General features: G+C 63.4%; 108 protein-coding genes, 2 tRNA genes and 1 riboswitch (2 of these 111 running past the window's edge). Of the genes, 62 read left to right on the top strand and 48 right to left on the bottom strand.

What is annotated here, in order from left to right; genetic code table 11:
• From LB552_RS02740 to LB552_RS02730, 3 genes are all read left to right on the top strand, one after another.
• Positions 1–60 carry the final stretch of an OmpP1/FadL family transporter gene (locus LB552_RS02740; RefSeq protein ID WP_224601729.1) on the top strand. Its footprint begins 1,209 nt before the window's first position, so only the last 60 of its 1,269 coding nucleotides appear in the window; its start codon lies off the left edge, out of view; the stop codon is at positions 58–60.
• A gap of 291 nt (positions 61–351) precedes the next feature.
• Positions 352–2,076, top strand: coding sequence for a dihydroxy-acid dehydratase (gene ilvD, locus LB552_RS02735; RefSeq protein ID WP_224601726.1), 1,725 nt, complete (start codon positions 352–354; stop codon positions 2,074–2,076).
• On the top strand, positions 2,063–2,890 hold the full coding sequence (locus LB552_RS02730) for a tetratricopeptide repeat protein (protein ID WP_095765008.1): 828 nt from the start codon (positions 2,063–2,065) through the stop codon (positions 2,888–2,890). The genes ilvD and LB552_RS02730 overlap by 14 nt, the downstream gene beginning before the upstream one ends.
• 323 nt (positions 2,891–3,213) lie before the next feature.
• Here LB552_RS02730 and LB552_RS02725 read toward each other — a convergent pair whose 3' ends face one another.
• The 4 genes from LB552_RS02725 to erpA form a co-directional block, all read right to left on the bottom strand.
• A complete protein-coding gene (locus tag LB552_RS02725; RefSeq protein ID WP_095765009.1) occupies positions 3,214–3,507 on the bottom strand; it encodes a hypothetical protein in 294 nt (97 codons plus the stop codon).
• 71 nt (positions 3,508–3,578) lie between these two features.
• Entirely contained in the window at positions 3,579–4,373 is a 795-nt protein-coding gene (xth, locus tag LB552_RS02720; RefSeq protein ID WP_095765010.1) for an exodeoxyribonuclease III, read from the bottom strand.
• A gap of 7 nt (positions 4,374–4,380) precedes the next feature.
• Positions 4,381–4,773: a VOC family protein gene (locus tag LB552_RS02715; protein WP_224601724.1), complete on the bottom strand. Its 393-nt coding sequence runs from the start codon at positions 4,771–4,773 to the stop codon at positions 4,381–4,383.
• A gap of 4 nt (positions 4,774–4,777) precedes the next feature.
• Positions 4,778–5,125: an iron-sulfur cluster insertion protein ErpA gene (erpA, locus tag LB552_RS02710; RefSeq protein WP_042644753.1), complete on the bottom strand. Its 348-nt coding sequence runs from the start codon at positions 5,123–5,125 to the stop codon at positions 4,778–4,780.
• Positions 5,126–5,195: 70 nt separating this feature from the next.
• On the opposite strand from erpA, the gene LB552_RS02705 reads away from it, so the two are divergent.
• From LB552_RS02705 to LB552_RS02645, 13 genes are all read left to right on the top strand, one after another.
• Positions 5,196–6,425 (top strand): deoxyguanosinetriphosphate triphosphohydrolase, encoded by a 1,230-nt coding sequence (locus LB552_RS02705; protein WP_224601722.1) that lies wholly within the window; start codon positions 5,196–5,198, stop codon positions 6,423–6,425.
• A 61-nt stretch (positions 6,426–6,486) separates the two neighbouring features.
• Positions 6,487–8,244, top strand: coding sequence for an arginine--tRNA ligase (argS, locus tag LB552_RS02700; protein WP_224601720.1), 1,758 nt, complete (start codon positions 6,487–6,489; stop codon positions 8,242–8,244).
• A gap of 103 nt (positions 8,245–8,347) precedes the next feature.
• A complete protein-coding gene (locus LB552_RS02695; protein ID WP_224601718.1) occupies positions 8,348–11,848 on the top strand; it encodes an SPOR domain-containing protein in 3,501 nt (1,166 codons plus the stop codon).
• A gap of 133 nt (positions 11,849–11,981) precedes the next feature.
• Positions 11,982–13,001, top strand: a complete 1,020-nt coding sequence (nagZ, locus tag LB552_RS02690) for a beta-N-acetylhexosaminidase (protein WP_224601715.1) — start codon at positions 11,982–11,984, stop codon at positions 12,999–13,001.
• Positions 13,002–13,063: 62 nt separating this feature from the next.
• Complete coding sequence (locus LB552_RS02685) at positions 13,064–13,864, top strand: segregation and condensation protein A (protein WP_224602257.1); 801 nt, start codon at positions 13,064–13,066, stop codon at positions 13,862–13,864.
• Positions 13,861–14,616, top strand: coding sequence for an SMC-Scp complex subunit ScpB (gene scpB / locus LB552_RS02680; RefSeq protein ID WP_224601714.1), 756 nt, complete (start codon positions 13,861–13,863; stop codon positions 14,614–14,616). Before LB552_RS02685 ends, scpB begins: the two co-directional genes overlap by 4 nt.
• A 179-nt stretch (positions 14,617–14,795) precedes the next feature.
• Positions 14,796–15,014, top strand: a complete 219-nt coding sequence (locus LB552_RS02675; protein ID WP_027167260.1) for a twin-arginine translocase TatA/TatE family subunit — start codon at positions 14,796–14,798, stop codon at positions 15,012–15,014.
• 83 nt (positions 15,015–15,097) lie between these two features.
• Positions 15,098–15,805, top strand: coding sequence for a Sec-independent protein translocase protein TatB (tatB, locus tag LB552_RS02670; RefSeq protein ID WP_224601711.1), 708 nt, complete (start codon positions 15,098–15,100; stop codon positions 15,803–15,805).
• The gene (tatC, locus tag LB552_RS02665; RefSeq protein WP_224525243.1) at positions 15,802–16,665 is read left to right on the top strand and encodes a twin-arginine translocase subunit TatC; all 864 of its coding nucleotides are present in this window, start codon (positions 15,802–15,804) and stop codon (positions 16,663–16,665) included. Before tatB ends, tatC begins: the two co-directional genes overlap by 4 nt.
• Before the next feature lie 184 nt (positions 16,666–16,849).
• Entirely contained in the window at positions 16,850–18,154 is a 1,305-nt protein-coding gene (gene serS, locus LB552_RS02660) for a serine--tRNA ligase (RefSeq protein ID WP_224525246.1), read from the top strand.
• 4 nt (positions 18,155–18,158) lie between these two features.
• Positions 18,159–18,917: a 5'/3'-nucleotidase SurE gene (surE, locus tag LB552_RS02655; RefSeq protein WP_140627262.1), complete on the top strand. Its 759-nt coding sequence runs from the start codon at positions 18,159–18,161 to the stop codon at positions 18,915–18,917.
• 31 nt (positions 18,918–18,948) lie between these two features.
• Positions 18,949–19,602 carry a protein-L-isoaspartate(D-aspartate) O-methyltransferase gene (locus LB552_RS02650; protein ID WP_224601709.1) on the top strand — a complete coding sequence of 218 codons (654 nt, stop codon included), beginning with the start codon at positions 18,949–18,951 and terminating at the stop codon, positions 19,600–19,602.
• A 137-nt stretch (positions 19,603–19,739) separates the two neighbouring features.
• Positions 19,740–21,269, top strand: a complete 1,530-nt coding sequence (locus LB552_RS02645; RefSeq protein WP_224601708.1) for a peptidoglycan DD-metalloendopeptidase family protein — start codon at positions 19,740–19,742, stop codon at positions 21,267–21,269.
• 110 nt (positions 21,270–21,379) lie between these two features.
• Here LB552_RS02645 and LB552_RS02640 read toward each other — a convergent pair whose 3' ends face one another.
• On the bottom strand, positions 21,380–22,270 hold the full coding sequence (locus LB552_RS02640) for an NAD-dependent epimerase/dehydratase family protein (protein ID WP_095765569.1): 891 nt from the start codon (positions 22,268–22,270) through the stop codon (positions 21,380–21,382).
• A gap of 111 nt (positions 22,271–22,381) precedes the next feature.
• Here LB552_RS02640 and LB552_RS02635 point away from each other — a divergent pair, with 111 nt between their 5' ends.
• The gene (locus tag LB552_RS02635) at positions 22,382–23,203 is read left to right on the top strand and encodes a helix-turn-helix domain-containing protein (RefSeq protein WP_411965387.1); all 822 of its coding nucleotides are present in this window, start codon (positions 22,382–22,384) and stop codon (positions 23,201–23,203) included.
• 10 nt (positions 23,204–23,213) lie between these two features.
• Here LB552_RS02635 and LB552_RS02630 read toward each other — a convergent pair whose 3' ends face one another.
• Complete coding sequence (locus LB552_RS02630; RefSeq protein WP_224601703.1) at positions 23,214–24,086, bottom strand: ATP-binding protein; 873 nt, start codon at positions 24,084–24,086, stop codon at positions 23,214–23,216.
• Positions 24,087–24,353: 267 nt separating this feature from the next.
• On the opposite strand from LB552_RS02630, the gene yajC reads away from it, so the two are divergent.
• From yajC to LB552_RS02600, 6 genes are all read left to right on the top strand, one after another.
• Positions 24,354–24,692 carry a preprotein translocase subunit YajC gene (gene yajC / locus LB552_RS02625; RefSeq protein WP_095765024.1) on the top strand — a complete coding sequence of 113 codons (339 nt, stop codon included), beginning with the start codon at positions 24,354–24,356 and terminating at the stop codon, positions 24,690–24,692.
• A gap of 54 nt (positions 24,693–24,746) precedes the next feature.
• A complete protein-coding gene (secDF, locus tag LB552_RS02620; RefSeq protein WP_224601702.1) occupies positions 24,747–27,287 on the top strand; it encodes a protein translocase subunit SecDF in 2,541 nt (846 codons plus the stop codon).
• Positions 27,288–27,315: 28 nt separating this feature from the next.
• A complete protein-coding gene (locus LB552_RS02615; RefSeq protein WP_140840452.1) occupies positions 27,316–27,705 on the top strand; it encodes an Mth938-like domain-containing protein in 390 nt (129 codons plus the stop codon).
• Complete coding sequence (locus tag LB552_RS02610; protein ID WP_411965384.1) at positions 27,706–28,575, top strand: phytoene/squalene synthase family protein; 870 nt, start codon at positions 27,706–27,708, stop codon at positions 28,573–28,575.
• Between the two features lie 82 nt (positions 28,576–28,657).
• Positions 28,658–29,083 carry a hypothetical protein gene (locus LB552_RS02605; RefSeq protein ID WP_095765027.1) on the top strand — a complete coding sequence of 142 codons (426 nt, stop codon included), beginning with the start codon at positions 28,658–28,660 and terminating at the stop codon, positions 29,081–29,083.
• Complete coding sequence (locus LB552_RS02600; RefSeq protein ID WP_224601700.1) at positions 29,083–30,033, top strand: sterol desaturase family protein; 951 nt, start codon at positions 29,083–29,085, stop codon at positions 30,031–30,033. The genes LB552_RS02605 and LB552_RS02600 overlap by 1 nt, the downstream gene beginning before the upstream one ends.
• A gap of 8 nt (positions 30,034–30,041) precedes the next feature.
• Here the strand turns inward: LB552_RS02600 and LB552_RS02595 are convergent, their stop codons facing one another.
• The 5 genes from LB552_RS02595 to LB552_RS02575 form a co-directional block, all read right to left on the bottom strand.
• The gene (locus LB552_RS02595) at positions 30,042–30,374 is read right to left on the bottom strand and encodes a type II toxin-antitoxin system RelE/ParE family toxin (RefSeq protein ID WP_224602252.1); all 333 of its coding nucleotides are present in this window, start codon (positions 30,372–30,374) and stop codon (positions 30,042–30,044) included.
• A complete protein-coding gene (locus LB552_RS02590) occupies positions 30,346–30,648 on the bottom strand; it encodes a type II toxin-antitoxin system ParD family antitoxin (protein ID WP_224601698.1) in 303 nt (100 codons plus the stop codon). The genes LB552_RS02595 and LB552_RS02590 overlap by 29 nt, the downstream gene beginning before the upstream one ends.
• A 73-nt stretch (positions 30,649–30,721) precedes the next feature.
• A complete protein-coding gene (trmFO, locus tag LB552_RS02585; protein ID WP_224601696.1) occupies positions 30,722–32,131 on the bottom strand; it encodes a methylenetetrahydrofolate--tRNA-(uracil(54)-C(5))-methyltransferase (FADH(2)-oxidizing) TrmFO in 1,410 nt (469 codons plus the stop codon).
• Between the two features lie 363 nt (positions 32,132–32,494).
• Complete coding sequence (locus tag LB552_RS02580; protein WP_071031998.1) at positions 32,495–32,635, bottom strand: DUF1127 domain-containing protein; 141 nt, start codon at positions 32,633–32,635, stop codon at positions 32,495–32,497.
• A 51-nt stretch (positions 32,636–32,686) separates the two neighbouring features.
• Positions 32,687–32,827 carry a DUF1127 domain-containing protein gene (locus LB552_RS02575; RefSeq protein ID WP_095765031.1) on the bottom strand — a complete coding sequence of 47 codons (141 nt, stop codon included), beginning with the start codon at positions 32,825–32,827 and terminating at the stop codon, positions 32,687–32,689.
• 234 nt (positions 32,828–33,061) lie between these two features.
• On the opposite strand from LB552_RS02575, the gene LB552_RS02570 reads away from it, so the two are divergent.
• Complete coding sequence (locus LB552_RS02570) at positions 33,062–34,180, top strand: DUF2157 domain-containing protein (RefSeq protein ID WP_224601694.1); 1,119 nt, start codon at positions 33,062–33,064, stop codon at positions 34,178–34,180.
• Positions 34,177–34,758, top strand: a complete 582-nt coding sequence (locus tag LB552_RS02565) for a GDYXXLXY domain-containing protein (protein WP_224601692.1) — start codon at positions 34,177–34,179, stop codon at positions 34,756–34,758. Before LB552_RS02570 ends, LB552_RS02565 begins: the two co-directional genes overlap by 4 nt.
• A gap of 46 nt (positions 34,759–34,804) precedes the next feature.
• Here the strand turns inward: LB552_RS02565 and LB552_RS02560 are convergent, their stop codons facing one another.
• Positions 34,805–35,710 (bottom strand): hypothetical protein, encoded by a 906-nt coding sequence (locus tag LB552_RS02560; RefSeq protein ID WP_224601690.1) that lies wholly within the window; start codon positions 35,708–35,710, stop codon positions 34,805–34,807.
• Positions 35,711–36,038: 328 nt separating this feature from the next.
• Positions 36,039–36,123: transfer RNA gene (locus LB552_RS02555), tRNA-Leu, on the bottom strand.
• A gap of 444 nt (positions 36,124–36,567) precedes the next feature.
• Between LB552_RS02555 and tig the strand changes: the two genes are divergently transcribed.
• The 3 genes from tig to LB552_RS02540 all read left to right on the top strand — a co-directional run bounded on the left by tig (position 36,568) and on the right by LB552_RS02540 (position 39,397).
• Positions 36,568–38,097 (top strand): trigger factor, encoded by a 1,530-nt coding sequence (gene tig, locus LB552_RS02550; protein WP_224601688.1) that lies wholly within the window; start codon positions 36,568–36,570, stop codon positions 38,095–38,097.
• A gap of 177 nt (positions 38,098–38,274) precedes the next feature.
• Positions 38,275–38,802: a hypothetical protein gene (locus LB552_RS02545; RefSeq protein WP_318012009.1), complete on the top strand. Its 528-nt coding sequence runs from the start codon at positions 38,275–38,277 to the stop codon at positions 38,800–38,802.
• Positions 38,803–39,016: 214 nt separating this feature from the next.
• Entirely contained in the window at positions 39,017–39,397 is a 381-nt protein-coding gene (locus LB552_RS02540) for a c-type cytochrome (protein WP_224601687.1), read from the top strand.
• Between the two features lie 346 nt (positions 39,398–39,743).
• Here LB552_RS02540 and LB552_RS02535 read toward each other — a convergent pair whose 3' ends face one another.
• From LB552_RS02535 to map, 8 genes are all read right to left on the bottom strand, one after another.
• Positions 39,744–40,217, bottom strand: a complete 474-nt coding sequence (locus LB552_RS02535; RefSeq protein WP_224601684.1) for an aminoacyl-tRNA deacylase — start codon at positions 40,215–40,217, stop codon at positions 39,744–39,746.
• 129 nt (positions 40,218–40,346) lie between these two features.
• Positions 40,347–40,739, bottom strand: coding sequence for a cytochrome C oxidase subunit IV family protein (locus tag LB552_RS02530; protein WP_224601682.1), 393 nt, complete (start codon positions 40,737–40,739; stop codon positions 40,347–40,349).
• 26 nt (positions 40,740–40,765) lie between these two features.
• Positions 40,766–41,485 (bottom strand): heme-copper oxidase subunit III family protein, encoded by a 720-nt coding sequence (locus LB552_RS02525; RefSeq protein WP_095765039.1) that lies wholly within the window; start codon positions 41,483–41,485, stop codon positions 40,766–40,768.
• A 10-nt stretch (positions 41,486–41,495) separates the two neighbouring features.
• On the bottom strand, positions 41,496–42,200 hold the full coding sequence (locus LB552_RS02520) for a cytochrome c oxidase subunit 3 (protein ID WP_224601680.1): 705 nt from the start codon (positions 42,198–42,200) through the stop codon (positions 41,496–41,498).
• A complete protein-coding gene (gene ctaD, locus LB552_RS02515; RefSeq protein ID WP_224601678.1) occupies positions 42,197–43,966 on the bottom strand; it encodes a cytochrome c oxidase subunit I in 1,770 nt (589 codons plus the stop codon). The genes LB552_RS02520 and ctaD overlap by 4 nt, the downstream gene beginning before the upstream one ends.
• Positions 43,967–43,987: 21 nt before the next feature.
• The gene (locus LB552_RS02510; protein ID WP_224525292.1) at positions 43,988–44,872 is read right to left on the bottom strand and encodes a cytochrome c oxidase subunit II; all 885 of its coding nucleotides are present in this window, start codon (positions 44,870–44,872) and stop codon (positions 43,988–43,990) included.
• A 148-nt stretch (positions 44,873–45,020) separates the two neighbouring features.
• A complete protein-coding gene (gene radC / locus LB552_RS02505; RefSeq protein WP_095765043.1) occupies positions 45,021–45,782 on the bottom strand; it encodes a RadC family protein in 762 nt (253 codons plus the stop codon).
• 35 nt (positions 45,783–45,817) lie between these two features.
• Complete coding sequence (gene map, locus LB552_RS02500; RefSeq protein ID WP_140840430.1) at positions 45,818–46,645, bottom strand: type I methionyl aminopeptidase; 828 nt, start codon at positions 46,643–46,645, stop codon at positions 45,818–45,820.
• Between the two features lie 199 nt (positions 46,646–46,844).
• Here map and LB552_RS02495 point away from each other — a divergent pair, with 199 nt between their 5' ends.
• The 3 genes from LB552_RS02495 to LB552_RS02485 all read left to right on the top strand — a co-directional run bounded on the left by LB552_RS02495 (position 46,845) and on the right by LB552_RS02485 (position 48,091).
• A complete protein-coding gene (locus LB552_RS02495) occupies positions 46,845–47,213 on the top strand; it encodes a hypothetical protein (RefSeq protein WP_224543664.1) in 369 nt (122 codons plus the stop codon).
• Positions 47,214–47,324: 111 nt separating this feature from the next.
• Complete coding sequence (locus LB552_RS02490; protein ID WP_224601676.1) at positions 47,325–47,507, top strand: hypothetical protein; 183 nt, start codon at positions 47,325–47,327, stop codon at positions 47,505–47,507.
• A gap of 278 nt (positions 47,508–47,785) precedes the next feature.
• Positions 47,786–48,091: a DUF982 domain-containing protein gene (locus tag LB552_RS02485; RefSeq protein ID WP_224601674.1), complete on the top strand. Its 306-nt coding sequence runs from the start codon at positions 47,786–47,788 to the stop codon at positions 48,089–48,091.
• A 12-nt stretch (positions 48,092–48,103) separates the two neighbouring features.
• Here LB552_RS02485 and LB552_RS02480 read toward each other — a convergent pair whose 3' ends face one another.
• A complete protein-coding gene (locus tag LB552_RS02480) occupies positions 48,104–48,790 on the bottom strand; it encodes an aspartyl/asparaginyl beta-hydroxylase domain-containing protein (RefSeq protein WP_224601672.1) in 687 nt (228 codons plus the stop codon).
• Between the two features lie 209 nt (positions 48,791–48,999).
• Here LB552_RS02480 and LB552_RS02475 point away from each other — a divergent pair, with 209 nt between their 5' ends.
• Both LB552_RS02475 and LB552_RS02470 read left to right on the top strand, forming a co-directional pair.
• Positions 49,000–49,293 (top strand): hypothetical protein, encoded by a 294-nt coding sequence (locus LB552_RS02475; RefSeq protein WP_224601670.1) that lies wholly within the window; start codon positions 49,000–49,002, stop codon positions 49,291–49,293.
• Positions 49,294–50,186: 893 nt separating this feature from the next.
• Positions 50,187–50,372 (top strand): hypothetical protein, encoded by a 186-nt coding sequence (locus tag LB552_RS02470; protein ID WP_224601669.1) that lies wholly within the window; start codon positions 50,187–50,189, stop codon positions 50,370–50,372.
• Positions 50,373–50,836: 464 nt separating this feature from the next.
• On the opposite strand, the gene LB552_RS02465 is transcribed toward LB552_RS02470, so the two are convergent.
• The 3 genes from LB552_RS02465 to phaC all read right to left on the bottom strand — a co-directional run bounded on the left by LB552_RS02465 (position 50,837) and on the right by phaC (position 54,687).
• Positions 50,837–50,911 (bottom strand) — tRNA-Glu (locus LB552_RS02465).
• A gap of 453 nt (positions 50,912–51,364) precedes the next feature.
• Positions 51,365–52,525: a YcbK family protein gene (locus LB552_RS02460; RefSeq protein WP_224601667.1), complete on the bottom strand. Its 1,161-nt coding sequence runs from the start codon at positions 52,523–52,525 to the stop codon at positions 51,365–51,367.
• A gap of 326 nt (positions 52,526–52,851) precedes the next feature.
• Positions 52,852–54,687: a class I poly(R)-hydroxyalkanoic acid synthase gene (gene phaC / locus LB552_RS02455; protein WP_224525320.1), complete on the bottom strand. Its 1,836-nt coding sequence runs from the start codon at positions 54,685–54,687 to the stop codon at positions 52,852–52,854.
• A 97-nt stretch (positions 54,688–54,784) separates the two neighbouring features.
• Here phaC and LB552_RS02450 point away from each other — a divergent pair, with 97 nt between their 5' ends.
• The 5 genes from LB552_RS02450 to recJ all read left to right on the top strand — a co-directional run bounded on the left by LB552_RS02450 (position 54,785) and on the right by recJ (position 60,869).
• The gene (locus tag LB552_RS02450; protein ID WP_224601665.1) at positions 54,785–55,189 is read left to right on the top strand and encodes a hypothetical protein; all 405 of its coding nucleotides are present in this window, start codon (positions 54,785–54,787) and stop codon (positions 55,187–55,189) included.
• A gap of 41 nt (positions 55,190–55,230) precedes the next feature.
• A complete protein-coding gene (locus tag LB552_RS02445) occupies positions 55,231–56,448 on the top strand; it encodes an LL-diaminopimelate aminotransferase (RefSeq protein ID WP_224601663.1) in 1,218 nt (405 codons plus the stop codon).
• Between the two features lie 57 nt (positions 56,449–56,505).
• Positions 56,506–57,819 (top strand): homoserine dehydrogenase, encoded by a 1,314-nt coding sequence (locus LB552_RS02440; RefSeq protein ID WP_224601661.1) that lies wholly within the window; start codon positions 56,506–56,508, stop codon positions 57,817–57,819.
• Positions 57,820–57,961: 142 nt separating this feature from the next.
• Positions 57,962–58,945, top strand: a complete 984-nt coding sequence (gene glpX, locus LB552_RS02435; protein ID WP_224543698.1) for a class II fructose-bisphosphatase — start codon at positions 57,962–57,964, stop codon at positions 58,943–58,945.
• Between the two features lie 139 nt (positions 58,946–59,084).
• Positions 59,085–60,869, top strand: a complete 1,785-nt coding sequence (gene recJ / locus LB552_RS02430) for a single-stranded-DNA-specific exonuclease RecJ (RefSeq protein WP_224601660.1) — start codon at positions 59,085–59,087, stop codon at positions 60,867–60,869.
• Positions 60,870–61,268: 399 nt separating this feature from the next.
• On the opposite strand, the gene LB552_RS02425 is transcribed toward recJ, so the two are convergent.
• The 3 genes from LB552_RS02425 to folE form a co-directional block, all read right to left on the bottom strand.
• On the bottom strand, positions 61,269–62,234 hold the full coding sequence (locus tag LB552_RS02425; protein ID WP_140840548.1) for a patatin family protein: 966 nt from the start codon (positions 62,232–62,234) through the stop codon (positions 61,269–61,271).
• Positions 62,235–62,318: 84 nt separating this feature from the next.
• Complete coding sequence (gene hisI, locus LB552_RS02420; RefSeq protein ID WP_224601658.1) at positions 62,319–62,777, bottom strand: phosphoribosyl-AMP cyclohydrolase; 459 nt, start codon at positions 62,775–62,777, stop codon at positions 62,319–62,321.
• 43 nt (positions 62,778–62,820) lie between these two features.
• Positions 62,821–63,453, bottom strand: coding sequence for a GTP cyclohydrolase I FolE (gene folE / locus LB552_RS02415; protein WP_095765060.1), 633 nt, complete (start codon positions 63,451–63,453; stop codon positions 62,821–62,823).
• A gap of 237 nt (positions 63,454–63,690) precedes the next feature.
• On the opposite strand from folE, the gene LB552_RS02410 reads away from it, so the two are divergent.
• Positions 63,691–64,137 carry an iron-sulfur cluster assembly scaffold protein gene (locus LB552_RS02410; RefSeq protein WP_140627330.1) on the top strand — a complete coding sequence of 149 codons (447 nt, stop codon included), beginning with the start codon at positions 63,691–63,693 and terminating at the stop codon, positions 64,135–64,137.
• Positions 64,138–64,146: 9 nt separating this feature from the next.
• Here LB552_RS02410 and LB552_RS02405 read toward each other — a convergent pair whose 3' ends face one another.
• Positions 64,147–65,052, bottom strand: coding sequence for a LysR substrate-binding domain-containing protein (locus LB552_RS02405; RefSeq protein ID WP_224601656.1), 906 nt, complete (start codon positions 65,050–65,052; stop codon positions 64,147–64,149).
• Positions 65,053–65,145: 93 nt separating this feature from the next.
• Here LB552_RS02405 and LB552_RS02400 point away from each other — a divergent pair, with 93 nt between their 5' ends.
• The 3 genes from LB552_RS02400 to blaOXA all read left to right on the top strand — a co-directional run bounded on the left by LB552_RS02400 (position 65,146) and on the right by blaOXA (position 66,704).
• Positions 65,146–65,349 (top strand): hypothetical protein, encoded by a 204-nt coding sequence (locus tag LB552_RS02400; RefSeq protein WP_224601653.1) that lies wholly within the window; start codon positions 65,146–65,148, stop codon positions 65,347–65,349.
• 16 nt (positions 65,350–65,365) lie between these two features.
• Complete coding sequence (gene yidD / locus LB552_RS02395) at positions 65,366–65,746, top strand: membrane protein insertion efficiency factor YidD (protein WP_411965500.1); 381 nt, start codon at positions 65,366–65,368, stop codon at positions 65,744–65,746.
• A gap of 145 nt (positions 65,747–65,891) precedes the next feature.
• A complete protein-coding gene (gene blaOXA, locus LB552_RS02390) occupies positions 65,892–66,704 on the top strand; it encodes a class D beta-lactamase (RefSeq protein ID WP_224601650.1) in 813 nt (270 codons plus the stop codon).
• Positions 66,705–67,035: 331 nt separating this feature from the next.
• On the opposite strand, the gene LB552_RS02385 is transcribed toward blaOXA, so the two are convergent.
• A complete protein-coding gene (locus tag LB552_RS02385; protein WP_224601648.1) occupies positions 67,036–67,923 on the bottom strand; it encodes a hypothetical protein in 888 nt (295 codons plus the stop codon).
• A gap of 377 nt (positions 67,924–68,300) precedes the next feature.
• Here LB552_RS02385 and thrS point away from each other — a divergent pair, with 377 nt between their 5' ends.
• Together thrS and LB552_RS02375 are read left to right on the top strand one after the other, a co-directional pair.
• A complete protein-coding gene (thrS, locus tag LB552_RS02380; protein ID WP_224602249.1) occupies positions 68,301–70,292 on the top strand; it encodes a threonine--tRNA ligase in 1,992 nt (663 codons plus the stop codon).
• 83 nt (positions 70,293–70,375) lie between these two features.
• On the top strand, positions 70,376–71,317 hold the full coding sequence (locus tag LB552_RS02375; protein ID WP_224601647.1) for a lysophospholipid acyltransferase family protein: 942 nt from the start codon (positions 70,376–70,378) through the stop codon (positions 71,315–71,317).
• A gap of 9 nt (positions 71,318–71,326) precedes the next feature.
• Here LB552_RS02375 and LB552_RS02370 read toward each other — a convergent pair whose 3' ends face one another.
• Positions 71,327–72,292 carry a hypothetical protein gene (locus LB552_RS02370; RefSeq protein ID WP_224601645.1) on the bottom strand — a complete coding sequence of 322 codons (966 nt, stop codon included), beginning with the start codon at positions 72,290–72,292 and terminating at the stop codon, positions 71,327–71,329.
• A gap of 170 nt (positions 72,293–72,462) precedes the next feature.
• Between LB552_RS02370 and LB552_RS02365 the strand changes: the two genes are divergently transcribed.
• Entirely contained in the window at positions 72,463–73,047 is a 585-nt protein-coding gene (locus LB552_RS02365; protein ID WP_224601643.1) for a nitroreductase, read from the top strand.
• A 75-nt stretch (positions 73,048–73,122) separates the two neighbouring features.
• The gene (locus LB552_RS02360) at positions 73,123–73,797 is read left to right on the top strand and encodes a methyltransferase family protein (RefSeq protein WP_224601641.1); all 675 of its coding nucleotides are present in this window, start codon (positions 73,123–73,125) and stop codon (positions 73,795–73,797) included.
• A gap of 2 nt (positions 73,798–73,799) precedes the next feature.
• Here the strand turns inward: LB552_RS02360 and LB552_RS02355 are convergent, their stop codons facing one another.
• Together LB552_RS02355 and LB552_RS02350 are read right to left on the bottom strand one after the other, a co-directional pair.
• On the bottom strand, positions 73,800–74,681 hold the full coding sequence (locus tag LB552_RS02355) for an HpcH/HpaI aldolase/citrate lyase family protein (RefSeq protein ID WP_224601639.1): 882 nt from the start codon (positions 74,679–74,681) through the stop codon (positions 73,800–73,802).
• A complete protein-coding gene (locus LB552_RS02350; RefSeq protein WP_224601637.1) occupies positions 74,681–75,133 on the bottom strand; it encodes a MaoC family dehydratase in 453 nt (150 codons plus the stop codon). Before LB552_RS02350 ends, LB552_RS02355 begins: the two co-directional genes overlap by 1 nt.
• 152 nt (positions 75,134–75,285) lie before the next feature.
• On the opposite strand from LB552_RS02350, the gene LB552_RS02345 reads away from it, so the two are divergent.
• Entirely contained in the window at positions 75,286–76,407 is a 1,122-nt protein-coding gene (locus LB552_RS02345; protein WP_095765071.1) for a DUF2336 domain-containing protein, read from the top strand.
• Positions 76,408–76,425: 18 nt separating this feature from the next.
• Here LB552_RS02345 and LB552_RS02340 read toward each other — a convergent pair whose 3' ends face one another.
• The 3 genes from LB552_RS02340 to parE all read right to left on the bottom strand — a co-directional run bounded on the left by LB552_RS02340 (position 76,426) and on the right by parE (position 81,122).
• The gene (locus LB552_RS02340; protein ID WP_224601635.1) at positions 76,426–76,863 is read right to left on the bottom strand and encodes a VOC family protein; all 438 of its coding nucleotides are present in this window, start codon (positions 76,861–76,863) and stop codon (positions 76,426–76,428) included.
• 80 nt (positions 76,864–76,943) lie between these two features.
• Positions 76,944–79,025 (bottom strand): FUSC family protein, encoded by a 2,082-nt coding sequence (locus LB552_RS02335; RefSeq protein WP_224601633.1) that lies wholly within the window; start codon positions 79,023–79,025, stop codon positions 76,944–76,946.
• Between the two features lie 42 nt (positions 79,026–79,067).
• Entirely contained in the window at positions 79,068–81,122 is a 2,055-nt protein-coding gene (gene parE, locus LB552_RS02330) for a DNA topoisomerase IV subunit B (protein WP_224601631.1), read from the bottom strand.
• Positions 81,123–81,377: 255 nt separating this feature from the next.
• On the opposite strand from parE, the gene cpaB reads away from it, so the two are divergent.
• The 9 genes from cpaB to LB552_RS02285 all read left to right on the top strand — a co-directional run bounded on the left by cpaB (position 81,378) and on the right by LB552_RS02285 (position 90,667).
• Entirely contained in the window at positions 81,378–82,292 is a 915-nt protein-coding gene (gene cpaB / locus LB552_RS02325; protein ID WP_224601629.1) for a Flp pilus assembly protein CpaB, read from the top strand.
• Positions 82,293–82,321: 29 nt separating this feature from the next.
• The gene (locus LB552_RS02320) at positions 82,322–83,761 is read left to right on the top strand and encodes a type II and III secretion system protein family protein (RefSeq protein WP_140840380.1); all 1,440 of its coding nucleotides are present in this window, start codon (positions 82,322–82,324) and stop codon (positions 83,759–83,761) included.
• Positions 83,762–83,765: 4 nt separating this feature from the next.
• A complete protein-coding gene (locus LB552_RS02315; RefSeq protein ID WP_140690575.1) occupies positions 83,766–84,038 on the top strand; it encodes a hypothetical protein in 273 nt (90 codons plus the stop codon).
• A 13-nt stretch (positions 84,039–84,051) separates the two neighbouring features.
• Positions 84,052–85,266 carry a CpaE family protein gene (locus LB552_RS02310; protein ID WP_224601627.1) on the top strand — a complete coding sequence of 405 codons (1,215 nt, stop codon included), beginning with the start codon at positions 84,052–84,054 and terminating at the stop codon, positions 85,264–85,266.
• The gene (locus tag LB552_RS02305) at positions 85,263–86,684 is read left to right on the top strand and encodes a CpaF family protein (RefSeq protein ID WP_140840376.1); all 1,422 of its coding nucleotides are present in this window, start codon (positions 85,263–85,265) and stop codon (positions 86,682–86,684) included. The genes LB552_RS02310 and LB552_RS02305 overlap by 4 nt, the downstream gene beginning before the upstream one ends.
• 4 nt (positions 86,685–86,688) lie before the next feature.
• Positions 86,689–87,654: a type II secretion system F family protein gene (locus tag LB552_RS29740; RefSeq protein WP_224601625.1), complete on the top strand. Its 966-nt coding sequence runs from the start codon at positions 86,689–86,691 to the stop codon at positions 87,652–87,654.
• Between the two features lies 1 nt (position 87,655).
• Positions 87,656–88,618: a type II secretion system F family protein gene (locus LB552_RS02295; RefSeq protein ID WP_224601623.1), complete on the top strand. Its 963-nt coding sequence runs from the start codon at positions 87,656–87,658 to the stop codon at positions 88,616–88,618.
• A 228-nt stretch (positions 88,619–88,846) separates the two neighbouring features.
• Entirely contained in the window at positions 88,847–89,320 is a 474-nt protein-coding gene (locus LB552_RS02290; protein WP_224601621.1) for a hypothetical protein, read from the top strand.
• A gap of 174 nt (positions 89,321–89,494) precedes the next feature.
• Positions 89,495–90,667 (top strand): GGDEF domain-containing protein, encoded by a 1,173-nt coding sequence (locus LB552_RS02285; RefSeq protein ID WP_224525376.1) that lies wholly within the window; start codon positions 89,495–89,497, stop codon positions 90,665–90,667.
• Between the two features lie 7 nt (positions 90,668–90,674).
• Here the strand turns inward: LB552_RS02285 and gcvP are convergent, their stop codons facing one another.
• From gcvP to gcvT, 3 genes are read right to left on the bottom strand one after another with little or no spacing between them, the layout of a single operon-like run.
• Positions 90,675–93,485 carry an aminomethyl-transferring glycine dehydrogenase gene (gene gcvP / locus LB552_RS02280; protein WP_224601619.1) on the bottom strand — a complete coding sequence of 937 codons (2,811 nt, stop codon included), beginning with the start codon at positions 93,483–93,485 and terminating at the stop codon, positions 90,675–90,677.
• Between the two features lie 16 nt (positions 93,486–93,501).
• Complete coding sequence (gcvH, locus tag LB552_RS02275; protein WP_095765085.1) at positions 93,502–93,870, bottom strand: glycine cleavage system protein GcvH; 369 nt, start codon at positions 93,868–93,870, stop codon at positions 93,502–93,504.
• A 7-nt stretch (positions 93,871–93,877) separates the two neighbouring features.
• Positions 93,878–94,978 (bottom strand): glycine cleavage system aminomethyltransferase GcvT, encoded by a 1,101-nt coding sequence (gene gcvT, locus LB552_RS02270; protein ID WP_224601617.1) that lies wholly within the window; start codon positions 94,976–94,978, stop codon positions 93,878–93,880.
• 149 nt (positions 94,979–95,127) lie between these two features.
• A riboswitch (glycine riboswitch) is annotated at positions 95,128–95,214 on the bottom strand.
• A 223-nt stretch (positions 95,215–95,437) separates the two neighbouring features.
• Here gcvT and LB552_RS02265 point away from each other — a divergent pair.
• A complete protein-coding gene (locus LB552_RS02265; protein ID WP_224601615.1) occupies positions 95,438–96,442 on the top strand; it encodes a hypothetical protein in 1,005 nt (334 codons plus the stop codon).
• Here the strand turns inward: LB552_RS02265 and LB552_RS02260 are convergent.
• The 7 genes from LB552_RS02260 to LB552_RS02230 form a co-directional block, all read right to left on the bottom strand.
• Positions 96,439–96,897, bottom strand: a complete 459-nt coding sequence (locus tag LB552_RS02260) for a GNAT family N-acetyltransferase (RefSeq protein ID WP_224601613.1) — start codon at positions 96,895–96,897, stop codon at positions 96,439–96,441. The two genes, LB552_RS02265 and LB552_RS02260, sit on opposite strands and share 4 nt — an antisense overlap.
• Positions 96,869–97,660, bottom strand: a complete 792-nt coding sequence (locus LB552_RS02255; protein ID WP_224601611.1) for a molybdopterin-binding protein — start codon at positions 97,658–97,660, stop codon at positions 96,869–96,871. The genes LB552_RS02260 and LB552_RS02255 overlap by 29 nt, the downstream gene beginning before the upstream one ends.
• 1 nt (position 97,661) lies before the next feature.
• Positions 97,662–98,534, bottom strand: a complete 873-nt coding sequence (locus LB552_RS02250; RefSeq protein WP_224601609.1) for a cytochrome b/b6 domain-containing protein — start codon at positions 98,532–98,534, stop codon at positions 97,662–97,664.
• A 98-nt stretch (positions 98,535–98,632) separates the two neighbouring features.
• Entirely contained in the window at positions 98,633–99,304 is a 672-nt protein-coding gene (locus LB552_RS02245) for a DUF1345 domain-containing protein (protein ID WP_095765091.1), read from the bottom strand.
• A 26-nt stretch (positions 99,305–99,330) separates the two neighbouring features.
• On the bottom strand, positions 99,331–99,798 hold the full coding sequence (locus LB552_RS02240) for a YaiI/YqxD family protein (RefSeq protein ID WP_140627381.1): 468 nt from the start codon (positions 99,796–99,798) through the stop codon (positions 99,331–99,333).
• Positions 99,799–99,863: 65 nt separating this feature from the next.
• Complete coding sequence (gene gfa / locus LB552_RS02235; RefSeq protein ID WP_224601607.1) at positions 99,864–100,433, bottom strand: S-(hydroxymethyl)glutathione synthase; 570 nt, start codon at positions 100,431–100,433, stop codon at positions 99,864–99,866.
• A gap of 64 nt (positions 100,434–100,497) precedes the next feature.
• Positions 100,498–101,625, bottom strand: a complete 1,128-nt coding sequence (locus LB552_RS02230) for an S-(hydroxymethyl)glutathione dehydrogenase/class III alcohol dehydrogenase (RefSeq protein WP_224601605.1) — start codon at positions 101,623–101,625, stop codon at positions 100,498–100,500.
• A 267-nt stretch (positions 101,626–101,892) separates the two neighbouring features.
• On the opposite strand from LB552_RS02230, the gene LB552_RS02225 reads away from it, so the two are divergent.
• Positions 101,893–103,905 (top strand): acetyl/propionyl/methylcrotonyl-CoA carboxylase subunit alpha, encoded by a 2,013-nt coding sequence (locus LB552_RS02225; protein WP_224601602.1) that lies wholly within the window; start codon positions 101,893–101,895, stop codon positions 103,903–103,905.
• Positions 103,906–104,018: 113 nt separating this feature from the next.
• Positions 104,019–107,543 carry a DNA polymerase III subunit alpha gene (dnaE, locus tag LB552_RS02220; RefSeq protein ID WP_224601600.1) on the top strand — a complete coding sequence of 1,175 codons (3,525 nt, stop codon included), beginning with the start codon at positions 104,019–104,021 and terminating at the stop codon, positions 107,541–107,543.
• A 133-nt stretch (positions 107,544–107,676) separates the two neighbouring features.
• Here the strand turns inward: dnaE and LB552_RS02215 are convergent, their stop codons facing one another.
• Entirely contained in the window at positions 107,677–108,564 is an 888-nt protein-coding gene (locus tag LB552_RS02215; RefSeq protein ID WP_224601598.1) for a DMT family transporter, read from the bottom strand.
• Between the two features lie 178 nt (positions 108,565–108,742).
• Here LB552_RS02215 and LB552_RS02210 point away from each other — a divergent pair, with 178 nt between their 5' ends.
• The gene (locus LB552_RS02210) at positions 108,743–109,246 is read left to right on the top strand and encodes a hypothetical protein (RefSeq protein WP_224601597.1); all 504 of its coding nucleotides are present in this window, start codon (positions 108,743–108,745) and stop codon (positions 109,244–109,246) included.
• A 4-nt stretch (positions 109,247–109,250) separates the two neighbouring features.
• Here LB552_RS02210 and LB552_RS02205 read toward each other — a convergent pair whose 3' ends face one another.
• A complete protein-coding gene (locus LB552_RS02205; RefSeq protein WP_224601595.1) occupies positions 109,251–110,579 on the bottom strand; it encodes a DNA polymerase IV in 1,329 nt (442 codons plus the stop codon).
• A 65-nt stretch (positions 110,580–110,644) separates the two neighbouring features.
• On the opposite strand from LB552_RS02205, the gene LB552_RS02200 reads away from it, so the two are divergent.
• Complete coding sequence (locus tag LB552_RS02200) at positions 110,645–111,220, top strand: GNAT family N-acetyltransferase (RefSeq protein ID WP_224601593.1); 576 nt, start codon at positions 110,645–110,647, stop codon at positions 111,218–111,220.
• Positions 111,221–111,369: 149 nt separating this feature from the next.
• Positions 111,370–111,971 carry the beginning of a hypothetical protein gene (locus tag LB552_RS02195; protein WP_224601591.1) on the top strand. The gene runs 976 nt beyond the window's last position, so 602 of the gene's 1,578 nt are visible here — the first part of the coding sequence; its start codon is at positions 111,370–111,372; its stop codon lies off the right edge, out of view.

The following is a 111,971-nucleotide window of genomic DNA, read 5'->3' as shown; positions in this document are numbered from 1 at the left end:
GCCGACTTCGGCAACGACCTCGTGTCGGCCATTTCAGGATCCTTCAAGGTCAAGTGGTAACTGCCTAAATTTGAACGGAAAAGGGCCGGGCATTGCCCGGCCCTTTTCGTTGATGACAGCGATCGTAATTTTCAGTGCTCAACTCGCTACGGCAGATTCGCCGCGCATCCGGCGCCCGATACGATTGTGACGTTTCAGCAACAGTTTATGAACAACCCCTGCTGTAGAAGTCAGAGAGAGGGGACTGCCCATTTCCCGCCATAAACCCGGAGCACCCGAGATATGTCCCGGGATGCGTGCCAGGTTGGCGCGGCGATGGGACCGGCCGCGGGGTGTGCGGCAAGGACGATGATGGACGCCAAGGCAATCTCCAAGGCCAAGCTGCCCAGCCGCTACGTGACCGAAGGTCCGGCGCGGGCGCCGCATCGTTCGTATCTCTATGCCATGGGCCTGTCGGCGGCCGAGATCGCGCAGCCTTTGGTCGGCGTCGCCAGTTGCTGGAACGAGGCTGCCCCCTGCAACATCTCGCTGATGCGCCAGGCGCAGGTGGTGAAGAAGGGCGTTGCGGCCGCCAACGGCACGCCGCGCGAGTTCTGCACCATCACTGTCACCGACGGCATCGCCATGGGCCACCAGGGCATGAAGTCGTCGCTGGTGTCGCGCGAGGTCATCGCCGATTCGGTCGAGCTCACCATGCGTGGCCATTGCTACGATGCGCTGGTCGGGCTCGCCGGCTGCGACAAGTCGCTGCCCGGCATGATGATGGCGATGGTGCGCCTCAACGTGCCGTCGATCTTCATCTATGGCGGCTCGATCCTGCCCGGCAGCTATCGCGGCCGGCAGATCACCGTGCAGGACGTGTTCGAGGCGGTCGGCCAGCATTCGGTCGGATCGATCAGCGACGCCGAATTGCTCGAGATCGAGCAGGCGGCCTGTCCTTCGGCCGGTTCCTGCGGCGCCCAGTTCACCGCCAACACCATGGCGACCGTTGCCGAGGCGATCGGTCTTGCGCTGCCCTATTCCTGCGGCGCGCCGGCCCCATACGAGATGCGCGACCGCTTCAATTTCGCCTCCGGCGAAAAGGTCATGGAGCTGATCGCCAGGAACATCCGGCCGCGCGACATCGTCACGCGCAAGGCGCTGGAGAACGCGGCGACCGTGGTGTCGGCCACCGGCGGCTCGACCAACGCGGCGCTGCACCTGCCGGCGATCGCGCATGAGGCCGGCATCAAGTTCGACCTGTTCGACGTGGCGGCGATCTTCGAGAAGACGCCCTATATCGCCGACCTCAAGCCGGGCGGCAAATATGTCGCCAAGGATATGTTCGAGGCCGGCGGCATTCCGCTTCTGATGAAGACGCTGCTCGACCACGGCTATCTGCATGGCGACTGCTTGACGGTCACTGGCCGCACTTTGGCCGAAAATATGGAGCACGTTTCCTGGAATGAAAGCCAGGATGTTGTGCGTCCCGCCAATCGGCCAATCACCAAGACAGGCGGCGTTGTGGGCTTGAAGGGCAACCTTGCCCCCGAAGGCGCGATCGTGAAGGTCGCGGGCATGTCGGAACTGAAATTCTCCGGTCCGGCGCGCTGCTTCGATTCGGAAGAAGAGTGCTTCGAGGCGGTCACGCAGCGCAACTACCGGGAAGGCGAGGTTCTCGTCATTCGCTACGAGGGGCCGCGCGGCGGTCCGGGCATGCGCGAGATGCTGTCGACGACGGCGGCGCTCTACGGCCAGGGCATGGGCGGCAAGGTGGCGCTGATCACCGACGGGCGCTTCTCCGGCGCCACGCGCGGCTTCTGCATCGGCCATGTCGGGCCCGAGGCGGCGGTCGGCGGGCCGATCGGGCTGATCCGGGATGGCGACGTGATCTCGATCGACGCCGTGAAAGGCACGATCGAGGTGGCCCTGTCGGATGCCGAACTGGCGACCCGGGCAAAGAGTTGGAAGGCGCGCAAGACCGACTATCAGTCCGGCGCGATCTGGAAATATGCGCAGGCCGTCGGGTCGGCCCGCGACGGCGCGGTGACCCATCCGGGCGCCGCCAAAGAAACGCACTGCTATGCGGACATCTGAGGTGTTGAGGTCGTCTGTCTTTTCGGCACTGGTCGCTCTGGCGACCTTGGGCGCCGTCGGGCAGGCCATGGCCTTCGACGACAAGGTGTTCGACGACAAGACCGGCGTGAAGCCACAGTCGAGCCCCTGGGCGGTGTTCCAGTTCGGGTTCTCCGCCTACAAGAGCGGCCATAAGGATCAGGCGGTCGAAGCCTATAAATACGCCGCCGAGAACGGCCAGATCGGCGCCACCTGGAAGCTTGCGCGCATGTATGCCGAAGGCGACGGCGTGACGCGCGACGATTACGCTGCTTTCAAGTTCTTCTCGGAAATCGTCGATCAGGATGTCGAGCCCGGCTCGCCGGAAGAAAGCTATGTGTCGGACGCGCTGGTGGCGCTCGGCGACTATCTTCGCAAGGGCATTCCCGGCACCCCGGTCGAGGAAAACGACGTCGCGGCGCAGGAATATTACATGCGCGCCGCCGCCAACTACCGCAATCCAAACGCCCAGTTCGAGATCGGCCAAATGTTCCTCAAGGGCGAGGGTGGCGTGAAGGCCAGCGTCAAGCAGGCAGGCCGCTGGCTGCAGCTCGCGGCCGAGAAGGGCCATGCCGGCGCGCAGGCGACGCTCGGCAATCTACTGTTCCAGAGCGGCAAGGTCGTGCGCGGCCTGGCGATGATGACCGCGGCGCTGGCGCGGGCTCCGGCGGCCGACCAGCCCTGGATCCGCAACATGCAGGAAGAGGCTTTCGCCGCGGCCGGCGAGGCCGATCGCCGGACCGCGATCTCGCTCGCCGACGATATCCTGACCAAGGGCAACAACGGCGACCAGTAAGCGCAGGTTGGCGATAGCGTGCATGGCAGCTTTGCGCATGCATTGGCTAATGTAGCGCTGGTCGACCCCCCACTCCGTCTCGGCTTCGCCGAGCCACCTCTCCCCCGATCGACGGGGTAGAGGAAGGGCGCCAAGCTTTTTGCCGTCAACGCCCGTCCAGCAAGGCTCCCTTCCTTTCCCTCCGGAGGGGGGAAAGGTGGCGCTGCGAAGCAGCGACGGATTGGGGGAACCACCTGGCAATCAAGCCTCGGCCTGATCAGTCGCGCCAGTCACAGAAGATGTGTGCATAGCGTAACCTGGATGGTGGGGAGATCAACGAGGCCTCAGTTCTCGGTCGGCTCCGTCGGCGTCTGGCCGGGCGTCGGGGTCGAAAGCGATGTCGGGTGCGGCTTTGGCGCTTCGCCCGGACATTCGTCCTTGATCCTGGTCCAGGACGTGTTGTTGAGAACCATGTCGCAGCGGGCGAGGTAACTCTCGCCGGCCAGCGTCAGGCACGCCGTCTCGCCGACGTTGAAGGATTTGCCGTTGGCAAGACAGGTTGGCGCCGCCAGCAACGGCGCCGGCGCGGCAAGCGCCAAGGCAAGGCCGGCTGGCCAGAAAAGAAATCGGATCGCCATTCAACCCCCACAGCAAGCCGCATCAAAGACGGGATTTGTGGCGATACTGGGTCAGGGTGCCTGGCAACGTCTCAGGCGGGCTGCAGGCTGAGGTCGATGGCGACCGGCACGTGGTCGGACGGCTTTTCCCAGGCGCGGACGTGCTTTTCCACCGAGGCCGACGAGAAGCGGTTGGCGGCTTCGGGCGAGAGCAGCAGGTGGTCGATGCGGATGCCGTTGTTTTTCTGCCAGGCGCCGGCCTGATAATCCCAGAAGGTGTAGACGCCGGCCGAGTCGGTCACGGCGCGCACCGCTTCGGTGAAGCCGAGATTCTTCAGCCGGCGAAAGGCCTGCCTCGTCTGTGGCTGGAACAGCGCGTCACCCAGCCAATTTTCGGGAAACCGGGCATCGGCGGGTTCGGGAATGACGTTGTAGTCACCGGCCAGCACCAGCGCTTCCTCGAGCCGCAGCCGCTCCTGCGCCCAACGCTCCAGCCGCGCCATCCAGGCGAGCTTGTAGGAAAACTTCCGTTCATCGTCGACCGGATTGCCGTTCGGCAGATAGAGCGAAGCGACCCGCAAGGCGCCCTGGTCGGTGGAAAAAACGCCTTCGATAAAGCGGGCATGGTCATCCGCATCATCGCCCGGCAGGCCGCGATTGACCTCGTCGAAGGGAAGCTTCGACAGAAGAGCGACGCCGTTAAAACTCTTCTGGCCGTTGGTCTCGACATTGTAGCCCAGCGCCTCGATCTCGGCGCGCGGGAACTGGTCGTCGACAGTCTTGATCTCCTGCAGGCACACGATGTCCGGTGCGCTTTCGGTCAGCCAGTGGGTGAGGTTGCCGATGCGGGCGCGAACGCCGTTGATGTTCCAGGTGACGATCTTCATGAGGACCTCAATGCTCTTCGGACGGCAGACGTTCGACGAGGCCGATCGTATTGCCTGCGGGGTCCTTTAGAAAGGCCATCCATTCGCTTTCCCCCGCCGGGCCGAACCGCCCCTCGGTGTCGCGGTGGACGAGTGTCGGCGGCGCGGTGAAGGGAATGCCCGCGGCTTTCGCCTCGGCGTGGAAGGCTTCGAGGCCGGCGATGTCGAAATAGACGGTGCCGGCCGGAACGCCGTCGGTGAAGAGGAGGCGCACATCACCGGCCAGTATGAACGCGATGCCGGGCGGATCGTAGCGAGCGTGCACATTCAGACCAAGCACGTCACGCCAGAAAGCAAGCGTCGCATCGAGATCGCGGCCAGCCGAGAGCGCGACCTGACGGACCGCGCCGATGGCAGGCATCGGACTATATGGAAAAGCTCGTGCCGCAGCCGCAGGAGGCGACCGCGTTCGGGTTCCTGATCTGGAAGGACTGGCCCATCAGATCGTCGACGAAGTCGATCACTGAGCCGCCCATATAGACCAGCGACAGGTCGTCGATCAGGATGGTTGCGCCGTCCTTCTCGATGGCGACATCGTCATCGTTGCGGTCGCCTACCAAATCGAACTTGTAGGAAAACCCGGAGCAGCCGCCGCCCTCGACGGAAACGCGCAGCGCCGTCTTGCCCGGTTCGCCGGAAACAATCCTGGCGATCCGCTTCGCCGCGGCATCGGTCATCTCGACCTTCATGGCAGTCTTGGCATCCGCGCCCATCGGCGTCACCTTGCTTTCGGTTTCACATGATAGGTATGAAGCGGGCGGGGCCAAGTCAACTGGTGGATCAATGGACGAGCGGCAGGGCAAGGATGCTCTCGGCGACATCGGGTTCGGCGACCGGCCGCGCGCCGTCTATGCGAGCGATCCGGCGCGCTGGCGCGGTCGCCTGTTCGACGAGCCGGAAAGCCCGACCCGCACACCGTTCCAGCGCGACCGCGACCGCATCATCCATTCCACCGCCTTTCGCCGGCTGAAGCACAAGACGCAGGTGTTCGTTGCGCATGAGGGCGATCACTACCGCACACGGCTGACGCATTCGATCGAGGTGGCGCAGATCGCCCGCGCGCTGGCACGGGCATTGCGCAGCGACGAGGATCTCGCCGAAGCCGTGGCGCTGGTGCATGATTTCGGCCATACGCCCTTCGGGCATACGGGCGAGGACGCGCTCAACGAGAAGATGGCGACCTGGGGCGGCTTCGATCACAACGCCCAGTCGCTGCGTATCGTGACGCGGCTCGAGCGGCGCTATGCCGAATTCGACGGGCTGAACCTCACCTGGGAAACGCTGGAGGGGCTGGTCAAGCACAATGGCCCGCTGACCGACGCGAGCGGGAAGGGGCTCAAGGGCCCGGTGCCGCAGGCGATCCGCGACTATTCGGAGCTGCACGACCTCGAGCTCGACCGCTTCGCCGGCATCGAGGCTCAGTGTGCGGCGATCGCCGACGACATTGCCTACAACGCCCATGACATCGACGACGGCTTGCGCGCCGGCCTGCTGACGCTGGATATGCTTGGAGAGGTCGGTCTGCCCGGCTCGATCCTGAACAGCGTGCGTGCCAAATATCCTCAGCTCGACGATGTTCGCACCGGCCACGAACTGATGCGCCGGCAGATCACGCTGATGGTCGAGGATGTCATCGCATCGACCATCGCCAATATCGAGCGCCTGAAGCCGGACAGCGCCGACGCGGTGCGCGCGGCCGGCGAGACCCTGGTGACCTTCTCGGCCAGCATGGCGGCGGCCGAAAAGGAATTGAAGGCCTTTCTCTACAAGCATCTATACCGGCATGCGGAGGTTATGCGCGTGCGGGCCGATGCCGAACAGATCGTGCGCGAGCTGTTCGACGTCTATTTCGCCGATCCGCGCGCCATGCCCGACGGCTGGCGCGAAGGGCTCGACCGGGCCGAGGACCGCATCAAGGCGCGCAGCGTCGCCGACTTCCTGGCCGGCATGACTGACACCTATGCACTCAAGGAACATCGGCGTCTGTTTGACCATACGCCCGATTTGAGCTAGGGCGAGCCTCGATTTTGCCGGCCATCGAGCCGGTCGCCTCTTAAAGCCCAGAGCACTTCCGATGAATATCTTCGCCGATTTCAACGCGCGGATCATAAAAGCCGTCGAAGCCCTTGACCTGAAAGACAAGGATGGGGCCGCGCCTGACCTGTCGCGTATCGCGGTCGAGCCGCCGCGTGACGCCAGCCATGGCGACCTCGCGACCAATGCGGCGATGGTGCTGGCAAAGCCCACCGGACAGAACCCTCGCGCGCTTGCCGAAAAACTGGCCGAAGCGCTGCGGGGCGACGCTGATATTGCCTCGGCCGAGATCGCCGGGCCGGGCTTCGTCAATCTCAGGCTGAAGGACGCATTCTGGCACACGCACCTGGCGGCGTTGCTCGGCGAGGGGCGCAATTATGGCCGCTCGACCATCGGCGGCGGCCGCAAGGCCAATGTCGAATATGTCTCGGCCAACCCGACCGGCCCCATGCATGTTGGCCACTGCCGCGGCGCCGTGGTCGGCGATGCTTTGGCCAATCTGATGGCCTTCGCCGGCTACGACGTGACCAAGGAATACGTCATCAATGACGCCGGCTCGCAAATCGACGTGCTCGGCCGCTCGGCGTTGCTGCGGTATCGCGAGGCGCTTGGCGAAGCCATCGGCGAGATACCGCCCGGGCTTTATCCGGGCGACTACCTGATCCCCGTCGGCCGGGCGCTGGCTGAGGAGTTCGGACTCGGCCTGCTGGAGATGCCGGAAGAGGAGGCGCTGGCGATCGTCAAGGACCGCACCGTCGACGCGATGATGGCGATGATCCGTGAGGATCTGGCGCTGCTCAACGTGCATCACGACGTGTTCTTCTCCGAGCGCACGCTGCATGCCGACAACGCCAAGAAGATCCGGGCGGCGATCGCCGACCTGACGCTGAAGGGCCACATCTACAAAGGCAAGCTGCCGCCGCCCAAGGGCGAGAAGCCGGACGACTGGGAAGACCGCGAGCAGACGCTGTTCCGCTCGACCGCGGTCGGCGACGACATGGACCGGGCCTTGGTCAAGTCGGACGGCTCCTTCACCTATTTCGCCGCCGACGTCGCCTATCTCAAGGACAAGGTCGACCGCGGCTTCGTCGACCTGATCTATGTGCTCGGCGCCGACCATGGCGGCTACGTCAAGCGGCTCGAAGCGCTGGCGCGCGCGGTTGCCGGCGACACGGTCAAGCTGACGGTGCTGCTTTGCCAACTCGTAAAACTGTTCCGCGACGGCGAGCCGGTCCGCATGTCGAAACGGTCCGGCGATTTCATCACGCTGCGCGAGGTCGTGGAAGAGGTCGGCCGCGACCCGATCCGCTTCATGATGCTTTACCGCAAGAACGACGCGCCGCTCGATTTCGACTTCGCCAAGGTCACCGAGCAGTCGAAGGACAATCCGGTGTTCTACGTGCAGTACGCGTCGGCGCGCTGCCATTCCGTTTTCAGGCAGGCGAGCGAGCAGCTCGGCGAGGCGAACTTCGATCGCAACCGGCTCGCGGCCTCGGTGGCTGCGCTGGCCGACGAGGGCGAGATCGCGCTGATCCGGAAGCTGGCCGAATATCCCCGGCTGATCGAATCCGCGGCGCTTTCGCTGGAGCCGCACCGGCTGGCATTCTACCTCTACGATCTGGCTTCCAGCTTCCATGCACAGTGGAATCGCGGCAACGACAACCAGGACTTACGTTTTGTTAAGGTTAACGACCGAGAATCAACTTATGCCAGACTAGGGCTGGTGCAGGCTGTTTCGGATGTTTTGACTTCCGGCCTGACGCTGATCGGGGCAGACGCGCCCATCGAAATGCGTTAGGTTTAACTAAAAAACCTGTCACCTTTTGCCCACATTGCGCTGGTAAGGGCCAACCCTGCGCGACGTCCATGGCGTCCGACTGTGTGCGAGTTCGGGAACAATAATGGCAGACAGAACCCCGCTGAAAGTAGCCGACCACAACGACATCGCCGACGATGATCCGTTCGCTGAACTGACCCGGATCATGGGTTTCGATCCGCGCCAGCCGGTGCGGCAGCCGGCCCCCGCGGCCGAAAAGGTCAATCAGGCCGTGGAGGCTGACGATTTCGACATCGACCTCGAGAAGGAGTTGATGGGCGAGTTCGACACCGTCGAGGAAAGCGCGCCGGTCGCTCAGCAGGCTGCACTGCATCAGATCAGCAAAGAGCCGGCCTTCGAGGCTGCCAGCGCCGCCGCGAATGACGACGAGCTTACCGCTTCCTTCGAGCAGGATTTCGTATTCGACGACGCGGCGGATTATGCCGACTTCGCTGTGGCCCGTGCGCCGGAGCCGGATTTTGCGCCGCAGCCGCAGGCGGCGCCCGAACCGGAAGTCGCGCCAGAGGCGCACCTTGCATCTGAGGCGCATTTCGCGCCGGTGCCAGAAGAAGCTTCCGAGCCGGAAGTCGCTTTCAACGATGATTTCGACAAGGCCGTCGCCAGTTCGCTCGATGTCTCGCCGGTCGAAGATGATCTTGCGATCGACCGGGAAATGGCGGCTTCGCTGGACCAGGATTTCCAGCTCGACCATCACGAGCCTGCCAACCTCGACGATCAAGAGCTCGCCAACCTCGATGATCAAGAGCCGGCTGACGCGCGTCAGGACGCCGTCGAGGCCATGCAGGCCGCAAGCGAGGCGGCGTTCGACGCCGATTTCGACAACGCGGTCCAGATGTCGCTCGAAGACGAGCTGTCGTTTGAGAGCCACGAGCCGGAGCAGCATGCGCAGGCCGCCGAGCCGGTCGAAGCTCACGCAGCCGCCCCGCTGATTTCCGAGGACGATTTTGCCGGTCATTTCGATCAGGCGATGACCGATGTCGATATCAATCTCGGCCAGGATATGGATCTCGGCCAGAATCTTGGGGAGCCTGAGCCGTCGCTTGACGACGAGCCTGCGCCGGCTGTCGAGGCGCCGGCCGAGACGGCTGCCGCCGAGCCGGAACTCGCCGCGCCCGAACCTGCCGCGGCGCTGACCCTTGATGACGATTTCGAGCTGAGCTTTCGCGATGCGTTGAACGAGGACCCGCAAGCTCCGGCCGTCGAGCCTGTTGCCGCGCTGCAGCCGACCGTCGCCGAGGCGGCGGCTCCCGTCGTCGCCGCTCCGGTTCCGCCGAGCGCCGCCATTGAGCCCGTGAAGCCGGCCGCCAGCGAGCGCAGCCTGGAAGACGAGCTCAATGCGCTGCTTGGCGCCATGACCGCGCGGCCGATGCCGGCTGTCAGGGAGCCTGCTCCCGCGCCCCGGCTGGTTGCGCAACCTGCGAGCTACGAAAGCGAGAAGACCGAGACCGACGATCTCGACTGGAATCTCGACGAGCAGCAGCCGTCGCAGAGCGGCCAAGGCGGTCAGCCGGTTGAAAGCGACCTGGACGACCTGCTCGCCAGCGAGCTCGATCACCAGGATTTCGCAGCCTCGGCCAAGGCAGAGCCCGCGGTCGATTTTGATGACGACGAATTCGGCGCCGCTTTCGCCCGGAGTATCGAAGCCGAGCAGGAGGCCGCCCGGGCGAAGGCAAATTCGTCCGATTGGCTGCATTCGACGAACGCCGAGCCGGCAAGGTCGTGGAGTCGCTCGACCCCGACCGCCGCTCCGCCGGTGCAGGCTTCGTTTGCGCAGCCGGCAGCCTCGGCGCCGATGCAGATGGCCGCGCCTTCAGCGCCAATGCAGGTGGCGGTGCCGGCCTACCGCAGCGAACCGGCTGCGGATTCTTCCGCCTACGCCAAGCCGGTGCAGGCGCCTGTGCCGCAAGGCCGTGAGCATGATGACATGCCCGACGTCGAGACGGTCGACGTGCCGGAGCGCGTGGTCGCGCTCGCGGACGACCTCGACATTCCGGAGCTCAGCTTCGAAGAGGACCAGCCGGCTGCACCCGCATATGACGATCTCGATGCGGAATTCGCCAGCCTGCTCACCGACATGAACGCGACGGAGATCGCGTCGGCGCCGACACAGAGCCGCGGCTACGACGACGAATCCTATAATGCCGGCTTCAATGGCTATGATCGTCGCGACTTGCGTGCCGAGGCTCCGGCGGCTCCAGCGGCCCCGGCTGCGTTTGCCGTCGCGAATGATTACGATGCCGATGATTTGCCCGGCAGCCGGCCGGTTTCGCAGGCGGACGAATTCGCCGCCGATGAGCTCGACTATGATCCCGAGCTCGAAGAAGCGATGGCGATCCCCGGGCTTGCCGAGCGCGAGGCGGCGCAGCCGCGCAGGCGCGGCGTGATGATCGCGGCGCTCGTCGGCGCAGTGGTGGTTTTCGGCGGCCTTGGCGCGCTGGCCTTCTCCTTCGGCGGCAAAGGTGGCAGCGCGGCCCCGGTGATCGTCAAGGCCGACAATTCGCCGATCAAGGTGAAGCCCGAAAATCCGGGCGGCACGGTGGTGCCGAACCAGGACAACAAGGTTTACGACGCGGTCGCCAAGGGCGGCGGCGCGGCCAAGCCGGCCGAGCCGGTGCAGCAGAAGCTGGTGAACACCACCGAGCAGCCCGTGGATCTGGCATCGAAGGAACCGCCGCAGAGTCGTGTGGTCGACCTTTCGCCCAACGACAATGGCGCCGCGGCCGGCACTGACGCCGCCGGCGATCCAGGCACAGCATTGCCCGGCGTCGAGCAAGCGGCTGTGCCCGCAAGCACGCAACCTGCCGCGCCCGCAAGCGCGCAGCCTACCGCGCCGGCAAGCGCGCAGCCGGCGGCACCGGCGCCGAAGTCGGAAGACCGCATCGCCCAGGTGCTGCAGCAGGATGCCGAGAACACCGCCAACAACGATGTCGTCGCCGTCGCGCCGCGCAAGGTGAAGACGATGATGGTGAAACCCGACGGCTCGCTGGTGCCGCGCGAGGACCCGGCTCCAGCCGCTGCGCCGAAGGTCGCCGCGGCCGAACCGAGCGATCCGGCGCCGCAACATGTCGCGCCGGCCTCCGACGGCCAGCAGACGGGAACCGTGGCTTCCGACGCGGGCCAGGCCGTTACGGACCAGGCCGATGCGCCGGCCGTCAAGCCGGTGAAACCCGCGAAGAAGACTGAAGCCAAGGCGCAGTCGGCCAACACGCCGGCAGTGGCGCCGGTGGCGCCGGCGCGTCCGTCCGACCAGCCGGTCGATATCGTCGGCGAGGTCAAGCCGGACCAGGTCGCTTCGATCGATCCGGCGGCGGCCGCCGGCGGCGGCTCGTGGTCGATGCAGATCGCCTCGCAGCCGACGGTCGAAAGCGCGCAGTCGACCTATCAAGACCTGCAGCGCCGCTATGGCGGCGTGCTGTCCGGCCGCACGGCCAACATCGTCAAGGCCGAGGTCGCGGGCAAGGGCACCTTCTACCGCGTCCGGGTTGCGGCCCAGTCGCGCAACGATGCGATCAACCTTTGCACCAGCTACAAGGCGGCCGGCGGCAACTGCTTCGTATCGCGCTGATTAAATCAAGCCTATCAAAGCCGGCGCCCCCGCGAGGCCGCGCCGGCTTTTCGCTGTGGACGGTTGCGGGCTTTGGCTGGTCCGAGGGCAGGGGTGATTCCCTTTGCTCGCTCAAAGCCTTAAGCTTCCGGGCATGAGCGAATCAAAATCCATGATCCTCGGCTGCGCCGGGAAATCCCTCACAGAGGACGAAATCCGCTTCTATCGGGACGAACGTCCCTGGGGCTTCATCCTGTTTGCGCGCAACATCGGCGAGGCCGGGCAGATCCGCGACCTCGTCGCCTCGATGCGCGACTGCGTCGGTCGCCCGGAGGCTCCGGTCTTCATCGATCAGGAAGGCGGCAGGGTGCAGCGCCTGCGTCCGCCGCTAGCGCCGAACTACCCGGCCGGGGGCGCGCTTGGCGCATTGTGGCGCGATGATCGCGAGGCAGGCCGCCGCGCCGCCTGGCTGATGGCGCGGCTGCATGCCTTCGATCTCTCGCGCCTCGGCATCACCGCCGACTGCCTGCCGGTGCTCGATGTGCCCGTCGAAGGCGCCAGCGACGTCATCGGCGCGCGCGCCTATGGCAAGGAGCCCAACGCCGCGATCGAGCTTGGCCGGGCCTCGGCCGAGGGGCTGATGTCGGGCGGCGTGCTGCCGGTGATGAAGCATATTCCCGGCCACGGCCGCGCCTTTGCCGACACGCATTTCGCGCTGCCGACCGTCGATACGCCGCTCGATGAACTCAGACGGCATGATTTTGCCCCGTTCAAGGCGTTGAACGAGCTGCCGATGGCGATGACGGCTCATGTCGTCTACAGCGCGGTCGACCCCGACAATCCGGCGACGACGTCCGCCAAGGTCGTCGATCAGGTGATCCGCGGCGAGATTGGCTTCGACGGGCTGCTGATGAGCGACGACACGTCGATGAAGGCACTTTCTGGGGATTTCCCGACAAAGGCGGCCTCGATCCTTGCGGCCGGCTGCGATCTCGTCCTTCACTGCAATGGCGTTTTCGAGGAGATGTCGGGGATCGCGTCGCGCACGACGGCGCTGTCAGGCAAGTCTTTGCAGCGCGCCGAGCGGGCGCTGACCTATATAAAGAATCGCGACGTCGCCAATGAAACGGCCATACGCGCAGAATTCGCCACCTATTTCGAAGCGGTGGCCTGAACCGAAGGGACGAAAGGCAAGTGGCGGAGACATTGGAAGGCAAGGCCGCGAAGGCCGCACCGATGGACCGCCTGTGGGCCGAGAACGACGATTCACGCCTGACCGGCGACCCGTCGCTGGTCGTCGACGTGGCGGGTTTCGAAGGTCCGCTCGATCTTCTTTTGCATCTCGCCCGCAACCAGAAGGTCGATCTGGCGCGCATTTCTATCCTGGCGCTCGCGGAGCAATATCTGGCCTTCGTCGAAAAGGTGCGGGCGCTGAGGCTCGAGCTTGCCGCCGACTATCTGGTGATGGCGGCGTGGCTGGCTTTCCTGAAGTCGAAGCTCTTGATCCCGAAACAGCCGGGCGAGGAGGGCGAAAGCGGCGAGGAACTGGCGGCGGTGCTGCAATTCCGGCTGAAGCGTCTTGAAGCCATGCGCGACGCCTCGGCGCGGCTGGTGAACCGCAACCGCCTTGGCCGCGACGTCTTTGCGCGCGGCATGCCGGAAATGGTCATTGTCGAGAAGCGCAACAGCTTTTCGGCTTCGCTCTACGATCTGCTCACCGCCTATGCGCAGCAGCGTCAGCGGCAGGCGATCAACAATGTGACGATTGCCCGGCGCGCCGTGTGGTCGCTCAAGGATGCACGCGAGGTGCTGGCGCGGCTGATCGGCTCGGTCGGCGACTGGACGACGCTCGACAGCTTCCTGATCGAATATCTGGCGGCGCCGGAAGAGAAGCGCACGGCGATGGCCAGTTCCTTCGCGGCGACGCTCGAGATGGTGCGCGAGGGCAAATTGGAAGTGCGGCAGGATCAGGTGTTCGCGCCAATCTATCTGCGCGGCCGCGTGCAAGGGGTAAGGGTAGTCGAGGTGGTATCATGAGCGAACGCGCCAACGCGTCGGTCATCCCGTTCAAGGTCGAGGACGAACCGGAAGACGAGATGGCCGAGCAGGGTTCCATCGAAAACCCGGCCGAGCGGCTGCAATTGTCGGAAGCCGTGCGCATGGCCGAGGCGATCATATTCGCCAGTGCCGAGCCGGTCAGCGAAAAGCAGCTTGCCGCGCGCCTGCCGGAAGGCGTCAACATTGCAGCCGCAATGGCGGATCTGCAGGAAATCTATGCCAAGCGCGGCGTCAATCTGGTACGGGTCGGCGATGCCTGGGCCTTCCGCACCGCCGGCGACCTGGCTTTCCTGATGAGCCGGGACTCCGTGCAGCAAAGGAAGCTCTCGCGCGCGGCGCTCGAAGTGCTGGCGATCATCGCCTATCACCAACCGGTGACGCGCGCCGAGATCGAGGACATCAGGGGCGTTGAAACGTCGAAGGGCACGCTCGACACGCTGCTGGAAACGGAGTGGGTCAGGATGCGCGGCCGCCGCCGCACGCCCGGACGGCCGGTGACCTACGGCACCACTGACGCTTTCCTCGATCATTTCGCACTGGAGGAGATCCGCGATCTGCCCGGCATGGAAGAGCTGAAGGGCGCTGGCCTGCTCTCAACGCGCATGCCGGCGAATTTCTCGATGCCGGTTCCGCCGGCCGACCCGGACGCGCTCGCCGAAGACGAGGATGCGCTGACGGACATCGACCTCGAGGAGCTCGGGCTGCTGACGCCGCGCGTCGCCGACGAGTGATCATCAAATCGCCGCGAATGGTCTATTAGCAGAGGCTGCGCGGATTCGTAGCAAGCCGCTCACGCCGAAAGTGCGTGACATCCGCTAGCCATTTTATCAACTTCGTAGCGGTTGTGTTTGAATCCCTGAGCGAAAACGCATAGATCATCGCCGAGGGAAACCATTCGAGAGAGATTGTTATGGGTTCATTTTCGATTTGGCACTGGATGATCGTGCTGGTCATCGTGCTTCTGGTGTTCGGCCGCGGCAAGATCCCGGAACTGATGGGCGACATGGCCAAGGGCATCAAGAGCTTCAAGAAGGGCATGGCCGACGACGACGCCGACGACAAGCGTACCGTCGAGCATCGCGCTGACGAGACTGTTTCGCCGGCCAAGGAAAAGGTCAGCAAGAGCTGATCTTGGTTGTTGCTTTGAGCATGCCGTTGTCCCAAAACCGCTTCGCATTTTTGGGCGGCAGGCACCCGTCGGAATAGATTGTCATGTTCGAAGTCGGTTGGAGCGAGCTGCTGGTGATCGCGGTCGTCATGATCGTGGTCGTCGGGCCGAAAGATTTGCCCAACATGCTGCGCACCTTCGGCCGCACCGCGGCGAAATTGCGCGCCATGGCCGGCGACTTCCAGAAGCAGTTCAACGAAGCGCTGAAGGAAGCCGAGCTCGACGATGTGAAGAGCTCGATCGATAGTCTTCGCGGCCTCAATCCGATGAACGAGGTGCGCAAGCAGCTCAATCCGTTCGAGCAGGCCGCGGCCGATGTGCGCGCCGGCGTCGATACGATGATGAAGCCCAAGCCGGCCGCCGATCCGGCGGCGCCGGCAGCGGAAACGCCGCAGGCCGCCGAGCCGCTCAAGAACGGTGCGACGGACCTGCCTGGCGTCGGTGGGCCCGAGGCTAGCTCTGCCGCTCCAGCCTTCCCGGCCATGACCGACGCCTCCGTCACCGCACCGGTTTCTGACACCGCCGTGCCGGCCAGGCCGGCGAAAAAGGCGGTGACCGCCAAGGCAAGGACCGCCAGCACGGCGGCCAAACCGGTCGCGGCAACTAGGGCACCGGCAGCAAAAGCGTCGGCCAAAACCGCAGCGCCTGCAACGAAGGCAGCGCCGAAGGCTGGGGCAAAGCCTGCCGCGGCGAAGAAGCCGGCCGCGAAGAGGGCAACCGACGGCAAGAAGATGACGGGCGGCACCAAGTGAGCGTTTCGGACAAGGAGCGGGAAGAAATCGAGAAATCGTCAGCGCCGCTGATCGAGCATCTCATCGAGCTGCGCCGCCGCCTGATCTGGTCGCTGGGCGGCTTCTTCGTCGCCTTTCTCGTCTGCTTCTTCTTCGCCAAGCGCCTGTTCAACCTTCTGGTCGTCCCCTTCAAATGGGCGACACAGTGGGCAGGGCTCGACCCGCATAAGGTCGAGCTGATCTATACCGCGCCGCAGGAGTTCTTCTTCACCCAGGTGAAGCTCGCCATGTTCGGCGGCATGGTGATCGCCTTTCCGCTGATCGCCACGCAAATCTACAAGTTCATTGCGCCGGGGCTCTACAAGAACGAGCGCAGCGCCTTCCTGCCGTTCCTGATCGCATCGCCCATCTTGTTCCTGATGGGCGCCTCGCTGGTCTATTTCTTCTTCACCCCGATGGTCATGTGGTTTTTCCTGGCCATGCAGCAGACCGGCACCAACGACCAGGTGCAGATCTCGCTGCTGCCGAAGGTGTCGGAATATCTCAGCCTGATCATGACGCTGATCTTTTCCTTCGGCCTGGTGTTCCAGCTGCCGGTGGTGACCAGCCTTTTGACGCGCGTCGGCATATTGTCGTCGCAGGCGCTGGCCGAGAAGCGCAAATGGGCGATCGTCCTTTCCTTCGTCGTCGCCGCCGTGCTGACGCCGCCCGATCCGATGAGCCAGTGCGGCCTCGCCATCCCGACCATCATTCTCTATGAGGTCGCCATCTGGTCCTCGCGCATGATCGAGCGCAGCCAGGCGCGCGACCGCCTGGCGCGCGAGCAGGCGGAGGCGGGGAGCTCTGCCGCCAGCAACACGCCGGACGCGCCGTCGGCCTAGGCGAAAGGCGTCAAGCCGGGAAAATCGCGGCTGTCGTCCTGACCGCCGTCTTGCATCGATGACGGATGCGGTTTACGCCCTCGATCCTTAAAGCGCATCGCTTTAAGTCTTAGTTTTGATGCATGTCGTTGTCCCAGAACCGCGACATACTTCTGGGCGACATGCATTGCTTTGAGGATCGACCATGCTTGATATCAAATGGATTCGCGACAACCCCAAGGCCCTTGTCGAAGCGCTGGTGAAGCGCTCGTGGCCGGCGGATGAAGCGCAGTCCACGGTCGACGACCTGGTCGCCAAGGACGAAGCGCGGCGTTCGCATCTCAGCGAATTGCAGGTCAAGCAGGAACGCCGCAACGCCGCCTCGAAGGAGATCGGCAACGCCATGCGTTCAGGCGATTCAGCGCTCGCCGAGAAGCTCAAGGGCGAGGTCAGCGAGATCAAGGCGTTCATTCAGAATGGCGAGGCGCGCGAGCGCGAACTCGACAAGGCGCTGGACGACGCGCTGGCGGTTCTGCCCAACGTGCCGCTTGATGACGTGCCGGTCGGCAAGGACGAGCACGATAATGTCGTCAAGCGCATCGTCGGCGAGGTGCCGACGCGTCCGAATTGGGTGAAGGAGCATTTCGAGATAGGCGAAGCGCTGGGCATGATGGATTTTGAGCGGGCGGCGAAATTGTCCGGCTCGCGGTTCACGGTGCTGAAGAGCCAACTGGCGCGCATGGAGCGGGCGCTAGGCCAGTTCATGATCGACCTGCACACGACAGAGCACGGTTATGAAGAGATCATCCCGCCGCTGATGGTGCGCGACGAGGTATTGTTCGGTACCAATCAGCTGCCGAAATTCGAACTCGACCTGTTCTTCACGCCGCATGGCGACAGTCGGCTTGGGCTCATTCCGACGGCCGAAGTGCCGCTCACCAACCTCGTGCGAGAAGAGATCACCGCGCATGAAAAGCTGCCGCTGCGCTACACCGCGCTGACGCCATGCTTCCGCTCGGAAGCCGGCTCGGCCGGCCGCGACACGCGCGGCATGCTGCGCCAGCACCAGTTCTACAAGGTGGAGCTGGTCTCGATCACCGACCAGGAAAGCTCGCTCGCCGAGCATGAGCGCATGACTGAATGCGCCGAAGAGGTGCTGAAGCGGCTCGGCCTGCCGTTCCGCACCGTCACGCTTTGCACCGGCGACATGGGTTTCGGCGCGCGCAAGACCTACGACATCGAGGTCTGGCTGCCGGGGCAGAACGCCTATCGCGAAATCTCGTCCTGCTCGGTCTGCGGCGATTTCCAGGCCAGGCGCATGGATGCCCGCTACAAGGACAAGGATGGCAAGGGCAATCGCTTCGTCCATACGTTGAACGGTTCGGGCACCGCGGTCGGCCGGGCTCTTATCGCCGTCATCGAAAACTACCAGAATGAGGATGGCAGCGTAACCATTCCTGAAGTGCTGCGGCCTTACATGGGTGGTCTCGCCAAGATCGAAGCGAAGTGACTTGATGCGCATCCTGCTGACCAATGACGACGGCATCCATGCCGAGGGGCTGGCGTCGCTCGAGCGTATCGCCCGCACGCTGTCGGACGACGTCTGGGTGGTTGCGCCGGAGCAGGACCAGTCCGGCTATGCGCATTCGCTGTCGATCTCGGAGCCGCTCAGGCTGCGCAAGATCGGCGAGAAGCACTATGCCGTGCGCGGCACGCCGACCGACTGCGTCATCATGGGCACGAAAAAAATTCTGCCCGGACCGCCGGACCTGATCCTGTCCGGTGTCAATTCCGGCGCCAACATCGCCGACGACGTCACCTATTCGGGCACCGTTGCGGGCGCCATGGAAGGCGCGCTGCTCGGCGTCCGCTCGATCGCGGTAAGCCAGGCCTATTCCTATGTCGGCGAGGATCGCGTCGTGCCTTACGAGACGACCGAGGCGCTGGCGCCGGCGTTGCTCAAGAGACTGGTGGAGACGCCGCTGCCGGAAGGCGTGCTGCTCAACGTCAATTTCCCGAACTGCGCGCCGGACGAGGTGGAGGGCACCGTCGTCACCGCGCAGGGCAAGCTGGTGCACAGCCTTTGGGTCGACGAGCGGCGCGACGGGCGCGGCCTGCCTTACTACTGGCTGCGCTTCGGCCGTGAGCCGGTCGAAGGCAAGAAGGGCACGGATCTCCATGCGCTGCGCAACCGGCTGGTGTCGGTGACGCCGCTGCAGCTCGACCTCACCGCCCATGAGCTCCGCGACCAACTGACCAAGGCGCTGTCATAAAATAGGGTTTTGGCATGAACACGGTCTTGGCATGAATACGGGCATCGACGACCGCGAAGGTTTTGCCGCTTTCCTGCTCAGGCTGCGGGGCAGGGGCGCGGCGCCCAAGGCGCTGGTCGCCGCCTTCGAGGCGACGCCGCGGCGTGGTTTCCTGCCGGCGCAGTTCCATGCGGTCGCCTGGTCGGACGGCATGCTGCCGATCGAATGCGGCGAGGCGATCGAGGGCGCCGATCTGCAGGCGGCGGTGATCGCCGCGCTTCACATCGAGCCGGGCAACCGCGTGCTCGAGATCGGAACCGGTTCGGGCTACACGGCCGCCGTCATGTCGAGGCTTGCGGCGCGCGTCATCACCATCGACCGCTATAAAACCCTGACCGAGCAGGCAAAGCAGCGCTTCGAGGCGCTGGCCATCAGCAATGTCATCGTCCGCCAAGCCGACGGGTCCAACGGCCTGCCCAATGAAGGGCCGTTCGACCGTATCGTCGCCTGGGCCGCCTTCGACAGCCTGCCGCGCTTCCTGCTCGACCAGCTGTCGAGCGGCGGCATCGTCATCGCGCCGATCGGTCCGGAAGAGGGCGAGCAGGTGCTGGCCAAGCTCACCAAGGTCGGCAGCCGCTTCGAGCGCGAGGACATCGGCATGGTCAGGCTGCAGCCGATCCTGCGCGGCGTCGCGATGGTGATTTAAGGGCTTCACAGCCCTCGCCAAAATTTCCGCCAATGTTTTAAGAAAATTTTTGTCGGATTCTAATGGGTTAACCGCCCAGTAACATTAACGCGCTTTAATCGTGACCAGTTTGTACCGGGTCTGTGCGGGTTAGTGCGATGCAATTCAATCACTTGAAGGCAAACAGACGTAATCTGGCGCGCGGTTGCGCTGTTCTGATGATTGCCGGCGCTGCGGCCGGGTGCAGTTCCCAGTCGATGCGCTTCAACGGTGTCGACGACGTGTTCACGTCATCCACCAACAATCAGCGCGCCATCATAAACAAGCAGAATGTCGACCAGCCCTATCCGGGCGACACGGTCGCGCCGGCGCCGGTCGACGGCACCCACACCCAGTCGGTGAGCCGCTCGAGCCTCGAGCCGGTCACGGCGCAGCAGCTGCCGCCGCCCTCGCAGCCTGCCGCCGCGCCGGCCAGGCCGATGCGCACAGCGTCAGCCCCGGCACTTGCTCCGGCTCCCGCGCTTGCCCCCGCACCGCATGTCGACAGGACGACCACCAACACCGTCGCGCCGGCCAAGCCGTTCAAGACGGCCGAGCCCGACGCCGTGCGCAACGCCAGTGCTGCCCCGCATGCGACCGAAATCGTGGTCAGGGACGGCGAGACGCTTTCGGGCCTGTCGCAGCACTATCACGTGCCTGCCGATGCCATCGCCAAGGTCAACGGGATCGATCCGAAGAAGGGCATCCGCAGCGGCCAGAAGATCGTCATTCCCGCCTATGCCTATTCCAGCAAGGAGCCGAAAGTCGCCGAGGGCAAGCCGGTGAATACGCCGAAGCAGCCTGCCGGCGCGCCGGAGAAGGTCGCGGTGCTGCCGCAGCAGCCGAAAATCAAAGACGGCAAGTCGGCCGCTCAGGTCGATACGTCGGCCGCGGCCAGCGGCTCGAAGGACCCCAAGCCAGCGGCGCAGATGGCTGAAGCCAAGCCGGCCGGCGCCGGCGGCTCCTACACGGTACAGCAGGGCGACTCGCTGTCGTCGATCGCCAGGAAGACCGGCGTCGGCGTCGTGGCGCTGAAGAAGGCCAACGGCATGCAGGACGGCCTGCTCAAGATCGGCCAGACGCTCAAGGTTCCGGCCGGCGGCACGGTCGCCGTTGCCGCGGCAAAGCCCGCGGCCACCAAGCCGGCGGTCGATCCGGTGACGACGGCAACGACGCCGCCGGCGGCCAAGACCACCGAGACGCTCGCCTCCTATACGCCGCCGAAGAAGGACGCCAAGGTCATCCAGCAGGCCGAGGACGACGATGCGGTGGCGCCCGACGCGACCGGGATCGGCAAGATGCGCTGGCCGGTGCGCGGCCGCGTGATCTCCGGCTTCGGTTCCGGCAAGGACGGCGTCGACATCGCGGTGCCCGAAGGAACGCCGATCAAGGCGGCCGAGAACGGCGTCGTCATCTATGCCGGCGACGGCCTCAAGGAATTCGGCAACACCGTGCTGGTGCGGCACGAGAACGGCCTGGTCACCGTCTATGGCCATGCAAGCTCGATCGAGGTGCAGCGCGGCCAGAAGGTCAAGCGCGGCCAGGAAATCGCGCTCTCCGGCATGAGCGGCACCACCGACTCGCCCAAGCTGCACTTCGAAGTGCGCAAGAACTCGGCCCCGGTCGATCCGAGCGGCTACCTCGAATAGAACAAGAACCGTTTGCGGGCCGCCTGACCTCCAGTCCGGCCCGCCGTCTTCAGCCCGCTCCGCAAGGAGCGGGCTTTTTCAGATCCGTGCAACATGCCTGCCCGCAAGGTTCAGAGATGATCACGGAGCGTATCGGCGATCATCTCTTCAAGGCTGCTGGCCTTCACGCCAAGAAGTGTCTCCGCGTCGGAGCTATCAACCAGCAAGGGGCTCTCGAAGAGGTACCGCATCTCGACGAGCTCATGCATGCCAAGGGCTTCCATCTCGGGGACGGAATAGGAGCGTGTCTCTGGGATCTCGTGTCCGAGCATTGCCGCGGTTTTCCGGATAAGCTCGCGGGGCGAGGCGTATTGCGAAGGAACATGAAACGCCCGTCCCCATTCACCCGTGTAGCGGGAGGCCGCGACAAGCGTGCTCGCGACGTCCTTGGTGAAGGCCCAGGCATGAGTTGCGTCGAGGTCCCCAATGAAGGCGGTGGGCTTGCCTTCGATAATGGAAGGCAGCGCGACCAGCGAGAAGTAGCTGATCGCGCCATGTCCGAGATAGTCGCTGGACCGCACTTCGATCGCCGGCACACTGGCGCGGACCGCCCGCTGCCACATGATGGTCCTGGCGGTTCCCTTCTTCGAAGTCGGGTCTAGAGACATGTCGGAGCGAAGCGGACGGTCGGCATTTCCCCCATAACCATAGAGGTTGCCAAGCACGACGAGCTTCGCGCCGACGGCTTCCGCCGCGCGCACGGTGCCGTCGATTATTGGGAAAAAGTCGGTGGGCCACCGATGATATGTGGCCATGGCGCACATGAAAATGGCATCGGCGCCTCGGCAAACGCGTGACAGCTCCGCGGCGTCCGTGGCGTCAGCCCGTATCGTCCGCACATTCGGCAACGCGTTCGAACCGACGCTTCGGCTTGTGAGCACGACATCGTGTCCTTCTTCGCCAAGACGACGAGCCGTCTCGCGCCCAACGGGGCCCGCGCCGACAACAACATAGAAACTCATTGCAACCTCTCTTCCAAGCTTGATGGAGAGGCGTGAGTACGAGTTCACGGCGTTGAAAATCGCGCGGGAATTGCCAAATCTTGGACAGGTTCCGCCATGAATCGAGAGAGCATGCCTTCGCAATTCGAGCCGGCCCGATCCTCGTCCGACGTAGCAATGATCTCCCGCCGTGTTGAAGCAGGCGTCCATCGCCTGTCCCGGGCGCCACACCATCGCATCATGGTGCATGCAAGCGCGGTAACGCGCTCCTACTGCAACCAGGTTGGGCGATATTTCGTCAGGCGCGCCGGCGATATCGACCTGGTGCCGGCTGGGGAGGAGGGCGGCTTCGAGGCCGAAACCCCGTTCGAGACGATTGAGATCGTCTTGCAGCCGGCTTTGATGGAAAGGGTCGCCGCAGAACTTGGCGGCAGGGTGCGAGCGTCGCGGCTCGACACGCGCCATTTGCTTCGTGACCAGCGCATCGAACATCTTGCCCGAGCGCTGCAGAGCGACCTCAATGCCGGCGCGCCGAGCGGCCCTTTGTTTGCCGACAGCATCGGCGCCGCCCTTGCGGTGAGGCTGCTCGGTCTCGATGGGCCGGACACGGTTCGAGTGAACCGGTTGTCGGATGCGCAGCTCAAGCGGGTTCTGGAACACATAGAGACCGCTCTCCACGAGCCGCTTTCGATTGACCGGCTGAGCCGGGTTGCCGGCGCGAGCAGCTCGCACTTGCGGACGTGGTTCAAGGTGGCGACGGGCGTCACCCTGCATCGCTACGTGCTGCGACGCCGCGTGGAAAGGGCGCGCGTTCTGCTCAAGCAAGGCGATCTGAGCACGAGCGAGGTGGCAGCATTGACGGGCTTCGCGCATCAGTCACATCTGGCGCATTGGATGCGCCGCGAAATCGGCCAGACGCCGCGCGACTTGCGACGGACGATCTCGCCCAAGTGACATTAACGTTTCAATCCTTCAGCGGCTTGCCGAGCCTGCCGGCGAGGTCCTGCGTGAATTGCCAGGCGACGCGGCCGGAACGGCTGCCGCGCGTGGTTGCCCATTCCAGCGCCTCGGCGCGCAGCTGCTCGGGGTCGATCGCCAGATCGTGGTAGCGGACATAGCCGTCGATCATGTCGAGATATTCGTCCTGCGAGCATTTGTGGAAACCGAGCCACAGGCCGAAGCGGTCGGAAAGCGAGACCTTTTCCTCGACCGCTTCCGAAGGGTTGATGGCGGTGGAGCGCTCATTGTCAATCATGTCGCGCGGCAGCAGATGCCGCCGGTTGGACGTGGCGTAGAAGATGACGTTGCCGGGCCGGCCCTCGACGCCTCCTTCGAGCGCCGCCTTCAGCGACTTGTACGACGTGTCGTCATGATCGAAGGAAAGGTCGTCGCAAAACAGGATGAAGCGCCAGGGGGCCGCCTTCAGGAGACCCATCAGCTTGGGCAGCGTGTCGATGTCCTCGCGGTGGATTTCGATCAGCTTCAGCGGCCGCTCGAGCTTGCCGGAGGCGTTCACCGTGGCATGCACGGCCTTAACCAGGGACGATTTGCCCATGCCGCGCGCGCCCCACAAAAGCACGTTATTGGCCGCATAACCGGACGCGAAACGCTCGGTGTTGTCGAGCAGGATGTCGCGCACGCGGTCGACGCCGCGGATCAGGCCGATGTCGACGCGGTTGACCTTGCGCACCGGTTCCAGGAAGCCAGGGTCTGCCTGCCACACGAAGCAGTCGGCAACACCGAGATCGGTCTGAGGAACCGGCGGCGGAGCGAGGCGAGCGACTGCCTCGATCAGGCGATCGAGTTTCTTGTTCAATGCGTCCAGGCTGTCGGTCATATCAGGTCTTTTTGTTTAGGCATTTCAGCGTGTGGGAGCAGCTTCCATGACATCGCTGCAAGAACCAGCTCCAAGCTTTTGTTGGAGCATGATCTTTTCGGTGGCCTCGAAGCCGCTTCCGCTGCGACGCTCTAGCACGCCGCAAACGGCTGGAAAAGCAACGGATCGGGCTCGCAGCGCAGTTGCATTGGCAAGTTTACCGACTATATTCCGGCCAAATTTTCGCGGGGCCGCCGCAGCGGTATTTCACCATCCAGGAGTTTCTTGATGTTCGTTACACCGGCATACGCCCAGGGCGTCGGCGCCTCGCCAGACATGTTGATCTCGATTTTGCCGTTTGTCCTGATTTTCGTGATCATGTATTTTCTTATCATCCGGCCGCAGCGCGCGCAGTTGAAGAAGCGCCAGGAAATGCTGTCGGCGGTGCGCCGCGGCGACACGGTGGTGACCGGCGGCGGCTTCGTCGGCAAGGTGACCAAGGTGATCGACGACAACGAGCTGGAGATCGACCTTGGCGGCGGAACCAAGGTGACGGCGCTGCGCTCGACGATTTCGGACGTGCGCGTCAAGGGCGAGCCGGTGGCTAACCAGAACGCCAAGAAGTAATCCTAACCTCGATGGCGGAACGCTGCCGCTTGTACGCCTGAACGGATAAAACGAATGCTCTATTTCTCGCGCCTGAAGATGATCCTGATCTGGCTCGCGGTGGCCGTCACAGTGATCCTCGCCGCGCCCAATCTCTTCCCGGCAAGCATGCTGGCGCAATTGCCGAACTGGGTGCCGAAGCGGCAGATGACGCTGGGCCTCGATCTTCAGGGCGGCTCGCACATCCTGCTGCAGATGGATCAGAACGACCTGATCAAGGATCAGCTGCAGACGACGCGTGACGAGATCAGGACACTGCTGCGCGACGCCAAGATCCAATATACCGGCCTTGGCGGAACAGGCCGAACCGTGCAGGTGCGCATCAACGATGCGAGCCAGGTCGAAGCCGCCAAGACAGCGCTGAAGCCGATAACCAATCCGGTGACCGCCGGTCTGTTTGCCGGCGGTTCCGTGCAGTCGATGGCGCTGGACGATTCCGAGCCTGGGCTGTTGAAGTTCACCGTCACGGATGCGGGCATCAAATATCGCACCACGACCGCTCTCTCGCAGGCGATCGAGGTGGTGGAGCGACGCGTCAACGCGCTTGGCACGACCGAGCCGATCGTGCAACGGCAGGGCGACGATCGCATCCTTGTCCAGGTGCCCGGGCTCCAGAACCCGCAAAGGCTCAAGGACATTATCGGCCAGACCGCCAAGCTGACGTTCCAGATGGTCGACACGTCAGTGCCGGTCCAGGACGCGATGAAGAATCGCCCGCCGGCTGGCGACTCGGTCCTTTATTCGCAGGACGATCCTCCGGTTCCTTACCTCGTCGAGAACCGCGTTATCGTCTCGGGCGAAGACCTGTCGAATGCGACCCCGACGTATAATTCACAGACCAATGAGCCGGTGGTTTCGTTCACCTTCAATTCCCGCGGGGCGACCAGGTTCGGTCAGGCGACCCAACAGAATGTCGGCAAGCCGTTCGCCATCGTGCTCGACAACCAGGTGATTTCGGCACCGGTGATCCGCGAGCCGATCCTTGGCGGCAGTGGCCAGATCTCCGGCAATTTCACGACCGAGAGCGCCAACGACCTCGCCGTCTTGCTGCGCGCCGGCGCCCTGCCGGCCAAATTGACGATCATCGAAGAGCGTACGGTCGGCCCGGGCCTTGGTCAGGACTCCATCCACGCCGGCAAGGTGGCTGGCGTGATCGGCTCAATTCTCGTCGTCGCCTTCATGTTCGTCGCCTATGGGTTCCTCGGTTTCCTGGCCAACATCGCTCTGGCCGTGCACGTGGCAATGATCGTCGGCGCGCTGTCGCTGCTCGGCGCCACGCTGACCTTGCCCGGCATCGCCGGTATCGTGCTCACCATCGGCATGGCGGTGGACTCCAACGTCCTGATCTATGAGCGCATCCGCGAAGAGCGGCGCAACGGCCGTTCGGTGATCCAGGCGATCGACACCGGCTTCTCCAAGGCGCTGGCGACTATCATCGATTCCAACGTCACCTCGCTGATCGCCACCGTGGTGCTGTTCTGGCTGGGCACAGGGCCAGTCAAGGGCTTTGCGATCACCTACGCGATCGGCATTCTGACCACGGTCTTCACGGCCTTCACCTTCACCCGCATGCTGGTGTCGATCTGGCTGCGCCGCGCCCGGCCGAAGGAACTGCCGCGCGCGCCGGTCACCTTCATTCCGCCAGGCACGAAGATCCCGTTCATGGGCATTCGCCGCTGGACCTTCGCTCTCTCCAGCACGTTGTCGATCCTGTCTGTCGTCGGGTTCCTGACTCTTGGCATCAACTACGGCATCGACTTCAAAGGCGGCTCGATAATCGAGGTGCAGTCCAAGAAGGGCGATGCCGATCTCGGTGACATCCGCAACAGGCTCTCCGAGCTCAATATCGGCGAGATCCAGGTGCAACAGTTCGGTGCGGCAAATGACGTGCTGATCCGTGTCGGCACGCAGGACGCCGGCGAGAATGCCGAGCAGACTGTGATCGACAAGGTGCGGGGCGAACTGCAGGACCAGTATGACTTCCGCCGGGTCGAGGTGGTGGGGCCGACGGTCTCAGGCGAGTTGGCCAAGCAGGGCACGATCGCCATGCTGATCGCGCTGGCGGGCATCCTGCTCTATGTCTGGTTCCGCTTCGAATGGCAGTTCGCCGTCGGCGCCATCGTGGCCACGGTGCACGATGTGGTGATGACGATCGGCTTCTTCGTCTTGACAGGGCTGGAGTTCAACCAGTCGTCGCTGGCGGCCATCCTGACCATCATCGGCTATTCGCTGAACGACACCATCGTGGTCTATGACCGCGTTCGTGAGGATCTGCGAAAATACAAGAAAATGCCGCTGCCGCAGCTCTTGAACAATGCCATCAACGAGACGCTGTCCAGAACCACGCTGACCTCCGTCACCACGTCGCTGGCGCTGTTGGCACTGGTGCTGTTCGGCGGCGAGGTGATCCGCTCCTTCACGCTGGCGATGCTGTTCGGCGTGGTGTTCGGCACCTATTCGTCGATCTTCATCGCCGCGCCGCTGCTGATCCTCTTCAAGCTGAGGCCGCAGGCCTCGGCTAAGGAGCCGGTGAACGGCAAGGCGGTGGCGACCTGACGCCGTTTCGGCATCATGTTCTAGAGCCATGGCCAAAGGCATCATCATCCGCGAGGCGCATTTCCCGGGCAAGGCGGCGATCGAGGCCTATGGCAATGGCGGCTTTCGCTTTGCCGATATGTCGCATCGCGGATCGCTGCTCGTCCTGCCGTCGGGCATCCATGGCTGGGAGCCCGCCGATCCGCTGGCGCTGAAGGCCACGGATTTCGACAAGCTGTTCGCCGAGGCCGGCAAAGTCGAGATCCTGCTGGTCGGGATGGGCAAGGAACTGCGGCCGCTGCCGGCGGCGCTGCGAGCCGCGCTAAAGGAGGCCGGGATCTCGGCGGACCCGATGTCGACGGGAGCGGCGGTGCGGACCTACAATGTGCTGCTCGCCGAAGACCGCGCCGTGGCCGCCGCGCTGATCGCCGTCGATTGAATGGCCGCCGGCACGTCCAAGATCATCAAGAATGGCGACATCGTCATGGGTGCGGTGCGCGCCGTCGACCATGACCGGTATCTGTCGGCGCTTTACGCGCCGGCCGACAAGCGCGACGCGCTGCTCGCGCTCTACGCCTTCAATGCCGAGATCGCCGGCGTGCGCGATCGCATCCATGAGCCGCTGCCGGGCGAGGTCAGGCTGCAATGGTGGCGAGACGTCATTTCGGCCGGAGGGGATGCCGAGACAGGCCACCCGACCGCCGATGCGCTGCGCGCGACGATCGCCGCCTGCCGGTTGCCGAAGGCTGCTTTCGAGAACATGCTCGAGGCGCGCATCTTCGATCTCTATGACGACCCGATGCCGTCGCGGACCGATCTCGAGGGCTATTGCGGCGAGACGGCCGCGGCGCTGATCCAGCTTGCGGCCATGGTGCTCGATCCCGCCGCGGCGCCCGACTTTGCCGAACTGGCGGGCAGGGCCGGCTGCGCGCAGGCGATCACCGGCCTGTTGTTGCTTCTGCCGCTCCATCGTCGGCGCGGACAGTGTTTTGTGCCCGCCGACATCCTTTCGGCGGTCGGCACGACGCCGGAAGAGTTCGTCAAAGGCGAAGGCGGGGAAGCCGCCGAGCGCGCGGTTGCGGCGATGATTGCGCTGGCGCGCGAGCATCTCAACGCCTTCGAGAAGGGTGCGCCAGCGCTTCCCGTTGCGCTGCGGCCCGCCTTCCTGCCGCTAGCGCCGACCCATGCCTATCTCGACAGGATGGAGAAGACGGGCAGGTCGCCGCTCAGTGTGACGGCAACGCTCTCAACCTTGCGCCGGCACTGGCTGCTCTTGCGTCATGCGATGCGGGGCTGGACGCCCCTTTGACGTAAACGTCAACCGTGCTAGGGATTCCGTCCATGTGGACTCGCGTCGAAGAAATGCGGGCCGCCGGAGGAGCCGTCTTTCCATGAGCCTGCCAGTCCTGGTCGTCCTTGTCGTGTTCGGCATCGCGCTGTCGGTCGCGGCCGTGCATTTCACCGGCGGCACGACGACCGCGACGCTTGCCGGCGCCGATCATGCGCTCGCACGCTTTGCCGAGGATTTTCCCGACGAAAGACCGGGTTCAATACGGCTGACAGCCGACAGCCATGCCGCGTTTCTCGATCTTGGCCCGCAGCGCTGCGGCATCGTCCGGAGCATAGGCGATTGTTTTCTGACGCGCATCGTCACGCCCCACGACATTCTGGCGCTGACTAGGGAAGGCAATGTGGTCTCGCTGCGGCTCAATGATTTCACCTGGAAAGGCGGGCGGTTTGCTTTTGCCGACGAAGCCGGCGCGCTGGCCGTGGCGGCGGCATTGCAAAGCCATGATCGGATCCGGGAGGCGGCGTGATGGACGAGTATAATTTCCCGCAGGTCACCCAGCTTGCGATCCCGTTCTTCGTCGCGGCGATCCTGATCGAACTCTGGCTGGTGCGCACCGGCCGCGCCAGGGGATCGTTCGAAACGCGCGACACGCTGACCAGCCTGATGATGGGGACCGGCAATGTCGTCGCAGGCTTGCTGCTCGGCGTCGTGTCCTACTGGGCGCTGCTGTGGCTGTGGCAATTCCGCTTCTTCAATCTCGGCCTGTCGATCTGGGTGTTCGCCGCCGCCTTCCTGCTCGACGACCTGCGCTACTATGTCTATCACCGCATCGCGCACCGGGTGCGCTGGGTGTGGGCCGAGCACGTCAATCATCATTCCAGCCAGCACTACAATCTCTCGACGGCGCTGAGACAAAGCTGGACAGGGCTGTTCACCTTCACCTTCATCCTGCAGGCGCCGCTGGTGCTGCTCGGCTTCCATCCTGCGGTGATCGCGTTCGTCTTCGGCTTCAACCTTGTCTGGCAGTTCTGGATCCACACCGAGACGATCGGCAAGACGTGGGGCTGGTTCGAATTCATCTTCAACACGCCTTCGCACCACCGTGTCCACCACGCCACCAATCCGCGCTATCTCGACGCCAATTATGCCGGCACGCTGATCGTCTGGGACCGCATGTTCGGCACCTTCGTCGAGGAATTGGAGGAGGACCGGCCGCGCTACGGCATCGTAAAGAACATCGGCACCTTCAATCCGCTGAAGGTTGCGTTCCACGAATGGATCGGCATGTTCAAGGATGCGCTGGCGCCGGGGCTGACGCCTGGTCAGCGTGTCAACTATCTCATCCAGCCGCCAGGCTGGAGCCATGACGGTTCGCGCGATACGTCCGAGACGCTGAAGGCGGCTTATGTGCGGAGGAATCCGGGAGAGGCGGGCAAGCCGGGATTGCCGAGGGCAGGCGCGGAGCCGGCGGAGTAATCAACGCCTTAGGATTGATCGCCAGAACCACCGTCGCGCATCAACGTCTCGTAGTCGCGGCCGCCGTAGAAGATGTTGAGTATGAGAACGACATCGCTTTCGACAACATAGGTGACGACCGCGGAATGTTCGAAAGGGACGGTTCGTAGCCCGGGTGCGATGTCATCGCGCGAGCGGCCGCCGCGAGGTGCGTTGCCGATGCTTCGGCAGCGCTCTCTAACCCGATCCATGAAGCCATTGGCGACGTTTTCGCTGCCGCCCTTCTCAAGGATGTAGCTGCCAATCGCTTCGAGATCGGAGATCGCGTTTTCGCTAAGAACGACGACGAGGCGCTGGATCATCATGGCCTTGCGCCAGCTGTGAAATTCGGTTCTTCACCCGGTCGATTGCTTCATCGAGCGGGACGGCGGGTCTCTTGTCCTCGATCGAAGCCTTTACGCGCGCACGGATCGATGCCATGCGCTCGGCATGCTCTTGCTCCTCGCGCTGGAAGGCGCGGAGCGCGGCGCGGATGACTTCGCTAGCGGAGCCGAAGGAGCCGTCCTCGACTTTTTCGCGGATCATGCGCGCCATGGCCGGCGTGACGGTGACGGACAGTTTCTCAGCGGATTCCATGGCTCACCTCACATAGGATTGCGAGTAGGATGATATCCTACTTTATATGGGGCGTCCAAGCCGAGATCAAACCTTACTCCGCCGCTTCCGCCCGCGCCGGCAGCCCCAGCCATACCCTGCAATCTGCCAAAGCGCGCGAGGTGATGGCGTGGCGCTTGGCGACGGTCTTGTCCTTGCCGCGCAGGCGCTTGCCTTCGGTCTTCGGCGCCTCGACCGGCGGAAACAGGCCGAAATTCACGTTCATCGGCTGGAAGGAGCGCTTGCCGGGCTCGTCATCCGAGACGATATGGCCGCCGGTGATGTGGTTGAGCAGCGCGCCGAAGGCGGTGGTCGAGGGCGGCAGCGACGGCGCTCGGCCGAGGCGCTCGGCGGCGGCGAAGCGGCCGGCGAGCAGGCCGATCGCCGCGCTTTCGACATAGCCTTCGCAGCCGGTGATCTGGCCGGCAAAGCGCAGGCCGGGGCGCGATTTCAGCTGCAGCGAAGGATCGAGCAGCGTCGGCGAGTTGATGTAGGTGTTGCGGTGCAGGCCGCCGAGACGCGCAAAGTCCGCGTTTTCAAGCCCGGGGATGGTGCGGAAGATGCGCACCTGCTCGGCATGCTTCAGCTTGGTCTGGAAGCCGACCATGTTGTAGAGCGTGCCCAGCGCATTGTCTTGCCGGAGCTGCACCACCGCATAGGCCTTGACCGACGGATTGTGGACGTTGGTCAGCCCCATCGGCTTCATCGGCCCGTAGCGCAGGGTCTCGACACCGCGCTCGGCCATCACCTCGATCGGCAGGCAGCCGTCGAAATAGGGCGTGCCTTCCCACTCCTTGAACTCGGTCTTTTGGCCGTCGAGCAGCGCCTGGACGAAGGCGAGATACTGCTCCTTGTCCATCGGGCAGTTGATGTAGTCCTTGCCGGTGCCGCCTGGACCGACCTTGTCGTAGCGCGACTGGAACCAGGCTGTGTTCATGTCGATCGTGTCGAAATGCACGATCGGCGCGATCGCGTCGAAAAAGGCGAGCGCATCGGCGCCGGTAGCTTCGGCGATCGACTGCGCCAGCGAAGGCGCCGTCAGCGGGCCGGTGGCGATGATCGCCTGGTCCCAATCCTCGGGCGGCAGCCCAGGCACTTCCTCGCGCTGGATGGTGATCAGCGGATGCGCCTCGATCCTCGCGGTGACCGCGTCGGAAAAGCCGTCGCGGTCGACGGCCAGCGCGCCGCCGGCCGGCACCTGGTTCGCATCGCCGGCACTCATGACCAGCGAGCCGGCAAGCCGCATTTCGGCGTGCAGCAGCCCGACGGCGTTGTTTTCGGCATCGTCGGAGCGGAAGGAATTGGAGCAGACCAACTCGGCCAAGCCGTCGGTCTTGTGCGCGTCGGTGCCGCGTACCGGGCGCATCTCATGCAGCACGACCGGAACGCCGGCTTGCGCAAGTTGCCATGCGGCTTCGGAGCCGGCGAGGCCGCCGCCGATGACGTGTACGGGATTTTTGCTCATGAGCGCCGGAATAATAGCTTGGGGACGCGATTGCAATTGCCAGCTGACAACGCACGAGGCCGGTGCCTGCGCCAGAAACAACAACACCCGCCGGGGGAGGAGGTCCGGCGGGTGTCGTTTTGGGGGTCGATCCTCGGGAGGAGGTGAAGATCGACCTTCATTCGTCATTGCCGGGGAGGAGGTCGGCTTTGACGAAATTCCTTATCGCCCTTCGAAGACGAACTGCGTTCGCTTCGGGAACAACGCCCGCCGGGGGAGGAGGTCCGGCGGGCGCCGTTTTGGTGGTCAACCCTGGGGAGGAGGTGAGGGTTGGCCGTATCCGTCAGGGTCGGGGAGGAGGTCGACCCTGGCGAAATGCCTTGCTTAGATCGCCTTGCGGGCGACCATCTTGATCTCGTCGCGAACGATGCCGAGATCGTGGAGCTGGCGGTTGGAAAGCCGACCCAGCTCAGCAACGGTGTCGCGATAGACGCGCCAGTTACGATAGCTGCGGATCAGGTTCATTGTCTTAACTCTCTTCAAAACTGGTTCGGACCATTTGCGGTCCGAAGCGGATTAGACCGCCTTGCGGGCGACGTAGTGGATGTCGCTGCGGCTGATGCCGAGGTCGGTCAGTTCACGGTTCGACAGGCGGTTCAGCTCGGAGACGGTGTCCCGGTAGCGGCGCCAGTTGCGGTAGTTGCGGATCAGGTTCATGGTAGTTCTCGTTTCGTCTTTAACTTCGGATCATTCCGTTTGTGTACGAACAGAAAATAGGTGGGATCATATCGGTTTAAAAGTGCCGTTGGCGCATGGCAGCAATGCAAATTGTGCAATGCAACATTAACGGCGTTCACGCCTGCGTCGCAAAGAAGGCCGAATCGGAAAGTGCCGCCGCGTCAACGGTTTGGCTGCCCCGGTTGAGGAAATGACCAGGCTTTGGGGGAAAGCATGGCGAGCTATACGACACGGCTAAGGGCGGATATCGCCCGCTGGCGGGAGAGAGGGCTGATCGATCCCGCCACGGCGGAGGCATTGACGCGCGACGTCGCTGCCAACGAGCGCGCGTCGCTGAGTTTCGGCTCGATCCTGGCAATGATGGCGGCGCTTCTGTTCGGCGCAGCGATCCTGATTTTCGTCGCCGCCAACTGGGAGGCCATTCCGCGTGTCGTTCGTGTGGCGGCGCTTTTCGCCGTCATCCTGGCCGGCTATGTCGGCGGCGCGGTGCTGAAGACGCGCGACCATGCCGCGATCGGCGAGGCGCTGTGGATCATTGCAGCCGCCGCCTTCGGCGGATCGATCGCGCTGATCGGCCAGATGTACCATCTTTCTGGCGACGAGGCCTCGGCGCTGGTGACATGGTGCGCCGGCACCGCGCTGGCGGCAGTAGCGCTGCGTTCGAACCCACTGACGGTGGCTGCGGTCGGCATTGCCGATGCCTGGCTGGTCCTCAAGGGGTTCGGCTTCTACTGGCGCGCGGAAATTCCTCATCTCTTCATCGTCATGGCGATCATCCTGTTCGCCGTTTCGTTCTGGACGCGCAGCCGGGCAGCGCGCCACCTCATCATTCTGTCTGTGATTCTGTATCTGGTCTTGCTGGCGACGGATCACGACACGTTGCCGGTGGCGATGTCGCTGGTCATTGTATCGACGCTGCTCTTTGCCGCTGCGGTCCTTGCCGGCGATCCGATCGACAGGATCCTGCAGCTGGGCGGCCGGCTGTCCTTGCACGCCTTGCTCGGCTTCCTGACCGGCATGGCGATGATCCAGTTCGAGCTGGCGGATGAAAGCACCTACAATAGCGGTTTCGCCCTCGCGTCGATCGTAGCGCTTGCCGGCATCGTCGCGGCGATCATGTTGGCCGGCCGCGAGAGCAGGGGCCTGCGCTGGCTGGCCTATGCCGGCTTCGCCTTCGAACTCGCCATCATCTATAGCGTCACCTTGCTTTCGATGCTGGATACGGCCGGCTTCTTCCTGGCGGCTGCCGTGCTGCTCGGCGCACTGGCGCTGATCATCATCCGTATCGAGAAGCGCATGAGAGCGCCCGCCGAGACAGGAGCAGCAGCATGACCGGCAAGAAACTGATCGTCTCGGCGCTGGTGCTGGCGCTTGTTCAGATCGGCTTTCTCAGCTGGATCATCGCCGGCCGCGCCGCGATCCTGCGCAACGGCAAGGAAGTGCTGCTGAAAGTCCAACCGGTCGACCCGCGCGACCTCCTGCGCGGCGACTATATCGCGCTCAACAACAACATTTCGCGCATCCCGGTGAAGCTGATCGTCAACCTTCCGCAAGGCAAGTTCTCCAGCGACGACACAGCGATCGTGGTCCGGTTGAAGAAGGGCTCCGACGGCTATTGGCAGCCGACCGCGGCGTGGTTCGGCAAAGCGCCGGTCCCGGCCGGCGCGGACGAAGCAGACATTGCCGGCCATGTCGGGGAAGGCTGGGGCCTCAGCGATCCGGAAGCGACGATCGCACCCGACTACGGGATCGACCGCTTCTATCTGCCGGAAGGCGAAGGAATGGCGATCCAGGACGACATGCGCGTGCGGCCGTTCGGCATCAAGCTCGCGCTGTCGGCAGACGGCACGGCGCAGATCAAGGCGCTGATGGACGGCGACAAGACGCTGTTCGAGGAGTCGCTTTACTAAGTTTATAGGGGCTTGACGTCCGTGTCCGCGCTAACGGTGGTCCCGCTTATCGCTGGACACTCCCTGTCTCTGCGATAATTTTGGGATAGGGACCGATCAAAATCGTGTAGCTAAAGTTTGCCACGCCTTTTTCCTGCTTGTGTTTCGAGGGGCTGCGCACAACCCAGTCGTAGACGCCCGAAACCATGCAGCGATCGTTAGTGCAGTTGACCACGATGCTGTCCTTGCGGACGCTATATCCGCGTTCAGGCCATCGCCGGTAATAGTTCCTCTTGTCCTGAACGATCGACCTCAACTTCGTCAGCTTGCCATAATAATCGACCTTGAGAGCGTAGGACGCCTGAACTTGGGCAAGAGCGAAATCGTCGTTGTCGCCATGATGCTCGATGAGATCCCTGACGAAGGCGACCGCAATGCTTTCCGGCAGTTGCCTGGCGTCGGGTGCAGGAGCGGACACGGGCGCAGGATTTGCCGGCGATTGGTTCGCTGCGGCATTGGTCACATGCAAGTCAGCCATTTCGCTGGCCGATAGATATCTTATGTCATGCTTGCCATAGCTCGAAGCCAATTCTATCAGCTTGGGGTCCACTCCCATCTCGACCACATAAGACGTGATTGCAGCCGTTCCGAGCTGGACGCGGGCCTTCGCTTCTTCGGTGGACATCCCGTCAGCCGGTTTGAGAAACGCCCGGTGGATGCCGATGGAACTTGGTTCGGCAACACGGTGAATGCCACCCAGGAAGGCCAGTGAGCAGGCTGAAGCGCACTGCAATTGGCCAACCTGAAGCGTATCCAACCCTGCTGCGCGGATCATACGCCCCAAACGAATAGCACCGCCGACGTTGCCACCAGGGGAGTTGAATACAATCACCTTGGCCCCGCTGCTCGCAACCGCGCGGCTGAAGCCGTTCAAGGACTCATTGGCGCTAAACTCACCGGAGACAATGAGCATTGGCCGCTGACCCGGAAGAGAAGCCGGAGTGTACTCCAAAGCCTCAACCTGAGACGCCGCCGCGAGAGCTGACCCAAGTCCCAGAACCAGAGAAGTTACACGCACAATCTGACAGAGCCCCGACCCGCCTGTTGCAAGTAAGAACCTGTCAAAGGGCTATTTCAAGTGCATCGGATGCGCAAAGCGGGATGGTCTCCGAGAGCGTGAGGGCCTTGCTTGCGCCGCCAGGAGATAGCTGCGGTCCTCCTTCGCCAAGACTTCGGAGACACCTTCGGCTCTTCGAGCCTCAGGTGGTGGTCCTGCCGTCCGAAGCTCAAAGAGCGAAGGATGGTGCGGATGAAGGGACTCGAACCCCCACGCCTTTCGGCACTGGAACCTAAATCCAGGGCGTCTACCAATTCCGCCACATCCGCTTTCCCCGGCAATCCCATGTAGCCATCATTCTGTCAATGTCGAGGCTCAAGTCATGCTTATCCGGCTAAAGCGCGTCATGTCGAAACGGCTCGGGTGACGCGCTTCAGGCCTAGTCTTGATGCATGCCGTTCTCCCAAAACCGCTGCGCACTTTTGGGCGGCATGCATTGGAGCGAAGATAGTTGAAAATTAGCCTAGCCTGTGACAAAAGGCGTGTCGAATGTGACGGAAAGTGAGTTTCCGCTTCTGCAAGATGTGAAAAGTCGTAGGAAAAACAAAGACTTATTCGCATCCGGCAAGGCGCAGTTCAGGAGAATTTGAGCCGCATTCGCGGTCAAATCGCCAGGTTCCGTCCCAAAAGCCATTTCCGGCAAGATCATACCGGCAGGCTGTAAACGGCTAAAACCGTTCGGCAGTCTCATTGTTGAAAACAAAGGTTCTAGGATGCAGGTCACCGAAACGCTCAACTCCGGTCTCAAGCGCGAGATCAAGATCACCGTGCCGGCCGGTGACATGGAAGCCAAGCTGATGGCGCGGCTGACCGATGCCCGCGGCAAGGTGCGCATCAACGGCTTCCGCCCGGGCAAAGTGCCGGTGCAGCACCTGCGCAAGGTATACGGCAAGTCGTTCATGGCCGAGGTCGTCAACGAGATCCTCAATGACTCGACCCGTTCGATCATCTCGGGGCGCGGCGAAAAAGCCGCCATGCAGCCCGAAGTGATCATGACCGAGGACGAGAAGGAGGCCGAGAAGATCCTGGCCGGCGGCGCCGATTTCGAATTCAGCCTCAACTACGAAGTCATCCCGCCGATCGAGATCAAGGATTTCTCCGACATCAAGGTGACGCGCCAGGTCTATGACGTGCCGGACGCGGAAGTCGAGGATCAGGTCAAGCGCGTCGCTGAATCGGCGCGCAGCTACGAGCCGAAGACCGGCGAGGCCGCCGAGGGCGACCGTGTGACCATCGACTATGTCGGCAAGATCGGCGGCGAGGCCTTCGCCGGCGGCGCCGGCACCGACCAGCCGCTGGTGCTCGGCTCGAAAGAGTTCATCCCGGGCTTCGAGGAGCAGCTGATCGGAACGAAGGCCGGCGACGAGAAGCAGGTCACCGTCACTTTCCCCGAAAACTACCAGGCGGCGCATCTGGCCGGCAAGGAAGCCACCTTCGACGTCACCGTCAAGGAAGTGTCGGCGCCCGGCGCGCTCGAGATCAATGACGAGACGGCCAAGAATCTCGGCCTGGAATCGCTCGAGCGCCTGCGCGAGATCGTGCGCGGCCAGATCGAGAACCAGTTCGGCTCCATGACCCGCCAGAAGGTGAAGCGCCAGTTGCTGGACCAGCTCGACGCATCCTATTCCTTCGAGGCGCCGTCGAAGCTCGTTGAGGCCGAGTTCAACAACATCTGGGGCCAGGTCAACCGCGACCTGGAAGCCGCCGGCCGCACTTTCGCCGACGAAGAGACGACGGAAGAAGAAGCGCGTGCCGAATATATGCGCCTTGCCGAGCGCCGCGTGCGCCTCGGTCTGGTCCTGGCCGAGATCGGCGAGAAGGCCGGCGTCACCGTGTCGGACGAGGAACTGCAGCGCGGCCTGTTCGAGCAGGTGCGCCGCTTCCCGGCCAACCAGCAGCAGGAAGCCTTCGAGTATTATCGCAGCAACCCGGAAGCCATCAACGCGCTGCGCGCGCCGATGTTCGAGGAGAAGGTGGTCGACTATCTGCTGGGCCAGATCTCGGTCAACGACGTCAAGGTCGGCAAGGACGAGCTGATGGCCGACGACGAAGAGGCCGAAACCGCGACCAAGGCGAAGCCGGCCAAGAAGGCTTCCTCGAAGAAGTCCGAAGCCAAGGCAAGCGACGCAAAGGCAACCGACGCAAAGGCTGGCGAAGCAAAGGCAGGCGAAGCCACCGGCGAGGCGGAAGAGCCGAAGAAGAAGGCCGCGCCAAAGAAAAAAGCCGCCAAGGAAGCCGAGTAATAGGTTTCAACACCGCGATTTGGAAAGGCCGCCTCCGGGCGGCCTTTTTCATTAGGAGCTACTTTATTGTGGCGGCGTGGCAACACAGACAACTTGTCTTGAAGGCCTGCCGCTGGCGATACCAACGGTTGAACATTATCTGCGCTTCATCGCATTCGCGGGTGTTTGGAGGCATTGGTGAGGCTGGGATTCACGATGAGAGACGTGGTCGTCGCCGCGGCGCTCTTGTTTGCCGCAGCCGCCGGTGTCGCCCGGGCCGAGCCGGCTCTCGGCAACTGGAGCGTTGGCGCCGGTAATGATGGTCAGATCACGGCGTCGCTCCACGCCAGCAACAAGCTCATCACCGGCGGCGGAGCGTTGGGCTACAGCCCTGTGCTGACATTGGCTTGCCGGCCCCACGGCGAACCACGCTGGAGCGAGTGGCTCCAGCTCAACGATGCTGTCTCCGCCAGCCGCAAGATCACCATCTCCGTCGTGGTCGACGGCGGCGGCAAAACCGATGAAAGCTGGTCGGTCGGCCCGCGCGGCAGAACACTGGTCAGGGATGGAGACGACGGCATCAAGCGTCTGGCTTCAGCGAACCGGCTGACGCTGTCGTGGCGCTTCGGCCTTTTGTCGGGACGCGGCGAGGCCGATTTCGAGCTTGCGGGTTTTTCGGACGTGATCGGGCAGATCGCGGCAAGCTGCAAGACCGACCCGCCCTGATCGTCGCCGTTCAGAAGGCTTGGACCGCTTTTAGGGCAGTTAGTCCTCGGCGCATGGCCTAAGCCTTCGCAGGCTGGCAATTTTTGCCCATTGGTTCGATTCTGTGGTATGTAGGTGCCGCAATTCCACTGAAGAGACGCGGCCGCCCGCCATGCAGGATACGCCAGCATGGCGCGGGCCGTCCGACGTAAATGACGATCAGGGAGGAAGTGCCATGCGCGCAACCGCGCTTTTCATCGTCTTGTCCGCCACGACGTTCCTTGCAAGCCCATCGCAGGCGCAGGACGCCGCCGCAGGCGAGAAGGTGTTCACCAAATGCAAGGTTTGCCACATTGCCGAGCAGGACCAGAATAAGGTCGGCCCGTCTCTGCATGGCGTCATCGGGCGCACCGCGGGCACGCATCCCGGTTTCAGCTATTCCACGGCCATGATCGAGGCCGGAAAATCCGGCATCAAATGGGACGAGCCTACGCTGACAAAATATCTTCACGACCCCAAGGCGATGGTCAAAGGGACGAAGATGGCGTTTCCCGGCCTCAAGAACGATCAGGACATAGCCAACGTCATCGCCTACCTGAAGCAGTTTTCCAAATAAACACCGCCGTCCAGACTCTTTTGATGGTCGCCTGCTTATCCGGAAGGAAGACGCCGGCAGTGCGCAGATGAATATCGCGCCCAGCACCGTCACGCCGGGAGCGCAAAAAAACCCAGTAGCAGCAGAATGACTATGCCAACGCCGAGTATGAGAAGCGTCCGCGTGTCCATGACGTTCACCTTCGCATCTTGAGAATACCGAAAAAGCAGCCCTGGACGACTGGCGGTCGTGCTGCCGATCCTCGGCCCTGGCATGTTTTTACCGCAAGGTCGTAGAGCCGCCGGCTGCCCCAGACCGTCGAAGCAATCAGGCCCTGCCGTGACGCAGCGGCGGGAGTCTCTATGCGTCAGAAGGCCGGATAGCTGAACCGCGCCTGGCGCGCGTCCGTCGTCAGGTTGCGGAAATCCTTGCCGCTGACATACACAAGCGTCTTGTGGTCGCCGCCCTCGAAATAGATATCGGCGGCATCACGCAGGCTTTCGTCCAGAATGACCGGCACATCATAAGCCGCACCGATCGGCGGTATGGCGCCGACGTCGCAATCGTCAAAGAGCGATACCACTTCGTCTTCGGAAGCGAGGCCGAGGCGTTTGTCCATGACGTCCTGCAGCTTGCCGAGTTCGATTCTGTGGGTGCTTGGCACCACGGCCAGCGCATAACCGAGTTCGTGGTGAACGACCACGGACTTCGCCATGATGCTGCCGGGCACGTGCGCGGCAATGGCGGCCTGCCTGCTGGTGGCAGTTCGATGATGCCCCACGGTATCGTAGGAGATGCCCTTGCGGTCGATAAAGTTTCTCAGTCTGTTCGCTATCGTCATTGTCCGCGTCCTTTGCTTGAGTTCACGGCGCATACGCCAAACCAAAATGGGCCGGCGGCCTGTTGTTTCAAGCCATCGGAACCGGCCGTCCCCGGCCCGTCATGCTGCGGCTGGACCCCGTATCGGGTGTCAGGGGCCAGGCCCGAAAAACGCGATACGAGTCAGCAGCGTATAGTCGGCCTCGAAGACCATCATCGCCACGAAAACCAGCACCAGTATCGGCGGCAGGATGATTGCATACATCATCGCCAGCCGCTCCCAGGCCATGTGCATGAAGACGGCGACGATCAGTCCTGCCTTGAGCATCATGAAGATCAGGATCAGCGACCACCTGAGATAGCCATGGAGGCCGAAATAGTCGACCAGATAGGAGCAGGTGCTGAGAATGAACAGCCACGCCCAGACGACCAGATAGAGCTTGATCGGGTGCTCCTGATGCGTCTCCGCCTTGGCGACGATCGCCGCGTCATGGGCGGGATGCAGTGTGTGTTGTCCGAGACCGTTTGCGGTTGCTTCAGCCATGTCTTCCTCTCAACAGAGCCTGCCTCTCACCACAGATAGAAGAAGGCGAAAATGAACACCCAGACCAGGTCGACGAAGTGCCAATAGAGCCCCATGATCTCGACGTTCTCGTAGCGGCCCCTGCGGCTGGTGAAGAAGCCGGGCCGGCCGGTGTCGAAGTCACCACGCCAGACTTTTCTCGCCACGATAATCAGGAAGATCACCCCGATCGTGACGTGCGTGCCGTGGAAGCCGGTGATCATGAAAAAGCACGAGCCGAATTGCGCGGCTCCCCAGGGATTGCCCCACGGCCGAACCCCTTCGGTGATCAGCTTGGTCCATTCGAAGGCCTGCATGCCGACGAAGGTCGCGCCGAGGGCGGCGGTCAAAAGCATCAGGATCGCTGTCTTGCGACGATCGCGGCGATAGCCGAAATTGACCGCCATGGCCATGGTTCCGCTGCTCGAGATGAGAACGAACGTCATGATGGCGATCAGGATCAGCGGGATCTCCGAGCCGCCGATGCGCAAGGCGAAGACCTCGCTTGGATTCGGCCACGGCACGCGCGTGGAGATCCGCGCCGTCATGTAGGAAAGCAGGAAGCAACCGAAAATGAAGGTGTCGCTGAGCAGGAAGATCCACATCATGGCCTTGCCCCAGGACACGTTCTTGAACGCGCGCTGATCCGAGGCCCAGTCGGCGGCGATCCCGCGCAAGCCCTGGGGGCGATCCATCTGGCTGGTATGCGTCAGTGTGGTCTCGGCCATCGCCAGTCTCCTAGGTCAGCAGCCGTTGGCAAATGCTCACGAACGTCGCCGCCCAACCGGCCAGGACGGCGAAGATGCACAGCCAGACGAAAAGCAGGAAATGCCAATACATGGCGCACAGCTCGACGCTGAGGCGCAGCCGCTCCCGCCGCGTTCCGTTCCAGGCGCCGGCGCTCGTCCTGCCAAGGCCGACCAGCCCGCCCAGTATGTGCAGGCCATGCATCGCCGTGATCAGATAGAAGAAGCTGTTGGCCGGGTTGGAGGCCAACAGATAGCCGTCCTCGGTCAGCTGCCGCCATGCAATCAACTGGCCGGCGAGGAAGGCGAGGGCGGTCAACCCCGCCGTTGCAAGACCGAGCCTGACCATGTCCACCTGGCCTCTGCGCGCGGCGACCGCCGCACATTGCAGCGCGACGCTGCTCAGCGCCAGCACGCCGGTGTTGAGCCAAAGCAGGCGCGGCAGCGGCAGCGGCCGCCAGTCCGACAGGCCCATGCGCATGAAATAGGCGCTGGTGAACAGCGAAAACAGGCAGCCGACGACGGCGAGGAAGACGCCGAGGCCGATCTTGGCGGTGGGCAGGGACGACCGGTCGAAGCCGACGACGTCCCCGGCCACGCCTTGCTCCAGCCACGGCTTGGCTGTCAACCGCTGGTGCGAAAGCCACCAACCGGCAAAGCCGGCGATCACCAACATGAAGACCAGGATGACGCTCATGCCGGCTCCCTGGAGGGGCCGAAGGAGCCCGGCACGTTCTGCGGGATGAAGTCCTCCTTGGCACCCGGCACACTGTAGTCGTAGGCCCAACGATAGACGATAGGCAGTTCCTTGCCGAAATTGCCGTGCGCCGGCGGCGTCTCAGGCGTTTGCCATTCGAGCGTCGTTGCCCGCCACGGATTGCCGCCGGCCTCACGGCCATGGCGGATGCTCCAGATCAGGTTGAACAGGAACACCATCTGGGCGAAGCCGACGATGAAGGCCATGATGCTGATGAACGAGTTCAGATGGTGGGCCGATTCCGTCATGATATTCATGTCGGTCAGTTCGGCGTAGCGCCGCGGAACGCCCATCAGGCCGAGATAGTGCATGGGGAAGAAGATCAGGTAGGCGCCGAGGAAGGTGACCCAGAAATGGAAGCGGCCGAGTGTCTCGTCCAGCATCCGTCCGGTGACCTTCGGATACCAGTGATAGATCGCGCCGAAGATCACCAGGATCGGTGCGACGCCCATGACCATGTGGAAATGTGCGACGACGAACATCGTGTCCGACAGCGGCACGTCGACGACGACGTTGCCGAGGAACAAGCCCGTCAGGCCGCCATTGACGAAGGTGACGATGAAGGCGAGCGCGAACAGCATCGGTATGGTGAGGTGGATGTCGCCGCGCCACAACGTCAGCACCCAGTTATAAACCTTGATCGCGGTCGGCACCGCAATGATCAACGTCGTGGTGGCAAAGAAGAAGCCGAAATAAGGATTCATGCCGCTGACATACATGTGGTGCGCCCAGACCACGAAGCTCAGCGCGCCGATGGCGATGATGGCCCAGACCATCATGCGATAGCCGAAGATGTTCTTGCGCGCATGCGTGCTGATCAGGTCGGACACGATGCCGAAGGCCGGCAGCGCCACGATGTAGACCTCCGGGTGGCCGAAGAACCAGAACAGATGCTGGAACAGGATCGGGCTGCCGCCATTGTGTTGCAGTTGCTCGCCCATCTCGACGATTGCCGGCATGAAGAAGGAAGTGCCGAGCAGACGGTCGAGCAGCATCATCACACAAGCAACGAACAGTGCCGGGAAGGCCAGAAGCGCCATGACCGTGGCGGTGAAGATGCCCCAGACGGTGAGCGGCAGGCGCATCAAGGTCATGCCGCGGGTGCGGCCTTGCAGCACCGTCACCACATAGTTCAGGCCACCCATGGTAAAGCCGATGATGAACAGGATGAGCGAAGAGAGCATCAGGATGATGCCCCAGTCCTGACCGCCCGGCGTGCCGGTCATGATCGCCTGCGGCGGGTAGAGCGTCCAGCCGGCGCCTGTCGGCCCGCCCGGCGCGAAGAAGCTCGACACCAGGACCAGCACGGCAAGCAGATAGACCCAATAGCTCAGCATGTTGACATAGGGAAAGACCATGTCGCGGGCGCCGACCATCAGCGGAATGAGGTAATTGCCGAAGCCGCCAAGGAAGAGCGCGGTGAGCAAATAGATCACCATGATCATGCCGTGCATGGTGATGAACTGATAGTAGGCCTCCGGAGTGATGAAATCGAACGTGCCGGGGAAGCCGAGCTGCAGGCGCATCAGCCAGGACAGCATCAGCGCGACGAGGCCTATAGCCATGGCCGTCGCCGAATACTGGACTGCTATGACCTTGGCGTCCTGTGAAAAGACGTATTTCGTCCACCAACTGTGCGGATGGTAGAGTTCCATCTCCGCGACTTCGGCGGGTGGAACGGCATCTGCGGGTGTGACGTCGACCATGGGAGCACCTCCGCGCCCTGTTCAGCGGGCCTCGAGCGTTTCGAGTTTTGCCGCAACGTCCAAACTGGACGCCATCGTCTTTTCCGACGGTTGGTTCGCCGAGCCCGTTTGCTGGGGCGCGGACAATTGCGCAAAGGTCTGTTGCTGGCCGAGCCAGGCCAGATAATCCTGCTCGGTATCGACCATGACAACGCCATGCATCAGCGGATGTCCCTGGCCGCACAGCTCGGCGCACAAGACCTGGAAGGTTCCGGTCCGCGTCGGCGTGAACCAGAAATACGTCACCGATCCCGGGATCATATCCATCTTGGCGCGGAATTCCGGGATGTAGAAATCGTGCAGCACGTCGATCGAGCGCAACAGCACCTTAACCGGCTTGCCGACCGGCAGGTGCAGGTCCGCCGCCTCGACCACGACGTCATCTTGGCCGTTCGGGTCGCCGGGTACGATGCCGAGCGGGTTTTCAGCCGAGACGATACGGGTGTCGGAGGTGCCGAGCTTGCCGTCTTTGCCGGGCAAACGGAAGCTCCATTGCCATTGCTGGGCGACAACCTCGATATCGGCGGCCTCGCCGGGAACGTTGACGAAGCGGCTCCAGACGAAGAGGCCGGGAACCAGCAAGGCGGTGACACCGGCCGCCGTTGCGATCATCAGCCACGATTCGAGCCGCCTGTTCTCCGGTTGATATGCCGCGCGATTGCCTTCCCGATGCCGGAAGCGGAAGACGCAATAAGCCATAAAGAGCACGACAGCGGCAAAGACGATGCCGGTGATCCAAAAGCTGATGGTGATGGTGTTGTCGATGTAGTCCCAGTTCGAGGCGATGGGCGTCCACCACCATGGGCTCAGGAGGTGGAACAGCACCGAGCCCACAACGATCAAAACGAGTACAAGCACAATGGCCATGTCCCGTCCTCCCGGTATTTCACGGGAGCGCGAAGCATCCCAGGAAGATACCAAGTGCCATCATGCTTGATTTCCTGCTGAAATGCCAGAGCCGACTATCTGATGAGGCGACGATGTCCCGGCAATCCCGAATTGCCGGGCAAACGCCTCAGATCAGCAGCAGACCCTTCATCGAGGCGTTGCCCTTGCGGCCGATGATGATGTGGTCGTGCACGGCGATGCCGAGCGGCTTGGCCGTATCGATGATCTGCTTGGTCATCTCGATGTCCGCGCGGGAAGGTGTGGGGTCGCCAGAAGGATGGTTGTGCACCAGGATGACGGCGCTGGCTGAGAGCTCGAGCGCGCGCTTGACCACCTCGCGCGGATAGACCGGCGTGTGGTCGACGGTGCCGGTCTGCTGTACCTCGTCGGCGATCAGCCCGTTCTTCTTGTCGAGGAACAGGATACGGAACTGCTCGCGGTTCTCGAAGGCCATGGCGGAGCGGCAATAGTCGAGCAATTGCGTCCAGTTGGACAGGACTTCGCGGCCGCGCACCTCGCCGCGCGCCATGCGCTGGGCCGTCGCGGCGATGACCTTGAGATCGGCCGCAACGACCGGTCCGATGCCTTTGACTTCTTCAAGCAGGGATGCCGGCGCGCCGAGCACCTCGGCCAGCGAGCCGAAGCGGGCGATGAGCGCCTTGGCGATGGGCTTGGTGTCGACGCGCGGGATCAGCCGGAAGAGCAGCAGCTCGAGCAGTTCATAGTCGGGCAGGGCGTCCGGTCCGCCGGCGACAAAGCGCTCGCGCAGGCGGTCGCGATGGCCGTGATAATGCGGTTTCTCGGTAGGTGCCGCCTTCTTTTGCACTGCCTTAGGAGGTTCAATCCAGCCTTCGGAAAAGAATGCCCGCTCGTCCTCGACTTTGCCCATGGTCCGCCCGCTCCCCTCAGGCTTAAGTCGAAGTGCTACGCCGGCAGGCCGGGGCGGTCGAGCTTTTTCGGCGACAGCGTGAAGATCTCGCAGCCTGTGTCGGTGACGCCGATCGTATGCTCATACTGCGCCGACAGCGAGCGGTCGCGCGTGACTGCCGTCCAGCCGTCCGACAGCACTTTCACATGCGGCCGGCCGAGATTGATCATCGGCTCGACGGTAAAGATCATGCCCGGCCGCATTTCGACGCCTTCATTGACGGTGCCGTAATGCAGGATGTTGGGCGCGTCGTGAAAAAGCTGGCCGACGCCGTGGCCGCAGAAGTCGCGGACCACCGAGCAGCGCTCGGCCTCGGCATAGGTCTGGATCGCGGCGCCGATGGCGCCGGTGCGGGCGCCGGGCTTGATCGCGGCTATGCCGCGCATCAGGCACTCATAGGTCACTTCGAGCAAGCGCTCGGCGGCACGCTTGATCGTGCCCACCGGATACATGCGCGAGGAATCGCCATGCCAGCCGTCGAGGATATAGGTGACGTCGATGTTGACGATGTCGCCTTCCTTCAGCGGCTTGTTGTCGGGGATGCCGTGGCAGACGACATGGTTGATCGAGGTGCAGGACGATTTGGTGTAGCCGCGATAATTGAGCGTGGCCGGCAGCGCACCATGGTCCATGCCGAATTCGAAGACGAAGCGATCGATCGTTTCCGTGGTCACGCCGGGCTTCACCAACGGCACAAGCTCGTCGAGGCAGCGCGCGGTGAGGTCGCAGGCCTTGCGCATGCCGGCGAAGCCGTCCTCGCCATAGAGGCGGATCTGGCCGGTGTTTCGAAGGGGGGCCGTGGAGGCGTCGAGATAGGTGACCATTCTTGTCCGTTTTGCGGGCGTTGGCTCCAAGGGAGCCGAAATGCGAAAATCTGCTCCAGATTTGGCACCGGAAGCCGCAAGGTTCAAGGACGAAGTGCGATTGCGGCCTCCATTGCGGCTTTCCTTCGGCCATCCCATGGGCTAGGTCGGGCCTTGGTATCCGGAGACTGACTTGACGGCGCCTGAACGCGAAAGATCGATGCTGCTGCCGGCCAGGACCGCTTTTGCGGGCCTGATGGCGCTGCTGATGCTCGCGCTGCTGGGCTTCGCGCAGGCCGAAATCTCCGCGTCCGCCGCCTCGTTCTCGTGTGGTTCCAGCATCAGCGCTGCCCGTCAGGGCGACACGATCGCGCTGCTCAGAACGACCGGCAAGGCGCAGGCGCTTGAGGTCCGGGCCAGCCGGCCGCTCGCGACAAAGCTCGTCGGCGGCAATTCCGGCGCGCTCGCCCATGCATCCGATTTCCTGGTTATCGGCCGGGCGTTGCCGTCCGAGATGAGCGCCACGCCCGTATCGGCAAGCGCTACCGCTTCGCGCACCAACCAACCGCGCGCGCCGCCGGCCGCGTGAAGCCTTAGCCGCTAGGCGCGGCATTCAAACCAAAAATTCCTTTGCGCCGTGATCCGGCGACGGCCGCCGGTCGTCCGCCGGTCGCGTGCGCGTCAGTTCGGATTCCGTTCAATGCAACGCATCAAGACATTCAAGACACTCACCTGCGCGGTCGCGGCGGCCTGCTTTCTGGCGGTCCAGGCGGCAATCTGCATCGGCACCGTCTACTGGGCCATTGCCGCCACCCTTCGCATGGAAGGAACGGCGGCGATCGTGCTCGGCGCCATTTTGCGGCGCCGTCCGCTTATGTGCTGATGGTAGTTACCCGCATGGCCTATGATGCGGAGACCGACCCGGCTAACCAATAGCGGCAAGGGCGTGGAAGAGGGACAAGGGGCTGCGATGGCCGGCAGTACGATGGAAATCCGGCATTGGCAATGCAGCCGGTATCGATGCGGACTGACCCGGATCCGCCGCACCGGCGAACCGATTCTTCATCGCACTGAGGTCACATTTGCGAGTCAGAAGGCCGCAAAAGCAACTTTTCATATCGAACGGCGTTGCTCCGGCTACGCCAGTTCGGGAGACAGGGGATGGACAGATTGCAATTCGAAGTGCCGGTGCGCATCACGCCCGCGCCCGGGCTGCCGATCGAGGAAATCTACAGCGTCGAACAGGCGCTCGATTTCCTGCAGGACTGGCCGAAGCGCAGGCAAGGCAAGGTCTACGAAGCCGCATTCAACGCCTGCTTCGGGGCGACGGTCGAAGTGGCCAGCGCCGAGGAAGCCTGCCGCGCGTTCGCAGCCTTCTGCCGCGTCAGCGGATTGCTGGCGAGGGACGCGATGTTTCCCGGCAAGCGTGGCAGCGGGGCAGGGACGCATCGCGAGGCGCGAGCGTAGATTTCGATCGGTTCAGCCGCCGAACGACACCCCCCGATAGCGCATCCCCACCTGGACGCTGCGCACGATCACGCGTGACAGGATTTCCATATCCAGCGGCATTTGCGGACGCCACACGTCGAGCAGGAGAGCGACGCGGGGCTGATCCGAATTGTTCATCACTTCGTGCTCGAAAGTATCGTCCCACAGCAAGCATTCGCCGTCGGCGATGCGCCTTTCCTCATGATTGATCATCATGATCGTTGCCGGACGGCCGTCCGCCTGTTTGGGGATGACCAGGCCGAGATGGAACCGCATGATGCCGCGAAAGGGTCCGCGATGCGGCGGGATGTGCTTGCGCGGGGCGAGGAACGAGACGGCCGCCGATTTGACCTCGGGGCATTCCGAAAGCAGCCGGCTCAGGACCGGCATGCGCGCGAGGTTTTCCGGGATCGTCATGTCATAGGCCTTGAGCACGAACATGCGCCAGTCGAGACCGTCATTGGCCGAGATATTGGCCTGTTCCGGCATGATGTCGTGGAAGCGCGGCGCCTTGTTCAGCTTCGCCGCCAGCGCCTCATCGCGGATATTGCGCCAGGCGGCGGTGAACTTCGCGGCATTGGGAAAATGCGTGCCGGCATCAAGAATGGCCGGTGCATCTATGCGCTTTTCATAGATGCGGCGGACCAGATTGGTTCCGAGATCGTAGGCGCCTGACATCTCATTACCTCAACGACGCTGTTATATAGTGGGATATTGCTTACGGCCAGATTTGCTCGAGCCGTCAACACGGAGATGAACATCGCAGGCCGCCATGCCAAAATCGAAACGATGTCGGCCTCGCTCGCTGCATCGTGACAGCGCGATCGATGCGGAACTGCGTCACAAGATGCGAATTTGGCGATACGATGTTTTGCCAGGACGCCACCATGCCCGGACGCAAGATTAGGCTTTGCGCGGCAGCCATGCTCGTTGCTGCTTCAAATTTCGCCGACGCCCGATCCGATACGCGCAAGATGCCCTGTGAACAGACGCAGGCACTGATCCAGAGCCAGCACGCTGCGGCGCTGAGCACGGGACCGAATACCTATGACCGCTATGTCCGCCAATTCGGCAATGAGTGCGACGCTCCTTACGCGCCGATGGTCGACTATGTTCCGACCAGCGACGGCCGGTGCATGGTTTACCGGTGCGAGGAGCCGGCTCCAATGGTTCCGGATTGACCGAAGGCCTGTGAGCTCTCCCGGTTTTTCACGGGAGCCTCAGACACTGGCCGATGCGGCTTACTTGACCTTTTGAATCTCCGGTTGAATCTCCGGGCTCGGCGTCTGATCAGTTGCCGGGGCCGGCGTGCAATCCGGGCCCTTGCAATCCAGCACGGGATCGTCAGCCGGAGGAAGACAATTTTGCCCCTGGCAATGGACTGCTGGAGGCTGCGGCGTTGCTTGGCTATTCGGCTGAGCAGGCTGATCGTCTGCGTGAACGGGCGGCACGCCTGCCAGGCCGGTCATTGCCGCGCATAAGAGCGCTGTCCGAAGCATCTTCATTCCCGCCTCCACGGTCGAGAGCGGAGGGAATTTTACACTTTCGGGTCGAGGACGGCTCCTGTCGTCCGCGAACGGCGTTAACAGCGCGTTTCCGGTTGCAGTTCACCCAAACCACGCTCTGACGCCAGCGCAGCGTAAGGGGTGGACGCCTTAGCCATAGAGCGGCCCGACAGTTCCGCGTTGGGGTTTGCGTTGGGTGAACCGCCGGGCCCTAGCCGACTCGGTAGGGGTGGGTAGAGTCGGCTAAAGCGAGGCTAAATTAGCATCTATGCATTGATATAGGTTTCTATACCTTTTCCACCGATTTCCAGGCGCCGGAATGCGACCATTGCGTAAAGGTTTGGTCAACTATAGCACATTAGAATTCGCTAATGCGCTTTACTTTGGTGCTCTTTTGTTGGGCTGCGTTCTTCGGCTGGGATTTGGCCGCCAACCATGGTGAATTCGTGCTCGCGATCGGCCATGGGGTTTTTCGGCTCGTCCACATGACGGGGCTGGCTTGAACTAAGCTCATAAGTGCGGAGAGCGTTACTGACCGGGCGGCGGTGGTGGTGCCAGCGAGGGTGTCGATGGCAGCCAATCTATTCCGGGTGTCTTACTTCGTTAACCAGCGCGCCTATGATGGGAGCCAGGAACGCGTTTGCGTGGCGAAATTCATTGTGACTGCGAAGACGATGAAAACCATGGCGGCAGAGACGTTCGGCCGTCAGGAGGCGCGGCGCCTGACCGGCGAGACGCATTCGGCAATCAACTAAACCACAATCTGCACCACCGATCTTTGAGCGGCCCGACGCCTCACGGTGGCGGGCACGCCAGTAACTAAAGTCCGAAAGAGAACACTTCGGGACGGCTCGTCTCGTAGCCAAGGCGGGGCTTGGAACTGCCAACCTCGGTCTGTGGTGAATTGGCGGTTCCGGTCGCAGTACAGTCAAGTTTGGCCGCTGCAGTCGCCTTGATCGACAGCCCTGCACATGTCTTTTGGGCAGTAAGCGTTGGCTTCTTGTCGTGGGCCACAGCGGCACTTGACGCCGCGAGAACGAGAGCCGCACAAACGATTGCCGTTTTCATAGCGTTACCCCTTCTTTAGCAATAGCTAATGAGAGGGTAACGTAACGTTAACCAACCGTCAACGCGACACCGGACCAAGCCGGATTCGAGCCCGATATTGGCCAAAGATTGGACAGAGTCGGCATAAGCGTCGCTAAGTTCTTGAAAAGTCTGGTACGCCCAAGGGGAATCGAACCCCTGTTACCGCCGTGAAAGGGCGGTGTCCTAACCGCTAGACGATGGGCGCGCTCAGACGAAGCGGCTTATAATTGCGTTGTTGCCAACCGGCAACCCATCTGCCGCCACATGCGACAACTTTTTTCAAAGGCGGCACAAAGCCCCTCGGGTGGCGGTTTCGCTTGGCCGCGCATCCCTGGAGATTAGCCGGAACATCCTCGCGATCGTCATTCTATGGCGGAGCAAGGAGCGAAGCGACGCGCGCAGACCATAGACTTCGCGAGGCTGACGTGCCGCAACGGTGCAGAACTTGCGCCGCTGCACTCCGCGGTCAAGGTCACGGAATGGATCCTCGGGTCTGCGCGTCCGCTTCGCTCCCGCTCCGCCCGTGGATGACGAGGCGACGGAAGCCTCGGCTAATCGCCGACGTCTTTGATGGGCGTGTTGAGACTAATATCGGCATTGGCGGCGATCGGCTCGCAACCGGTCAAACGGCCATGCTCACGAGGCCAAGCCGAACGTATCAGCCGTCCTCGCCGCCGCCACTGCGCCTGCGGCAGCGCCAGTTCCAGTCGCGCTCGGGGCCGACGTCGATATGGACGGATTCGGTGTGGCAGTAGGTGCCGACGCCGCCGCGGCCGGGCATCGAGCGGACGTAGCTCGCCAGTTCCCATTTCGACACGCCGGGCAACTGGATGTCGGCGGCGGCGCAATACATGTGCAGCGAATTCTTGGCGCCGTTGGCGCGGCGGTTGCGGGAGGGATCGCGATAGCCGGAGGTGACGATCATCTTGCGGCCGAAATGACCCTCGATCGTCTTCAGCACCCGTACCAGCGACGGCTTGAGGCAGGCGACGTCGACGCTTTCGTTCTGCTTCAAAAGACCGTTGGGCGCGAGCCTAGCCAAGCCGGCGGCCGACGCCACCTGGTAGGAACCGCCGCCGCCTTCGTCCTCGTTGAGGTCGACGTCGCTCTCGTCGTCGATGCCGGATTTGCGCTTGATCTCGAACAGCGCCGTCTGGCGCACGCCGGGAAGAGCGTCGGCGCCCGTGATGTGATTGCTCGGGTTGTCGAGCGAGGCCAGTTGCACCGGCTTGTCGCCCGATGTCGCCGAGGCCAGCGTCACGATCGGCTTGGCCGGCGGCGGCGTGGTCTTGGCCTGCGCGGCGGGCTGGTCGCCGGAGCGCGCATTGTTGATCAGGGGGGCGGGGGCGGCCGAAGCCGGCGTGGTGCTGAACAGCGAGGCGAACAGGCTCTTCTTCGGCGCGGCGATCTGCGGCTGCGCCGGCTCGGCCGCGGTCACATAGACGCCGTTGCTCATAGCCTGCGTGGTCGCCTGCGCCTTCGACGCGACGGTGGCGGCATCGCCGGCGGCGACCTGCTTGGCGACGGCTAGCGTCTGTTCCGCCGTTTGCGCCTGCTGAACCAGCGGTTGCGGCGTGCTCCCGGCAATGGCCTGGGCGCCGGCAGGAATGGCGATGGGGAACGTGCCGTCCGGCCGCGTCTCCGGCACATAGGCGACCTTCTCGGGCAAAGGCGCATCGCCCTCGCTCATCACGGTCGACGTCGCTTCGGCCGGCGCCGATGCCTGCAAGGACGAATCGGCCGAAGTCGCAGTCTTGGCGCTGGATGTCGCGCTCATTTCGCCGGCAGTTGAATTGTAGGCGGGCGAAACGACCGACATCGTTGGGTCGCCGGTCGATGTGCAGGAGGCCAGGAGCACGGAGAAAAGCGCTGCCGCAATGCTGCAGCTTCCCCCTCGTGCAAGACGCCAACCTGCTGATTTCAAAACAAATTCCCCCTCGAGATCCGGTCGGTTCGTCATCGCCGCGCCACTCCAGTATCGCGCCGCGATAACCCTCCTGTTCCCAACCGGAAACGGGACGTGTGTCGAATCTGCAAGCCTCGGAATTATTCTGCGTCGGAAGGTGATTTGAGGCCGCCGAACGATTGACGCCACCATTTCGCCCTGTTTTGGCGGCCCGTCAACTCACCACACATTACAGCCCGTTACACACGCACCTTGACATAGGTGCCCGGCGCATCTCCCAAGGTTTTCATACGCTTGCCGGGTTTGCGGGCGGGTACGCGAATGTCGTCCTGGGCCTCGATCCAGTGCTGCCAGTGCGTCCACCATGAACCAGGATGCTCGTGCGCCGCGGCAAGCCACGCGCTGAAATCGCCCACCGGCTTGCCGCCGGTCCAGTACTGATATTTCCTGGCGGCAGGCGGGTTGACGACGCCCGCGATGTGACCGGAACCCGCCATTACATACTCGACGTCGCCGCCGAAAAACTGCGACCCCAGGAACACCGAAAGCGCCGGCGCGATGTGGTCTTCCTTCGTGGCCAGGTTGTAGACGGGGATGGTGATGTCGGCCAGAGAGACCGTGCGACCGGCAAGCTCCATTGTGCCGCGCGAGAGATTGTTCTCGAGATAGCAATTGCGCAGGTAGAATGAGTGATTGGCCGCCGCCATGCGCGTGGAATCGGAATTCCAGTAGAGCAGGTCGAAGGGCAGGGGCTCCTTGCCGCGCATGTAGTTGTTGACGACATAGGGCCAGATCAGGTCGCCCGAGCGCAGCATGTTGAAGGCGGTGGCCATCTTGGTGCCGTCGAGATAGCCCTTTTCGTTCATCGAGCGCTCGACCGCGGCGACCTGGTCCTCGTCGACGAACACCTTGAGGTCGCCGGCATAGGTGAAGTCCACCTGGGTGGCGAAGAAAGTGGCCGATCTGATGCGGTGGTCGCCTTCCTGCGCCAACAGCGCAAGCGCGGCAGCCAGGAGCGTGCCGCCGACGCAGTAACCGATGGCGTTGACTTCCTTTTCGCCGGTCGCCTTCTCCACCATGTCGAGGCCGAATTGCAGGCCTTCGCGGATATAGGCCTCCCAGCCCTTGGCGCCGTGACGCTCGTCGGGATTGATCCAGGAGATGACGAAGACGGTGTGGCCCTGCTCGATCGCCCAGCGGATGAAGGACTTTTGCGGGTTGAGGTCGAGAATATAGAATTTGTTGATCCATGGCGGGCAGATCAGCAGCGGCCGTCTCAGCACCGTCTCGGTTACCGGGTCGTATTGGATAATCTCTGCGACATCGCTGCGGCCGATGACCTTGCCGGGCGTGGTGGCGATGTTCTTGCCGATCTCGAAGGGCGTGTAGTCGGCCTGGCGCAGCTTCAGGTCGCCTCGGCCCGCGGCGATGTCCTCGGCCAGCATCTTCATGCCGCGCACCAGGTTCTCGCCGTTCGAGGCCATGGTTTCGCGGAACAGCTCGGGATTGGTCAGGATGAAGTTCGACGGAGCGATCGCGTTCGACACCTGCTTGACGTAGAAGCTCGCCTTGTGGCGGGTGTGCTCATCCAGGCCCTCTGCATGCTCGACAAGCTCGTTCGCCCAGCGCGAGGTGACCAGATAAGCCTGCTTGAGAAAATCGAAGAAGGCGTTGCGGCCCCATTCGGGGTCTTGGAAGCGCTTGTCGCCGCGCTCGGGCTGAACCGCGTCCTGTGGCGCTTCGGCGTTGGGATTGACCTTCTGGATGGCGTTCGCCCAGACGGTCATGTAGCCGGCAAACAGCCGCGTCTGCGCTTCGAGCGCGCGTTGCGGGTCGCCCAGCCAGTATTCCGAAAGCTTGGAGAAAGTCTTGACCATGTCGACGACGGGTTCGGCGACATGGTCGCGCACTTCGCCTTTCTCGCGCGGTTCGGCCCAGGCGGAAGCCGCCTTGCCAGCCTGCTCGACCATGCGCGCCATGTTCAGGGCAAAGCGCTCGGGATCCTTCACCAGATATTGCTCGATGGCCGAAGGTCCGCCATTTTCCGCTTTGTCCGAATCGTCAGGTTTGGACATGGTTCGCGGGGTTCCTCCCGGAGCGTTTTCTTGACATATTACCATGGGACATCTGACCGGGTCCAATTCGCTCTAACCCGGCTGCCAGGAAAACAATATGACGATTAATGTTGGCGGGACTTTTTTTCTCAAGCCGGGTTCGATTTGCCGCATGGCGCTGATAGCGGGGCTGGTCGGCATGCTGCTGCCCGCTGCCGGCTGCACGAGCACCAGCACGAACAATGCGCCGACGGCGCTGACCGAAGGTCCGAGGGACACCGGTTCCTATCCGAACCTCAACATTCCGCCGCAGGTGGCCGCCAAGCAGCTGACCAAGGAAGAGACCGCGGCGAACCTCGCCCAGCTCAAGGCCGAGGAGCAGATGCAGATTGCCAAGGGCAGCGGCGTCAAGGCGCCGGCGAATTCGGCCGCGCTCAATACTTTGGCCAAGACGCATGGCGCCGACACGCTGAAGCAGATCGAGGGCAAATGCGACCCCGCCCTCGACCCTAGCTGCAATTAGGTCTATATCGCGCGCCGAAACTCTGATGGTCTGGAACTGAAATGGAAGAATTTCACAAGGTCCGCCGGCTTCCGCCTTACGTGTTCGAGCAGGTCAACCGGCTGAAGGCCAGCGCCCGTTCGCGCGGCGCCGACATCATCGACCTTGGCATGGGCAATCCGGACCTGCCGACGCCGAAAGCCATCGTCGACAAATTGTGCGAAGTGGTGCGCGATCCGCGCACGCATCGCTACTCCGCTTCGCGCGGCATTCCGGGCCTGCGCCGCGCCCAGGCCAATTATTATCAGCGCCGCTTCGGCGTGAAGCTCAATCCCGATACGCAAGTGGTGGCGACGCTGGGCTCGAAGGAGGGCTTCGCCAACATGGCGCAGGCGATCACCGCGCCCGGCGACGTGATCCTGTGCCCCAATCCGACCTATCCGATCCACGCCTTCGGCTTCATCATGTCGGGCGGGGTGATCCGCTCGCTGCAGGTGGAGCCCGATGACGGCTTCATCCCGGCGGTCGAGCGCGGCATCCGCCACTCGATCCCGAAGCCGCTGGCGCTGATCCTCAATTATCCGTCGAACCCGACGGCGCTTGTCGCCTCGCTCGATTTCTACAAGGACGTGGTTGCCTTCGCGAAGAAGAACGACATCATCATCCTGTCGGATCTCGCCTATTCGGAAATCTATTTCGACGGCAATCCGCCGCCGTCGGTGCTGCAGGTGCCGGGCGCGATGGATGTGTGCGTCGAGTTCACCTCGATGTCGAAGACCTTTTCCATGCCCGGGTGGCGCATGGGCTTCGCGGTCGGCAACGAGCGGCTGATTTCGGCGCTGACGCGGGTGAAATCCTATCTCGACTATGGCGCGTTCACACCGATCCAGGTTGCGGCGGCGCATGCGCTGAACGGCGACGGCGCCGACATCGAGGAGGTGCGCGAGGTCTACCACAAGCGGCGCGACGTGATGGTCGACTCCTTCGGCCGCGCCGGTTGGACCATTCCCGCGCCGGCGGCCTCGATGTTCGCTTGGGCGCCGATCCCGGAGCCGTTCCGCCATCTCGGCTCGCTGGAATTCTCCAAGCTGCTCATCGAGCATGCGGATGTCGCGGTGGCGCCGGGCGTCGGCTTCGGCGAGCATGGCGACGACTATGTGCGCCTGGCGCTGGTCGAGAACGAGCACCGGATCCGCCAGGCCGCGCGCAACATCAAGAAGTTCCTCGCGGCCACCGCGAAGCAGCCCAACAATGTCGTGCCTTTAGCCGCTCATCGTTGAGTTGCCTGACATTTTTTGCACCTGACATTTTTTGCAAGTTGAGGGGCCTCGCCGGACATGGCTGAAGCATTGCGTGTTGGAATTGCCGGCCTTGGCACGGTGGGCGCCTCGGTGGCGCGCGTGCTGCGCGACAAGGCGGCCGAGCTTACCCGGCAGTGCGGTCGCGACATCGTCGTTACCGCCGTTTCGGCCCGCGATCCGAAACGCGACCGAGGTATCGATCTTGGCGTCGCCAAATGGTTCGATGATCCGGTCAAGCTGGCCGAAAAGGCCGATATCGACGTCTTCGTCGAGCTGATCGGCGGTGACGAGGGGCCGGCGCGGCTCTCGGTGAAAGCGGCGCTCGAGGCCGGGCGCCATGTCGTGACCGCCAACAAGGCGCTGCTTGCCAAGCATGGCGTGGCGCTTGCCGAGATCGCCGAGAAGAAGGGTGTGCTGCTCAACTACGAGGCGGCGGTGGCCGGCGGCATCCCGGTCATCAAGACGATGCGAGAGGCAATGGCGGGCAACGCGGTGACCCGCGTCTTCGGCATTCTCAACGGCACGTGCAACTACATCCTGACGCGCATGGAAGCCGAAGGCATCTCCTTCGACGTCTGCCTGAAGGACGCGCAGCGGCTGGGCTACGCCGAAGCCGATCCGACCTTCGACATCGAAGGCCATGACACGGCGCACAAATTGTCGATCCTGACCAGCCTTGCGTTTGGGACGAAGATCGCCGCCGGCGACATCTATATGGAAGGCATCGCCAACATCACCCAAGCCGACATCCGCGCGGCGGGCGATCTCGGCTACCGCATCAAGCTGCTCGGCGTCGCGCAGCGCACCGATAGCGGCATAGAGCAGCGTGTCCATCCGACCATGGTGCCGACGGCGTCGGTCATCGCGCAGGTGCATGGCGTCACAAACGCGGTGGCGATCGAGACCGATATTCTGGGCGAGCTCTTGCTCTCGGGTCCTGGCGCGGGCGGCAATGCCACCGCCTCGGCGGTCGTCGGCGACATCGCCGACATCGCCAAGAGCCGACCGGGCTTCCAGCATGGCCCGGTCTTCGGCTGGCCGGCGAAGGAATTGAAGCCTTACAAGAAAGCGCAGATGCGCAGCCATGCCGGCGGCTATTTCATCCGGTTGACCGTGCATGACCGCACGGGCGTCTTCGCGGCCATCGCCAAACGCATGGCCGACAACGACATCTCGCTGGAATCGATCGTCCAGCAGGCGGCCGGCGCGGAAACGCAGGCGCAGAAGACGGTCATCCTCGTTACCCACGAGACGATGGAAGCGGCGGTGCGCAAGGCCGTCGAAGGCATCACCAAGGACGGTCATCTGACCGACAAGCCGCAGGTGATCCGCATCGAGCGGGCGGAATAAACCAAGTCCGGTTTCGTCTTCAATCGATTGATTTTGCTGTCATTTCAAAAATTGACGGGGCAAGTCTTGCCGTTGTCATGGAGCTTTGTCAGAAGAAGCCCACCTCTGGCGGGAGGTTGAGTTTCACGAGGAATTTCTCTCCATGAACATAGCCCAGGACATCACCGCCGGTCTCGACCGGATCCTTACGATGGAAGTCGTGCGCGTCACTGAACGGGCCGCCGTCGCGGCGGCAAGGCTGCGCGGGCGCGGCGATGAGAAGGCTGCCGATCAGGTGGCGGTCGACGCCATGCGCCAAGAGCTCAACCGGCTGGCCATCAAAGGCACGGTGGTGATCGGCGAAGGCGAGCGCGACGAGGCGCCGATGCTCTATATCGGCGAGGAGGTCGGCACCGGCAAGGGTCCGGCCGTCGACATCGCGCTCGATCCGCTCGAGGGCACGACGATCTGCGCCAAGAACCTGCCCAACGCGCTTGCCGTAATCGCGATTGCGGAAAAGGGCAGCCTGCTGTTCGCACCCGATGTCTATATGGACAAGATCGCCATCGGCCCCGGCTATCCCGAAGGTCTGATCGACATCGACGCCTCGCCGGCCGAAAACCTCGCCAATCTGGCCAAAGCCAAGGGCGTGGGCGTCTCCGATATCACCGCCTGCATCCTCGACCGGCCGCGTCACGCCAAGCTGATCGACGCCGTGCGCGCCACGGGTGCGGCGATCCGGCTGATCGGCGACGGCGATGTCGCGGGCGTCATCCACACCACCGATCCGGACGAGACCGGCATCGACATCTATCTCGGCACCGGCGGCGCGCCGGAGGGCGTGCTGGCGGCGGCCGCACTTCGCTGCACCGGCGGGCAGATGCAGGGCCGGCTGATCCTCGACACGCCGGAGAAGGTGGCGCGCGCGCACCAAATGGGCATTTCCGACCCGAAGCGGATCTATCGCGCCCAGGACATGGCGCGGGGCGACGTGCTGTTCGCGGCGACCGGCGTCACCGACGGCAATTTGCTCGACGGGGTGAAGTTCGGCCGCACCTTCATCACCACGCACACCATCGTGCTGCGCTCGTCCTCGCGCACCGTGCGCGAGATCAAGGCGCGTCACCAGGATCTGGATAAGTTCTGATTTGCCTTCGTCCGGGCGCTTTGCCGCAATTCGAGGAAAAACGTTCCACACCTTTCCCCGCATTGCCCGCTTCCCCGCAATTGCTCCGGCCGTCGCATGTTGATATCTGCGCAATGATGATGTGCAGACGGCGCGTCGCATGACGGGCGAGAAACGGTTCTTCCTCGATGTCAGGCAGTCGGCGACCGGTGTTTCGTGGGAACACCGGCTGACCGAGCGCCAGGACATGGCCGCCTTGGCCATGGCGCAGGGCCATGGCGTGCCCGACATCGTGGCGCGAGTGCTTGCCGGGCGCGGCGTCAGCGTGGAGCAGACCGCGCGCTTCCTCGATCCAACCATTCGCGAGCTTCTGCCGAATCCAGCATCGCTGACCGATATGGAGAAAGCGGCGGCGAGGCTGGCCGATGCGATCGTCGCCCACGAAAAAGTGGCGATCTTCGGCGATTACGATGTCGACGGCGCGGCCTCGTCGGCGCTCATCAAACGCTTTCTCACGCATTTTTCGGTGCCGTCCGAAATCTACATCCCGGACCGCATCTTCGAAGGCTACGGGCCCAATCCGGAAGCGATGCGGGACTTGATCTCGCGCGGCGCGAAGCTGATCGTCACCGTCGACTGCGGCACTAACAGCGCGACCTCGATCGACGCGGCCAGGCAAGCCGGCGCCGATGTCGTGGTGCTCGATCATCACCAGGTCGGCGGCCCGTTGCCGGCGGCGGACGCCGTGGTCAATCCCAATCGCGAGGACGACCTGTCGGGGCAGGGACATCTGTGCGCCGCCGGCGTCGTCTTCCTGTGCCTGGTACAGACGGCCAGAGTGCTGCGCGAGAGGCTGCCGAATGCCGCACCGGTCGACCTGCTTTCGATGCTCGATCTGGTGGCGCTGGCGACGGTCTGTGACGTGGTCCCGCTCACCGGCGTCAACCGCGCCTTCGTCGTCAAGGGGCTGCAGGTGTTGCGCCAGCAGAAGAATGAGGGGCTGGCGGCGCTGGCGCGGGTCTCGCGCATCGGCGAGCCGATCAACACCTTCCATCTGTCATTCCTGATCGGCCCGCGCATCAATGCCGGCGGCCGCATCGGCGATGCCGCGCTCGGCAGCCGGCTTCTGGCCACCGACGATCCCGTCGAGGCGGCAGGCATTGCCGAGACGCTGGACCGGCTGAACCAGGAACGCCAGCAGATGGAACAGGAGATGCTGGCGCAGGCGCGCGCCGAGGCCGATGCGGAGCTTGCGGGCGGCAACGGTCCGGCAGTCATCGTCACCGCCAGCAACAGCTGGCATCCGGGCATCGTCGGGCTGATCGCCTCGCGGCTCAAGGATCATGCGCGCCGGCCGGCCTTCGCCATCGCCTTCAACTCGACCGGCATCGGCACGGGCTCCGGCCGCTCGGTGACCGGCTTCGATCTCGGCCGGCTGGTGCGCGAGGCTGCCGAGGCCGGGCTGGTCGTCAAGGGCGGTGGCCACGCGATGGCTGCAGGCATCACCGTCGAGCGCTCCAAGCTCGGCGAACTGCGCGCCTTTTTTGAGGAGCGCGCCGCAGCCGACGTGTTTCGCCTGCAGAACGAGGAGAGCCTGGCGATCGACGGCGCCTTGGCCGCCGAGGGCGCCACGATCGCGCTGCTCGACGCGCTGGAGAAAGCCGGGCCGTTCGGGGCCGGGCACATCGCGCCGGTGTTCGTGCTGCCGCGCCATCGGCTGACCGACGCGCGCGCGATCGGCACCAACCACATTCGGGTGGACCTGCAGTCGCAAAGCGGCGGCAACATTCAAGCCATAGCGTTCCGTGCGGTCGACACCGCGCTCGGCGAATTCCTGTTTAAAAACAGGGGCAGGACCGTGCATATCGCCGGTTCGTTGTCGGGCAATTACTGGAACGGAAACCGCATGGTGCAGTTCCGCATCAGCGATGCGGCACTCGCTTAACGACGCAGTAGTACCTTGACACAGACGTTTTGACCGGTTGGTTAGTGTGCGTTGGCAGATCCCATGCCTTGGCGATTGGCCGAGACGCCTATCGCGGTCGTCATCCACGGGCGGAGCAAGGAGCGAAGCGACGCGCGCAGACCCGAGGATCCATGCCGTGGCCTCGAAGCGCCGCGGCGATCCAGAATTCTGCACCGTTGCACACCTCGGTCCAGGTAACGGCATGGATTCCAGGGTCTGCGCGCGTCGCTTCGCTCCTTGCTCCGCCCTGGAATGACGAGGTTCAGGAGCCTTCAGCTCATGGCCAGCGTTTGCGCTGACTATGGCAACGGACATTGATAGACTTGCCCGACAAGCCCGGAATCTTTCCAAATCACTGTGTAGAGGAAGTAGCGGAATTCACACGAGGACGGACTGCAGCCGGGTCAGTTCGTTGATCTGGGACTTCGTCGCCTGATAGCCGAGGCTGATCGCCTCGTCGGCGCGATGGAATTCCGTCAGGCCGATATGGCTGAGTTTGGGCTGCAGCGACATGTCCGGCGGATCGCCGGCAAGCCTGGCGCGCGAAATCCGGTCCTGAATGATGTTGAAAGCCTCGACCATGACGCCGGTGATGCCAAGGCGGGTATGATGGGCCTGATGCTCGGGCTGGCCGAGTCTCGGCGCGTCATTCTCCACGACCAGTTCGCCGGCGCTGTGCTTTATCACGGCGGCGCGGCCGAACAGGTCGTAGTGCAGGTTGACGGCGACCACGAGCGGCTGCTCATAGGCGCGGCAGACCGACACAGGCACCGGATTGACCAGCGCGCCGTCGACCAGAATGCGGCCGTTGCAGTTCACCGGCTCGAAAACGCCGGGCAGCGCGTAGGAGGCGCGCATGGCGGTGATCAGCGAGCCATTCGACAGCCAGATCTCATGGCCGGTGCGAATTTCCGAAGTGACGGCGACAAAGGGCTTCGACAAGTTCTCGAAGCGGACGCCGGCCAGATGCTCGCGCAGCCGCGCGTCGAGCTTCATGCCGCCGAACAGGCCGCTGCCGCGCAGATTGAGATCAAGAAGGCCGAAGATGCGCCGCTTGGTCAGGCTTCGGGCAAACTCCTCCAGCTCGTCCAGCTTGCCGGCAAGGTAGCAGCCGCCGACCAGCGCGCCGATCGAGGTGCCGGCAATCATCGATACTTCGATGCCGGCCTCGTCGAGCGCGCGCAGCACACCGATATGGGCCCAGCCCCTGGCGCAACCGCCGCCGAGCGCCAGCGAAATGCCGATTTTCTTCTGAGAGGTCGGGTCAGACGCGCCGCCGGACGATGCCGGGCCATTGGCCTCCCGAACGTCAGGTCTGCTGCGCAATGACGCCCATTCGAGCATCATGATCTCCCTTGTCCCATATCCCTTCTACCAAAAGGATATTTGAGAATAGTGAATCTGAATGGTTTGTGAATATCGAATGGTTCACACCGGCTTCCGATACGTCTGGTTCGCATCGAACAGCGGCTTGCTGCCATCGCCGACAAGCACCGCCTTGCCGTCGCTGAGCCCCACCGTCCGATAAAAACAAGAACGCCGTCCGGTGTGGCAGGTTGCGTCGTGGCCCAACACTTTGACGCGCAACCATATCGCGTCTTGGTCACAATCCGTGCGCATCTCGACGACCTGCTGGAAATTCCCCGAGGTCTCGCCCTTCTTCCACAGCGCTTTGCGCGAGCGCGACCAGTAATGAGCAATGCCGGTCTCAAGCGTCAGCGCCAGCGCCTCGGCGTTCATATGTGCGACCATCAAGAGCATGCCGTCGCCGGCATCGGTGACGACGACCGTGACGAGGCCGGCCGCATCGAAGCGCGGAGAAAGGACGGAGCCTTCCTCCAAGGCTTTCTTGTCGGATGGGGCTTTGGGGAATTGCAGTGCCGACATCGCCGGTCGCTCTTTCTTTCTAGAGGCCGGCGACGGCCGGCGATCAGCCGCCGGCGCGCACCATGGTGACGAAGCGGACCTGCTCCTCGGGCGTGTCCTTGAAGACGCCGGTGAAGGTCGAGGTCAGCGTGGTCGAGTCCTGCTTGCGGATACCGCGCATGGCCATGCACATATGCTCGGCCTCGAGCATAACGGCGACGCCGCGCGGGTTGAGCACGTCCTGGATGACGCCTGCGATCTGCGCGGTCATGGCCTCCTGCGTCTGCAGGCGGTGCGCGAAGATGTCGACGACGCGCGCGATCTTCGACAGGCCGACGACCTTGCCGTCAGGCAGATAGCCGACATGCGCCTTGCCGATGATCGGCACCATGTGATGCTCGCAATGCGAATGGAATTTTATGTTCCTGACGATGACGAGATCGTCATAGCCGGCGACTTCCTCGAAGGTGCGGCCAAGCTCGTCGGCCGGGCACATGTCATAGCCGTTGAACATTTCGCGGAAGGCTTTGGTGACGCGCTTGGGCGTGTCGATCAGGCCTTCGCGGTCCGGATTGTCGCCGGTCCAGCGCAAAAGCGTGCGCACGGCGGCTTCGACCTCGGCTTCGCTCGGCCGGTCGGTGACGGGCTTTTCCAAATATTCGGACGGGGGCATGATTTTCTTGATGACGGCATCCATAAAGGCGTCTCCCGTAGTCCCACTCAAAGGTGGAACGAGTTGAACGGACCACGACCTTTTGGGTGAAAATCGCCCATTTCCATCCCGCAAGCGGCGTGAACAGATGAGCAGGGACAACGGCTTTTTCGTCGCCTTGTCGATGCCCGACTGCGACCATTATATATGGTTCGAGCGGCGCGAAAGGAAGACGCGAGAGCGGCAAAGCCTGTTCGCTTGGCGCCGACGGATTGGAAAAATATGATCGACGACGTCTACAATGCGAAAATTCTCGGTTTCGCCGGGAATATAGGGCGGATCGGCCGGCTCGACGATGCCGACGCGACGGCCAGGGCGCATTCCAAATTGTGCGGCTCGACCGTCACCGTCGACCTCAAGATGGACGGCGACGTGGTGACCGATTTCGCCCATGACGTGAAGGCCTGCGCGCTCGGCCAAGCCTCGTCCTCGATCATGGCCCAGCATGTGGTCGGCGCCAGCGCCGACGAATTGCGCGCCGTGCGCGAAACCATGCTGAAGATGCTCAAGGAGAACGGCGCGCCGCCGGAAGGCCGTTTCGCCGATCTCAAATATCTGGAGCCGGTGCGCGACTACAAGGCGCGCCATGCCTCGACCATGCTGACCTTCGACGCGGTGGTCGACGCGATCGGCCAGATCGAGAAGAAGCGCGCCGAACAGGCGGCTTGAGCGCAGCGGTCAGGCCGCTCCCCTGTTCACGGCGAACTCGCCTCGTATCCAGTCCGCAAATGCCTTGGCGGGTTCCGGCAGATTCCGCAAGCTCCTGGCCACCAGCCAGTAGGCGCCGGAAGCCACATTGATATCGAACGGCTTGATCAAAGTGCCTGACGCAAGTTCGTCGCCGATCTGCAAGAGATCGCCGAGCGCCACGCCATGTCCGAGCAGCGCGGCCTGTTTCGACAGCGAGATGTCGGCCAGCATCGGGCCACGCGCGGGCACTGCGTCGGCGGGCACGCCGGCGGCCTGGAACCAGCGCGCCCAACCCTGGCGGTTTTCCTCATGCAGCAGCGTGTAATGGCGAAGGTCGATCGGCCTTTCCAGCGGAGGGCCGGAGGCGAGCAGCGCCGGCGACAGGACCGGTGAATCGACAGTCGAGGCCAGGCGCTCGGCCTCGGCACGCGGCCATGACGTGGCGTGGGCGCTGAAACGCAAGGCGAGCTCGGGCTGATCGCTGCGGAACTCGATCAGGCGCGGATCGACCTCCAACGACACATCGATATCGGGCCGCAATTGGCGAAAGCGATTGAGCCGCGGCACCAGCCATATGGCGGCAAGCGACGGTTCGACGCTGACGCGGACAATCGCCTGCGCGGGCGAGGCTGTGAGCTCCGAAAGCACGCGATCGATGTCGTCGAAGCTTCTGACCAATCGGTCGAGTAGCAGATGTCCCGCATCCGTCAGCTCGACGCGGCGATGGAGGCGCAGAAACAGCGGTCTGCCCAAAAAGGTCTCGAGCTCGCGTATCTGCCGGCTGATCGCGGCCTGCGAGACATAAAGCTCCTCGGCCGCCAGGCTGAAACTACGGTGCCGGCCGGCAGATTCGAAGCTCCTGAGCGCCGTCAGCGGCAGCCGGCCACGCTTCATATCGCATAACCTCAGGTTATCCGAAGCCGAAATTATACTCGTTTGAGAAGGAAGGCCAGCGGCAGTCTAATCGGTGCTCAAAGGAGCACTGCCATGAACCAGTTCCTGGCCATTCTGAGCGACGTCATGCTGATCGCGACGTTTCAGTGGCGCGACAAGAGCCGGCACCCCGGCTGGTGCGAGAAAAGGCCCGGCAGTTCCATGCGCCAGTGGCCGACCGGCATCCCGTCCGTCGCGCCAGGCCGTGAGGGGAAAGGGCGTTGCGTTCGAGGTCGGAAGGACACATCTATCGCGTAGCAAAACAACCGTGGAGATGTGGGTGGGCGACCATCCCGGACATACGCATGGCGGCCGGCCAATCCAGCGCGGGCGCAACTGGCCGGGGCCTTGGCGCAAGACGCCCGGGCGCATCCTGGGGACCTCGCTCGTGCGCCTCTACCAGCTGACGCTGTCCGGCTTTGTCGGCAACAGCTGCCGGCATCTGCCGACCTGCTCCGAATATGCGCATGAGGCGATTGCCCGCCATGGCCTGTGGGCGGGCGGCTGGATGGGACTGTTCCGGGTGCTGCGCTGCGGGCCGTTTGGGACGCATGGCATCGACCGCGTGCCGGAGGTGCTTGCCCAGCGCTATGTCTGGTTCATGCCCTGGCGCTATTGGCGGATCGGCAAAAGGCACAGCGAGCCCGAAATCTGATCGCTTCGCCGTCCCGCGCGATGCGGATTTTAACGATCCGGTAGGGTTAACGCGAAGCTGCACGAACACTGCGAATTTGAGACAAAATCGAGACAAGTCGCCTCGCTAAGCCGCTCCTGCAATCTCATTCCGGAGTGACTTCGCCATGCGCCAGATGGACCGCTATCCTTTCATTTTCGCCATCGTCCTTTTCCTGCTGGCCTGGATGCTGGGCTTGCCGGTGCGGGCGCAATCGGCGCCGCTCGGCGACATCCACTGCACGCTGATCCAGGACCAGCAAAGCGGCGCAACACTTTACCAGGACGGCGTCTGCGACCAGCGTGTCAGTCCGGCCTCGACCTTCAAGGTTCCCCTGGCGCTGATCGGCTACGATGCCGGCATCCTGAGCGACGAGCATACGCCGAGCTGGGAGTACAAGCCGGAGTTCAAGGCGGCGAAGCGCGACCAGAAGACCGTCGATCCGACGATCTGGGAGCGCGATTCGATCGTCTGGTACTCGCGCGAGATCACGCGGCGGCTCGGTGCCGAGAAGTTCGCCGGTTATGTGTCGAAATTCGGCTATGGCAACAAGGACGTCTCGGGCGATGCCGGCAAGGACAACGGGCTGACGCAATCCTGGATCAATTCCTCGCTCGAAATATCGCCGGTCGAGCAGACGGCGTTTCTGCGCCAGTTGCTCGCCGGCAAGATGCCGGTGTCGGCGAAGGCGCATGAGATGACCAGAGCGGTCCTGCCGACCTTCGCGGCAGGGGACTGGACGTTGCAAGGCAAGACCGGCAGCACCAGGCTCGGCCAGGACGGCAAGCGCTCGCTCGGCTGGTTCGTCGGCTGGGCCGAGAAGGACGGTCGCCGCATCGTCTTTGCAAGGCTGGTCGTCGATGCCAAGCGTACCGGAGAGCCGAAGGGTCTCGCGACGCGGGCGGCGTTCCTGAAGGATTTGCCGCAGCTAGTGAAATGATCGGGTCAGGCTCGGGGCGACCAACTCCTGCCACCGGCAGATTCTCTGCCGAGCCCAAGGATTCATGACTTCGTATTCCGCATCGTACCCCTGCTCATAAAGATCGAAGAACGATTAAGCTTCGGGATAGGGATTGTCGCGCGGACGGTTGTCGCGGGCATCATCCTGACCACGCCGAAAGCCTTCTGTTCAGCTTCAATCTGCCTACTCGTCATCAAGGAGCTCGAGGAGTTATTGACACCGTCCTTATCCCGTTCGGCTAGCTTACGCGTCAATTGGATATTTTTTTCGATCCGCTATTGAGGCGGCGTCGAAGTTATCGAGTGTGGGATTAGAAGAGACCTGACAAGGCTGGCAAGTATTCCATTAGCTTTGCAATTGCCCATTCGGCCGCGTGGCCAACGGCAGTTTCAGCGAACTGTGCGGCAATCCAGGTGAGGGCTATGCCGACGAGGCCAACAAGTGCGCCGATTCGGAGTTTTGTCGCTTGAAGCAGACGACGGGCAGCGCTGATCTCAGCGACAACTCGTTCCTTTTCCTCTGGGTCGCCTTCGTTAACCTGCTGCACCTTTTGCTCAACATCCGCGAGAGCAGCGTCGGCATCTTGGTGAGCGGATGAGTTGTGATCGAGGGTGACAATGCGGTCTGCAGCAGGAATACCCTCAAGCACCACATTCGCGACAGGCTTGTCTACGTTCTTTACAAGGTAGCGCCGAAGTTCGCGAACATGTGGTTCAAAAAGATGCTGGTTCATCTCAGTGATGATACCGTTGATGTTATTGCCGCTCACCGGGAAGAAGTTGATGCCAAACTGCCAGGCACTGTCTTCCTTTTCAGTCAACGAGTCCAAGAGCACCAGTTGGCTAGAAAGCCTATCTTCCAAGTCTTCGGGCCAGTTTAATTTGCCCGAGCCTATCATGCCGCGGCCTCTCACAATAACCTCCGTTCCTAGCCGTTCGGCTGAGAAGTGACTCTTAAGCCAAGCAATCCGGGTACGCAGCGGTTCTGGGGCTTGCTCTAAAGTTCGGAGCCATTGTCGTAGAAGTCGTGCATAATCCTGGTGCCGCGCGAGGCTGACCTCCTGCGAATAGTGGTCAAAGTCGTCAAAAAACTCTTCTAAATCGTCTGCCATGTGACTGCTCCAATAAACGCCAACCCTATGCAGCAGATAAAAGTGTTCTGCTCCATCTTTCGCTAGTTCAATTCCCACAATGTTCATACCATTCTGCTGAAACAAAATGCATCCTGGCTGAACGCAATGATCTCCTAGCGCTGACAGAGAAAGACGAGATCGATGCAGTAGAACTCTATGCAGCGGACAGGTGATCGGGTGCAGCTAGCGCGTAGCGCCGCCCGACTTCGATCCATCGCGTGGCATCGTTCGCAAGCCTTAGCAGCCGGCCTGCGACATTGCCCACGAAATTTCCTGAAGGACTGGTCTTTACCTGACGCGGCGCTGTCTCTAAAACCGCGCCCGTCGCTGGACACCTCCGGCTGGCCCTCTGCATGACGCACCTATATGTTCGACATGCATTTAACCACCCGCGCTCGTTTGTGGGACTGGATAGGAGATTATCAATGTCTGAAAATAAAATAATGGGCTTTCAGCTATCATCTAGGCCCTCCGTTTCCCTGACATTTCCTGATGGTTCGGTCCGCGAGTACGACGCGGCGCTGACCGGCGCCGGTCTTGCCGAATCGATCTCCAAGTCGCTGGCCAAGAAGGCTGTGGCCTATAGCCTCGACGGCATCGTTCGCGATCTTTCCGATCCGCTCGGCACGTCCGGCAAGGTCGAGATCATCACCCGCGAGGATCCGCGCGCGCTGGAGCTCATCCGCCACGATGCGGCGCATGTGCTGGCCGAGGCCGTGCAGGAGCTGTGGCCGGGAACGCAGGTGACGATCGGGCCGGTTATCGAGAACGGGTTCTATTACGACTTTGCCAGGAACGAGCCGTTCACGCCGGACGATTTTCCGGTGATCGAAAAGAAGATGCGCGAGATCATCCAGCGCAACAAGCCGTTCACCAAGGAAGTGTGGTCGCGCGAGAAGGCGAAGAAGGTCTTCGCCGAGAAGGGCGAGCGCTACAAGCTCGAACTGATCGACGCCATTCCGGAGGACCAGGACCTCAAAATCTACGCACAGGGCGACTGGTTCGACCTGTGCCGCGGTCCGCACATGGCCTCGACCGGGCAGATCGGCAATGCCTTCAAGCTCATGAAGGTGGCGGGCGCCTACTGGCGCGGCGACTCGAACAATCCGATGCTGACGCGCATCTACGGCACAGCCTTTGCCGACCAGGCGCAGCTCGATGCCTACCAGACCCTGCTGGAAGAGGCCGAGAAGCGCGACCACCGCAAGCTCGGCCGCGAGATGGACCTGTTCCATTTCCAGGAAGAGGGACCGGGCGTCGTCTTCTGGCACGCCAAGGGCTGGAAGATGGTGCAGAACCTGATCAACTACATGCGCCGCCGCCTCGACGAGCACGGCTATCAGGAAGTCAACGCGCCGCAGGTGCTGGACAAGAGCCTGTGGGAGACGTCGGGACACTGGGGCTGGTACCGTGATGCGATGTTCAAGGTCACGGTCGCCGGCGACGACACCGACGATGACCGCGTCTTCGCGCTGAAGCCGATGAATTGTCCGGGCCATGTGCAGATCTTCAAGCATGGGTTGAAGTCCTACCGCGAACTGCCCGTAAAGCTTGCGGAGTTCGGCAATGTGCATCGCTACGAGCCGTCGGGCGCGCTCCACGGGCTGATGCGCGTGCGCGGCTTCACGCAAGATGACGCCCATATCTTCTGCACCGAGGAGCAACTGGCGGCCGAGTGCCTGCGCATCAACGACTTGATCCTGTCCACCTATGCCGATTTCGGCTTCGAGGAGGTCAGCGTGAAGCTGTCGACGCGGCCGGACAAGCGCGTCGGCACCGACGAGGCCTGGGACCATGCCGAGGCGATCATGAGCAACGTGCTGGAGACGATCCGCACGCGCTCCGGCAACCGCATCAAGACCTCGATCAATCCGGGTGAGGGCGCCTTCTACGGGCCGAAATTCGAATATGTGCTGAAGGACGCCATCGGCCGCGAATGGCAATGCGGCACCACGCAGGTCGACTTCAACCTGCCGGAGCGCTTCGGTGCCTTCTATATCGGCTCGGATTCGGAGAAGAAGCAGCCGGTGATGGTGCATCGCGCCGTCTGCGGCTCGATGGAGCGCTTCCTCGGCATCCTGATCGAGAACTATTCCGGCCATTTCCCGCTGTGGTTCGCACCGCTGCAGGTGGTGGTGGCGACGATCACCTCGGATGCGGACGAGTACGCCTTGAATGTGGTCGAGCGGCTGAAGGCCGCGGGGCTGCTCGCCGAAGCCGACCTGCGCAACGAGAAGATCAACTACAAGGTGCGCGAGCATTCGCTCGCCAAGGTGCCGGTCATCCTCGTCTGCGGCAGGCGCGAGGCGGAAGAGGAAACCGTCAATGTCCGCCGGCTTGGCTCCCGCGACCAGGAATCGCTGAAGCTCGACGACGCGGTGAAGCAACTTTCCGACGAGGCGGTCTCGCCCGACCGCAAGCGTCGCGCAGCCTGACTTACCAGCGCTTCCTTGAATGGCGGTGGCGTGTCCACCGCCATTTTCATATGCCTGTCACGCCAGCCTTGTAACGAGCCGCCATGCTCAAGTTGAAACTGCGGGAAAGACGGTTTCCCGAGCTTTCCTACGCCAACCCGCATCAACCGGTGCTGACGCGCTGGTTCATCCATTCGGTCGAGGGCCTCTCGGGGCGCGACCGCTTCGCCGTGCTCTACGATTTCTGGCGCCGCCAGGTGGTGCCGACCGGCGACCGCGTATTCAGCCGCATGCTGGAATTGATGGACGTCAAGGTCCGCAACGCCATGCAATGGCCGCCGCCAGCGCTGCCGGACACGCCGCTGGTCATCGTCGCCAACCACCCCTTCGGCATCGGCGACGGCATTGCGGTCCTGTCACTGGTCGAGCAACTGGGCCGGCCGTTCCGGGTCATGATCCACAAGGATCTGCTCAGGATCCGCGAAATGGAGCCCTATTCGCTGCCGATCGATTTTTCCGAGACCAAGGAAGCGTTGAAGAACAACATGGCGGTACGCCATGAAGCGGTGCGGCTGTTGAAGGAAGGCGTCACCATCGTCGTGTTCCCGGCCGGCGGCGTCGCGACGGCGCCGAAGGGTTTCGGCCGCGCCGTCGACCTGCCGTGGAAGATGTTCCCGGCCAAGCTCGTCCAAGACGCCAAGGCCTCGGTCATCCCGATGCATTTCTCCGGCCAGAACGGCCGCCTGTTCCATCTCGTCAGCGGCCCGATGAATATGGCCGAGCGCGACAATCGCGTGGCGAAGTTCATCGGCAAGGCGTCGCTGACGCTGCGCACCTCCTTGCTTATCCGCGAATTCGCCCGACTGTCGGGCAAGGCGATCGAGGTGCGCATCGGCGACGTGCTGAGATGGAGCGACCTTGAGCCGCTGCGCGACCGCAAGGCGCTGCTCGATCGCCTCTATCGCGCGGTCTTCGATCTGGCGACGCCTTCCGCGCAGCGTGGCCGCGTGCCGTTCCTGCCGAAACGGATGCGCAAGGCGGCCTGATCAGCCCGATCAGTCCGCGCCTTCCTCGGGGTCGATGGCTGAGGATTCGTTGGCCACGACCTCGATTTCCTGGTTCTGGCCGGCAACGACCGTGAAATCCTTCTGGTAGATACGGTCGCGGTTCTTGGCGATGATGGTGTATTGGCCTTCGGCCAGCACCATCGAGGCGAAGGCGCCGACCGCTTCCTTGATCGGATCGCCGCTCTCGTTGAGCAGCGACCAGGACGTGTCGGCGATGGCCTCGCCGCCGGGCTCGCGCACCAGCTTCATCGTCATCTCGGCAGCGCGGTGCTCGACGGTCGCCTCCGTCAGCTTGCCGGCCTCGACGCGGATGTCGGAGCGGATCACGGCGTTGACCGCGCCATAGGTGGAGACGACATGGTAGGTGCCGGCGTTCAGCCGCACAACGGTGTTCGGCGCGACGTCGGGAGCGATCAGCGGTCGGTCGCCATTGGCCGCGGCCTGGCCTTCATAGATCGAGAAGCGCAATTTCTTCGGCGGGATGGGCGCGCCGCCCGATGTCACCGCGTCGAGCTTCAGGCCGCCGGCATCGAGCACGAGACTTTCGCGCCTTGCCTCCTTGCCGACCGTGATGCGTTTGGTGGCGCCGGCGCGTCCGTAGGAGGCGTGCACCAGATAGCTGCCGGGGTCGAGCTGGAACACGGCCGTGCCGCCATGGGCGGATGCCACCATCGGCAGTTTGCCGTCACTGGCGGGCTGCGGCCTGAAAACCCGCCAGACGATGCCGCGGGTGATGTCGGCGCCCTTGTCGGTCAACTGCGCCGACAGCGTGATGGCGCCGCCGTTGCCGAGCGCCAGCGGCGTCCCGGCCTTCGGCGTTGCGTAGCTCGAAATGCCTGGAAGCTTGATGTCGCCGATGTCGTTGGCGTTCTGGGCCAGCGCGAAGGAAACCGGCACCGCGAACAACGCGGCGACGAGTGCGATCACGAAAAGGCGCAAGATCCCCTCAAACATGCCTTGCGTTGAAGCCCAAGGCGGTGGCAATTTCAAGGCCTAGAAGCGCGCCGCGCTGCGCGGCGGCTTCTTATCCGGCGCAAAACGCCACCGCCCGAGCCGCCCGACCTCCCGATGGCGTGCTTCAGCTCAAAATTGAATGCTATTGAATGCTTAGGAGACTTGCGCCCATGGCGTCGCCGATCATCGACTTCCTGCTCACCCGCAATTCCGCGCCGATACCCGACCTCAAGGAACCGGCGCCGAGCGATGCCGAGATCGCGACGATGATCGCGGCGGCCTCGCGCGTCCCCGACCACGGCCGGCTCGAGCCCTGGCGCTTCATCCTCTATCGCGGCGAGGCGCGCGTCGAGATCGGCAAGAAGCTGGCAGCACTTGCCGAGCAGCGCGAAGGCCCGTTGCCGGAAGGACGGCGCAACCAGGAACTGGCGCGCTTCTCGCGCGCGCCGCTGGTGATCGGCGTGGTGTCGGTGCCGAGGGAGAACCCGAAGATCCCGCAATGGGAGATGTTCCTGTCGGGCGGCATGGCGGCGATGAACCTGATGATCGCGGCGAACGCGCTGGGCTATGGCACCAACATGATCAGCAACTGGTATTCCGACGTTCCGGAGGGCAGGGCGATTCTCGGGCTGTCGCCGCAGGAGCGTGTCATCGGCTTCGTCCATATCGGCTCCTATCAGGGGCCGGCGCCGGAGCGGCCGCGGCCCGATCCGGCAAAGCTCTATAGCGATTACGCCGGTCCCTGGGCCGGTTAGGACCTTTGCGTGTTTTCGGAGGAACGGCGGCAGCGGGCGGCCAATAGTGGTGGGGGACGTCACGGAAGGTTGGTCATGATCTCGAGATTGGTTTTCCAGACATTCGTATGGTTCGGCATCATGGGCGTGCTGCTGTTTCTGTCGGCCGGCACGCTGCACTGGACCGGAGCTTGGGTGTACATAGTCGTGATGGTCGGGCTGAGCCTTACGATGGGCGTCGCGCTCGCCCGGCGCGATCCAGGCCTTATGAATGAGCGTCTCCGCCCGCCGATCCAGAAGACCCAGACCGCGGCCGACAAGATATTGCTGAGCATATTGCTGCTCGGCATCTTCGCCTGGCTGGCTCTGATGGGACTCGATTTCCGTTTCGGCTGGTCGGCAGCTCCCGTGTGGGTGCAGGCGATAGGTGCGCTGGTCCTGCTTGTCGGGATATGGGTCTGCTATCTGACGATGCTGGAAAACAGCTTCGCAGCGCCTGTCGTGAAGATCCAGGACGAGCGTGGACAGAAGGTGATCACGACAGGCCCCTACAGTTATGTCCGCCATCCGATGTATGCCGGCGCCATACTCTATTTCGCCGGCACGGCGCTGCTGCTTGGTTCCTGGTGGGGACTGGCGTCGGTGCTTGTCTTCATCGTACTGCTCGGCATCCGCACCTTCATCGAGGAAAAGACGTTGCGGAGCGGCCTGCAGGGCTATGACGTTTATGCCGCGCGCGTGCGCTACAAGCTGATCCCGATGGTCTGGTAACCTCAGGCAAGGCTGCCCGCCGCTCGGGCGCGAGCCAATAAATGCTCGGCCAGACGCAAATGCGGCCTGTCGTACATCTTGCCGTCGATGCCGACGACGCCCGGATTTCCCGCCGCCGCGAAGGCATCGACGATCGCGCGCGATCGCGCGACCGCTTCGGCGGACGGCGTGAAGGCGGCATTGATGACCGGCACCTGCGCCGGATGGATCGCCATCTTGCCGATGAAGCCGTCGCGCTCGGCCTCGCGGCATTCCTTCTCGAGGGCGGCCATGTCGCGGAAATCGGGAAAGACGGTGTCGATGGCGGCGACTTCGGCCGCGCCGGCCGCCAGAATGGTCGTGGTGCGCGCCAGGCGAAACACGTCGGTGTAGCGGCCGCTCTCGTCGCGGGTCGCGCGCGCGCCGATTGCCGCGGACAAATCCTCCGCGCCCCAGGTCAGGCCGGCAAGCCGCGCGCTTGCGCCGGCATAGCTCGCCGCCGCCAGCACGCCCGCCGCGGTCTCGGTGATGATCGGCAGGATTCTTATGACGCCGTCCGGAAGCCCGTTCTCGGCCTCGTGCACTCGCAGCTTTGCCGCCAGCTGCTGGACGTCTTGCCCGCTGTTCGACTTCGGCAGCATGATGCCGTCGGGCTTCGCCACGACGAGCGCCGCAAGATCGTCGTCGGTCAGGCCGGTGGAAAGATCGTTGACCCGCACATAGATTGCCGAACCCGTCCGGTCTCTTTGACTCGAGATGAACTCGGCCGCGGTCGCGCGCGCCGCCGCCTTGCTGGCGGCGGCAACGGAATCTTCGAGATCGACGATGATCACGTCGGCGCCGGCCTCGAATCCCTTTTCCAGCTTGCGCTCGGAATCGCCGGGCACGAACAGCAGCGAGCGCATCAGGCCGCCTTCCTTAGCATCATCGCCTGCCTGGTGCATTTGGCGACAAGAATGTCGTTCTGATTGTAGGCGCGGTGCTCGAACTCGACGATGCCGCGATCGGGTTTCGACTTGGAGTCGCGCACGGAGACAACCGTCGTCTCGACCCGGATGGTGTCGCCGTGGAAGACGGGGTACGGGAACACCGTTTCCTTCATGCCGAGATTGGCGACCGTGGTGCCGACGGTGATGTCGTTCACCGAGATGCCGATCATCAGGCCGAGCGTGAACAGCGAATTCACCAGCGGCTTGCCCCATTCGGTTTTCGCGGCAAAGTCGAAATCGATGTGCAAGGGCTGCGGGTTCAACGTCATCACCGAAAACAGCATGTTGTCGCTCTCGGTCACAGTCTTGCGCAGCGTGTGGCGGAAGACATGGCCGACGACAAACTCTTCCAGATACAGCCCGGCCATGGTTCGATTTCCTCCGATGTCCTTGCTTGATAGGCGTTGGCTGCGCCCCCATCAAGCCGGTTAAGAAACATGGTGAACCGTTCGTAAACCATTTGCAGCCTACCGTTCACAACGGGGCCGGGACCTTTCCGGCAAGGGCGCAGCTGGTCGGTATGGTTGTTTCGCATTTTCTAAAATGGATTGATACGGCAAGGGTTTCCGAGCGTGCCGCCGCCGCGAGCGCGCTGGCGCGCGCCTATATCAATTCCGATCTGCCGTTCGAGGATCGCTGTGCCGCCGAGGCGGCGCTGACGCTGCTTCTGGACGACGCTTCGTCCAAGGTGCGCCTGGCGCTTGCCGAGGCGCTGTCGATGAGCCATCACGCGCCGCCGCAGGTGATCAGCGCCTTGGCCGCCGACCAGCCGGAAGTGGCGGCGCTGGTGCTCGCGCGTTCGCCGCTGCTTACCGACGCCGATCTGGTCGAGCGCGTCGCCTGCGGCCAGAAGGTGACGCAGAAGCTGATCGCCAACCGTCCGGTCGTCTCGATGTCGCTGGCGGCGGCGATCGCCGAGATCGGCGAACCGGAAGCCTGCGCCGCGCTGATCGGCAACAGCGGCGCCGAGATCGCTTCGCTGAGCTTCCGCCGCATGGCCGAGCGACACGGCCACCTGCCGCTGGTGCGCGAGGCGCTGATTGCCGATCGGCGCCTGCCGGCCGACTGCCGGCACATGTTGCTGGTCAAGCTCGGCGAGACCTTGAAAGGTTCGCCGCTGGTGCTGGCGATGATGGGGGCGGCGCGCGCCGATCGCGTCATGCGCGATGCCTGCGTGAAAGCCTCGGTCACGCTGATCGAGGGAACGCGCATGGAGGAGCATGCCGCACTGATCGAGCATCTGCGGCTGCGCGGCGACCTCACCGCCGGTTTCATCATCCGCACCATCGCGCATGGCAAGGTGGACTTCTTCGGCTCGACCCTGGTGGCTCTAGCCCGACAATCCGAGCAACGGGTGACGGCACTTCTCGCTGGCGGGCACGACGTTGCGCTGCAGGCGCTGTTCCGCAGCGCCGGGCTTGCGCCGGCCACGCATGGCATCATCCTGAGGGCGCTGAAAGTCTGGCGCGAGGTCGCCAATGGCCGGCGTGTCGCCGGCGTGCAGGAAGTGAGCTGGCTGATGCTGAAGGAGCTCGGCGGCCAATCGGCCGAGGGCGATCTTGCCGGGTTGGTGAAGTCGATCCATCTCGACGCCCTGCGTGAAAACGCGCGTGGGCACGCGCTGGCCATCGCTGCGGCCTGAGCGGATCACAATCAGGTCTCAGCTGAGTTCCTGGGCGAGTCCGATAAGAAGCCCTTCAGGCCCGCGGATATAGCAAAGCCGATACGCGTCCTTGTACCGGACGACTTCGCCGACGAGCTCGGCGCCGCGCTTGCGGAGCCTCTCAAGCGTGTCGTCGATGTCGTCCACGGCGAACATGATCCGGAGATAGCCCAATGCGTTCACCGGGGCATTGCGGTGATCCGCGATGACAGGGGGCGTGATGAAGCGGGACAGCTCGAGCCGGCTGTTGCCGTCGGGTGTGCGCATCATGGCGATCTCGACATGCTGGTCGCCGAGCCCGGTGACACGTCCGGCCCACTCTCCTTCGATCGCGGCACGCCCTTCGAGTTCAAGGCCGAGCTCGCGAAAGAAATCAACCGTGCTGTCGAGGTCATCGACGACGATTCCGACATTGTCCATCCGTTTGAGCGCCATGTGTCCAACCTAAAAGGTGTCGACCAGTCCAGCAAGGACCCATTCTCGGGAAGGCCCAAACCAGACACGTCCCGAGGCGGTTAAGCGCGACCCTTCGCAAAGAAATCCGGGTAATCTTCCATCGCCGCGGCAATGATGCGCAGCGAGGCGGCGATCTGCAGTATTTCGAGCCGATCGCTGCGTTGGGCGATGCTGGCCGCGTATTGCCTCGCCACCGCGATGGTCGCGGTCTGCGGCTCGCCCGGTTGCCGAAACAGCAATTCGCGCGCCAGGGCGCGCAGGAAATTGCCGATGGACTCGACTGTTTCATGCGGAACGGCGGAGTTCAGTTGCGCGTGGCGCAGCCGCAGCACTTCCAGTCCGACGGTGACGGCCGCGATGCTTCCGCCGAGAATGGGATCGCCCTTGCGGCCCGTCCGCTGGACCTGCGGCATCAACTGGTTGATCCGGTCATAGGCGAGGCTTTCGAAAGCCGAACGGCGGGGAATGCGCTCATGCAGGCAAAGCCGGGCCAGGTCCTCGCGCATCGCCTGCGAGATGCGCTCCACGGTGACCCAGGGATCGGCGGGCAGCACGACAATGAAGACGCCGATGGCAATCAGAATGCCGACCAGGATCGAGGCCGAGCCGGCGAAGAACGGCCCGGGATCGTAGATCATCTGCTGATGCGGGCTGAGGAAGGCGAGGAAGTTGATGGCGAAGGCGGTGGCGACGCCGACATGGCGCGGATTGGCCATGCCGAGCGCCGCGGGCACCAGGATCGGCACGACGAAGAGCGTGAACCAGCCGAAGCCCGGCAGCGCCGGCAGCGCGACCTGGCCAACAAGGAAGGCAAAAGGCAGCGCGATCAGCGTGCCGGTGAAAAAACCCCAGGCGGACTGCACGGGATCTGGGCGCGATGCGAACAGGCTGGAGACGACGGCGACGAGGATGACGGTGCCGGCGGCTTCCGACCATCTGGTCGTCAGCCAAAAAATCGCCACGAGCAACGTCGCCAGTGCGGCGCGCACGGCATTGCGCCATGCGGCCTGGTAGTCGCGGTGGACAACCAGCGCCGGCTGGCCCCGCTCGCTCGATTTGCTGGAGACAGGCGAGCGAAGCGCCTCCAGCCCGCGCATCACCTGCTTCAGCGCCTCGGCGAAATCGCCGGCGATGGTCAGTCGGGTGATGGTGCCGACCTTGTCTTCGCCGTTATCCTTGGAGCCGGTATCGTTGGGCAGTTCGGGCATCTCCCTGGCCTTGCTCGCGATCGCGCCGAGCCTTGCCACCCATGGCCCGGTGTCATCGAGCGCGCCGGGCGTCGCCGCCAGTTCACCGACGAAGGCTTTCAGCTCGCTGCGCACGGGAATGAGCGCCGCGTTCTTCGGCCTGCGGTGGCTGTGCAACGCGCGCGCCGCCGAAAGCGCCCACAGAAGCTGGCCGATCGTGCGCCGCACCGGATGGGCGCGAGTGGCGAAGCTCGGCGCCTCCAGCCGCGCATAGGTGCGCATCTCAGCGAGCGTCTGGGCATCGGCGATCAGCTTGCGCTGGAGCGCGGCGAGGCTCGCCGGGTCGCCGCCGGAAAAGGCGCCGCCGGCATATTCGGCAAGGTCGAGGATGCTGCGCTTCAACCTGGAAATGATAGCGTCGGCCGCGAGCTTTGGCAGGATCAACCGGCTGGTGACGCCGGCGCAGACGATGCCGAGCACGATCTCCGCGCAACGCGCGACGGCGAGGTCGACGACAATATGCGGTTGTCCGAGGGCCGGCAGGCTGATGATCATCGCCGTGTAGCCGGCAAGCGCGGCGCCATAGGCTTCCGGATTGCGCAACAGCGACGAGACCAGCGTGCAGACGCCGATCCAGAGCGCTAGCACGGTGACAAGCAGCCACGGGTCGGCGCCGAACAGTGAAGTGATGCCGACTGCGGCGAGACCGCCGGCCAGCGTGCCGAGCAGCCGGTAGAAGCCCTTTGCCAGCACCATGCCGGCGACCGGCTGCGCGACGATGAACACCGTCATCATCGCCCATTGCGGATGATCGAGCTTCAGCGCATAGGCGGCAAGCAGCGCGACCAGTCCGGCCGAAACCGTGCGTAGGGCAAAAATCCAGTCCGAACGGGTCGGCTGCGTCAGACCGCTTAAGGGCCTCTCGACAAGCTCTTTAAACCGCGTCCAGGTCACACCGGTTCTCCGTGCCGGAGCCTGTTATGGACCGGACGGCGTTCAGATATCCAGCACGTCCGTCTCGGCGAATTCGGCGCGCTCCTGGATGAAGCGGAAACGCGCCTCGGGCTTGGTGCCCATCAGCGCGTCGACGGCATCCCTGGTGGCCTGCTCGGCGTCGATCACGTCGACCCTCAAAAGCGTGCGCTTCCTCGGATCCATCGTGGTCTCCTTGAGCTGTGAGGCCATCATCTCGCCCAGGCCCTTGAAGCGGCCGATCTCGACCTTGCCGCGCCCGGTGAACTCGGTGCGCAGCAACTCGTCCTTGTGCGCGTCGTCGCGGGCATAGCCGACCTTGCCGCCTTGCCGGATCGAATAGAGCGGCGGCACGGCCATGTAGAGATGGCCGCCGCGGATCAGGTTCGGCATCTCCTGATAGAAGAAGGTGATCAGCAACGAAGCGATGTGCGCGCCGTCGACGTCGGCGTCGGTCATGATGATCACGCGGTCGTAGCGCAGATCCTCGTCGCGATATTTGGAACGCGTGCCGCAGCCGAGCGCCTGGATGAGATCGGAAATCTGCTGGTTGGCGGCAAGCTTGTCGTTGCCGGCGGAGGCGACATTGAGAATCTTGCCGCGCAGCGGCAGCACTGCCTGGCTGGCGCGGTCGCGCGCCTGCTTGGCCGAGCCGCCGGCCGAGTCGCCCTCGACGATAAAGATCTCGGCGCCGGCGGCGGCGTTCTGCGTGCAGTCGGCAAGCTTGCCCGGAAGGCGCAGCTTGCGCACCGCGCTTTTGCGGGAGACTTCCTTTTCCTGGCGGCGCCGCACGCGTTCGTCGGCGCGCGCGATGACCCAGTCCAGAAGCTTGGAGGCTTCCTGCGGATTGTCTGCCAGCCAGTGGTCGAACGGGTCGCGAAGGGCGTTTTCGACGATGCGCATTGCCTCGATCGTCGCCAGCCTGTCCTTGGTCTGGCCGACGAATTCCGGCTCGCGGATGAACACCGACAGCATGCCGGCGGCCGAGATCATCACGTCATCGGTGGTGATGATCGAAGCGCGCTTGTTGCCGATGAGGTCGGCGTAAGCGCGCAACCCGCGCGTCAGCACGTTGCGGAAGCCGGCCTCATGCGTGCCGCCTTCGGGGGTCGGAATGGTGTTGCAATAGGAGTTGAGGAAACCGTCGCCGCCGAACCAGGTCACAGCCCATTCGAGCGAACCGTGGCCGCCCTGCTTGTCGCTCTTCCCGGCGAAAACCTCGCGCGTGACCTGGAATTCGTCGCCCAGCGTCGCCTTGAGATAGTCCTTGAGGCCGCCGGGGAAATGGAACTCGGCCTTTGCCGGCGTCTGATCCTTGTCCTTGATCAGCGACGGATCGCAGGTCCAGCGGATCTCGACGCCGCCGAACAGATAGGCCTTCGAGCGCGTCATGCGGTAAAGGCGCGCCGGTTCGAAGGCGGCGCCCTTGCCGAAAATCTGCTCGTCAGGATGGAAACGGGTCTTCGTGCCGCGGCGGTTGTGGACCTCGCCGAGATGCTCCAATCCACTGACCGGGACGCCGCGCGAAAAACGCTGCCGGTAGAGCTGACGACCCCGCGCGACCTCGACCTCGAGGTGGTCGGACAGCGCATTGACGACCGAGACGCCGACGCCGTGCAAGCCGCCGGAGGTCTCGTAAACCTTGGAGTCGAACTTGCCGCCCGAATGCAGCGTGGTCATGATGACTTCGAGCGCCGGCTTCTTGAATTTCGGATGCGGATCGACCGGGATGCCGCGGCCGTTGTCGGTGACGGTCAGGAAGCCGTCGGCGGAAAGCTCGACGTCGATGAAGGTGGCGTGGCCGGCCACCGCTTCGTCCATCGAATTGTCGATGACCTCGGCGAACAGGTGGTGCATCGCCTTGTCGTCGGTGCCGCCGATATACATGCCCGGACGGCGCCGCACCGGCTCGAGCCCTTCCAGCACCTCGATATCGGCGGCGCTGTAGCCCTCGCTGCCGTCGCGGGTGGCGGTCGTACGCTTCGCTGCCTGCACTAGCGGATCGGCGGGCCGTGAGGGCGCGCGCACCGGCTGTGCCGGCTTTTCCATCTTGCCGAAGAGGTCGTTGCTGTCGTCCATGCTGGGCCTAGCGTCCGGTAATGCGAATCATTCCTCGATACTGCCACGCTTTTGGCGGGCGAACGAGTTCCTGTTCCGTTCAGGGATTCAAACTGTCTCTTATTTCAAAACCATTCGATAACCAAGCCGGCCGAAATAGGGCGATCGGCGGGTCGCGGGATTCCTGATTCTTTAACATTAACGCCTAGCGTGAGACCCAACTAACAAAAGACCACGGGCGTCAGGGGTTCCATTGTGAGGGGCAAGGCCATAACCATGATCGGCATCGCCGCCGTTTTCGGCGCGATCTCGATCTTTGCGGCGGATTTCTGGGTCAAGAGCCAGGCGAAGGCTCAGGCCGAGGTCAAGGTCGTCGTGGCGCCGCAGCAGCCCAAGGTCGAGTTCAAGACCATCGTGGTGGCGCACGCGCCGCTGCGCTACGGCATGGAGCTTGGACGGCCGCAACTCGCCGAGATTCCGTGGCCGCAGGATTCGCTGCCGCAGGGCGCTTTCCCGACGATCGACAAGCTGCTTGCGGACGGCAGCCGGGTCGTGCTGTCGCCGATCGAGGTCAACGAACCGGTGCTGCTCACCAAGCTGTCGGGACCGAACGGCCGCGCCACGCTTTCCAATATGCTGTCGGCGGGAATGCGGGCCGTCACCATCCGCACCGACGAGATCGCCGGCGTCGGCGGCTTCATCACGCCGGGAGACCGCGTCGACGTCGTGCTGACGCGCGATGCTGGGGACATCCAGGAAGTGTCCAAGAATGCTCAAGGGGCTGCCGGCTCGACCGTTACGTCCGAGATCGTTGTCTCCGATGCCAAGGTGCTCTCGGTCGGACAGGGCGCCGATGAACGCAAGACCGAGCCGCAAGTCGCCAATTCGGTGACCATCGAGGTGACCAACGACGGGGCGCAGAAGGTGGCGCTTGCCCGCACCGTCGGCACGCTGTCGTTGTCGCTGCGGTCGGCCGCCGACGCCAGCGCCAGCGAAAGCGGGCTGACGACCATCTCGTCCTTCGGCGGTTCGGTTGCCACAAATGCGCAGGCGAGCGCGGCCTCGCTCGTCAATGCGGTGACGAAGGACCAGGACGAGCCGAAATTCAAGACGGTGATCGTGACGCGCGGCGACAAGGTCGAGGAATACAAGGTTCCTTCGCGGCAACCGCCGCAGGAACTGCAGCAATAGCCGGTGGGGACCGGCGGGGACGGGGCAAGATGTTCGGGTTTGATGCATTTCGGACGACCGGGGGATGGCGTCTTCTCGGCGTGATTGCGCTGGCGGCGACAGTGCTTGGCGTCGCCGCGCCGGCAAGGGCTGGCAATGACGTCGTCTATGTCTCGGCGAACAAGAACGCCTCGATCAAGGTCGCCAAGGGCAAGCCGAAGACGATCATGACGAGCGCCGCCTTCTACCAGATCGTCATCGGCGACCCGGAGATCGCCAACGTCAACCCGCTGACCGATAAATCCTTCTATGTGCTGGGCAACAACCTGGGTACTACCGGCATTGCCCTGTTCGACCAGAACAAGCAGCTTGTCGGCACCATCGACATCGAGGTGACGCTGGATACCGACCAGTTGGCCAGCACCATCCGCGCCAGCGTGCCCGACGCCAAGATCAAGGTTGGCTCGGCAAACGGGCGCGTCGTGCTGTCGGGCGAAGCCGATGATGCTGTCGCCGCCGACAAAGCCAGCAAGATCGCGTCGCGCTTTTCCGGCAATGAGGAAGTCATCAACTCGGTCAACATCTCGTCCTCGCAGCAGGTGCAGCTCAATGTCCGCTTCGTCGAGATCAACCGCCAGGCGGGGCAGGATCTCGGCGCCAAATACGCAGCCAATTTCGCCTATGGCATCGGCAACCGCAAAGTCGTGCTGAACCCGGATGGGGGAAACCTGACGGGGGCCGGAACAGGCGAGATCATCGGCAGCTTGCTGTCGAACGGCGTTTCCATCGACATCGCCATCAAGGCGCTGGAGGAACGCGGTCTGGCGCGGCGGCTGGCGGAGCCGAACCTGATCGCGCGTTCGGGCCAGACGGCGAGCTTCCTTGCCGGCGGCGAGTTCCCGATCCCGGTTTCCGAAGACAATGGCAAGATCAGCGTCACCTACAAGAAGTACGGCGTCGGCCTCGATTTCACGCCGACGGTGCTGAAGGACGGGCTGGTCAGCCTCGACATCGCGCCGGAAGTGTCCTCGATCGACCCGTCCGCTTCCATCCAGGTCAGCAGCGGCATTTCCATTCCGGCCTTCATCGTGCGCCGCGCCAGGACATCGGTCGACCTCAAGAACGGCCAGAGCTTCATGATCGCCGGCCTCCTGCAGTCGCAGAACGACATCACGACATCGCGGGTACCGGGGATCGGCAAGCTGCCGGTGCTCGGCCCGCTGTTTTCCTCGAAGTCCTATCAGCGGCGCGAGACCGATCTGGTGATCATCGTCACGCCCTACTTGGTCAAGCCGGTCGATCCCTCGAAGAAGATGGTCGAGCCGACCGACGGCACCCAGCCGGCAAGTCCCGCCGACTATTTCCTGAACAACACCGAGGAAGTGAACGCCTCGGCGTCAAAGCGTCCGGTGGCGCTGGCAGACGGCAGCGCCGCCCGTCCCGTGGCTGCCGCCACGTCCGGCCACTTCCTCGATCTGCCAAAGGATTAAGGCCATGCGCATCCCCGTTTGCATCGCTCTGCTGCTCGCCGGTTTCGCCGGCGGTTGCACCAGCGACGACTATGTACGCGCCGAAGGGGTGACCTTGGCGGCCGGCAACGCGCAGGCGTCCAACACCGCCATGCAGATGGTCGATCCCTGGAAGTATGGCGTCCAGAACACAAGGCTTCTGGTGCCAGCCCAGCGTCCGGGCTCCGAGAGCGCTGCCGTCGGTGCGAAGGCCGGCTCCGTGTCGTCACCGACGACATCATCAACAACATCGAATTGATGGGCTGGCGAGGATGGCATCTGGTAGCAAAACCAAGAAGATCCTGCTCGTTTCGACGGACAGGACGTTCTTGCAGGACACGCGGACGGCTTTTGCGGCCTCCGAGGTCATCGAGCTTCTGACGCTGGAAAAGAGCGTCAACGAACTGCGCGGCGAGATACTCGAGGCGGACTTCGGCACGGTGATCGTCGACATGGATGCAGCCAAGCTCGAGGAAATCGAGTCGCTGCAGCGCGTCATGCGGCGGCTGGAAGGCAGCGTTCCGGTGGTCGTCGTCACCCAGGAATTCAACGCGGCGGCGGTACGCATCCTGGTGCAGCTCAAGGTCGCCGATTTCCTGGTCAAGCCGATCACCACGGCCGACCTCGTGCGTTCGGTCATCCGTGCGCTGCAAGGACCGGGGCGGGAAGAAAATACCGAATCCCATATCTATACGTTCATGCCGGCAGCCGGCGGCGTCGGCACCACCACGCTCGCCTTGCAGACGGCCTTCCAGCTGCATCATTCGGTGATGCGGGGCGCCTCGACCTGCGTCGTCGATCTCAATTTCCAGCAAGGCGCCTGCGCCGAATATCTCGATCTCGAACCGCGCTTCGACATCACCGAAATCGAGAACCAGCCGGAGCGCCTCGACCGGCAACTGCTCGACGTGATGCTGTCCAAGCATGCGAGCGGGCTGTGCGTGCTTGCCGCGCCGACGCGACCCTCGGACATGCGCTCGTTCAAGACCGATGTCGTGGTGCGCATGCTCGACCTCGTGGCGGCCTATTTTGACAATGTCGTCATCGACATGCCGCGCACCTGGTTCCCCTGGACCGAGACGGTGCTGCTGGGTTCCAACAAGCTCTATATCGTCGCCGAGATGACGGTGCCCTGCCTGCGCCATACGCAGCGTCTCATCCAGGCCGTCTACGAGACCGCCGGCAAGGAAGTGAAGCCTAACGTCATCGTCAACCGCTTCGAGCAGAAGATGTTCGACAACGGCATCAAGCAGGCCGACGTTCAGGAGATACTCGGCGAGCATTTCGTCGGCGGCATCTCCAACAATTACCGGCTGGTGCGCGAGGCGGTCGACCGCGGCGTGCCGCTGCACGCCATCGACCCCAACGCCAATGTCGTCAACGACCTGAAGAAGATCATCCTGCCCGAGGAGGCCGTCCAGACGATGGCCAAGTCGAGGTCGCTGTTCGGCCTGGGCAAGAGCTTGCTGAAGAGGAAGGCAGGATGACCAGCCGCTTCTCCAACCTGCAGAGCCGCGACGTCCGCCCGCAGCGGGCGCCCGAACCCGCGCCGGTCACGCACAATGCAGTGATCATCCCGACGACCCGCAAACCGGCGCCGCCCAGGCCTGAGGCAGCCCCCGCAAAGAGCGCCAACAAGGTGCTGGACGCACGCGTGCGTATCCATCGCATGCTGCTCGAGGAGATCAACCTCGTGGCGCTGGAGCGGCTGCCCCGGGATGAAATGCGCCGGCAGGTGCATGATTTCGTCTCGGAAAAGACGCGCCAGGAGCGGATGGCGATCAACAATGCCGAGCTCGACGCCCTGGTCGACGATATCGTCGACGAGATGGTCGGCCTCGGCCCGCTGGAGCCGCTGCTCAAGGATCCCGAGATCAACGATATCCTGATCAATGGCCACCAGAACTGCTTCGTCGAAAAGCGCGGCAAGCTGCAGCAGGTCCACATCCCGTTCAAGGACGAGGCGCATCTGCTTAGAATCATTAATAAAATCGTCGCGGCGGTCGGCCGCCGCGTCGATGAATCGCAGCCCATGGTCGACGCCCGGATGCTCGACGGCTCGCGCTTCAACGCGGCGATCCGCCCCGTCGGCGTCGACGGCCCGCTGGTGTCGATCCGCAAGTTCTCCAAGAACAAGCTCGGCCTGCACAAGCTCGTCGAATTCGGCGCCATTACCCAGAACATGGCCGAAGTGCTGGCGGCGGCGGTGCATGCCCGCAAGACCACGATCATCTCCGGCGGCACCGGCACCGGCAAGACGACCATGCTCAACGCTTTGTCGGCCTTCATTCCGGAAGACGAGCGCCTGATCACCATCGAGGACGCGGCCGAGCTGCAATTGCAGCAGCCGCATGTCGCGCGCATGGAGACGCGTCCGGCCAACATTGAGGGCCAGGGCGAATTGAAGCAGCGCGACCTGGTCAAGAACGCGCTGCGCATGCGCCCCGACCGCGTCATCCTCGGCGAATGTCGCGGCGAGGAAGCCTTCGACATGCTGCAGGCGATGAACACCGGTCATGAAGGCTCGATGGCCACCATCCATGCCAACACGCCGCGCGATGCCATCTCGCGTCTGGAACAGATGCTCGGGATGACCGGCATGCCGATGACCGTGCAGTCGATCCGCAGCCAGATTTCCAGCGCCATCGACATCATCGTGCAGCTGACGCGCCTTTCCGACGGCAAGCGCAAGGTGACCAGCGTCGCCGAAGTGACCGGCATGGAAGGCGACGTCATCCAGATGCAGGAGATCTTCCGCTTCGTGCGCACCGGCATGGAGGCGGACGGAAAGATCCTCGGCCACTTCGAGGCGACCGGTATCCGCCCGCGCTTCCTCGAGGATCTGCGCAACATGGGCATCGAATTCCCGGGCAAGTATTTCGAACCCGGCCGGCCGCAGGACTAGTCCGGTGTTCGAGGGATTCAGCCCGGTCTACGTAGTCTACGCCGCGGCGGCGCTCACCGGCATCATGATCGCCGAGGGACTTTATCTGCTCTATGCCGGGCGCAGCGACAAGCGCACGGCCATCAACCGCCGCATGAAGCTCGCGGAGAACAAGATCAGCCAGGAGCAGGTGCTGATCCAACTGCGCAAGGAACGCGGGATCGACGGCGGCACCTCCATCTTTTCCCTCGATCGCTTCCGCGCCCTGCGCACGCAGTCCGGCATAAGCACGCCGCTGCCGAAATTCCTGACGATCACATCGGGGATCGCTCTCGCCCTGGCGCTCGTGGCGATCTGGAAGGGCTTGCCGCTCCTGTTCGGCCTTATCCTGCTTCTCTTGCTGTTGCCGGTGTTGCCGGTCATGGCATTGCGCTGGATGCGCAAGCGCCGGCACAAGCGTTTCGGGATGCAACTGCCTGAGGCGCTTGAATTGATCACGCGCGGGCTGAAGGCAGGCCATCCGGTGCCGGTGGCGATTGCCATGGTGTCGCGCGAGATGGCCGACCCGATCGGCACCGAGTTCGGCGTCGTGGCCGACGAGGTGACCTACGGCTCCGACCTGGTCTCGGCGTTGAACAATCTTTTCGACCGGGTGGGCCATGAGGACCTGCCGCTGTTCGTCACGGCGGTCTCGATCCAGAGCAGTTCGGGCGGCAATCTGCGCGAGATCCTCGACGGCCTGTCGGCGACGATCCGCGACCGCGGCAAGCTGCGTCGCAAGGTGCGCGCCATTTCGACGGAAGGGCGCATGTCGGCTTACATCCTGACCGCGGTGCCAGTGCTTCTGTTCACCGCCATCATGGTGCTGATGCCGCAATTCTATGAGGATGTCTGGGACGTGCCGAAGACCTGGTACATGATGGGCGGCTCCATCATCTGGCTGCTGCTCGGCAACGCCATCATGTTCAAGATGTCGAATTTCAGGTTCTGAGATGGAAGACGTGATCCGCTTCCTCGCCTCGCTCGCGCCGACCTCGCTGGTGCCGGTCGCCGTGCTGCTCCTTGTGCTAGGCGGCGGCGCCGTCGCCTGGCCGCTGGTGCTCGCCAAGGGTGATCGCGGCGAGGTCAAGCGCCGGCTGAAGGTGGAGACATTGCAGCCGGTCGAGCAGGCGGAGCCCGCGCCCAAGAAGAGCACCAACGCCGTGCGCGAGAAGGCGGTGAAACGGGCACAGGAGTTCTACGCCAAGAGCGATCCGGAAAATGTCGCGCGGCTGCGCCTGAAGCTCATCCAGGCCGGCTACATGGAACCGCGCGCCGTCGGCATGTTCTTCCTCATCCGTTTCGCCGCGCTGGTCGGCGCGGCGCTCGGCGCATTCCTGGTCAATCAATGGGCGGCAAGTGCGGAGTCGACCATGACCAGCCGCTGGACCTTCATCATCCTGTCGGCTGCCGGCGGCTATTTCCTGCCTGGCCTGGTGCTGATGCAGAAAATTCGGGAAAAGATGCGCGAATACCGCAACGGCTTTCCCGATTTCATGGATTTGATGATCGTCTGCTCCGATGCCGGCATGAGTATGGAGGCCGGCATCGAGCGGGTCTCCAGAGAGCTTGCCAGGACCTATCCGTCGCTCAGCCAGAACCTGATCCTGGTGTCGCTGGAGTTGCGGGCCGGGCGCAGCCTCGACGACGCGCTGAAGGCGCTTGCCGACCGCCTCAGCCTCGACGAGGTCCGCTCCTTCGCGACGCTGCTGCAGCAATCCAAGGAACTCGGCACCAGCCTGTCGGGCTCGCTGCGCGTCTTTTCCGACGAAATGCGGCACAAGCGCATGTCGCTGGCCGAGGAGAAGGCGCATGCCCTGCCGGCCAAGATGTCGGTCCCGGTGACGGTCTGCATCCTGCCGGTGGTGCTGATGATCGCCATCATTCCGATCATCGTGAAGCTGACCGCGCATTGAGTATTCAGCTGAGGCCGGTTTGCAAACGGCAGCTTCCTGCGCTCCGCCCCGGTTCTCGGAATCCGCCATTTTCGACTCGGCCTGACCTGAATCCAGGACATAGCCGTGGTTAACGCATCCTTGGCGCGCAACCGAATTTTAGCTGCATTTCGGCACCGAAGCTTAATCGCTGTCCTGTATCGTTTTTCCTGAAGAACGACCCGGCAAATCGGGCGATGGGGCAGGGGCATGCGTCAGAGACTTCCCAGGGCAGCGGCGGCATTGGCGGCCGTCTTGATGATTACCGGCTGCACGACGAACAACAATGTCGACACGACCAAGACCACGGCGATCCAGCCGGCGGCCAAGGACGTCAGCGCCAACGACCTCGTTGAAGGCAAGGCGCAGTTCCGCGAGGCGAATTTCGGCCTTGCCGAACAGCATTTCCGCAAGGCGGTCGAGCTCAAGTCCGACAATGCCGAGGCCTGGATGGGGCTTGCCGCATCCTATGACGAGCTTGGCCGCTTCGACTTCGCCGATCGCGCCTATTTGCAGCTGTTGAAGGTCGCCGGGCGCAAGCCGCAGATCGTCAACAATATGGGTTATTCGCAGCTTCTGCGCGGCAACAAGAAAAAAGCGCGCGCGCTGCTGCTCGAGGCCAAGGCCGGCATGGCCGATCAGACAGTGGTCGATGCCAATCTGGCGCTGCTCGACAAGGGCTGATCCTGCTCCCGGTTCGCGTATTCCGTGTGCCGTCATGGGATTTCGCCTCACATGTCGACGCTTTGTAAACCCTGTGTCGAGGTAGCGTTGGGTGTCCGCCGAAAACGGTTTGCGCCGGGCGCCGCCAGTCTACATTGAGGAGCGACGGGCACCCGCTAGAGGCAGTTCTTCAGGATGTTGGATTTCAGTTCGCTCCTGCTCGCGGCGGCGCTGTCGGGTACATGCCTCAGCATCACTATGTTTGCGATCTGGCTCGCCACACCGAGGGCGCGCTTCGTGCTCACGGTCGCCTGCGGCATCCTCGTGCTCGTCGCCCATGTCGTCGCGTTCTGGCGCTATACCAAGAATGCCGATCCCTGGCTGTGCCAGGTCGTGCTCGCGCTGCTGACCTTGGGTTTCCTGGTCCTCTGCCTGTCGGCGATGCAGTATCTCGGCTTTCGCGACTACCGCCGCGCCATCGTGCCGACGCTGGCCGCGATGGCTGCCTGCGCGATCTTCACCTTTCTCGGTTTCGACGGCATCGGCTTTCAGATCACCTATGCGGCCGTGACGGCGTTGCTTGCGGCGATCGGGGCGATGTTCTGGATGAAGGGGGATCACGACCGCCGGATATTGCTCGTCGTTTCGTTCCTCAGCGGCGCCTGCGGCTTGTCCTTCGTGCTGTGCGGCCTGGCGTTGCTGACGCAAGAGCAATGGGTTCTCGGCGCTGCGCCCGACAATTGGGCGGAGCGATTGAACTCCGTCGTCGCGGTCGCCTGCATGACCGGCCTCGGCGCATTGACGCTTTCACTGCACCATCTGCAGGCGCAGATCGAGCTCAAGGCCGAAACCATGACCGATCCGCTGACCGGTCTGATGAACCGCAGGGCGCTCACCGAGCTTTACGGCGAGCGCAGCTTCGGTCCGTTCATGGCGATCGCCATGTTCGATCTCGACCATTTCAAGATGACCAACGACGTCTTCGGTCATCCCGTTGGCGACCAGGTTCTTTGCCGCTTCGCGGCGGTGATCAGGAAATATGGCAGGACAGGGATCGACGCGTTCCGGCTGGGCGGCGAGGAATTCGCGCTCGTCATGTCGCGCGTGACACCGGAAAAAGCGCATGACATTGCAAGCCGGATCGGCGTCGCTTTCGGCACCGAGGTCGTCGCGACCCATCGCGGGCCGCTGCGCAGCAGTGTCAGCGGCGGCATGGGTTTCGGGTCGATCGCGGGCCGTCCGCTCCATGAGGTGCTGGCGCAGGCCGACGCCGCGCTTTATGCGGCCAAGCGTGCCGGGCGCAACCGTGTCGTCGTTCAGGACGGAGCGGTCCAGCCCGATGCCGGGCCGGCCCTGAAGTCTGCCTGAGCAGACGCTACTCGGCCGCGCCGAGATATTCCGACAGCGGCGGACAGGAGCAGACCAGGTTGCGGTCGCCGGCGACGTTGTCGATGCGCGAGACCGGCGGCCAGTATTTCGCGGCCAGATCGGCGTCGCCCGCCGGATAGGCCGCCTCCAGCCGCGAATAGGGATGCTTCCACTCGCCGGCAAGCGCTTCCGACGCGGTGTGCGGGGCGTTGACCAGCGGGTTGTCGTTGGACGGCCACTCGCCCTTCGCCACTTTCGCCGCCTCGGCGGCGATGGCGATCATCGCCTCGCAAAACCGGTCGAGCTCACGCTTGGGCTCGGACTCGGTCGGCTCGACCATCAGAGTGCCGGCAACCGGGAACGACATCGTCGGCGCATGGAAGCCATAGTCGATCAGGCGCTTGGCGATGTCGTCGACGCTGATGCCGGCGCTCTCCTTGAGAACGCGCGTGTCGAGGATGCACTCATGGGCGATGCGGTCGCTTCTGCCTTTGTAAAGCAGCGGGTAGTGCGGCGCGAGCCGTGTCGCCACATAGTTGGCCGAAACGATCGCCGTCTCCGTCGCTTGCTTCAGGCCGGTGCCGCCCATCATGCGGATATACATCCAGGTGATCGGCAGGATGGAGGCGCTGCCGAAGGGCGCCGCCGCCACGGCATGCGCCGAGCCTTCGGTGACATGGCCCGGCAAATAGGGTTTCAGATGCGCCCTGACGCCGATCGGACCGACGCCCGGGCCGCCGCCGCCATGCGGGATGCAGAAGGTCTTGTGCAGGTTCATGTGGCAGACGTCGGCGCCGATGTCGCCGGGACGGGCGAGGCCGACCAGGGCGTTGAGGTTGGCGCCGTCGAAATAGACCTGGCCGCCATGCTCGTGGATCAGCGCGCACAGATGACGCGCGCCTTCCTCGTAGACGCCATGCGTCGAAGGGTAGGTGAACATCAGCGCCGCGAGGTTCTTGGAATGCTCATTGGCCTTGGCGCGCAGATCGTCCATGTCGATATTGCCGTCGTCCAGGCAACGCACGACGACGACGCTCATGCCGGCCATCGCGGCGCTTGCCGGATTGGTGCCATGCGCGGAAGACGGGATCAGGCAGATGGTGCGGTGGCCTTCGCCGCGCGCACGGTGATAGGCGCGAATGGCGAGCAGGCCGGCATATTCGCCTTGGCTGCCGGCATTGGGCTGCAGGCTGACGGCGTCGAAGCCGGTGATTTCCGACAGCCATGCCTCCAGGTCGGCGGCCATCTTGCGATAGCCCGCCGAATGGCCGGCCGGCGCAAAGGGATGCAGATTGGCGACGCTCGGCCAGCTCACCGGCATCATCTCGGCGGCTGCGTTGAGCTTCATGGTGCAGGAGCCGAGCGGGATCATCGTGCGGTCGAGCGCCAGGTCCTTGTCGGCCAGCCTGCGCAGGAAGCGCATCATCTCGGTCTCGGAATGATTGTCGTGGAAGACCGGCTGGGTGAGGAACTCCTTGCCGCGCGGCTTGCCCGGCATGGAGCTGCCTTCAGCCGCGCCGGGCTTGGCGCCAAACAGGGCAGCGATCGCCTCGAGATCGGCTTCCGTGGAGGTCTCGTCGAAGGCGATGCTGACATGGTCGGCATCGATGACGCGCAACAGCCGGCCGGTCTTCTCGGCGGCTTCTGCGATCGAAGCGGCCTTGCCCTTCACCTCGGCCGTGACCGTATCGAAGCGCCTCGCGCCGAGCACCGAAACACCGGTTGCTTTGAGGCCCGAGGCGAGGCGGCTGGCCAACGCGTGGATCTGCCCGGCAATTGCCTGCAGGCCGGCGGGGCCGTGCCAGATCGCATAGGCCGTGGCCATGTTGGCCAGCAGCGCCTGCGCGGTGCAGATGTTGGAGGTGGCCTTGTCGCGGCGGATATGCTGCTCGCGCGTCTGCAGCGCCAGCCGGTAGCCCGGGCGGCCTTTGGTGTCGGTCGACTGGCCGACGAGGCGGCCGGGCATCAGGCGGGTCAGCTTGTCGGAGACGGCGCAATAGGCGGCGTGCGGGCCGCCGAAGCCCATCGGCACGCCGAAGCGCTGCATCGGACCGACGGCGATGTCGGCGCCGAGCTTCGCCGGCGCATCCGTCAGCGTCAGCGCCAGCGGATCGGCGATGAAGACGACCAGTGCGCCGGCGGCGCGGGCCTTCTCGATCGCCGCCTTGTGGTCGCCATAGACGCCGAACGTGTCCGGCCAGGAGACGAGCAAGGCGGCGGTGTTGTCGTCGATCGTCTCGCCGTCGACCTCGATGTCGAGCGGCTCGGCGCGGGTGCGCACGACGTCCAGCGTCTGCGGATGCGGCGTGCCGGCAAGCGCCACCTTGGTGCGCTTGTCGCGGTGGTGGCGCAGCGCAATGCCGACGGCTTCGGCGACGGCGGTCGCCTCATCGAGCAGCGAGGCCGACGCCACCGGCAGGCCGGTGAGCTCGGCGACCAGGGTCTGGAAGTTGAACAGCATCTCCAGCCGGCCCTGGCTGATCTCGGCCTGGTATGGGGTGTAGGCCGTGTACCAGGCCGGGTTCTCGAACAGGTTGCGCTGGATGACCGGCGGCACGAAGACGCCGTGATAGCCGGCGCCGATGAAGCTCTTCAGCACCGTGTTCTTCGCCATGATCGCCGACAGTTCGGCCAGCGCTTCGGCTTCGCTCGCCGGAGCGGGCAGATTGAGCGGCAGGTCGAGGCGGATCGATCTCGGCACGGCCTGGCTGATCAACGTTTCGACGGATGGAACGCCGATGACGGCGAGCATTGCCCTGACGTCGTTGACGCCTGGGCCGATGTGGCGGGCCGAGAAGGGAATAGGTGCTGCGGTCATTTCCAGGATCCTGATATCAGCCAATATGGGCTTTGTAGGCGGCTTCATCCATGAGGCTGTCGAGCTGGCTTTCGTTGGCCAGCCTCATCTTCCAGAGCCAGCCGTCGCCGGTCGCTGCCGAATTGACCAGCGAGGGGTCGGCCGACAGGGAGGCGTTAGCTTCGGTGATCTCGCCGTCGACCGGCGCGTAGACGTCCGAGGCCGCCTTGACTGATTCGACCACGACGGCGGTATCGCCCTTGGCGAGCTTGCGGCCGATTTCCGGCAGCTCGACGAAAACGAGATCGCCGAGCTGTTCCTGCGCATAATCGGTGATGCCGACCGTAGCGACGCCGCCGTCGACGCGCAGCCACTCATGGTCTTCCGTGAAATAGGTCTTTGCCATCTGGAAATCATCCTTTGCGGTAGCGATGTGGGGTGAAGGGCAGGGGCGTGACGTCGACCGGGATTTTCGTCCCGCGGACATCGGCAAAGAGCTTCGTGCCGGCCTTGGCCAGCGCGGTGTTGACATAGCCCATGGCGACCGGGTGGCCCGCCGCGGGGCCGAAGCCGCCCGAAGCGACATGACCGGCCGGATGGCCGTCGGCATCGATCAACGCGGCGCCCGCGCGTACCGGCTGGCGTCCATCGGGCTTCAGGCCGACGCGCTTCTGCGACGGCCCGCGCTCGAGGATCGAGTGCAGCGCGTCGGCGCCGATGAAATGGCCGGAAGCGCGAACTGCCTTGGGAATTGCCCACATCAATCCCGCGCTTGCCGGGTCTATCTCGGGCGTCAGGTCCTGGCCGTGCAGGCAAAGCCCGGCCTCGAGCCGCAGGCTGTCGCGGGCGGCAAGGCCGATCCACTGCACGCGCTCGTCCCCCAGCAGCCTGGCGACCAGATCCCGCGCATCCGCTTCCGGCAGGCCGATCTCGAACCCGTCCTCGCCGGTGTAGCCGGAGCGGCTCATGAACCAGTTTTGCCGGGGCTCGACCCCATGCATGAAAAGCAGCGAGCCGGTCTCGATGCCGGCCCGCGCCAAAGCTGCCCAGGCGTCCGGCCCCTGGATCGCCAGGAAGACGCGGTCGAGCGGATCGACCCTGGCATCGAAACCGGCAGCAAGCGCGCGCAGATGCTTCTCGTCCTCCACCGCGTTGCCGGCATTGGCCACCACCATGAACCGGTTATCGCCCAGGCGCGTCACGATCAGGTCGTCGATGATGCCGGCAGCCTCGTTGAGGAAGAAGGTGTATTTGGACTGCGAGATTTCCAGCGCGCCGGCATCGAGCGGACAGGCGCGGTTCAACAAAGCGATGGCCCCCGGACCGGAGACCTCGAACAGCTTCATATGCGAGATGTCGAACAGGCCGGCATGCTCGCGTGTGTGAAGATGCTCCTTCATCACGCCGGGCGGGTAGGTGAGCGGCATCGACCAGCCGGCGAAGGCGCCGAAACGCGCGCCCGCGGCCTGATGCAAATCCTCAAGGGGGAGGTGTCTGGTGTCTTGGCCTGTCATGTCTTCTCCAGAGTCGCACGGCGATCAACCGCCATTGGCGGCCTAGTCGTGCCCCTCTGTCTGAAGCCTGAGAGACTCGCGCCCCGTAACTCTGTCGGCAGCGCTTACACCTTCGGCGCGGGAAGATTCCCGACTTTCCAGAGTTGTCTTTCCCGTCCACGGTTCTTTTGCCTGAGAGATTTCGGGCGATTTCCCCTTCGGCGACAGCTTGCGCTGCTCTCTCCCGCAAACAGGTAGGACTCAGTCGCCTAAGTCCTCGACGTGTCATCCATAGCCCGTCGGCGACACCTTGTCACCTCCCAGCGACATTTTAAGCGCGCCCTGCTTTTCAGCGACATGGATTGGCCGACAAGGCTTCGCTAACCACGCCGTTTGCCGGTTTCTCAAGATAATGCTGATAAAGCTTGGCGGGGTAACGCACTCAGTTCGCCGGCAACGGGCGACGGGCAGGGACGGCAAATGGGCGAATTGATCATGAGCGCTCCGGTGGCGGGGCTGATCTCGAAGAACAAGATCACGGTCGAAGACGTGACGATGCTGCGGCGCGAGGTCTTCGCCGACGGCGTGGTGAGTCGCGGCGAGGCGGAGGCGCTGTTCGCGCTCGACCAGACGGCGCGCGACAAATGCGGCGAATGGGCGCCGTTCTTCGTCGAGGCGGTGACCGACTACATCGTCCACCAGGAAAAGCCGGAGGGCTATATCTCCGAGCAGAATGCCGACTGGCTTGTCCGCACCGTCTCGCGCGACGGCATGGTCGACGGCCGCACCGAGCTTGAACTGCTGGTGCATGTGCTGGAGGAAGCGAGGTCCTCCCCCAGCGAGCTCTCGGCCTATGTGCTGGAACAGGTCGCGCATGCGGTAATCGACGGCAAGGGTCCGCTGATGCATGGCGGCAGCCTGGTTCCGGGCCATATCGCCAAGGCCGAGGTCGATCTGCTGCGGCGCATCCTCTATGCCTATGGCGGCGACGGCAACATCGCCATCAGCAAGGCCGAGGCGGAGGTCCTGTTCAGGATCAACGACCGGACCGCGGCAGCTGACAACGATCCGTCCTGGAGCGACCTCTTCGTCAAGGCGATCGCCAACTACGTCATGTGCTCGACCGGCTACGAGCCGCCGACGCGGGAAGTGGCGCTGCGCCACGAGAACTTCCTCGACGAGGCGGCGCCGACGCTTGGCGGCTTCTTCAGCCGGATGGTCTCGGGTGGTTTCGCGGCGATCCTCGAAGCCTATCATTCGCCCGGCGATATCGAGGCCGAATGGGAAGCCAGGAACCGGGCCGCCGAAGCGCTTGCTCGCCGCGCCGAGACGATCGACGCCAGCGAGGCCGAATGGCTTGCCGAGCGTGTCGGCGGCGGCCAGCGGCCGCTGCGCGACAACGAGCGCGCGCTGCTGACGCTGATCAAGCACGCGGCGCCGGAAATCCATCCGACGCTGAAACCGCTGCTTGAGAAAGTGGCTTAGGCGTTTCCTGCAATTGTCTTGCAAAGAATGATGTTGGAATGGCCTTCGGGCCAGCCGGTCAATTCGGCGATGCGCTCGAAGCCGGCCTTTTCGTACAGACCAGGCGCCTGGAAGTCGTGGGTCGAAACCCATATCCGCAGCGAGCCGCGCGCGGCGGCTTCCGCGACGAAGGCATCGAGCAGCTTCCTGCCGTGGCCAAGGCCTCGATAGGCTTCGTCGACCCACATCAGCGTGAGCTCGGCAATGCTCGCCCAGGAATAGCCGGCGGCGACCCCGACGGCGCGGCCTTGCTCATCGCGCAGCGCAAAGACCAGAGCACGGTCGTCGCCACGACCGGTCAGCCGCCGGTTGTCGTTGTCGAGACGCTCCTCGATGGCACCAAGCTCGGCGGCCGCTAGACCATGCTCGGTCTGCAGGCGAGGGCCGTCAAATCCCGCCATACCAGTCGTAGCCATTGTCCTCCCAGTAGCCGCCGCGGCCGCCGCCGACATTGGCGAAACTGTCGACCAGCTCGATCTTGTAGATGTATTTCGGCATCTTGTAGCCGAGCTGGCGCTCGACCCGCACGCGCAGCGGCGCGCCGTTCTCGACCGGCAGGGGCTTGCCGTTCAGGCCGTAGGCAAGAATCGTCTGCGGGTGGCGGGCGTCGATCAGGTCGATGGTGCCGTAATATTTTATGTCGCCGGACAGGCTTTGCTCGATCGTGTCGAGGCAGTGGAACATGACATAGCGGGCCTGCGGCTTGACCACGGCCTGGTCCAGCACCAGCGACAATGGCGTGCCGGTCCATTTGGCGATGCAACTCCAGCCTTCGACACAGTCGTGGCGGGTGATCTGCGTGCGGCTCGGCATGTTCTGAAGCTGCTCGCGGGTCAGCGAAAGCGGCTTCTCTACGAGGCCTGAAACCTCGAGGCGCCAGTCTGCGAAATTGTTGGCGAGCAGGCCCTTGTAGGTGTCGTCGTCCGGCGCGGTAACGCCGTTCGGCCGTTGCGGCTGGCGGATATCGGCCTCGGTGAATTCCGGCGCCAGCGCGTCCCGCCCGGCAAGCAGGCGCTGTGCGCGCCAGGTCAGGCCATTGGCGTTTTCGAGGAAGCTGCGCAGGCCGCCGCCGATGCCGAGGCCGCTGTCGAATACGTCGCAACCAGACAGCGCGATGCCGGACAGGCCGAGGCTGGCGGAGGTGAGGAATTTGCGGCGGCTGATCTGGAATTTTGCCATGTCAGGCGCTCCTCTCGGTCGGCTCAACGTGCTTCGCAGGCGGGTCGGTGCGGTACCAGCCGGTGATGATCGAACGCAGCTCGTTGATCGGGCCGGCGGCGAGGATCATCAGGATGTGGACGATGAAGAAAAGCACGAGCAGCACCATGACGGTGAAGTGGATGGTGCGCGCCGTCTGCCTGCCGCCGAGGATTTCGTTGAGCCAGGGCAATACCGAATTCATGCTCGGCGACATTGCGAGGCCTGTGACGATCATCAGCGGCAAAAGCACGAAGAGCACGCCGCCATAGGCCATTTTCTGCAGCGTGTTGTATTCGCGCGTGTGGTGGAACTTCAGCTTCGCATGATCGACGATGTCGCGCGGCAGCTTGCGCAGGTCTGACACGCGAGGGGCAAGATCGCGACGGATATGGCCGTTGACCAGGCTGGCGATCAGCCAGATGAGCAGGGTCGTGGTCAGGATCCAGGCGAAGAAGAAATGCACCACGCGGGCGGTGCCGAGATCGTAATAGGAGGGAATTGTCGCCCAGGCCGGGAAGGCGCGGGGCGTCTCTTGTCCCGGGGGACCCGACCAGCCGAGCACGCCGGTTGTGTCGAAGCGATGGCCGAAGATTTCAGTGAAGCCGCGCGGACCGTCGGCAGTGTTTTCGGCGCCGATCTGGAGGATCGTGTTGTTGAACCCGAAGCCGGACTGCTTGCCGACATAGAGCTGCGGCCGCGCGTTGAAGATCTGCAGGCCGGAAAGCAGCATGAAAAACAGCGAGAAAGCCCAAATCCAGTGGGTCAACCGCGTCCAGCGCGATTGCCGGTAGATGAGGGTCGTGTCCTTGCCGTCCGCCTCGGCGGCGGAATGGTTGTTGGCAACAGTGTCCATCTTGCCTCCGGCCGCCTCAAGCAAGCGGCTTCTCAGGTCATTGTCTCCCCCTCAATACGTCGCCGCACAAGGCAATGTTTCATGCGATCACGGATTTATTACGGAGAGCCCAGGCTGACCGCGAGATTGACTGCCGCCGCGACGATCACCGTGTTGAAGAAAAAGGTCAGGATCGAATGAACAAGCACGACCAGCCGCATTTGCGAGGTGGTGACGGCCGTGTCCGCCGTCTGCGCCGTCATGCCGATGACCGTCGCGAAATAGAGGAAATCCCAGCCTTCCGGCCTTTTGCCGCCCGGAAAATCGAGGCCGCCGACCGGCATCTTCTTGTGGGTTTTCTCGTCGATCCCGTCGCCATCCTTCCAATAGACGTGCGCGTAGTGCAGCGACGCCATGGCGTGGATTGTGAACCAGCCGAGCGGGATCGATAATATGGCGAAGGCGAGCTGCAGCGGATGCGCGGCATCCTTGCGGTTGATCAGCAGGAACAGCGAGACGATGGCCGCGCCGACGACAAAGAGCGTGACGGCAAAGATCAGCAGCACGGGCAGGTCGGTCGCGCGCGCATTCTTGCGGAGATAGCGGCCGGTAAGGCTCGGCATCAGGGTCAGCACCAGGGCGATATAGCTTGCAAAGAACACATTGGCGCCGATCGAGTAGGGGAGCGGCCAGCGCAGCAACAAGGCAAGCAGCAGTGCCACGATACCGATGGCCGCGGCGAGGGCGAACTGCATGTGCCGATGCATCGGCGTCTTGAGATCGTCACCCATGGCCCGAGGCCCTTGAAGACGTTGGATCAGTCCGGTGTGACGGATTTGAGCGCGCGCCGCAAGATGCGGTCGAGCTCGCCCAGAAACTGCGAACGGTCCTTCGGTGTGAAGGAGGCATTGAAGCCCCGGCTTTCGCCGGTCTCGCGCAGATGCTGCTTGAGATCGCGCATCGCCACCGCCATGCCGATGGTTTCCGGGGTGAAGGGGCGGCCGGTGGGGCCGAGCACATGCGCACCGAGCGCCACCGTGCGCGCGGCAAGCGGAATGTCGGCCGTTATCACGACGTCGTTGGCCCTGGCGTTCTCGGCGATCCAGTCGTCGGCCGCATCCGCGCCTTTGGAGACGACGACGTTGCGGATCATCGGATCGCGCGACGGCCGCAGGCCGCCATTGGAGACATAGGTGACGACGACGCCGTGGCGCTCCGCGACCTTCTCGACCTCGGCCTTGACCGGACAGGCATCCGCGTCGACATAAATGATTGGGGCAGGCAACCTTATCTCCAAATGTACGAAAGGGCCGACATAGGCCGGCCCCTTCGCATGAAATTTCGCAATTGTCAGGCCGCCAAGGCTCCGGACTTCTTGGCGGTCCAGGTGGCGATATAGTCCATCAGGCCTGGGCTGAGGCAATCATAGGGCTCCAGCCCAATCGACTTCAGTTGGCCGCGGATGCCGTCCATGCGGCTCGGGTCGACGCCGGATTCGATGATCGAGGAAACGAAAGCAGCAAAGCCCGGCGGCGACCAGCCATCCTCCTCGAAGCGCTCGGGATGGATGAAGGACAGGCCCTTGAAGGGATGGTCGCGCTCGACCGGGCCGTACATGTGGACGCCGCAGCCGGTGCAGGCATGGCGCTGGATCAGCGCGGCGGGATCGACCACCTTCAGCTTGTCGCCATTCTCGGTGACGGTGACATCGCCAGTGCCGGCAACGGCCACGACCGAGAAGATAGCGCCGTCCGGCTTCCAGCATTTGGTGCAGCCGCAGGCATGGTTGTGGGCGATCTGGCCCTTGACTTTCACCTTCACCGGATTGCTGGTGCAGGCGCAGACCAGCGTGCCGCCGGCAAAGCTCGCGCTCTCCCTCGGCAAGCCGTTGTCGATCTTCGGATGCAGTTTTTCAGGCATTGAGTCCTCCCTTGTTGAACCTGTGCAACTTCAGTCGCTGGCCATAGGTCGGCGGCTTGTTTCCTCAGTAAACCACGACGCTGCGAATCGACTTGCCCTCATGCATCAGGTCGAAGCCCTTGTTGATGTCCTCGAGCTTCAACGTGTGCGTGATCATCGGATCGATCTGGATCTTTTTCTCCATGTACCAGTCGACGATCCTCGGCACATCGGTGCGGCCGCGCGCGCCGCCGAAGGCGGTGCCCATCCAGGTGCGGCCGGTGACCAGCTGGAAAGGCCTTGTCGAGATCTCCTGGCCGGCGCCGGCGACGCCGATGATGACCGACTTGCCCCAGCCGCGATGCGAGGCTTCCAGGGCCTGGCGCATCACCTTGGTGTTGCCGGTGCAGTCGAAAGTGTAGTCGGCGCCGCCGATCTGGTCGGCGCCGCGCTTGGTCAGGTTGACCAGGTAAGGCACGATGTCGCCGTCGATCTCCTTCGGATTGACGAAATGCGTTATGCCGAACTTCTCGCCCCAGGCCTTCTTGTCGTTGTTGACATCGACGCCGATGATCATGTCGGCGCCGGCAAGGCGAAGACCCTGGATGACATTCAAGCCAATGCCGCCGAGGCCGAAGACCACGGCGGTTGCGCCTTGCTCGACCTTGGCGGTGTTGATGACCGCGCCGATGCCGGTGGTGACCCCGCAGCCGATGTAGCAGATCTTGTCGAAGGGAGCGTCGGGATTGACCTTGGCCACCGCGATCTCGGGCAGCACGGTGAAGTTGGAGAAGGTCGAGCAGCCCATGTAATGAAACAGCTTGTCCTTGCCCATCGAGAAGCGCGAGGTGCCGTCGGGCATCAGGCCCTGTCCCTGCGTAGCGCGGATGGCGGTGCACAGGTTTGTCTTCCGCGACAGACACGACGGGCACTGCCGGCATTCGGGCGTGTAGAGCGGGATGACATGGTCGCCCTTCTTGACCGAGGTCACGCCCTTGCCGACATCGACGACCACGCCGGCGCCCTCATGACCGAGGATGGCCGGAAACAGCCCTTCCGGATCGGCGCCCGACAGCGTGAACTCGTCGGTATGGCAGATGCCGGTCGCCTTGACCTCGACCAGCACTTCGCCTTCGCGCGGCCCCTCGAGGTCGACCTCCATGATCTCCAGCGGCTTTCCGGCGGCGACGGCGACTGCGGCACGCGTTTTCATCAGGCGTTTCCTCCCAAGCAATCAGTAAGTTTCAGGTTACGGCAGGCCGCCGTTCCCGCCTGGCGGGACGAAATCTCTGCCCGCCGTTTGTTTCTCCGAGCCCATCGACCACCTTATCGCTTTCCTTGCTGGCGGCCAACTTCCCTTGCGACGTTTTTCGCCGCGGCAGTCGCAATTCGAGCAAGTCGGATGCGCACCGGCCGGCCACTTGAGACATGGCGGGATTGTCCATAGAACTGGACCGCTTCGCCGGAGGACGACATCCGAATGTTCAAGAAAATCCTGATCGCCAATCGCGGCGAGATCGCCTGCCGCGTGATCAAGACGGCGCGCAAGATGGGCATTGCCACCGTCGCGGTCTATTCGGATGCCGACCGCGATGCCGTGCATGTCGAGATGGCCGACGAAGCGGTGCATATCGGACCCTCGCCGGCGGCACAGAGCTATCTGTTGCCTGAGAAGATCATCGCCGCCTGCAAGGAGACCGGCGCCGAAGCCGTGCATCCGGGCTATGGCTTCCTGTCGGAGCGCGCCTCTTTCTGCGAGGCGCTGGAGAAGCAAGGTATCGTCTTCATCGGGCCGAAACCCAAGGCTATCAAGGCCATGGGCGACAAGATCGAATCGAAGAAGTTCGCCAACGAGGCCAAGGTCTCGACCGTGCCCGGGTGGCTGGGCGTCATCGAAGACGCCGACCATGCCGAAAGGATCGCCGGCGAGATCGGCTATCCGGTCATGATCAAGGCCTCCGCCGGCGGCGGCGGTAAGGGCATGCGCATCGCCTGGAGCAAGGCTGAGGTGCGCGACGGTTTCGAGCGGGCGCGTTCGGAAGCGAAAAGCTCCTTCGGCGACGACCGCGTCTTCATCGAAAAGTTCGTCATCGATCCTCGCCATATCGAAATCCAGGTGCTGGCCGACGCGCATGGCACGGCAGTCTATCTCGGCGAGCGCGAATGCTCGATCCAGCGCCGCAACCAGAAAGTGGTGGAAGAAGCGCCGTCGCCGTTCCTCGATGCCAAGACCAGAAAGGCGATGGGCGAGCAGGCGGTGGCCCTGGCCAAGGCCGTCGACTACCAGAGCGCCGGCACCGTCGAGTTCATCGTCGACAAGGACAAGAATTTCTATTTCCTTGAAATGAATACGCGATTGCAGGTCGAGCACCCGGTGACCGAGCTGGTCACCGGCATCGATCTGGTCGAACAGATGATCCGCGTTGCCGCCGGCGAGAAGCTCGGCATCAAGCAGAGCGACGTGAAGCTCAACGGCTGGGCGGTGGAGAGCCGCCTTTACGCGGAGGATCCCTTCCGCAACTTCCTGCCGTCGATCGGCCGGCTGACGCGATACCGGCCGCCGGAAGAAGGCAGGTTCGGCGATGTCGTGGTCCGCAACGACACCGGCGTTACCGAAGGCTCGGAAATCTCGATGTTCTATGACCCGATGGTGGCCAAGCTCTGCACCTGGGCGCCGACAAGGCTGGAAGCCATCGACGCCATGTCAGAGGCGTTGGACAAGTTCATCGTCGACGGCATCGAGCATAACATCCCGTTCCTTTCGGCGCTGATGCAGCATCCGCGCTGGCGCGAGGGGCGGCTGTCGACAGGCTTCATCGCCGAGGAATATCCGGACGGTTTTTCGCCGGTCGCGCCGGATGGCGAGGAGAGGGCGGTATTCGCCGCCGTCGCAACGGCGATCGAACTGCTGCGCCGCGACCGGCTCGACCGCCTCAGCGGCCGGCTGGCGCCGCATTCAGGACATCTCAAGCGCGATTGGGTGGTAAAGATCGGCGCTGACTATCTGCCGGTCGAGATCGTCGACGGCATGATTTCCATCCCGATGGAGGTCGATCTGTCGATCGATGGCGGCAAGCCGCTGACCGTCGCCTCGGACTGGCGGCCGGGCGACGCGATCTGGCAGGGCACGATCGGCGCCGACAAGGTCGCGGCGCAGATCCGTCCGACGCTGAACGGTTTGCGCATCGCCTGGAAAGGCATGTCGGTGACGGCACGCGCCATGCTGCCGCGGATCGCTGAGCTCGAAAGGCTGATGCCGGAGAAGCTGCCGCCCGACACCTCGAAGATGCTGCTTTGCCCGATGCCTGGTCTCGTCGTCTCGATCGCCGTGGCGGAGGGGCAGGAAGTCAAGGCCGGCGAGACGCTGGCCGTGGTCGAGGCGATGAAGATGGAAAACGTGCTGCGCGCCGAACGCGACCTCACGATAGCCAAGCTCAACGCGAAGCCCGGCGACAGCCTGGCGGTCGATGCGGTGATCATGGAGTTTGCCTGACAAAGGGCGGTGCGGGACGCAAGCCTGTGTCGCGGTCGATTGTGCTGGACTGGCATGGCCCCGTCCGGGACAATACATCTGCACCGATGAGTCTTGGCACAGCGTGAAAAAACATGGCGGATGAACGACTTCCACGCGATCCTTTGCAGCGCGAAGCGGCAGTGAAGGCCAGCCGGCCCGAAACGCCGGCGCGTAGGTTCATCCATCTGCGCGTGCATTCGGCCTATTCGCTGCTCGAAGGCGCGCTTCAGCTTGGCGCGATCGTCGGCCATGCGGTCAAGGACGAGGCGCCGGCGATCGCGGTCACCGATACCAATAACCTGTTCGGCGCGCTCGAATTCGCCCAGAAGGCGGTCAAGGAAGGTATCCAGCCGATCATCGGCTGCCAGATCGATCTGGCCTTTTCCGGCGAGGTGAGCGACGGCCAGCGCGACCGCCGCCGCCACGGCCCGGACATGTCGCCGGTCGTTCTGATCGCCGCCAGTGAGGACGGCTACAGCAATCTCGTGCGGCTGATCAGCAAGGTCTATCTGGAGACGCCGCCAGGCGAGCCGGTGCATCTGACCAGCGCTATGCTGGAAGATCGGTGCGACGGGCTGATCTGTCTGACCGGCGGGCCGCGCGGTCCGATCGGCAGTGCGCTCAAAGCGGACCGGCGCGACCTCGCCGAACAGCGGCTGCTGTTCCTCAAAGGCCTGTTCGGTGACAGGCTTTATGTCGAGCTGGAGCGGGTCGCCGGCTACGACCGCATGGTCGAGAAATCGACCGTCGATCTAGCCTACACGCATGACCTGCCCCTGGTCGCAACCAACGAGGCCTTCTTCTCCAAACGCGAGGATTACGAGGCGCATGACGCGCTGATTGCGATTGCCGAAGGCTCGGTGGTCGCCGCTGACAACCGCCGGCGGCTTTCGCCTGACAATTTCCTGCGCGGGCAGGCCGAGATGGCGCGCCTCTTTTCCGACTTGCCCGAAGCGATCGACAACACGGTCGAGATCGCAATGCGCTGCTCCTACTATCCGAAAACCCGCAGCCCGATCCTGCCGCGCTTTACCGGCGCCGATGCCGCCGACAAGGACGCAGCCGAGAAGGCGGAGGCGGCCGAGCTTGCCCGGCAGGCGCGCGAAGGCCTGGAGGCGCGGCTGGCCGCGCACGGGCCGACGCCCGGCTACACGGTCGAGCAATATCGCGAGCGGCTCGAATTCGAGCTCGGCATCATCGAGAAGATGAAGTTCCCGGGTTACTTCCTGATCGTTGCCGACTTCATCAAATGGGCGAAGGCGCAAGGCATTCCCGTCGGGCCGGGGCGCGGTTCGGGCGCCGGCTCGCTGGTCGCCTATTCGACCACCATCACCGACATCGACCCGCTGCGTTTCTCGCTGCTGTTCGAGCGCTTCCTCAATCCGGACCGGGTGTCGATGCCGGACTTCGACATCGACTTCTGCCAGGACCGGCGCGAGGAAGTCATCCGCTACGTCCAGCAGAAATACGGCCGCGACCAGGTCGGGCAGATCATCACCTTCGGAACGCTGCAGGCGCGCGCGGTGCTGCGCGATGTCGGCCGCGTGCTGCAGATGCCTTACGGTCAGGTCGACAAGCTCTCCAAGATGGTGCCGCAGAACCCGGCCAATCCGGTCAAGCTGGCGGACGCCATCGCCAACGAGCCGCGCTTCGCCGAGGAGGCGGAGAAGGAGCCGATCGTGCAGACGCTGCTCGACACGGCGCAGAAGCTGGAAGGCCTCTACCGGCATGCTTCGACGCATGCCGCGGGCATCGTCATCGGCGACCGTCCGCTGTCCGAGCTGGTGCCGATGTACCGCGATCCACGCTCGGACATGCCGGTCACCCAGTTCAACATGAAATATGTCGAGCAGGCGGGGCTGGTGAAGTTCGACTTCCTCGGCCTGAAGACGCTGACGGTGCTGGAAACGGCAGTGAAGCTGATACGGCGGCGCGGCGTCGACATCGATCTCGCCAAGATACCGCTCGACGACCCCGACACCTACGCGATGCTGTCGCGCGGCGAGGTGGTCGGCGTGTTCCAGGTTGAAAGTGCCGGCATGCGCAAGGCGCTGATCGGCATGCGGCCGGACTGCATCGAGGACATTATCGCGCTGGTGGCGCTCTATCGCCCCGGCCCGATGGAGAATATCCCGACCTACAACGCCAGAAAGCATGGCGAGGAGGAGATGGCCTCGATCCATCCCAAGATCGACCATCTGGTGAAGGAGACCCAAGGCGTCATCGTCTACCAGGAACAGGTGATGCAGATCGCGCAGGAGCTTTCCGGCTATTCGCTCGGCGAAGCCGACCTTCTGCGCCGCGCCATGGGCAAGAAGATCCGCGCCGAGATGGACAAGCAGCGAGAGCGCTTCGTCACCGGCGCGGTCGAGCGCGGCGTCTCAAAGCAGCAGGCCGATTTTATCTTCGACCTCCTGGCCAAGTTCGCCGACTACGGCTTCAACAAGTCGCACGCCGCGGCCTATGCGGTCGTTTCCTACCAGACCGCCTATCTCAAGGCGCATTACCCGGTAGAGTTCCTCGCGGCGTCGATGACGCTCGACATGAGCAATACCGACAAGCTGGCCGATTTCCGCCAGGACGCCATGCGCCTTGGCATCGAGGTGGTGCCGCCGTCGGTGATGTCGAGCTTCCGTCCCTTCGAGGTCGGCGAGAACAAGATCTTCTATTCGCTGGCGGCGCTGAAAGGCGTCGGCGACGCGGCGGTCGAGCACATCGTCGAGAAACGCGGCGAGAAGCCGTTCAAGAACCTTGCCGATTTCTGCGAGCGGGTCGATCCCAAGATCGTCGGCAAGCGCGTCTTCGAAAGCCTGATCATGGCGGGCGCGCTGGATTGCTTCGGCCACGACCGCGCGCAGATGATGGCCGGCGTCGAGCGGATGATGGGCCTTGCCTCGCTGGCGCAACAAAACGCCATCTCCGGCCAGGCCGACATTTTCGGCGCTTCGCTTGGGAGCCAGTCGCAGGCTCTCAACCTGCCGGCGACCGATCCGTGGCTTGCCGCCGACAAGCTGCACCGTGAATTCCAGATCGTCGGCTTCTATCTTTCAGCGCATCCGCTCGATGAGTACAAGTCCGCGCTGCAGAAGATGCGGGTGCAGAACTGGGCGGAATTCTCGGCTGCGGTCAAACGCGGCGCCGCCGCCGGGCGCCTCGCCGGCACGGTCACCTCCAAGCAGGAGCGCAAGACCCGCACGGGTAACAAGATGGGCGTCGTGCAGTTTTCCGACACGACGGGACAGTATGAGGCCGTACTGTTTTCCGAAGGCCTGGCGCAGTATCGCGACATGCTGGAGCCCGGCAGTTCGGTGGTGATCATGGTTGCGGCCGAAGACAGGCCTGAGGGCGTTAACCTGCGCATCAACTCGGTGCAATCACTGGACGATGAAGCCAGCCGCATCCAGAAAGCGCTGCGCATCTTTGTCAGGGACGATGGACCATCGTCGATCATTCAATCGCAGCTCAAGCAGCGTGGCGACAGTCAAGTCAGCATCATCGTTCTCAAGGGAGAGGCGCAGGGCGAGATTGAGATCGGCCTGGGTAATTATCGCGTCTCGCCGCAGATCGCCTCCGCCATGCGCGCGGTGCAGGGCGTGGTGGACGTGGAGCTGGTCTAGGTTGTGTTGATATTCAGGTAATGCCAGCCTGCAAATGCTGGTTTTCTGCGCTTCCGGTGCTCACGGACCCGAATGTCCGCTCCGCTCCGGTTCTCGAAAGCTTGGCCTGACCTGAATCTCAACACACCCGAGCTCAGGGCGTTGCCGCCTCCGCCTCTGCCACCCGCGGCGTCTTCTTCTGCAGGTTGAGCAAATTGCCGGCGAGAATCAGAGCCGCGCCACCGGCGGTGAAGACGTCGATCTGCTCATGGTAGAGCAGCCAGCCGACCAGCGCCGTCAGCGGCACGCGCAGGAAGTCCATCGGCGAGATGATCGTGGCATCGGCATGGACGAGCGCGCGGGCCAGGCAGAAATGCGACGACATGCCGGTGAAGGCGATGACGAAGATCCATGGCCAGAGCCCTGGCGAAGGGTTGTGCCAGCTGTAGAGAGCCGGGATCAGGCCAACTGCCGACTGGATGATCAGCATCCAGAAGATGATGCGCACCACGCTTTCGGTTTTGGTCATCGACTTGACCAGCACCATCGAGATGCCGAAGCAGACCGCGGCGCCCAGGACGACGAGGTGGCCGGGATCCATCGAGCCGGCGCTGGGGCGCACGATGACGAGCACGCCGATCAGGCCAAGCACGATCGCCGTGAGCTTCGACCGGGACAGTCTTTCCCCCAGAAAGCTGACCGCCAGGATCGCCGTCCAGATCGGCGTGGTGAACTCGATCGAGATCAGCACAGCGAGCGGAATGAGCGTCAGCGCGTAGAGCCAGGCGGCCTGGCCGGTATAGTGGATCATGTTGCGGGCGATATGGGCGAACGGGCGCTCACTGCGCATCGCGGCAAAACCGCCGCTCATCATCACCAGCGGCAAAAGGATGAAGAAACCGATCACCGAGCGCAGCTCCAGCACCTGGAAGACGTTGAGCTCGGCTGTCGTCTCGCGGCCGGCAACCGACATCGCCAGCATCGAGGCGATTGACAGAGCCATCCAGAACGCGGCTTTTGGGATCGAGGGAGCGGGCGCCATTTGAGCCCTATGTCGCAAGCCCGGACCCGGGCCGCAACCGTTAGTAGCGTCATTCCACTGGGCCAGCGGAGCGGGCGTCAAAAAACCGTCATCGCGGCGGCGGAACCTGGCGCCTGGGCATCCGTTAAGTCCACGCCTTCCATCGGAGGGCGCATGATCGCGAGAGGGAAACGTCTTGATGAAATCGACCGCCGCTTTGCTGGCCGCCGCCTGTCTTTTCTGCGCGACGGGCGCGCATGCCGACGAGGCGGCCTTCCTGCGATCGCTGCAGGGGAAGTTCGCCGGCAAGGGGACGGTCAGGATCAGAACGAACACGCCGGTGATGAACATCAACTGCAACTTCACTTCGGACGCGACGGCGGACTCGCTCTCGCTTGACGGCACCTGTCGTACGTTGTTGATCATGTCGCGGGAAATCCGCGCCGACCTGAAGGTCGACGGGGCGAGCTACACTGGCACTTACATAGGTTCGCGCAGCGGACCTGCCGGGCTCAGCGGAAGCCGCAAGGGCGACGCAATCAACCTCGACATCCACTGGGCGAAAGTCGTCAATGGCGACCGCAATGCGGAGCTGACCGTAGAAAAGATCGGGCCGGACAATATGCGCATGACGGTGACCGACATGGATCCGGCAACCGGCAAGATGGTGGTGACGAGCCGGATCGACCTCAAGCGCACCTGACCCTTCAATCTTCCAGCGGCTCGGGCGGATTGGCGGCGCCCCCCTTGCCGAATGTATAGCCGGTCTCGACGGCTTTCCTGCCGAACTTGTCGCGCAGCGTGTCCATCGCGCCTTCGGCAAGCGCGCGCTTGCGCGACTGCACGTCGACCAGATCCGGCGGATCGGCCTTTTGGTCGTCGGAGAGGTCGCTGACGCCGATTCCGAGCAGGCGGAATTTTGTGCCGTCGGCCTCGCGGCGCAACAGGTCGAGCCCGGTCTGGAAAATGCGGTCGGCCAGGCGCGTCGGGTCGCCGAGCTGGCGGTTACGGGTGCGGGTCTTGAAATCCTGCGTCTTCAGCTTCAGCACCACGGTGCGGCCGGCGATGCCGGATTTTTTCAGCCGGGCCGAGACCTTTTCCGACAGCCCGCGCAGCACCGGCACCAGCTCCGCCAGGGCTCCGATGTCGTTGTCGAAGGTGGTTTCGGCCGAGACGCTCTTGGCATCGCCGTCCGGATCGACCGGGCGGTCGTCCTCGCCTCGCGACAGGCGGTAGAGCCGGTCGCCCATCACGCCATAGCGGCGCATCAGGTCGCCGCGCTCCATGCGCTGCAGCTGCCCGATCATGCGGATGCCGTCGCGCTCCAGCGTCGCGGCCAGCGCCTTGCCGACACCCCAGATCATCGTCACCGGCTGCGCGGCGAGGAAGCTTGGCGCCTCGGCTTCGCCGATCACGGAAAAGCCGCGCGGCTTGCGGAAGTCCGAGGCAATTTTCGCCAGGAACTTGCAGTAGGAGAGGCCCGCCGAAACGGTGATGCCGAGCTCCTTTTCCACCGTCTGCGCAAAGCGCCCAAGCACCAGCGCCGGCGGCATGCCGTGCAGCCGCTCGGTGCCGGCGAGGTCGAGAAAGGCCTCGTCGATCGACAGCGGCTCGACCTGCGGCGTCAGCGCCTGCATCAACGCGCGCACCTGGCGGCCGACACCGACATATTTTTCCATGTCGGGCGGGATCACCACCGCTTCGGGGCACAGTTCGAGCGCCTTGAACATCGGCATGGCCGAGCGGACGCCCTGGATGCGGGCGATATAGCAGGCGGTGGAAACGACGCCGCGCCGGCCGCCGCCGATGATGACAGGCCTGTCCTTCAGCGCGGGATTGTCACGCTTCTCGACCGCCGCGTAGAAGGCGTCGCAATCGATATGGGCGATCCGCAGCCGGTAGAGCTCGGCGTGATGGACAAGGCGCGGGCTGCCGCAGCGATCGCAGCGACGCGTCTCGCCGCGCTGGAGCGCCAGGCAGTCACGGCAAAAACCGTGTTCGGGATTGTTGACAGGAGCCGCCATCGCTGCGAACATAAAGAGAACAAATGCAATGGTACGACAGCGCAAGGCTGGCAACAAGCTTGGCCTGGGGAGAACGCATGAGCACGACCATCGCACCGCTGACTCCTGAACGCTGGCCCGATTTCGAGGACCTGTTCGGCAAGCAGGGTGCCTGCTACGGCTGCTGGTGCACGCATTTCCGGTTGTCGCCGGCGGAGCGCCGCGCCAGCGACAAGGAGCGGAACAAGGATCTCATCAAGGCGCGAATCGAGACGGGCCCGCCGCCGGGGCTCTTGGCGCTCGAGGACGGCAAGGCCGTCGGCTGGATGCAGGTCGGCCCGCGCGCCGACATCCCCGAGTGGAACAATCAGGGCAGGGGCTCGGCCCCGGTCGATCCCGCCGATGCCGGCGACCCGGCCGTCTGGGCGATCTCCTGCTTCTTCATCCGCCCCAGGGCGAGGGGGCGGGGCATCACGCATCGCCTTGTCGAGGGCGGAATCGCTTTCGCCCGCGAGAATAAAGCGAGGCTGCTGGAGGCCTGCCCGATCGATCTGTCGCGCGATTCGCGCTCGATCGGGCTTTTCGTCGGCTCGTCACGGGTGTTCGAGAAGGCCGGCTTCGAGAGGCTGGTGGAGCGCAAGCCCGGCCGGCCGCTGATGCGCCTTGTGCTTTAGGTACTGATGCGCCTTGTGCTTTGGGCGCTGATGCGCCTAGCGCTTTAGCCGAATGAGCTTTTGGCCTACAGTCGGCGTCTTGCGGCTGTTACGCTTCTTGCCTACCAGAAGCATGAATATTTCGTCTTCCGAAATCACGGAGAACTGACGTGAAGCGTATTTTGCCATTTGCCTTTGCCCTCGCGCTCAGCGCGCCGGCTTTTGCCCAGACCGTCGACAATCAAGGCGCCAAAGATCTTTCCGACAATCTGGCGCGCTATTTCGGCAAGCAGGCGTTCGACAAGGGCGTGCTCAAGGTTTCGGTCGAGGGCGACGCCTACAAGATTGCGCTTGACGTCAAGGCGCTCGTCAATGCGCTGCCGGAACAGAAGCTCCTGAAATTCAACATGGCGCCATACGCGCTGATGGTGAAGCCGCGCAGCGACGGATCCTGGGACGTCTCGTCGAATTTCTCGCAAGGCGCATCTTTCGAGTTCGAAGGACCGGAAGGCCGTCAGAGCATGGAGTTCACGATCAAGGACGGCAAGCTGACCAGCATCTACGATCCGGCCCTTGCGGCTTTCACCAGCGCGACCAGCTCATTGGCCGGGATGACCATGACATCCAACGAAGCCAAGCAGCAGGCCGACGTCTCGACCGGCGCCGGCACCGCCACCGTTACCGCGACCAAATCCGCCAATGGCGGCGTCGACTTCACGGCCACGCAGAAAGTCTCGGACTTCGTCGAGATGATCAAGGTGAACGACCCCGA

The sequence above is a fragment of the Mesorhizobium sp. CA7 genome (assembly GCF_020165015.1).
Taxonomy (GTDB): Bacteria; Pseudomonadota; Alphaproteobacteria; order Rhizobiales; family Rhizobiaceae; genus Mesorhizobium.
Note: the sequence above shows the minus strand (reverse complement) of the source record. Positions and strands in the feature narration are given on the sequence as shown.

What these genes read in the sequence shown, in the direction of transcription:
- LB552_RS02600 (WP_224601700.1), top strand. Translation starts at nt 29,083, where the DNA reads ATGGACGAGTATAATTTCCCGCAGGTCACCCAGCTTGCGATCCCGTTC.
- LB552_RS02295 (WP_224601623.1), top strand. Translation starts at nt 87,656, where the DNA reads ATGGAAGACGTGATCCGCTTCCTCGCCTCGCTCGCGCCGACCTCGCTG.
- LB552_RS02260 (WP_224601613.1), bottom strand. Translation starts at nt 96,897, where the DNA reads ATGGCTACGACTGGTATGGCGGGATTTGACGGCCCTCGCCTGCAGACC.
- LB552_RS02255 (WP_224601611.1), bottom strand. Translation starts at nt 97,660, where the DNA reads ATGGCAAAATTCCAGATCAGCCGCCGCAAATTCCTCACCTCCGCCAGC.
- LB552_RS02570 (WP_224601694.1), top strand. Translation starts at nt 33,062, where the DNA reads ATGGCGAGCTATACGACACGGCTAAGGGCGGATATCGCCCGCTGGCGG.
- LB552_RS02630 (WP_224601703.1), bottom strand. Translation starts at nt 24,086, where the DNA reads ATGACCGACAGCCTGGACGCATTGAACAAGAAACTCGATCGCCTGATC.
- LB552_RS02230 (WP_224601605.1), bottom strand. Translation starts at nt 101,625, where the DNA reads ATGAAAACGCGTGCCGCAGTCGCCGTCGCCGCCGGAAAGCCGCTGGAG.
- LB552_RS02640 (WP_095765569.1), bottom strand. Translation starts at nt 22,270, where the DNA reads ATGAGTTTCTATGTTGTTGTCGGCGCGGGCCCCGTTGGGCGCGAGACG.
- LB552_RS02615 (WP_140840452.1), top strand. Translation starts at nt 27,316, where the DNA reads ATGGCCAAAGGCATCATCATCCGCGAGGCGCATTTCCCGGGCAAGGCG.
- LB552_RS02485 (WP_224601674.1), top strand. Translation starts at nt 47,786, where the DNA reads ATGGACAGATTGCAATTCGAAGTGCCGGTGCGCATCACGCCCGCGCCC.
- LB552_RS02340 (WP_224601635.1), bottom strand. Translation starts at nt 76,863, where the DNA reads ATGGCGCTCAAACGGATGGACAATGTCGGAATCGTCGTCGATGACCTC.
- LB552_RS02375 (WP_224601647.1), top strand. Translation starts at nt 70,376, where the DNA reads ATGCTCAAGTTGAAACTGCGGGAAAGACGGTTTCCCGAGCTTTCCTAC.
- LB552_RS02285 (WP_224525376.1), top strand. Translation starts at nt 89,495, where the DNA reads ATGTTGGATTTCAGTTCGCTCCTGCTCGCGGCGGCGCTGTCGGGTACA.
- LB552_RS02215 (WP_224601598.1), bottom strand. Translation starts at nt 108,564, where the DNA reads ATGGCGCCCGCTCCCTCGATCCCAAAAGCCGCGTTCTGGATGGCTCTG.
- recJ (WP_224601660.1), top strand. Translation starts at nt 59,085, where the DNA reads ATGACGGGCGAGAAACGGTTCTTCCTCGATGTCAGGCAGTCGGCGACC.
- yajC (WP_095765024.1), top strand. Translation starts at nt 24,354, where the DNA reads ATGTTCGTTACACCGGCATACGCCCAGGGCGTCGGCGCCTCGCCAGAC.
- LB552_RS02650 (WP_224601709.1), top strand. Translation starts at nt 18,949, where the DNA reads ATGAATACGGGCATCGACGACCGCGAAGGTTTTGCCGCTTTCCTGCTC.
- LB552_RS02200 (WP_224601593.1), top strand. Translation starts at nt 110,645, where the DNA reads ATGAGCACGACCATCGCACCGCTGACTCCTGAACGCTGGCCCGATTTC.
- LB552_RS02440 (WP_224601661.1), top strand. Translation starts at nt 56,506, where the DNA reads ATGGCTGAAGCATTGCGTGTTGGAATTGCCGGCCTTGGCACGGTGGGC.
- argS (WP_224601720.1), top strand. Translation starts at nt 6,487, where the DNA reads ATGAATATCTTCGCCGATTTCAACGCGCGGATCATAAAAGCCGTCGAA.
- erpA (WP_042644753.1), bottom strand. Translation starts at nt 5,125, where the DNA reads ATGGGCGCGGATGCCAAGACTGCCATGAAGGTCGAGATGACCGATGCC.
- LB552_RS02675 (WP_027167260.1), top strand. Translation starts at nt 14,796, where the DNA reads ATGGGTTCATTTTCGATTTGGCACTGGATGATCGTGCTGGTCATCGTG.
- LB552_RS02385 (WP_224601648.1), bottom strand. Translation starts at nt 67,923, where the DNA reads ATGAACATTGTGGGAATTGAACTAGCGAAAGATGGAGCAGAACACTTT.
- tatB (WP_224601711.1), top strand. Translation starts at nt 15,098, where the DNA reads ATGTTCGAAGTCGGTTGGAGCGAGCTGCTGGTGATCGCGGTCGTCATG.
- secDF (WP_224601702.1), top strand. Translation starts at nt 24,747, where the DNA reads ATGCTCTATTTCTCGCGCCTGAAGATGATCCTGATCTGGCTCGCGGTG.
- dnaE (WP_224601600.1), top strand. Translation starts at nt 104,019, where the DNA reads ATGGCGGATGAACGACTTCCACGCGATCCTTTGCAGCGCGAAGCGGCA.
- LB552_RS02210 (WP_224601597.1), top strand. Translation starts at nt 108,743, where the DNA reads ATGAAATCGACCGCCGCTTTGCTGGCCGCCGCCTGTCTTTTCTGCGCG.
- LB552_RS02535 (WP_224601684.1), bottom strand. Translation starts at nt 40,217, where the DNA reads ATGACGATAGCGAACAGACTGAGAAACTTTATCGACCGCAAGGGCATC.
- LB552_RS02400 (WP_224601653.1), top strand. Translation starts at nt 65,146, where the DNA reads ATGAACCAGTTCCTGGCCATTCTGAGCGACGTCATGCTGATCGCGACG.
- LB552_RS02730 (WP_095765008.1), top strand. Translation starts at nt 2,063, where the DNA reads ATGCGGACATCTGAGGTGTTGAGGTCGTCTGTCTTTTCGGCACTGGTC.
- LB552_RS02510 (WP_224525292.1), bottom strand. Translation starts at nt 44,872, where the DNA reads ATGGCCATTGTGCTTGTACTCGTTTTGATCGTTGTGGGCTCGGTGCTG.
- yidD (WP_411965500.1), top strand. Translation starts at nt 65,366, where the DNA reads ATGTGGGTGGGCGACCATCCCGGACATACGCATGGCGGCCGGCCAATC.
- LB552_RS02425 (WP_140840548.1), bottom strand. Translation starts at nt 62,234, where the DNA reads ATGCTCGAATGGGCGTCATTGCGCAGCAGACCTGACGTTCGGGAGGCC.
- LB552_RS02245 (WP_095765091.1), bottom strand. Translation starts at nt 99,304, where the DNA reads ATGGGTGACGATCTCAAGACGCCGATGCATCGGCACATGCAGTTCGCC.
- LB552_RS02445 (WP_224601663.1), top strand. Translation starts at nt 55,231, where the DNA reads ATGGAAGAATTTCACAAGGTCCGCCGGCTTCCGCCTTACGTGTTCGAG.
- LB552_RS02315 (WP_140690575.1), top strand. Translation starts at nt 83,766, where the DNA reads ATGCGCATCCCCGTTTGCATCGCTCTGCTGCTCGCCGGTTTCGCCGGC.
- LB552_RS02695 (WP_224601718.1), top strand. Translation starts at nt 8,348, where the DNA reads ATGGCAGACAGAACCCCGCTGAAAGTAGCCGACCACAACGACATCGCC.
- LB552_RS02540 (WP_224601687.1), top strand. Translation starts at nt 39,017, where the DNA reads ATGCGCGCAACCGCGCTTTTCATCGTCTTGTCCGCCACGACGTTCCTT.
- LB552_RS02705 (WP_224601722.1), top strand. Translation starts at nt 5,196, where the DNA reads ATGGACGAGCGGCAGGGCAAGGATGCTCTCGGCGACATCGGGTTCGGC.
- LB552_RS02575 (WP_095765031.1), bottom strand. Translation starts at nt 32,827, where the DNA reads ATGAACCTGATCCGCAACTACCGCAACTGGCGCCGCTACCGGGACACC.
- gcvT (WP_224601617.1), bottom strand. Translation starts at nt 94,978, where the DNA reads ATGACAGGCCAAGACACCAGACACCTCCCCCTTGAGGATTTGCATCAG.
- LB552_RS02610 (WP_411965384.1), top strand. Translation starts at nt 27,706, where the DNA reads ATGGCCGCCGGCACGTCCAAGATCATCAAGAATGGCGACATCGTCATG.
- LB552_RS02715 (WP_224601724.1), bottom strand. Translation starts at nt 4,773, where the DNA reads ATGCCTGCCATCGGCGCGGTCCGTCAGGTCGCGCTCTCGGCTGGCCGC.
- LB552_RS02725 (WP_095765009.1), bottom strand. Translation starts at nt 3,507, where the DNA reads ATGGCGATCCGATTTCTTTTCTGGCCAGCCGGCCTTGCCTTGGCGCTT.
- LB552_RS02410 (WP_140627330.1), top strand. Translation starts at nt 63,691, where the DNA reads ATGATCGACGACGTCTACAATGCGAAAATTCTCGGTTTCGCCGGGAAT.
- LB552_RS02580 (WP_071031998.1), bottom strand. Translation starts at nt 32,635, where the DNA reads ATGAACCTGATCCGCAGCTATCGTAACTGGCGCGTCTATCGCGACACC.
- map (WP_140840430.1), bottom strand. Translation starts at nt 46,645, where the DNA reads ATGGTCACCTATCTCGACGCCTCCACGGCCCCCCTTCGAAACACCGGC.
- blaOXA (WP_224601650.1), top strand. Translation starts at nt 65,892, where the DNA reads ATGCGCCAGATGGACCGCTATCCTTTCATTTTCGCCATCGTCCTTTTC.
- LB552_RS02405 (WP_224601656.1), bottom strand. Translation starts at nt 65,052, where the DNA reads ATGAAGCGTGGCCGGCTGCCGCTGACGGCGCTCAGGAGCTTCGAATCT.
- tig (WP_224601688.1), top strand. Translation starts at nt 36,568, where the DNA reads ATGCAGGTCACCGAAACGCTCAACTCCGGTCTCAAGCGCGAGATCAAG.
- gcvH (WP_095765085.1), bottom strand. Translation starts at nt 93,870, where the DNA reads ATGGCAAAGACCTATTTCACGGAAGACCATGAGTGGCTGCGCGTCGAC.
- LB552_RS02635 (WP_411965387.1), top strand. Translation starts at nt 22,382, where the DNA reads ATGCCTTCGCAATTCGAGCCGGCCCGATCCTCGTCCGACGTAGCAATG.
- LB552_RS02685 (WP_224602257.1), top strand. Translation starts at nt 13,064, where the DNA reads ATGGACCGCCTGTGGGCCGAGAACGACGATTCACGCCTGACCGGCGAC.
- radC (WP_095765043.1), bottom strand. Translation starts at nt 45,782, where the DNA reads ATGGGCAAAGTCGAGGACGAGCGGGCATTCTTTTCCGAAGGCTGGATT.
- LB552_RS02490 (WP_224601676.1), top strand. Translation starts at nt 47,325, where the DNA reads ATGCAACGCATCAAGACATTCAAGACACTCACCTGCGCGGTCGCGGCG.
- scpB (WP_224601714.1), top strand. Translation starts at nt 13,861, where the DNA reads ATGAGCGAACGCGCCAACGCGTCGGTCATCCCGTTCAAGGTCGAGGAC.
- LB552_RS02265 (WP_224601615.1), top strand. Translation starts at nt 95,438, where the DNA reads ATGGGCGAATTGATCATGAGCGCTCCGGTGGCGGGGCTGATCTCGAAG.
- LB552_RS02305 (WP_140840376.1), top strand. Translation starts at nt 85,263, where the DNA reads ATGACCAGCCGCTTCTCCAACCTGCAGAGCCGCGACGTCCGCCCGCAG.
- LB552_RS02605 (WP_095765027.1), top strand. Translation starts at nt 28,658, where the DNA reads ATGAGCCTGCCAGTCCTGGTCGTCCTTGTCGTGTTCGGCATCGCGCTG.
- nagZ (WP_224601715.1), top strand. Translation starts at nt 11,982, where the DNA reads ATGAGCGAATCAAAATCCATGATCCTCGGCTGCGCCGGGAAATCCCTC.
- gcvP (WP_224601619.1), bottom strand. Translation starts at nt 93,485, where the DNA reads ATGACCGCAGCACCTATTCCCTTCTCGGCCCGCCACATCGGCCCAGGC.
- LB552_RS02365 (WP_224601643.1), top strand. Translation starts at nt 72,463, where the DNA reads ATGGCGTCGCCGATCATCGACTTCCTGCTCACCCGCAATTCCGCGCCG.
- LB552_RS02480 (WP_224601672.1), bottom strand. Translation starts at nt 48,790, where the DNA reads ATGTCAGGCGCCTACGATCTCGGAACCAATCTGGTCCGCCGCATCTAT.
- cpaB (WP_224601629.1), top strand. Translation starts at nt 81,378, where the DNA reads ATGATCGGCATCGCCGCCGTTTTCGGCGCGATCTCGATCTTTGCGGCG.
- LB552_RS02250 (WP_224601609.1), bottom strand. Translation starts at nt 98,534, where the DNA reads ATGGACACTGTTGCCAACAACCATTCCGCCGCCGAGGCGGACGGCAAG.
- LB552_RS02460 (WP_224601667.1), bottom strand. Translation starts at nt 52,525, where the DNA reads ATGTCGGTCGTTTCGCCCGCCTACAATTCAACTGCCGGCGAAATGAGC.
- ilvD (WP_224601726.1), top strand. Translation starts at nt 352, where the DNA reads ATGGACGCCAAGGCAATCTCCAAGGCCAAGCTGCCCAGCCGCTACGTG.
- LB552_RS02530 (WP_224601682.1), bottom strand. Translation starts at nt 40,739, where the DNA reads ATGGCTGAAGCAACCGCAAACGGTCTCGGACAACACACACTGCATCCC.
- LB552_RS02350 (WP_224601637.1), bottom strand. Translation starts at nt 75,133, where the DNA reads ATGGCCGGGCTGTATCTGGAAGAGTTTGTCGTCGGCCATGTCTTCCGC.
- trmFO (WP_224601696.1), bottom strand. Translation starts at nt 32,131, where the DNA reads ATGAGCAAAAATCCCGTACACGTCATCGGCGGCGGCCTCGCCGGCTCC.
- LB552_RS02355 (WP_224601639.1), bottom strand. Translation starts at nt 74,681, where the DNA reads ATGCGCTCGCTGCTGTTCGTGCCCGGCGATTCCGAGCGCAAGCTGGAA.
- folE (WP_095765060.1), bottom strand. Translation starts at nt 63,453, where the DNA reads ATGGATGCCGTCATCAAGAAAATCATGCCCCCGTCCGAATATTTGGAA.
- LB552_RS02565 (WP_224601692.1), top strand. Translation starts at nt 34,177, where the DNA reads ATGACCGGCAAGAAACTGATCGTCTCGGCGCTGGTGCTGGCGCTTGTT.
- gfa (WP_224601607.1), bottom strand. Translation starts at nt 100,433, where the DNA reads ATGCCTGAAAAACTGCATCCGAAGATCGACAACGGCTTGCCGAGGGAG.
- LB552_RS02290 (WP_224601621.1), top strand. Translation starts at nt 88,847, where the DNA reads ATGCGTCAGAGACTTCCCAGGGCAGCGGCGGCATTGGCGGCCGTCTTG.
- LB552_RS02645 (WP_224601708.1), top strand. Translation starts at nt 19,740, where the DNA reads ATGCAATTCAATCACTTGAAGGCAAACAGACGTAATCTGGCGCGCGGT.
- LB552_RS02345 (WP_095765071.1), top strand. Translation starts at nt 75,286, where the DNA reads ATGGTTGTTTCGCATTTTCTAAAATGGATTGATACGGCAAGGGTTTCC.
- LB552_RS02560 (WP_224601690.1), bottom strand. Translation starts at nt 35,710, where the DNA reads ATGCTCATTGTCTCCGGTGAGTTTAGCGCCAATGAGTCCTTGAACGGC.
- parE (WP_224601631.1), bottom strand. Translation starts at nt 81,122, where the DNA reads ATGGACGACAGCAACGACCTCTTCGGCAAGATGGAAAAGCCGGCACAG.
- LB552_RS02525 (WP_095765039.1), bottom strand. Translation starts at nt 41,485, where the DNA reads ATGGCCGAGACCACACTGACGCATACCAGCCAGATGGATCGCCCCCAG.
- xth (WP_095765010.1), bottom strand. Translation starts at nt 4,373, where the DNA reads ATGAAGATCGTCACCTGGAACATCAACGGCGTTCGCGCCCGCATCGGC.
- LB552_RS02475 (WP_224601670.1), top strand. Translation starts at nt 49,000, where the DNA reads ATGCCCGGACGCAAGATTAGGCTTTGCGCGGCAGCCATGCTCGTTGCT.
- LB552_RS02205 (WP_224601595.1), bottom strand. Translation starts at nt 110,579, where the DNA reads ATGTTCGCAGCGATGGCGGCTCCTGTCAACAATCCCGAACACGGTTTT.
- ctaD (WP_224601678.1), bottom strand. Translation starts at nt 43,966, where the DNA reads ATGGTCGACGTCACACCCGCAGATGCCGTTCCACCCGCCGAAGTCGCG.
- LB552_RS02370 (WP_224601645.1), bottom strand. Translation starts at nt 72,292, where the DNA reads ATGTTTGAGGGGATCTTGCGCCTTTTCGTGATCGCACTCGTCGCCGCG.
- thrS (WP_224602249.1), top strand. Translation starts at nt 68,301, where the DNA reads ATGGGCTTTCAGCTATCATCTAGGCCCTCCGTTTCCCTGACATTTCCT.
- LB552_RS02590 (WP_224601698.1), bottom strand. Translation starts at nt 30,648, where the DNA reads ATGGAATCCGCTGAGAAACTGTCCGTCACCGTCACGCCGGCCATGGCG.
- LB552_RS02450 (WP_224601665.1), top strand. Translation starts at nt 54,785, where the DNA reads ATGACGATTAATGTTGGCGGGACTTTTTTTCTCAAGCCGGGTTCGATT.
- LB552_RS02495 (WP_224543664.1), top strand. Translation starts at nt 46,845, where the DNA reads ATGCTGCTGCCGGCCAGGACCGCTTTTGCGGGCCTGATGGCGCTGCTG.
- LB552_RS02360 (WP_224601641.1), top strand. Translation starts at nt 73,123, where the DNA reads ATGATCTCGAGATTGGTTTTCCAGACATTCGTATGGTTCGGCATCATG.
- surE (WP_140627262.1), top strand. Translation starts at nt 18,159, where the DNA reads ATGCGCATCCTGCTGACCAATGACGACGGCATCCATGCCGAGGGGCTG.
- hisI (WP_224601658.1), bottom strand. Translation starts at nt 62,777, where the DNA reads ATGTCGGCACTGCAATTCCCCAAAGCCCCATCCGACAAGAAAGCCTTG.
- LB552_RS02225 (WP_224601602.1), top strand. Translation starts at nt 101,893, where the DNA reads ATGTTCAAGAAAATCCTGATCGCCAATCGCGGCGAGATCGCCTGCCGC.
- glpX (WP_224543698.1), top strand. Translation starts at nt 57,962, where the DNA reads ATGAACATAGCCCAGGACATCACCGCCGGTCTCGACCGGATCCTTACG.
- LB552_RS02470 (WP_224601669.1), top strand. Translation starts at nt 50,187, where the DNA reads ATGGCAGCCAATCTATTCCGGGTGTCTTACTTCGTTAACCAGCGCGCC.
- LB552_RS02310 (WP_224601627.1), top strand. Translation starts at nt 84,052, where the DNA reads ATGGCATCTGGTAGCAAAACCAAGAAGATCCTGCTCGTTTCGACGGAC.
- LB552_RS02595 (WP_224602252.1), bottom strand. Translation starts at nt 30,374, where the DNA reads ATGATCCAGCGCCTCGTCGTCGTTCTTAGCGAAAACGCGATCTCCGAT.
- LB552_RS02320 (WP_140840380.1), top strand. Translation starts at nt 82,322, where the DNA reads ATGTTCGGGTTTGATGCATTTCGGACGACCGGGGGATGGCGTCTTCTC.
- LB552_RS02520 (WP_224601680.1), bottom strand. Translation starts at nt 42,200, where the DNA reads ATGAGCGTCATCCTGGTCTTCATGTTGGTGATCGCCGGCTTTGCCGGT.
- phaC (WP_224525320.1), bottom strand. Translation starts at nt 54,687, where the DNA reads ATGTCCAAACCTGACGATTCGGACAAAGCGGAAAATGGCGGACCTTCG.
- serS (WP_224525246.1), top strand. Translation starts at nt 16,850, where the DNA reads ATGCTTGATATCAAATGGATTCGCGACAACCCCAAGGCCCTTGTCGAA.